Here is a 115,343-nt window from a genome sequence, read left to right as displayed (position 1 = left end):
AGTTAGAAACGGCTATTTCCATAAATTCAAGGAAAATGGTTATACATATTTGCAAACGTATACAATGCCTGCATTAGGTGGGGGCAAAAACTTACCTACTGGATTCTACCGAATTAAAGATGGAGATGACAAGCTTGATCCAAATTACTTCTTCAATATCAGTCAATATCAAGGCGGAGATAACCAGCTAGGTGTTTCTTACCTGGGTAACGGTAAAGCTTTACTGATCAGTGCACATGACACAAACAATAACGTTAAAGAATGGAACGATTGGTGGTATGCTGCTATGTGGGAATACTTGATCGTTGACGTAAACTCGCAAAAAGTAGTTAAAAAATTAGACTTTCCATTGGTCAGCAATTCCCGTTCGGCAGTTGTCATCAATGGGAATGCATACATAGCGGTAAATGATCCAAAAGCAGAGGCCATCTACATTTGGGAGTATAACCCAACAACTGACAAATTAACAAAAGGCGCCAAAATACTTGGTGGTGACGCAGATACACCAATGCTCTATAATTTAGATTAATCTCTTATTAAACCGGGGCGGCCTATTGTCGCCCCTTCGATTACATACGATCCATTATCATTATTAAATTATGTTCAGTAAAATCAACGCCTGGCTGCATCTTTGGTTAGGGCTTGCCGCCGGTATTCCCGTTATTATCTTAGCAATCACAGGTTGTGTACTCGTCTTTGAACATGACATCAAAGAATTGACTACAAATTACATTCACATCGAACCCAGGAGTGCCGAAGAACAACTTCCTCCTTCCGCCATTTACAAAGCTGTAAACCATATTCTTCCTGATAAAAAAATCGCAAGTTCCTGGTATAATGGATTAGACAAATCCGTCAAAGTGAGTTTGGACCATTCCGATAATCTAGTGTACGTAAATCCCTACACCGCAGAAATCCTCGCCATTGTAGATCATGAAGATTTCTTTCATTTCATGGATGAAGGGCATCGTCACCTTTGGATGCCCGTAAAAATAGGGCGACAGGTAGTCGGCTGGAGTACATTCATCTTTTTTATATTGTTGATCACTGGGCTTATACTTTGGTGGCCAAAAAAATGGAACAAGAGATCCAGAGAACAAAGCTTTTCAATCAAATGGAAAGCGAAATTTAAAAGAGTGAATTACGACCTTCACAATGTGCTCGGTTTCTATTCACTAACAATAGCGCTGATTATGTGTTTTACTGGACTCATTATGAGCTTTCCATGGATCCGAAGTGCAGTGGTCTCGTTGACTGGAGGGTATCCCAGTAAACCTAAGATAGAGAAATCAACTAAAGAAGAACAGATTGAACAACCTTTAAACGATGCTTTAGTTGTTGCTGATCAGATTTGGTATAAGGTACGTCATGAATATGCCAAGTATAACAAAGAGGCTGTCATTGTACATTATCCTGAACCGGAAGACAAAACAGTGTATGCTTGTACCGATATGGAAGGTGGTACCTGGCGCGATCTCAATTTCGACCGATATACACTTGAGCTAGCTGGCAGAAAACAAGGTCCTATTGATGAAGCAAATACCACAGAATGGTTGATGCGATCCAACTATGCACTTCATACGGGTTTTATTGGAGGAATGACAACAAAAATCATCTACTTCGTGGCCTCATTGATCTGCGCGACCCTGCCTATCACAGGATGCTATATCTGGTGGGGCAAGAAAAGAAAAACGGTAAAAAAAACAAAACGTACACAGCTAGTAGCTCCTTAAATTTTAGTAATCTCTTAATCATAGTACTATGCGTCATATCCTGCATTATATCGTAAGTTTTCTATTCATTTGTACAACGTTCAATTGCTATGCACAAAAAACCAATCCTATTAAGGGACAAATTGTAGGTGAAGATAAACAGGCTATTCCTTATGTAACTATAAGCCTTCATAACGCTAAAGATAGTACACTATCCCACACGATCCTTTCGGATAGCTTAGGCCATTTTACATTCGCCAATGAAAAAGCAGGTCGCTATTTTGTAAAGATAAAAAATATCACACATCAAGAGACTTTTAGCCCACATTTCAGTCTGACTGAGCAACTCGGTGAATTTAACCTCGGTCAGATTATTCTCTTAACGAATAATACGTACTTAGCAGAAGTACTGGTGCAACGCAAAAAGCAATTCATCGAACAACAACAGGATAAGCTTGTATTCAATGTAGAAAACTCGATGCTTGCTGACGGCAATAATGGACTTGAACTACTGAATAAGATCCCAGGAATAGCTGTAGATGACAGCGGAGTATTAAGCATGAAAGGGAAATCGGGAGCAACCCTGATGATTAATGGAAAGATGACCTATCTTTCAGGCGATCAATTGGCCAATTTACTACGGAGCACATCTTCCATTGATATCAACAAAATTGAGGTTATGTCCAACCCTAGTGCAAAACAAGATGCGGCTGGTTCAGCAGGAATTATCAATATCGTTTTAAAAAAAGGAATAAAACAAGGATGGAATGGTTCCATCTCGCTCAATGGAGGAGCAGGCAGAGGCATGCATCTTGGCGGTAGTCTCAATTTAAATTACCGCACGGAGAAGCTTAATGTATTTGGAATTTACAACCAATATCATCAGAACCTCAAATATTTCAATTCCCTCACGCGGTATTTTTCTCCGGATCAGCACAATGTTCCAGAATCTTATGCGCAACAGCAAAACAACATACGTCCGAAACTACGGTCTAATAACTTTAGGGCTGGCATCGATTATAACATAGATTCCAAACAGACACTTGGCGTGCTTATCAATGGTGGATTTGGCAAATATCCGAAGTATGAACCGACGACAAATAACTTCAGAAACTTTGACGATAATCAATTAGTATGGTCTTCATCTACGATAACGGAAGGGAAGGAACGCTGGCGGGATATGCTCTACAATATCAACTACACGCTCAAATTTAACGATAAAGGGCACGAACTAAAAATCGACCTCGATCTTGTCGACCATTATTCCAAAATGGATCAGCAGCTGAACACGAATTATACGAAAGCAGATGGTACCCCGCTCAACCAACCGTCGTCACGTCGAGGAGACATTCCCTCAGACAATAAAGTGTACGTCGCCAAATTGGATTATACACTGCCCCTTGCCCAAGGGTATAAACTGGAGACAGGCTGGAAAGCCAGTCATGTACGTACAGAAAATGACCTGTATTATGACACCTTACAAAATGGTCAATACGTCCCTGACCTGACAACTAGCAACCACTTCATTTACAAAGAAACGATACAAGCGGGGTATATCAATCTATCCAAAAGCTGGAATAAAATTTCGGCTCAGGTTGGTTTCAGAGGAGAACATACCCATACTTTAGATAATCAAATCACTCTCCATGAGCAATTTGAAAAATCATATTTCAAACTATTTCCTTCGGCATATCTAACCTATACCCTCAATGAAAAAAACAAATTGCAGACAAGCTACAGCTACCGTGTGCAAAGGCCATCATTTTGGGATCTCAATCCATTTCGTGTATATACAGATCCTTTTTCCTATTCGGAAGGCAATGCTCAGCTTAATCCTGCTTATGAGCATTCTCTTGAACTTGGTTATACATTTGTCAGTAAATATATTTTTACCTTAAACTATGCGAAGAGAACCAATGTCGTTAACGAGATCATTGGCACGGATCCAGCCAATCCATACATTACCTATGAGCGACCCGAGAATATTGGTTCGTATAGAAATTACGGGTTGTCCATTATCGCCCCTACCCAATTGACAGCTTGGTGGGCAGCTACGCACTTCGCAAATTATTACCGGAATGAATATGATATTCCGCAAGAGGATGGCTTGATCAGCCGAAAAGGCAATACGCTTACACTAAATAGTCAGAACACATTCAAATTGCCTAAAGATTGGTCAATAGAACTAGGTGGGAGCTATGTATCCGGGCTGACAATAGGATTAAGTCAGATCAAGAGTTACGGTCAAATATATACTGGCATCCAAAAAAATATACTCAATAAAAGAGCATCTGTCAAACTAGTGGTGAATGATATTTTGAGAACCAACAATCGGCGTTATGAGACCGTTTCCTCAACAATAAGGCTCGTAGGGAAATCGAACCCTGACAGCAGGACGGCTATCCTCTCCTTTAATTATCGATTTGGCGGGCTTAGCGATTTGAACAGTCAACGTTCGACAGGGTCTGAAGAGATCAAAAATAGGCTTTAAACTCGTGACAGTGAGTTAACTTTATACTAATGCCAAATTTTGTACCTTTGTAAAAAATTATCGAAGATGTCGGTCAAGATTGGTGAAAATATTGATTTGGGTAAATTCCCTTTGTTATTAGCTCCGATGGAGGATGTAAGTGATCCTCCGTTTCGCTATGTGTGCAAACAGAATGGTGTTGATTTAATGTATACTGAATTTATTTCTTCGGAAGGGTTAATTCGGGATGCTGCAAAGTCAATTCAAAAATTGGATATTTTTGAGTATGAACGTCCTATTGGCATTCAGATCTTCGGTGGAGATATTGAAAGTATGCGTCAATCTGCTGAAATCTGCACAAAAGCAGGACCTAATTTAATCGACATCAATTACGGCTGCCCAGTTAAAAAAGTAGTCTGTAAAGGAGCTGGTTCATCCCTGCTACAGGACATCGATAAAATGGTTGCAATGACAAAAGCTGTCGTTGAGGCTACGGATTTACCCGTAACAGTGAAAACACGTCTTGGTTGGGATGACAACACAAAAAATGTATACGAAGTTGCTGAAAGACTACAAGATGTGGGGATCAAAGCACTGGCTATTCATGGACGTACACGCGCACAATTGTATAAGGGTCAGGCGGACTGGTCCATGATTCGGGATATCAAACGTAATCCGCGTATCAAAATCCCAATTTTTGGCAATGGCGATGTAGACTCTGTCGAAAAAGCTGCGGCATGGCGCCAGGAGTTTGAAGTGGATGGCATTATGATTGGCCGTGCAGCAATCGGATACCCTTGGATCTTTAGAGAAATAAAACATTTTTTCAATACTGGCGAACGTTTAGAAGGACCTACCATTGCCGAACGTGTCGAGGTTTGCCGAACACATCTCAACAAATCCATCGAATGGAAAGGTGACAAATTGGGTATTTTTGAAATGCGTAGGCATTATGCGAATTACTTCAAAGGAATCCCCAACTTTAAAGAACACCGCATGAAATTAGTCAGCTTACAAAGCCAGGCAGAGATTCTTGAGGTACTTCATGAAATTGAACACAATTTTTCGGCAGAAATGGTATAATCCTGAAGTCTACAATTTATAAATAAAAAAGGTCGTGCTAAGTTAACATTAGCACGACCTTTTTTATTTTAAGCATCTTTCTTGATAAATCGCTTGAGCTGATTTCGTTCCATCAAAAATACACCTCCCAGGTAAGCGATTAAAAGTCCATTACCAATAAAAACATTATGATGAAATACAAAGTAAGAAAGGTAGGAGAAACATATTCCCGCAAATATATACATCAGGATCTTTCCCAATTTATAAGGTATAGGGTAATGTTTTTGCCCCCATACATAAGATAGCACAACCATAGCAAAGTAGGCTAAAAATGTGACTATTGATGCTCCCACATAGCTGTATCTCGGAATCAGATAATAATTTGCCACGATGGTTATTCCCGCGCCTACCAATGAAATATACAAAGCGTACCGCGTTTGATCAGAAAGCTTATACCATACCGAAAGATTCATATAGATGCCCAGCAGCACATAATTGAACAGCAACAAAGGAACAATGAAAAGTCCAGACCAATATAAGTCACGTGTTTCCACATTTCCTTTAATAAAATACTTCAGCCAGTCAATATTCGCTGTAATCCCCAGCATAACTAACATCATGGCAATGACGAAATATTCCATAATTAACGCATAGGTCTTTTTCGCATTTGCATTTTTTGCATAAGAAAAGAAAAATGGCTCTGCCCCCAATCGAAAAGCCTGAACAAAAATACTCAGAAACATCGCCAATTTTCCAACGGCTCCATAGATCCCCAAATCGCGATCACCAATATCCTTAGGCAGGTAGATTGGCAATACAATTTTATCTAAATTTTCGTTGATGATATAAGAAATATTGGCTATTAAAATCGGAAAGCTATAGGATAGCATCTTTAAGATTAGCTGCTTTTCGGGTTTAAAATAAAAACCTCTCATTTCAGGCAGAAGAAATAGAAAGGTTGCTGCACTTGCTACAATATTCGAAATAAATACATAACCTATCCATTCATTTCTATACCAGCCGGAACACCAAGAGCCCAATGCACCTCCATCTTTTATTAAATAGGGAACCAGAGCAATAAAGAATAGGTTAAGAACAACCATAATACCGATATTGGCCAATTTAATAGCACCAAATCGGATAGGCCTTCCCTCCGATCTCAATTTCGCAAAAGGAACAATAGCTAAAGCATCCAATGCCAATATGAGGGCAAAATACTTCACATAGCTCTCGTAATCGGCATTGTAAGTTCCCTTATTCAACCAACCACCAATAGTGCCAGCAAAGACAATGGCCGTTATAAAAAATAATGTTGCCAGAGTGGCAATGACGATAAAACTATTATTGAAAACCTGCTTCTTATCCTTTTCTTCGACTTTTTGGAGAAACCTAAAAAAAGTAGTTTCCATACCAAATGCCAAAACGGCATTGATCATGGACGCCCAGGCGTACATATTGGTAAATATTCCGTAGGACGCAGGTGGATATTTGAGGACATAGAGTGGCGTCATAACGAAATACAGCATACGTGCTATAATCGTACTCAGGCCATAAATCATGGTCTGTCCAGCGAATTTTTTAAGTACTGACAAGGTGAAAAGACTTAAGATTGAACTCTTTTAACTACTTCAAAATTGGAAAAGCCCTTCATTTCGCCTTCCTTTACTTCAACACTTTCAACAATTGCACCCTCGGGCCCTTCTTGGCAGAACTCCAACAGTGAATCTAATGCAAACTCGTCGCCCTCGCCCTCAATATAGACAGAACCATCTTTTAAATTGACAACAAAGCCCCTAACACCAACTTGATCTGCAACCGCCTTGGTTGTCAATCTAAAAAAGACTCCCTGTACTTTACCTCTTATTGAAATATTCAAATGTTTCATCTGTAACTTATTTTTTCTTCCATCGGTCAGATGGAACTTACCATGACTATAGTTCCGTTATTATAGTCATGGACGGTTCAATAAGAGCAAAAGTACAGAAGTTTTGGGGAATTAAATACTACGCTAAACGTTTTACCTTAACATCTTCATGTAGGCGCATGTGTTCCATACCTTGCAACAATACAATCCCAGGCTTTTTACCCACTTCAAGTGAGCCAAATTCATCCTCAATGTTCAACGCGATAGCACCATTAATCGTAGCCCATTGAATAGTTTGCAAGAAATCGAGATCCTCAAAGTGCGCATGCAATACCTTTAGTTCCTCCAAAATGGATAATGTATCATTTGAAGCTAAACTGTCCGTTCCGATTACTAAACGCTGTCCGGCATTCATAAAATTCTGAACCTTTGGTAATGTTCCTTCAATATAAAGGTTGGCTTTTGGACAAAGACACCACATCACATCACGATCCATGCGCTCTACAAAATCCAGATCTTTAAGAGAAGTATAGGTATTATGAACCAACAATAATTTATTGGGATATGGCAAATAAGGAAGATAGGACTGAATCGAATTTCTTGCCTGCGCCTTAATCGCATCGGCGTTTTTTCCTATACTTTTATAAAAGTCCAGGAACTCCCCCATTTTATAACGGAACAGTTTATTCTCCTCTTCACTTTCTTGATTGTGAATACTGATAATATTTGTTTCCGGAACCATCTTCTTGAATTTTTTGAAAAGTACTTTCGAACAAGAATATGGCGCGTGTGGCGTAATGGATACATGCCCATTCCTAAACTCTTGAGTCAACGATTTAGCCTCTTTTAACTTAAAGTCAGCTTCGTCAGGTTCAATTCCGAGCACCTCCACAAACGTATGATATAAGATCTGAGAATCTTCCTTCAGTTTCGAGGAATTATCTGTGTTGGCATGATCTCCGACTGCAACAATACCATTTTCATACATCTCTCGATCGGCTTTTGCCATAGCGTCGTCTATTTTTTTCATCGACGCCGACCGCGTTGTCATCACCTTACTAAGAAAACTCGGAAGTCCCGTACCTTTAGGGACAATACCTTTCATATGCGACAATTCAATGTGGCAATGTGCATTGATAAAACCTGGAATTATCACTCCTTCATATCTCTCAACCTTCTTTTTGTCTGAAGGTGTAAATGAAGTTGGGTCATAGATACCTTGAATTACCCCCTCCTCATCTACCGAAACAATACCATCTTTTATTGGCATTGAAGTAATCGGCAGAATATAATTAGCGCTTAAATATTTTAACATTTTATCTCCTCACTATCAATTTAGTAACTAAAAATTTTTGACCTGTATGAATACATACCTCTAGTAGAAAAATTCATGCCAAGGTACCTAAAAAGAACAATAAATACCAAAAACAACAATTTGCACAAATTTTTAACCAAAAAGAAATAAAGCCGCAAATCCACTCTTTTGTATTTGTCATAAATTACTTCTTTATACTTCATTTCAATTTTAAATTTATATATTCGCAGCATCGAATAGGGGTGCCTTGTTTTGTCAGGAACACAAATAAAGGCTGAGATTATACCCAACAGATTAAATTCTGTACACCTGATCCAGATAATGCTGGCGTAGGGAGAGGTTAGTTAAATAGTGCGGTCATAGTAACCCCTTGCTATGATTTGTTTAACTCAAACAAAATACATTACCATGATCAAATTTTTGATTTGTAGCTCCTTAGCTACTATTTCAAGTCAAATTGCCATTGCGCAACAAAATCTGACAATTAAAGCTGTAGACAATACCAATCAGACCCCTTTACAGTACGTTTCCATATCCATAGACGGACAAGCATCCTTCGCTGGCCAATCGGACAAAAACGGACTGATTAAACTATATCGTATCAATACAGGCAAGCATCAGATTCAGGTATCTTCTCTTGGATATAAAACATGGAGCCGAAATGTGGATGTTAAAGACAATTTGGAACTTACGGTAGCATTAGAACCTAGTACAATTCAAATGGAAGAGGTCCTTGTTCAATCTACCCGTGCCAAAAGAAATGCTCCTACAACCTTTAAAAACATCTCCAAAGAAGAAATAACACGAAACAATCTCGGTCAGGATATCCCATTTCTTTTAAATCAGACCCCGTCCGTGCAGGTAAATTCCGATGCCGGTGCGGGTATAGGTTATACAGGAATGACGATCAGGGGATCCGACAATCAACGAATCAACGTAACACTCAATGGAATCCCCTTAAATGATGCAGAGAGCATGGGTTCCTTTTTTGTAAACCTTCCCGACTTTGCCTCTTCTACCGAGAGCATCCAAGTTCAGCGTGGTATTGGGACCTCGACGAATGGCGCCGGATCATTTGGAGCCTCATTAAATATCCAGTCCAATACTCTAGTAGAAACTCCTTACGCAGAACTTAACAATTCATTTGGCTCTTATAATACTTGGAAAAATACGGTCAAAGTCGGTACCGGACTAATTGACGACAAATTTGCCTTCAATGCCAGATTATCTCGAATAAGTAGCGATGGTTACATCGAAAGAGGTAGTTCAGACTTACAATCTTTCTATGTGGACGGAGGGTATTATGGTAAGAAACATATTTTAAAAGGAATTGTATTCTGGGGAAAAGAAAAGACCTATCAAGCCTGGAATGGCGTTCCTGAACCATTGATTACAGGAGATCGGTCGCGCATGGATGATTATGCAGATAATGCACTCGAAATTTCCGGTGCCGAGAAGGATCGTTTCATGAACGCTGGCCGTAATTATAACCTATACACGTATAACAATCAAACAGATAATTATACGCAGAAACATCATCAACTTCATTATACCAATATACTGAACGACAAATTGACGCTCAATACAGCCTTACACTATACAAGAGGTTATGGTTACTATGAAGAAATGAGACCGGGAGATAAACTAAGTAAATACGGTTTGCCTAACGTCATTATTGGTAAGGACACCATTCAAAAAACAGATCTTGTCCGCAGGAGATGGCTGGATAATTATTTTTACGGAATGACTTATGCTCTGAATTACAGGCCAAACGATCAGCTTGAAATTACTTGGGGTGGAGCTTATAATCAATACAAAGGAAAACATTATGGCCAGGTGATTTGGGCACAATATGCATCAACAGGATTTCTTGACGACAAATATTATTTTGGGAAATCACAAAAAAATGATTTCAGCAATTTCTTAAAAATCGATTACAAACTAGACAAATGGATATTAATGGCCGATATTCAATATCGGAATGTAGATTACCACATGTATGGTGATGATGATAAGGTAAAAAATTATAATTATCATCCTAAGTTTAATTTCCTGAATCCTAAAGCCGGTGCAACTTATCTGCTAAATGACCATTCAAATGTATACGCTTCTTATGCCTTTGCACAAAAAGAACCTGTCCGAAAGGATTTTATAGAGAAAAATAGCGCCTTACCAGATCCTACCCCAGAGAAAATGCAGGACATTGAATTGGGCTATCGTTTTACAAATGAAAAATTCAACATCGGATTAAATGGATATGGCATGTTTTACAAGGATCAGTTGATCCCAACAGGTGAAATTAGTGATACAGGCTCTCCAATTCGACAAAATGTCAATGATAGCTATAGAATAGGTCTTGAATTCGATGGGTCATGGAACATCAGCAAGCAGTTCAATTGGAAAGCAACAGCTAGTTTCAGCCAAAATAAAATTAAAGACTTTGAAGAGGTCATCGGCGATAAAAGGATATTTTATTCGAAAACAAACATTGCTTTATCACCGGGAACTATTTTGTCAAGTAATTTCTCTTATAGTCCAATAACATCACTTACATTCTCTCTTCTATCCAAATTTGTAGGAAGACAATACCTGGATAATTCGTCTGCGAAAGAGAGAAGCATTTCCGCATATTTTGTCAACAACCTGTTAGCAAACTATAACTTTACAGCATTAGGTATCAAAAATATCAGTGCAACCTTACAGGTCAACAATATACTGAACGAGAAGTACGAGGCCAATGGCTACACCTTTGGCTGGATGGAAGGAGATACCCGGAAGTATTATAATTTCTATTTCCCACAAGCCCCAACGAATTTCCTATTGGGCTTGAATTTCAAATTCTAAACCACCCTTTATAAAAGCCTCCTGATTCCAAACGCATTAGTAGCTGGGAAGGCGGACTGAAGGTCGCTTCTGATCAAATCCTTTAGCATAATTAGCGTCCCTTTTTCCTTCGGGAGAAAGGGACGTTTCTATATATACCTTGGAGAAAACTGAATTTCCCATCGTGTTTGACAATCGGAATTTTTACCTTTGGTTTTATACTTTTCACTATGCGCGCAGTTATACAACGAGTTACCAAAGCTTCTTGTACGGTAGATAATCAGATAACAGGCCAGATCCAGCAGGGTCTCATGATTTTATTAGGAGTTGAAGAAGCAGATACAACGGAAGATCTGAAATGGTTAGGACAGAAGTTCATCAACTTACGCATCTTCGAGGATGAACAGGGTATGATGAATAAGTCGATACAAGATGTAGACGGAAATATCTTACTCATCTCACAATTCACGCTCTTTGCTCAAACAAAAAAAGGAAACAGGCCTTCCTTTATCAGAGCAGCAAAACCGGACAAAGCCAAACCAATGTATGAAGAGATGGCTTTACTGCTAAGTCAATTGCTCCAAAAAGAGGTTCAGCTTGGCATATTCGGAGCCGATATGAAAATCGACCTACTGAATGATGGTCCAGTTACCATCGTCATGGACACAAAAGATAAGGACAACTTTTAATTTTTAATTGAACACAAGATGACTATTAAAGAAGCACAAGAGATTATTGACAAATGGATCAATAGTACCGGAGTACGTTATTTCAACGAGTTGACAAACACCGCCATACTCATGGAAGAAGTCGGTGAAGTTGCCCGAATAATGGCTCGGCAATACGGAGAACAATCTTTCAAAAAGTCAGACAAAGAAGTTAATTTAGCAGATGAAATGGCCGATGTATTATTCGTTTTGATGTGCCTTGCCAATCAAACGGGAATTGATCTAACAGCGGCTTTGGAACAAAATCTTCAAAAGAAATCAATTCGGGATGCCGACCGCCATAAAAACAACGAAAAACTTAAATAACCAAGAGTAGTATTGTTTGTACACCTCTTTGAGATAATATTTAATTTTAAATCGCGTACGATGTATAAATTCATAACCTATTCGCTCATAGCAAGCATATGCTTTGCCTCTTGTGCGACAAGACAGCAGCTAAATACTAAGGTTGAGCAGGCCAGTACTTTTAATAAGGCCAGTACTTTTAATAAGGCTGCCGTTGTCACAGCACATCCTTTGGCTTCAGAAGTCGGGGTAAAGATTTTAAAACAAGGTGGGAATGCAATAGATGCTGCAGTTGCCGTACAATTTGCTCTTGCAGTTGTTTATCCCAATGCAGGAAATATTGGCGGCGGTGGCTTTATGCTCTACCGCGATCATCGGGGTAATTTAGATGCCTTAGATTTTCGTGAGAAGGCTCCCCTAAAAGCATCCCGGGATATGTATCTCGATGCCCAAGGCAATGTTATTCCGGAGTTAAGCCTTTATAGTCAATTGGCCTCTGGGATCCCTGGCTCTGTTGCTGGTATGTGGGAAGCCCACAGAAAGTACGGCAAATTGCAATGGAAAGATCTCCTACTCCCAGCAATACAGCTAGCGAAAACAGGGTTTAAAATCAGTCAACGACAAGCCAATGAGTTTGAAAGCCATAAAGAGCGTTTTGTCAAACTGAATCCCGCTGGTGCTGCAATTATCAAAACCACAGTTTGGCGAGCAGGTGATCTATTTATCCAGGAGGAACTTGCAAAAACACTGGAAAGAATCGCAATCGAAGGCCGAGACGGTTTCTATACAGGTAAAACGGCCGATTTAATTGTTGCCGAAATGGGTAAAGGGAAAGGTATTATTAATCATCAAGATCTACTGGATTATCAGGCGCTTTGGCGTACCCCAATTTCCACAAATTATAGGGGCCACAAAGTTATTTCCATGCCACCACCTTCGAGTGGCGGAACATCTCTTTTAGCCCTACTCAAATCAGTCGAACAGTTTCCACTTCAACGCTGGGGCTTCCAAACCGATTCAACCATTCGTGTTATGGTCGAAGCTGAACGCTATGTATATGCCAATCGGGCTAAATATTTAGGAGATCCTGATTTTATTAAGGTACCTGTCGAACAGCTTATTGACTCAAGCTCAAATGCGCATAAACTCCATTCAGTCAATTTCCATAAAGCGACATCAAGCAAAGATGTCAATGCAGATGTCATTCCGGGTTATGAAAGTGAACAAACGACGCATTTCAATATTGTAGACGAGCAAGGGAATGCAGTATCCATTACAACAACACTTAATGATTCTTATGGCTCAGGAGTATTTGTGGAGGGCGCAGGTTTTCTCCTAAATAATGAAATGGACGATTTCTCCGTAAAGACCGGTATCCCAAACATGTATGGGCTTACTGGGGAAAAAGCGAACGAGATTCAGCCCGGCAAAAGGATGCTCAGCTCCATGACACCCACTATTGTAGAAAAAGATGGCAAACTATTTATGGTTGTAGGAACCCCTGGAGGATCAACCATCATTACCTCTGTTTTTCAGACCATCCTCAATGTTATTGACTTCCGACAAAATGCCCAATCAGCTGTGAGCCTGCCAAGATTTCATCATCAATGGCTTCCTGATCGTATTGACGTTGAAAATAACGCAATCGATGTCAATCTACGTGATCAATTGACAAAAGATGGCTATACGATAAATCCGAGAGGGACAATCGGTCGTGTGGAGAATATACTTGTATTACCAAATGGTAAATTACAGACAGGAGCCGACCCGCGTGGAGACGATACGGCAAAAGGCTATTAAAGAACAAAAAGAAAGGCTCATTTGGAATTCCAAATGAGCCTTTCTTTTTTATTTAGAAATGGGATGATCTTACATCATTCCACCCATACCGCCACCCATTGGAGGAGCACCAGCACCTACAGGGTTTTCTTCAGCTTCGTCAGCCAATACACACTCTGTAGTTAATAACATTGAAGCAACTGAAGCTGCATTTTCCAATGCTACACGAGATACTTTAGTTGGATCAATTACACCAGCAGCGATTAAGTTTTCGTAACGGTCTGTACGTGCATTGTAACCGAAATCTGCAGTTCCTTCTTTCACTTTTTGAACGATTACTGCGCCTTCGATACCAGCGTTATTACAGATCTGACGTAATGGCTCTTCGATAGCGCGTTTGATGATGTCAATACCGATTTGCTCATCTTCGTTGTCACCTTTAAGGTTTACCAAAGCTTCAGTTGAGCGAATGAAGGCAACACCACCACCAGCGATAATACCTTCTTCAACAGCTGCACGAGTTGCGTGTAAAGCATCATCAACACGGTCTTTTTTCTCTTTCATTTCAACCTCAGTAGTTGCACCGACATATAACACGGCTACACCACCTGACAATTTTGCTAAACGTTCTTGTAGTTTTTCGCGATCGTAGTCAGAAGTTGTTGTTTCGATTTGTGAACGGATTTGAGCAACACGTGCTTTAATATCCTCTACATTACCAGAACCATTGATAATCGTTGTGTTATCTTTGTCAACTTGAACTTTTTCAGCTTGACCTAAGTAAGATAACTCAGCATTTTCTAATTTGAAACCTCTTTCTTCAGAGATAACAGTACCACCAGTTAAGATAGCTATATCTTCTAACATTGCTTTACGACGGTCACCGAAACCTGGAGCTTTAACAGCCGCAACTTTCAACGAACCACGGATTTTATTAACAACTAATGTTGCCAATGCCTCACCATCTAAGTCTTCAGCAATGATTAATAATGGTTTACCAGTTTGAACTTGTTTCTCCAAGATAGGCAACAATTCTTTCATGTTGCTGATTTTCTTGTCGTAGATCAAAATGTATGGATTATCTAATTCCGCTTCCATTTTGTCAGAGTTGGTCACAAAATATGGAGACAAATAACCACGGTCAAATTGCATACCTTCTACAGTTTTTACTTCTGTTTCAGTACCTTTTGCCTCTTCAACAGTGATAACACCGTCGTTACCTACTTTTTCCATTGCTTGAGCAATCAAAGCACCAATTACTTCGTCGTTGTTTGCAGAAATAGTAGCAACTTGTTTAATTTTATTATTGTCTTGACCAACTTCTTGAGATTGAGATTTCAAGTTAGCAACAACAGTTGCAACAGCTTTGTCAATACCACGTTTTAGATCCATTGGATTAGCTCCAGCAGCCACAGATTTGATACCTGGAGCAACGATTGCTTGTGCCAATACAGTAGCAGTAGTCGTACCGTCACCAGCTTGATCAGCTGTTTTAGAAGCTACTTCTTTTACCATTTGTGCACCCATATTTTCTAAAGCGTCTTTCAATTCGATTTCTTTCGCTACCGAAACACCATCTTTAGTAATTACTGGAGCACCAAATTTTTTCTCAATAATTACGTTACGTCCTTTAGGACCCAATGTTACTTTAACTGCATTCGCTAAAGTATCTACACCTTTTTTAAGGGCCTCGCGAGCCTCAACGTTATATTTTACTTGTTTTGCCATTTTTATATGAGTATTTAGTATTTCTAAGAAGTGTAATTCGAGTTTAAATTAAACCGTAAACCGATTTATTTTTTACACGTCCAATTTTACAGCTTCACTAAAATAACCTATTGAATTTTTAATTGAGCCAGTAAGCTCGTTTTAAATAAACTGTTCCTATTAATTAGATAACCGCGTAAATATCAGACTCACGCATAATTAAGTACTCTTTTCCTTCGTAAGTAATTTCAGTACCTGCGTATTTTCCGTATAATACTTTGTCACCAACTTTCACAGTTAACGGTTCGTCAACTTTACCTGTACCTACAGCAACTACTGTACCTTGAGATGGTTTTTCTTTTGCTGTATCGGGGATATACAACCCTGAAGCTGTTTTTTCTTCTGCTGGAGCAGCTTCTACTACTACTCTGTCTCCGATAGGTTTGATACTTAATGCCATAATTAATTTACTTTTTATCTGTTATTGAATTTATTTTAATGTTATAATCGCTATAAACACATCATCTTTTATGCCAATTGTAATTAAGACAGCTTATAAGACAATTTTTCACAGAAAAGTTAATATCTCCATCGACAAAAATTCATTTTGCTGTCACACTGTCATTCCCAGTCTGTCAGTCTTACTTCCGTCGACAGACAGACTAATAAATTTATCGCTACATACCTGTCTTAAACAAAATATCGAACATAAAAAAGCCCCGTCTGTACAAACAAACGGGGCTCATCATTTTTTACTGACAACTATTTCTTAGCTTCTTCTGCTGGTTTTGTTGTCGGTGTAGCCGCTGGAGCCTTTTCTTGCGATTGAGCCGGAGCAGCTTGCCCTTGTCCCGCCGGAGCGCCAACAGGTTGTTGTCCAGTACCCAAGTTCAATGGACCTTGTTGTTTAGGCGCTTCGATTTGACCCCCCAATCCACCTTTAGATGTACTTGGAGACGTACCAATAACATTTACACCTAAGCTAAATACCATAATGGCAATAACCATGATCCAGGTACCTTTTTCCAAAAAGTCACCTGTACGTTTTACTCCCATAAGATTCGTTCCACCTGAAAAACCAGATGACAAACCTCCTCCTTTTGGATTTTGGATTAAAACCAAAAACGCTAAAATAATACTAGCTAATATGATTAGACCGATTAATAATCCTTGCATCTCTTTATGTTATTAATTTAATTTCTTTTCTAATTCTGTTATGCGTGCCGCAAAGTAAGCATTTTTTTCTGGATATTTCAAAACTAATTTTTTGTAAACATCTATTGCTTTTGGATATAAGCCCTGTTCCACATAGATCTTTGCAAGTGTTTCGGTAACAAGTGAATGCTGATCTTCCGAACTTTTTCTAGCTTTATTCTCCAAGTCTAACTTTTCTGCTTGCAGGGGCTGAATCATAGGTTCTTCACGAATAAATTTTTCGATTACCTCGTCTGTTTTACGCGGTATTTGAAAAGAGATTGTCGTTTTAACCTCATCACTTAACTTTGCTTCAGGCGATTGTAAATGAAAGATATTTTCCCGGATCTGTTGATCGAGTAGCTGATTATCCAGCTTCTCATGAATTTTAGCAATATCGTCATTCGAGGGCGTCATTGGGCGTAATGGAGATTTTACATAGGGCTGATAGGTATCAGCATATTCTAATCTCGTCTTATGCAACCACCACAAGAAACTGTAGGGCATGGTATCATCATCATAGACCGAAACACGCTCCTGACCATCATCCATTGTATTGGCAACAGCTTCCGCTACAACAGGTGCTACTAATGCAGGTTCCTCTGAATCGACACTATTTTCTTGCTGCTGATCGTTTGACCGAAAATAATCTTTTGCAACCCCGGCTTGAATCAAACGATCCAATTCATCAACCTCAATCTTGGATAAAACTGGTTCAGCTACCGTTTCACGCTCAGCTTCAATTTCGATAGTCCCATCATCGTCGCGAAGTGCTCCATCCACTGGAATTTCATCTGACGGCATGAATACATCAGGCTCTGTCGTTGGTTTACAATGCATAAATTCATACAACCAACTCGGAGAAGATGCATAGAGCAAAGTAGACGATAAATTCTGAACTGAACTATGCTTGCCAAAAACTTTGCGTTCATAGATAAATCGCAGGCTTTGGGCATAAGGGTATTTTTCAATCAATGCTAAAACAACATCTTCCGCCACAGTGTCGGGATGATTGATTGCTTGAAAAAAAAGCTCGTTATTGGATAATGATATATTAAGATTCATCTTGGAAATAGAATTACCAATTAGCAAACGCTTTATTGTATATATCCTCAGTTAGCATTTGAATAATTTCTTTACCCAAGGTCTCTTCTTGTGCACTCTGAAGATTACCTGCAAACTCTTTAAATCGCGTAAAAGGCTGTTCAAAATCATCCTTCGGATTAATTTTATTATGATAACTAACCTTGATTGTAATCGTCAACCTATTCATCGCTGCACGATCTGTCCCAGCTTCAACAGCTGCAGGACTTATCGAATATTCTGTAATAAATCCCTCAAAGGTAGCATCACCGTCTTGATTCACCTGACTCAATCGAGATTGGTTACGGATACGCTCTTTCAGTGCCTCCGTAAAATTCTGACTTAAGGTTGGATAAACCAAAGGAGCTATATTTTCGAAATATTGAATATTAACTGTTTTCATTCCCTCAGGAATGGATCCACCAGTAAATCCATATTTTACCCCACAACTATTCATTACAAACAAAAAGATTGTGGTTAGAAAAGCATATAAAATTTTTCTTGACAACATCTGTAAACCTTAATCTAAATTTAAGTCTTTAATTTTTCTGTACAAAGTTCTTTCAGAAATCCCCAACTCTTGCGCAGCAGCTTTACGTTTACCTCGGTGCTTTTTCAGCGCTTTTTTAATCAGATCAGACTCTTTATCAACAAGCGATAAAGATTCCTCAACTTCTTGAGCATCCTGCAGGTATTCATCCTGTGCAACAGGACTTTTTAATACGTTTGTTGTATTTGCTGGAGAATGTATGGTGAGCGTTGGGGTTGTATTATAATTTTCTGGTTCTGCTTTCAATTGTGGTTCAATCTCCTGGTATAACTGATTAATGTAAGGGGAATTTTGATCAAATGTGCTCGAATCGACACCTTTCTGAATTAATTCAACCACCAGTTTTTTCAGATCAACCATATCCTTCTTCATATCAAATAAGACCTTATACAGCAAATCTCTTTCGGAGAAATCCTCTTTTCCACCATTATTTGAAGGAACTACCGCTGGCAAACTCGTTCGGGATTCATTGGGTAGATAATTTTGAAGTGTATAGGCATCGACAACGCGTTCTTTCTCCAAAACTGCAATTTGCTCCGCAACATTTTTCAGTTGACGCACGTTTCCGGGCCAGCTATAGTTGCGCAGCATATTTTGTGCATCTTCTGTCAATTGAACCCCAGGTGTACGGTATTTCTCAGAAAAATCTACAATAAACTTACGAAATAATAAGTTGATATCTTCAGGTCTTTCACGTAATGACGGTACACGCAACGGTACAGTATTCAGACGATAATAAAGATCTTCGCGAAATTTACCTTTTTGTACAGCTTCAAATACATTCACATTTGTCGCAGCAACCACACGTACATTTGTCTTCTGTACCTTGGATGACCCTACCCGTATATACTCACCTGACTCCAATACACGTAATAATCTTGCTTGCGTACCCAAAGGCAACTCACCTACTTCATCCAAAAAGATTGTTCCACCGTCAACGACCTCAAAATATCCCTTTCTGGCTTCATGGGCACCTGTAAAGGAACCCTTTTCGTGACCAAATAACTCAGAGTCAATGGTACCCTCTGGTATAGCTCCACAATTGACCGCAATAAAAGGGCCATGCTTACGTGAGCTTAATTGATGGATAATATGCGAAAAAACCTCTTTACCACTCCCACTTTCACCTTGTATTAGTACGGAGATATCAGTTGGAGCCACTTGTCGTGCAATATCAATAGCACGATTCAACAAAGGCGAATTACCAATAATTCCAAATCTATTCTTTATATCTTGGTTATCCATAAATTTCCAGTTGGAAATAAAACAATCTAAGTTTTCTTAATCAACAATCTTTCCCAATAATGTCGCAGAGGTACATGACTCGATAAGTACATTCACATAATCGCCTTGTTTAAATCGAGGATCAATTGGAAATACCACCAATGCATTTTGATCATTACGGCCACAGAAATCGAACTCAGATCTTTTCGAAAATCCCTCAACAAGCACTTTACAAACTTTGCCAATAAAATGTTGATAACGGTATAAACTATGATCGCGCTGTTTATTGATCACTTCTGTCAAACGACGTTTTTTAACATCTTCAGGAATATCATCTGCGTATCTTTTTGCCGCCAATGTACCTGGTCTTTCTGAATAAGCAAACATATAGGCGAAATCGTATTTGACATAATCCATCATAGACAATGTTTCTTGATGCTCCTCTTCTGTTTCAGTACAGAAACCTGTAATAACATCTGTGGAAATAGCACAATCCGGAATAATACGACGGATGGCATCGACACGCTCCATATACCATTCACGGTCATAGGTACGGTTCATTAATTCCAATACTCTAGAGTTCCCTGATTGAACTGGCAAGTGAATATAATTACAGATGTTTTCATGCGAAGCGATTGCATATAAAACTTCATCTGTAATATCTTTTGGATGGGAAGTAGAAAAGCGAATACGTAAAAGCGGGCTGATTTCAGCAACCATTGTAAGCAAGCTAGCAAATGTTATGGTTTCACCCGGTTCCTCCCCTTCAGCTACTGGAGCAGTATATTTATACGAATCCACATTTTGTCCCAACAACGTAACCTCCTTATAGCCTGCATTGAAAAGATCTTCGGCTTCCTTCACGATAGATTGTGGATCACGACTACGTTCACGTCCACGTGTAAAAGGAACAACACAAAAAGAACACATATTGTCGCAACCGCGCATAATCGAAATAAAAGCTGTCACACCGTTCGAGTTTAAACGGACAGGATTAATATCGGCATACGTTTCCTCCCGAGATAATAAAACGTTTACAGCTTTAGCTCCATCGTCAACTTTATCAATCAAATTTGGCAGATCGCGATAAGCATCTGGCCCCACCACGACATCCACCAACTTTTCTTCTTCTAAAAATTTCGATTTCAAACGCTCCGCCATACAGCCCAGCACACCAACGATCATTCCGGGATTTTTTGCTTTAGCAGCTTCAAATTCCTTTAGACGATTGCGTACCCGCTGTTCTGCATTTTCGCGGATTGAACAGGTATTAATAAAAACCACATCAGCTTCCTGATAATTCTTGGTTGTTTCAAATCCCTTATCCAACAAAATAGAAGCAACAATCTCACTATCCGAAAAATTCATCTGGCAACCGTAACTTTCAATATACAGTTTGCGTCCATTACTTAAAATCGGATCCTGTTCTAATAATAATGCCTCACCCTGACGAGATTCGTCATGTTCCTTAGTGGTATGTGTTAAATCTAGCATAGCTCGATATTCAATAGAATATAATTTTTATTATTTTCGATGGAATAACTAATGCAAATACTCATCTTTTGCTGATCTGATTTCAAGCCCTTAGTTATTTCAAAGACTACAAAGTTAGAAATTTAAATCCATATAATGACAGTTTGTCAGACAGAAATATGGTTTATACTTTGTCAAATTTTAGGCGTAAATGGGCCGTATAAAAATTCGGACGGCTGTATTCCACAAAAAAAGCGCTGAATTTATCAGCGCTTTTTCTATGATTCGCAATCAAGTCAAACAGACTCCGAAAAGACCAAAGTCCTGAATCAGATTTATTGACCTGCTTGTTGTTTTGCTTCTTTCTTCATTTGATCACCTGCCACAATCACGATTTCAACACGACGATTTTGAGCACGTCCTGCTTCCGTATCGTTACTTGCAATTGGCTCAGAGAAGTTTCTACCTTCAGTTCTAATACGCGAAGACGCTAAGCCTTTAGATACCGCAAATGCACGTACAGAATTTGCGCGGTCCAAAGACACTTTTTCATTCGCAGCCAACGTACCTACATTATCTGTATGTCCGATAACCAGGATTTCAGTACCTTGTTCTTTGTTCAAGGTTGTTACCAAATTTGCGATATTATCTTTAGCTGACGCTTTTAAATCTGATTTATTGAAATCGAATAAAATACCTGAATCAAACTTAACCACGATTCCTTCCGCAGATTGTGTAACTTCCGCGCCTTCAACAGTTTTAGAAATCTCAGCGGCTTGCTTATCCATTTTTTTACCGATCAATACACCGGCAGCTCCACCAATGGCGGCCCCCGCTAATGTACCGATCGCCGTATTACCAGCTTTACCACCGATCAATGCACCCAATGCACCACCGGCAACACCACCGATTACGCCGCCTTTAGTTGTATTATTCGTATTTTGGATGGTAGAACAACTTCCAAATAACATAGCTGAGGTTGCAACTGTCAAACCTAATACAGCCAATTTTCTATTCATTTTCATATGTATGCTATCTAAGACTTTTAATATTCAAATTAAATACCGTTCTACTAAAATCAAACAAAGTGCCAAAAGATATTTTTATCAACTTTTTTGTTACAAAACACGAAAAAAGGCCCTTAAAACTTCCGAAAATGACGTTGATACGCTACAAAATTTTAAATCACCTTTTCCGACCTTACAATCAGCTAACAGTAACAAAAGCAAAATGTTTTTATTTTTCTTGAGTCTTTACTTCAATATCAGGTAAAAGAGCCCCTTTAGGCCTTCCCTTGGCATTAAAGTCGTCCATAGACTGCTGTACGTAATGCATTAGATCGTACTGTCCCCAATGCTCAGCAAGATCAAACGATGGACGATAGCGTATCATAAAAGCATCTAATTCTGTACTATCCAGTTTCGTCAGGTTTTTAACAGCCTCCCGAGAAAAAATACGATCAACTTGCAACTCATCCTTCTCCCTATCCATAAAACGCCCAAAGCGTTTGGCGTTCTTGGCTTCCCGCCCAAAAAGATTATAAAGCGCCGTTGCAGGACTACCCAAGTAGGTCCCGAACTTATTTTTACCCCCATTATAAACGCCCTTTTTAGCGTAATTGCTCATGGCATCATTTAATTCGGCCTCTTTCGTTTTTCGTTCAACGATGACAGTCTCCAATCGGATCCCTTCTTGCAACTCCACATAAAACTCGTTCAGGTTGGTCAGCACAGTTTTAACCGGTGAATACCCAACTTTTGTAAAAGACAAGGAATCTCCTACCGATGCATCAATCGTAAAAACACCAAAAGAGTTACTCAACGTAGACCTGTGTGTACGCATATTAAGCACCACAGCATCTCCAATGCGATTACCGTTACCTTTTTGCAGCACCATCCCCGAAACCTTCTGCAACTGTTGCGCAGTAGCACCGAAATAGGTGAATAACAGTAAAAAAAGCCCTAATATATGTATCTGTATTATTTTCATCCTAATATTTCTCTTCAATTACCCCAATTGGTTTCAGTGCGATTGTGATTCTCAACAATTTTATTGGGTCAAACATTCATTTCCGTAAAGAACAGTTTATAATTTATTTCAATTTATTAATTCCCTGTTACACCTAACCTACTTTGCTAAAAGTAGTAATAGTTTGACACTTGTACTGTTAAAAAAGTTTAAATATTCTTTGTTGATCACTTGTATGGATAAAAAACAAAATTAGCGCCTTCAGCAACGACAACAAATAAGCACATATAGTCTTTCGCAGGTTTATAGTTCTGAATAAAAGAAGCCTTACGATCTTCTTGAATAATATCCATTTCTACAAACTCTTCCAATGTAGAGGCATTTATACTCCATTTCGTTTCCAATTCTTTACGATCCAATATCAGTTCACCAACAGAAACTTCATGCTGATGTGCAACAAAAATAGGATAGTCAGAAAAACCTTCTTCAACAATCTCCTGCGCTACCTCACGGATTGATTCACTATAAAAATCGAGATCTACCTGCAAACTCTTCAATGGACTTTGCGCTGTAGACGCTGTATTTTCTTCTCTTGCAGATCCTGCAAATAAATCTTCTACTTCCATATGGTATCCTATTACTTCTTTAACTCCAATAAAACGACATTCTCAACGTGTTGCGTATGCGGAAACATATCTACCGGCTTGATCCGCTTCACCTCATATTTTTCGCCTAACAACACCAAATCGCGGGCCTGTGTAGCAGCATTACAACTGACATATACAATACGCGGCGATTCCATTTCTAACAAACGCGCTACAACGTCAGCGTGCATTCCTGCACGTGGTGGATCGGTAATAACCACATCCGGTTTACCGTGTTCGGCGATAAAGGAAGGGGTCAACACATCTTTCATATCACCGGCGTAAAACTTTGTATTCGTGATATCATTGATCGACGAATTCACTTTAGCGTCCTCAATGGCAGTGGGAACATACTCTACACCCACAACTTCTCTTGCCTTCTTAGCGACAAAGTTTGCAATTGTACCTGCTCCTGTATACAAATCATACACCAGCTCATCCCCCTTTAAATTGGCAAAGTCACGTGTGATTTTATACAGCTCATACGCTTGTGCAGAGTTTGTTTGATAGAACGACTTAGGCCCTACTTTGTAACGCAAGCCCTCCATCTCCTCATAGATAAAGTCACGACCGGCATATACATGAATATCCTGGTCGAAGATTGTATCATTGCGTTTCTGGTTTACGATATATAACAGGGAAGCGACTTGAGGAAACTTTTCTTTAACAAATTCCATCAACAACTCAACCTGTCCTTCTTCAGGATATGCAAACACAACGATCACCATCATCTCCCCGGTAGACGAGATACGGATAATCAAATTGCGCAATACACCGCTGTGTTCACGCAGATCGTAGAACGTCATACCTTGACTAAGCGCAAAATCACGAATGCTGTTGCGAACTTCATTTGACGGATCTTCTTGCAAAAAACAATGATCAATATCTAAAATCTTATCAAAACGCCCTGGCACGTGAAAACCCAGTGCATTCATTTCCAATTGGGACGCATCTTCATCAACTGAAGTCAACCATTTTTTGTTGGAAAATGTATATTCTAATTTATTTCTATAGTATTCCGTTTGCGCAGAGCCCAAGATACTTTCCATCGCTGAAGTATCCACTTTCCCAATACGCGATAGGGCATTATCGACAGATTGTTGCTTGAATTTTAATTGAGCATCATAGGTCATATGCTGCCATTTACATCCACCACACACACCGAAATGTTCACAAAACGGATCTACGCGATAAGATGAAGCCTCTTTTAAACTGGTTACCCGAGCTTCCGCAAAATTCTTTTTCTTGCGCATAAGCTCCACGTCAACAACATCACCGGGAACAGCTTTTTCTACAAACAAAACCAAATCTTCGGTTTTTCCAACACCTCTACCCTCTTCGGCAATATCAATGATGGCAATATCTTTCAAGAACTTTTTCTCTTGCGGAATTCTTCTACTCATAGGGTGCAAAAATACAAATTTATACCGATTTTTCATCTGCATAAATGATTTATAGCCATTGATTATCACTGGCATAAACGAGTACCTGACGGGTATGATAAGTTTCAAGCGAATAGAATACGGGGATCAGATTCGGACATTGTTCGTACCTTATTCGGATGCGATACAGATTGTGTACCAATACTGACCAGATTCTGACCTGACTCTGAACAGGAATTATCTGTTCAGAGTCAGGTCAATAATAGTTGCAAGAGTGTTCATCTCCGAAGGTGGTACGAACACAATACGAATACAACCCGGCAACAGCATGAACGTTGCAGAGTATCATAAAAAAGTGAACATGCAAAAAAGATAAGATGTAAACCTTTTTCAGGAATGGACATCACGTCGCGAATTAGAAAGGGATGCGCGCGTTATAACAACTTTACTGAACTGTTGCCTGAACAAGATAAGGAAGGATTTCTTTCTGAAACGAAATAAAGTTTTTCCGCACATCGGCATCTGAGACGGCTGTAAAAGCAAAAGAAAACACAATACTTTTACTGGACTTGATCAAAAAGGTTAGCTTCTCTTCGCTAATCGCTTCATTTATCTTTTCATTCTGAATGAATGTACTTAAGAGCAGAAACTCCAAATCTTCAGACAGCGTTTTTAAATATTCTTGTGCGTTTGCAGATTCCCGGATAAATTCCCAGCCGATCAATTCATTGCAAGCCGTATAGGTCAGTCGGCTTACCCGCAATATTGTAGACGCCAAAAACGAAGCCATATCATCTTCATATTTGGTTGTTTTCAAAATATCCTGCAGACTCGCACGAAGATAATCCATGAGAATGGCATGCAGGATCATTTCTTTACTATCAAAATACTTGTACACTGTCGCCTTCGCAATCTTAGCTTTTTTTGCCAATGTGTTCACACTGGTTTTATGATAGCCATTTTGACGAAAGAGCTCACGTGCTGTTCTTTTTATGGATTCAATAATATAATCTGGTTCCATATACGTTAGATCGTACGAATGTTGAAAGTCATCTACAAAGCCTAAAGACCAAAAAGCATCACATTGTTCTCTTGCCTAGTTATCGTAGAGAATAATGTGATGCCACAATCTTTACAATGATTAATTTATATTAATTCAGTCTCAAATTGAGACAAGAAACGTGTGTCATTTTCTGAGAAAAGACGTAAGTCTTTAATCACATATTTAAGGTTTGTGATACGTTCTATTCCCATACCAAAAGCAAAACCAGAATACTTTTTACTATCGATACCACAGTTATCAAGCACGTTAGGATCGACCATACCGCAACCTAAAATTTCTACCCAGCCAGAGTACTTACACAAGTTACACCCTGCCCCCTTGCAGATTGTACAGGAGATATCCATTTCGGCCGAAGGTTCAGTGAAAGGAAAATAGGACGGACGGAAACGCACTTTGGTACCTTCGCCATACATCTCTTGAACAAAATGATATAACGTTTGTTTCAAATCGGCAAAAGAAACATTTTCGTCTACATATAAACCTTCTACCTGATGAAAGAAACAGTGCGCACGGGCTGATATAGCTTCATTTCTATAAACACGTCCAGGCATTATCGCACGAAATGGCGGTTTACCGGCTTCCATTAAACGCACCTGAACCGAAGAGGTGTGCGTTCTCAATGTAATGTCATTACCTTCTTGTTTTTTGATAAAGAAAGTATCTTGCATATCACGCGCAGGATGTTCCGGCGGAAAATTTAGTGCGGAGAAATTATGCCAGTCATCTTCAATTTCCGGTCCTTCTGACACAATAAAGCCTAATTTCTTGAAAATTTCAACAATTTCTTTACGAACTAAAGAGATGGGATGTCTAGACCCCAGCTGAAAACCTTGACCAGGCAATGTTAAATCACCCGCTAGTTCCTGGGATTTTTGCTTCTCACCAGACCCGAACTTTTCTTGTGCTTCTTTGAATGTATTTTCTGCTAACTGCTTAAATTCATTCAACACTTTTCCCAAAGTACGCTTCTCTTCAGGCGTAACTGTTTTGAATTCATCAAAAAGATTTTTCACAATCCCTTTGGAAACCAAAAACTTCAATCTGAAATTTTCTACATCGGCTGAAGAAGCTGGCGCAAATGCCTTAATCTCTTCAGTATACTGCGTAATTCTATTTTGCAACATAATTAGAGCAAACATAGCCAAAATTTCCACCAAAAAGAAATTTTGAACTTCGACCGGGCATTAAAAACATCACAACAGAAACAGCATGCTCGCTTGGGAGAAAGGAATGAGATTATACGGCTAAAACGCTGATAAAACAAAAGAGCGGGCTTAGTTGCCTGCTCTTTTGTTTTATCGATGATTTTACAATAGTTATTATACATGTAAAGTTTTTACATAATCTCAAATTCTTCAGCTTAAAATGGTAATGGATTATCCTCCTGATCATTCTCCGTAAAATCGACCTCCACTTCCTTATCTTCGACTTTTTGCGCCTGCGTGTTTGCTGTATTACCAGCACTTACACCAGCATTCGGTTCAAAATCCGATTTACGACCTAAAAGCGTGAAGGTTTCAGCGACAACCTCTGTAGCATATCGTCTAATACCCTCCTTATCCTCATAAGTACGCGTCCGCAGTCGACCTTCAATATAAACTAACTTCCCCTTTGTTAGATATTTTACAGCCACGTCAGCCAGACCTCGCCACATTACAATATTGTGCCATTCGGTTTGTTCTACTCTTTTCCCGTCTTTGTTATACGTTTCTGATGTTGCCAATGGAAAACTGGCAACAGAGACATTACCTTCTAAATAGCGAATTTCGGGATCTTTTCCAAGATGTCCCACTAAAATGACTTTGTTAACTCCTGACATAATTTAAAAGCATAAATGGTTAAAAATTTGACCTTTCCAAAAAGGTAAAGATCAACTTGTGTTTAGCTAATTTATCTAAATCTTTTAGAAATACATAATCCCAATTGGATTTTTTTTGAATTAGATCGCCTTTTAACCGCACCTCAAAAAATGTCGCGTAGATATTCTGATGACTCAGGATATGTTTTGTCTGCTGCTGTAAAACATAAAGTTGTGCATCGGGGCCGAAACAGGAAATAAACCACTCATCGCTAAGAACATCCGGAATAGACAAGCTGTAGTTAGACTCCAAAAGCGGAAACTCATATAGGTTCTGCCAAACGTCACTTTCACCGCGTTTGGACATCAGTATCCGATCGTTGTCCTTCAAGATAAAATAATTAAAGTATCTATCTTTACTTGCCTTAGCTTTAAGCTTTACAGGCAACTGCTCTACCTGCCCCTGACTCAGCGCATAACAGGAAGGACTAAACATACAGAATTCACATAAAGGCAGCTTGGGCTTACAATGGGTAGCCCCAAAATCCATAATTGCCTGATTATACAATGCCGGGTGTTTACGATCAAGATTTTCTTTAGCGATAGCTGTAAAAATCTTCTTTCCTTCTGTAGAATTGATAGGTGTTTCTATACCATAGTATCGCGCTAGTACACGAAACACATTTCCATCCAATACCGCCTGGGCTTCATCGTTCGCAAAAGAAGATATCGCCGCAGCAGTATACTCACCTATTCCAGGAAGCGTAATTAATGTTTGATAATCTACCGGAAAGACACCCTGATACTGATCGCGAACAATTCGGGCAGCCTTATGCATATTCCGCCCTCGAGAATAATAACCCAGACCTTGCCAAAGATGGAGAATATCATCTTCTTCTGCATTCGCAAATTCCACAACATTCTTAAATCGCTCGACAAAACGTACATAATAGGGTAAGCCCTGTTCGACACGAGTCTGTTGCAGAATAATTTCAGAAAGCCATATTTTGTAGGCATCTTTTGTTTCTCGCCATGGCAGATCTCGTTTATGCTGTCGATACCATGCTTGCAATTCCTCGCCAAATTTCATAGCGACAAAAATGCGCAATTTTTCGCTAAAACCAGCATTTCATCATTCGAGGATAGGCCTACGAATGTAGGTAATCTGCTCATCAGGTTCTAAAATCGTATTTTCCAACGTGATAAAGCCCTTGTATTTTTCTTTTAGCGCCTGATAGAGACGTCCGTCATACGAAACAGCAAATCGCCCATCTGCTTTGAGATAAACCGGCAGATGCCGATTGCCCACGTCGAAGCAGAACTCGCCCACAACTGATAGATTCTGACAATCCAACAATACACAAAGACAAGGTAAAATGTTGACCTGGATGAATAAATCACCGCGATGATAAATACACTGTCCTGAACGCAGTGCGCTGCTATCATCGCGCTGTATGCGCACCAGATTACCCTTTCTTGTTTTTCGCTGGATAACGCGCTTATTTACTTCATAATAGGAAAGATCCAAAATATCTGAATCGCGGCCCAGCTTCAATTGGTCAAAATCAGGGATAACATCAATCCATATCTCCTCGTGCAGGCTCTCCTTATGCATAATTAGTTCCTTCCACCACGACAGCTTCCATCAACTCGGGCTTACTTTTTCGACGGGGTTTGCGCTGTTCAATGACGCTGATTTCCTCCGCCTTCGATTTCTCATCTTTCGCTATCGCTTCAACTGCTGTCTCTTCCTTCTTTTCAGAAAGCTTATGTTGTGTAAAATCCCAACACAATTGGCCCAACATATGTAAAAAGTCGTACAATAACTCTCCATCAGTACCCAAAGCACGCAGGATAACCACATCTTTTGAAGCCTGTGTAAAACCGTAAGAAATATCGTTGTATTCGACAGTTAAGATTTCATCCAATTCATATTTTAATTCTTGCGCAAAAAGAGCCGAGAACACAAAAGTGGCCTGATGGGTGTATCCCTCAAAAAACAACATCTTCTGTATCGGCTGACTTTTGGGCCGCAAAACCTGATTGTCAATAAAAGACAGTTTACCATTTCTAAAAATCTTGGTTTGCGTATGCAGACTATCAAACTCAAATGCCTCTTTCATGTGGATTCTACCCACACTAATAATATCCCCCCACATCAAAACCGCATCTTCAGCCAAGTGAATATGATTGCTTGCCTTGAAAATAGAATCCTTAAACGGCGTTACTGGATGTGGAATGTAATGAAATAGGCCTCCGGCATCCACATGCACATCCGTATGTTGCTTTGCTCCCGTTTTCATGGGGTGAAGCTTATTGAAGGACTGTGTAAAAAGCTTCAATTGTGCATCTTTTTTCACACGAACATCAATATGCAAATAATCCGTATCCATAATACCAGGCGATGCACTCATGATGATCATTTCCAAATGGTTGGTCAATCCTGCCGCGCCATAATGCGTTAGTTTATAAGGTGCATTATGATAACTCTCCTTCAATCTGCTTCTGCCGTCCTCTTTGGCAACATTTAATACGATTTTGCTATCCATATACGATAAAATTTAGCCTACAGGCTCCAACAAAGCATACTTTTTGATCCATGATTTTACATCTTCTAAACCTTCTAAAGTCATTAAGTTTGTAAAAATAAATGGTCGTTCACCGCGCATGCGAATGGTGTCCTGACGCATCACTTCCAAGTCGGCATTTACATAAGGGGCAAGGTCTATTTTATTGATCAACAACAGATCCGAGCGCGTAATACCTGGCCCGCCTTTACGAGGCATTTTCTCGCCTTCAGCAACATCAAGAACGAATATGGTTAAATCGGCTAAATCCGGACTAAACGTGGCTGTCAGATTATCCCCCCCACTTTCAACAAAAATCAGTTCCACATCCTCAAAACGATGCGCTAATTCTTCTACAGCTTCAATATTCATCGAAGCATCTTCACGGATTGCCGTATGCGGACAACCTCCTGTTTCAACACCAATGATACGTTCAGCGGGCAGCGCCGAATTCTGCTGTAGATACATCGCGTCCTCACGCGTATAAATATCATTCGTTACAACACAAATACTATAATCTGCCGACATCGAACGTGTCAACCGTTCAATAAGTGCCGTCTTGCCAGAGCCCACAGGACCAGCAACACCAATTTTCACGTAATTTCTCTTAGACATCTTTATTTCAATTTTTTTACGAAATGTAAATTCTCGTGTATAATTTTTCATGTTGCATGCATCGAATATCCTGAGCGATACAACAATTTCCAATCAGATCCTCATCCAGTTCGGGCTGTAATCCGACCAATTTATTAATCAAGGGCTGCAGTTTAAACAAAATCTGCTGTGCATCCATTTGGCTAATGGGAACCAGTTTGGCACAATTCGTCATAATACCATTCAAAGAATTATAATAAAAAGCGCTCAGTGCGTCTGCATAACTAATTTCCTGTGCGTGGGCAAACATGGCAAATGCCATTGCATAGTGACCATGCAGTTCTTGCGCATTGATAGCCTTTAGATAAGCCGAACAACGCTTGACCGGTTTTAACTTTTCTGTTAATTTCAAAAACCGTATTCCCAATTTTTTACTGGCATCCCGAATCTCATAAGGGGCTTTGAAAGCAGTAATCAATGCATCCAGTTCAGCGATCTTTTTCCTGGTTGCTCTTGATTCACACAATTGCCAGGCCTTATGAAAAAAAGCGGCATCGTTGTAATAGAAGCTATGCTCCAATAAAGTCTGTGCATATTCTTTTGCTGTTTTAGCATCATGTACAATCTCTTTATTGATATAGGTTTCCAAGCCGTAGGAATGTGTGAAGCCTCCAATCGGAAATACAGAGTCGTTAATCTGCATTAATGTCAACAATGGATTCATATGTAATCGTTATTAATTAAGTATTAAAGCCCCTTGGCCAAGGTAATTTTATGCTGGACTACAGCATACTGATGTATGCGTAAAGTATGGGTTCTTTCAATCACCCGTAACTCTTTCGTCGGTGTAAAACCGGCCCTTTCTAAGGTTTCCCAAAGGGGGTTTTCATACGCTGCAATAATTTCATGCGCAGCGTTTATGAAAACAGGGATATGTTTATTGCCAATCTCGAGACATATCCGAGCCATATCCAAGAGGTTTTTGGGGCGTACGACAAGGCAAGGACAGGGCAATATTCGAACAGCGATACGCAGGTCCTTTGTTTCAAACAAAATATCACCGTCGAACAAGGATTCCGTTCCTAAATTTTTAAAGCCTATTTCGCGGCCTGCAACAGTGAAGCCCCGGATAATACGTCTTTCCGTATCGAACCATTCGAGTTCTAAAAAATCAAGTTCAACGCCGTCCTGATCGGTGCCATCGGTCCAAATATTCCCCTTAATGTCTCTTGCTAACAACATAAATAACCAATTAGAATAAGAAGTACCGTTGGGCCATTGGAAGTTCCTTCAACGGTTCACAGGTTGCCAACACACCATCTACTGTTACTTCGTATGTTTCTGGATTAACGACGATATTTGGTGTAGCATGATTATGTACCATATCTTTTTTCATCACCGTACGACATCCCTCCACAGGCAGACATTTACGCGATAAATTCAATTTTTGAATATTTCCGTTCTCCAACGAAATTTTCGAAACGAAATTGAAGCATAATTTTGAAACTGCTTTACCGTAATTTCCAAACATTGGCCTATAAATAATTGGCTGTGGTGTCGGAATTGACGCATTGGCGTCCCCCATTTTAGCGCCCAAAATCATACCGCCTTTGATGATCAACTCAGGCTTTACACCAAATAATTCCGGTTTCCAAAGGATCAAATCGGCATACTTTCCTTTTTCAATCGAACCGATATATTGATCAATACCATGTGCTTTAGCAGGGTTGATTGTAAATTTAGATACATAACGTTTGACACGGAAGTTATCATTTTCTTTGCCTTTATCTTCAGCTAAAGGGCCGCGTTGGATTTTCATCTTATGGGCCGTTTGGAATGTACGGGAAATAACCTCTCCCACACGTCCCATCGCTTGGCTATCCGAACTCATAATGGAGAATACACCCATGTCTTGCAAAATATCTTCGGCAGCGATGGTCTGAGGACGTATACGTGAATCAGCAAATGCCACATCTTCCTTCACATTTTTATCCAAGTGATGGCAGACCATCAACATGTCCAAATGTTCTTCAGCAGTATTTACCGTAAAAGGTTTTGTTGGATTGGTAGATGCAGGGAGGATATTGGGATACATGGCGATCTTAATAATATCCGGAGCGTGTCCACCGCCAGCTCCTTCCGTGTGGAAAGTATGGATCACACGACCATCTATGGCGGCAACAGTATCTTCCAGGAAACCGGCTTCATTCAGCGTGTCGGTATGGATTGCGACTTGTACATCGTATTTATCAGCAACTTTCAATGCCGCATCAATTGTTGCCGGAGTAGCCCCCCAATCTTCATGGATTTTGACACCCAGTGCTCCAGCTTCAATTTGTTCTTCGATAGGTTTAGTGGTCGATACGTTACCTTTACCGAAAAAGCCAACATTGATAGGAAGGTTTTCAAAAGCTTCAAACATACGCTCGATATACCACTTTCCTGAAGTCACTGTCGTGGCCAGTGTTCCGTCGGCTGGTCCCGCACCGCCACCAATGAACGTGGTTACTCCAGAATATAGGGCTGTTTCAATCTGTTGCGGCGAGATAAAGTGAATGTGCGTATCAATACCGCCGGCAGTTAGTATATAGCCTGCTCCCCCATGTACTTCCGTAGACGCACCGATGATCATGCCCTCGGTTACACCATCCTGTACATCTGGGTTTCCAGCTTTACCAATACCGACAATTTTACCATCCTTAATTCCGATATCACCTTTTACGATACCCCAGTGGTCGATGATAATGACATTAGTGATGCAAAAATCCAATACCCCCTCATCACGCAAGGCACGGGCAGATTGTCCCATACCGTCACGAATGGTTTTACCACCGCCAAACTTGTTCTCTTCTCCGTAAACATTGAAATCTTTTTCAATTTCAATGAAAAGCTCTGTATCTGCCAGACGAACCTTATCTCCAGTGGTGGGTCCAAAAAGAGCAGCATATTTGTCTCTTGGGATATAAAGTTCCCCATCAACATATTTTACAGATGATTTATCTAAACCTAGTTTATCTAAACCAAGCGCATGTAGACCAACAGTAGTTCCCAACGTGGTGAGTCCTACGACTTTAATCCATTCGCGTCTATTCCATCCTCCCATAGTTACTTCGATTGTCTGAATTTTAATTTTTTCATTTTATCAATGGCTTTGCTTTTCACCGATTGATCTGTATACTTACCATTTGTCAATCCATTAAAACCGTGGATTTCCTTACTTCCGCCAAACTCAACCAGAACAACTGATTTTTGTTCCCCTGGTTCAAAACGAACAGCGGTACTGGCTGGAATATTCAAGCGCATCCCAAACGCTTTCTCTCTGTCGAAGGAAAGCAACTTGTTGGCTTCAAAGAAATGATAGTGTGAACCCACCTGAATAGGTCGGTCACCTTCATTTTTCACAACGATGCTTGTGGTTCTGTGCCCAACATTAGCTTTGATTTCCTCTTTTTTTAAAATGTATTCTCCTGGAATCATATCATTCAATATTTATTAACGAATAGGATCATGGACAGTCACCAATTTAGTACCGTCCGGAAAAGTTACTTCGATCTGAACATCATGGATCATTTCGGGGACTCCTTCCATGACTTGGCTCCTTTTCAATAAAGTAGTACCATAAGACATTAAGTCCGCCACAGACCTCCCGTCCCTAGCCTCCTCCATGATCTGGGCACTGATGTAAGCGATACACTCTGGATAATTTAATTTTACCCCGCGTTTCAATCGCTTAGCCGCCAATTCGCCGGCCAAATGCAACAGCAGCTTTTCTGTTTCTCTCGGTGTTAAACGCATAAAAAAATAGTTATTTGTTAATTTGTTAAAGGAATTATTATAAAACTGGAATGGTAAAATATGCCCCAAAGGCTAAGCGGTTGTACTGACTCTTGGCCATATCCATATAGTCCTTATAGTTTACGGTGTTACCGACGTAACCTAGATAGAACCGAAGATCCTGGTTATGAAACGGCTTATGTTGCAAAGCCGCAAAATAGGTCCAGTTTTGGCGAAAATTCTTGCCGAGTTGCTTATCATCCCGCGATCCCGCAATCTCATAGCCACCTTTCAACGCCAGCTCCCATTTTTTACTCAAAAATTGATCATAGCGCAGTATGGCAGAGCTGTAGTTTACATCTTTGGCCAATACACGGTTCTCGCCAGTTCGACCATAAAATTCGTTGATCGCGGAAGATGCAATCATTGCATGATCGACAGCAAGATAAGAGTACTGTAAATCAAGATATAGCATCTGCTTTGCTGTTTTGAATTTATTCGCTAATGAAATGGCATGATTGGTATGTCCCTTTGCGAACTGAGCGATGTTGTAAGACCATTTCGTATTAAAACGTTTGTCCATAAATGCACCCACCCATGTGAAATAGGCTCCCATAGGCACAGTAGAGCGTTCCAAATCACCTACAGCAAAACCATTTTTTGTATGAAGCTCCATAAAACTATCATTGGTTGTGTTGTAAACTTGGGCATGCAACGAATGATTCGGGTTGACTTCATAGGATAACATTCCTCCGACGACGAAGAGATTCAATATACGGTCTACATAGTCTGTGAACTTATATTCGTAAATTGGGTTATTTTCGAACTCATAACTCCCGACCATTGCACTTTGTTTACCGGCCGTAACAGACCATTTGAGATCCTTGCCAAACTTGTACTTAATATAAGCCATATCCAAGGCACGCGATCCATTATCCTGACTCGTTGGAGCAAATGACCTATTGAGGCGAAAACGTACTTTATAGGATAATCGATCATTGTATTCCCCGCTCATCAGAATACGGGCGTCATCAAGGTTTGCTTTTGCTTGAGAAGCACCCTCGCCATTGTCCGTTTGCAGACCTGCTCTTAACAGGACATCCAATTGAAATGATTTTGCTCTCGCGGGTTCTTTCAGTAGCAAGCTGCTTCTCTGTGCCTGAACAGAGTCCGTTTGGACCTGCTCCTGCGCATGCAATGATGCTACGCCAATCCCAAGTGTTGTAAAAAGTAAACGTGTTTTTTTCATCCTTATAGTGTATTCCTCTAGGGTAAAGAAGCCATCCCGCGGTTTCAAAACAGAATTCGATTCAAAACAACAAGATAGATCCATGCTTTATACTTATCTCCGGTACAAGTATATCACAGCCACCTAAAAATGGAATAAGGATGAGATTAAAATGAAATTAGAAAGGAGTTTTTGGGATTGTAACAACGACCAAAGTGCCTTGACCTTCCGTTGAATGGAGGAGCAATTCAGCACCATGGAGGTCAAAGATATTTTTGGCTAAAACAAGCCCCAAACCATTGCCATAGATATCACCGACATTAGAAGCGCGGTAAAAAGAGGTAAAAATATGTGGCTGGTCTTTTTTAGGAATACCGATCCCTTGATCAAACACTTTTATCGTAATATTTTTGCTATCGCTACTTATTGCTACGCCAACCTGCAGTCCATTGCCGTACTTAAATGCGTTTGAAATAATATTGCTAAAGGCAATAAAAAACAGATCCGGATTCGCCAAAACCGTAAGTTCATCACTATCTTCCGGGATTTCCGTTAGATCAAAAGAAAGCTTGAGGTCCTTATGAATACTTTTTTCAGCTTTATAAATTTCATAGAGTAACTCGTCAACTCGAATATTTTCTTTATTGTCCACCTCCCCCTTGAAACCCATGCGAGATAGCTGCAAAAGATTATTGATAATCAACTCCATTTTATCCGCATATTTTGCGATAGTCTCCAGGGAATAATAGGCTTCATGCTCTTTCGACAAGAGCTGTTGCGCCAATTCGGCTTCTCCCCCAATAATTGTAAGTGGGGTTTTTAGCGAATGTGAGGCATTTCCGATAAAACTCTGTTGCGATTGAACCGAAATATCCAATCGGTTAAGCATTGAATTTAGGTTTGCAATCAAAACACCCAATTCATCTTTGCTATTACTGAATTTACTGAACAGGCGATGGTCTAAATGGGCGATATCAACTTTATCTAAATCATTGTTGATATCTTTAATAGGTTTCAATAATCGGTCAGCAAAGTAAAAAGACATGAGTACGATTAAAAAAATCGCCAAAATCCCACCTGTGATCAGTGTCCGATCCAATTGACGCTGTTCCTCATGACCGTAATCATCGATCCCTTCCGATACAACAATCAAATTCTCGTGGTGAAGATGATCTTGAAAGAATACCGCTACAAAAGCAGTCTTACCATGCATGTATCTTCCCTTTCCATGGCGAATTACGTCGGTATAGAATGTTTCGGGCATGGGCAACTCAGGCCGCATTTGAACACGATCACTTCCTTTAACAACACGAATAAGATGGTCTGTTCCCTCAGATAACTGTTTCAGGTATTTACGTTTTACCTGAATATAGAGCGCTCTATTTTCATCCTTCTGATGGACGATGTGATCTCCAACAATCACGGCATTCTCTTCTAGCCGATGAAAAAATTTAGTTTGCAGACTGTCGTACGTGAAATAAGACACATAAATGGCAAAAACAACAAGCAGCAGGGTACTGATGATCGAAAATAGAAGAACTATTTTGGTCCTAATTTTCATGACGGATTACATAGCCCATACCAATCACTGTATGGATAAGTTTACGCGAAAATTGTTTATCGATCTTTTTCCGCAGGTAATTCACATATACGTCAACAACATTGGTACTTAAGTCAACATCCATACCCCATACTTCCTCCAGGATATCGATCCGGCTCAATACCTTATTTCGATTGAGCATTAAAAATTCAAGTAGACGAAATTCAGTAGCGGTAAGAATAATAGGAGAATTGGCACGTTGAACCGATTTGCTGTCTCTATCCAATTGAAGATCGTCAAATACCAATATATTTTTCTGCTCGGTCACTGTTTTGGATTTGCGGCTGTAGCGGCTGATTCGAGCCTTTAATTCCTCTAAACGGAAGGGCTTCGTCAAGTAATCATCCGCATCCCTGTCAAATGCCTCGACGATGTCCTCCGTTTGATTTAATGCCGTCAAGATAATAATAGGGACTTCGTTGTTTGACATCCGAATGTTTTTACAGACATCCAAACCATTCATACCAGGCAACATTACATCCAACAGGATGAGGTCATAATGATTCAATCCCGCCATTTTTAGACCAGTATAACCGTCCATAGCAATACTAATATGATAGCCTTCTTCTTTTAAGCCTCTTTCGATCAATGATATGACAGATGGTTCGTCCTCAATTAGTAATAGTTCCACAGGTATCTCTTTTAAACAGTAAAAAATTCGAGGTTTGTAAAATACAAAATTAACATGTCACCTTTTCTCAAAAAGCTACATTCTTAAATTATTTTCGCTTTTTCTTGACGATTATATGATAATAACACATAAAATAAGTATAAAAACACATACACCCTCAAGATCCCTTAACCACCGCCATGACATCAATTTACTTCAAGTGGTATAGCGATATACCGCAACTCAAAACCTCTACTTAAAAGAATCAGACTATTCTTAACACTTGAAACTTAGCACAGACCAAAAACCGGATTTAAGCATTCGAATACAATAATATCTATTTTTGAAAGAATTTCCACAAATAACGAAAGATTATTTCAAAAATCAATTGAATTTCAATATTTTTGTAGCTCAAAATCACACAATGAAACAATTTATCCTTTGTTTACAGCTGGCATTTTTACTCCTTATAGGACAAGGACACGCTCAAGAGAAACTATATAAAATTTCATATCAATTTGCTGACCCTGAAACGGGCACAGATACAGCATCTTCAGAATTCATCAAAATATTGGCTGGAAATAAGGAAGTATTAATGCAGGCCTTCATCGCTAAAGACCAGATGCGCATTGAAAGTTTATTATTTGGAAAATCGATACAGATCAGCAATATCCGCGAAGGCAGTTCTTTTCTACTGGATGAAGTAAATAAAACCTATACCGCAACAGAACTGGCCACGGGCAAACTCATTGAGACTTCCGCAAACGAAGGCGATAATTATGCCTATTCAGGGGATTTTGAGATCAGCTTAATTCCTAATCAAAAGAAAATAATTGCAGGAATTACCTGCGAAAAAGCGACATTCAATCTAACGGGTAGCCAAGACCAACAAACAGAAATTACCGTTTGGTATGCACCCAAATTACCAAAGTTATACTGGGGCACTTACGATTATCTCGAAAAAGTGCCTGGGGCAGCGCTCTATATCGGATCGGCGGGTTTAGGAATTCAGGCCACTAAAGTCGAGGAGATACCCTTCGACCAATCGCTCTTTGAAGTCCCAGCAGATTACGAAGAAGGTGAAGCTACAGATGAAGCTGTAGATTCCACGTTAAACGACCATCTATCTTGGTATCAAGATTCCAGCACATCATATTTTGGTGTACAGGACAGCTTAGGAAACAAATTAACACCAGCAAAATATTCGGCAATATATAGCTATGTAGGAGACTATGCCATCGTAAACGATGCAGCGCAAATGTTTGGCTTGATAGATCTCCATGGCAAAGAAGTTATTCCATGTCAATACGAATCGCTCAGTTTAGAAACCGAAGGCGGTCCTGTGGTTTATATGAGCGATCTTAAGTATGGACTTCTGGATACAAACGGTAAAATATTGCTGAAGGCGAAGTATGACTTTATTTCAGTACCTAGCCCAGCATATGGACTTTTTACGGAAGGAGAATACACGGGTATTATTGATCAAAAAGGCACCGTTTTACTTCCTGCCAAATATGAGACCATTTCAGATTATCGCGATAATCTCGCGTTAATTATAGTAAACCAATCCTACCAGCTTATTAATAAAACGGGGCACAATCAACTTAAGACGGATTATGAATTTCTGTCTTTTGCAGGAGAGAAACTTCTTCTGGCCTTTAAAGACGACAAGTACGGATACATTGATTACACAGGAAAAGTCGTGGTCCCAATTAAATTTCAGAATGCCCAAGATTTTGAAAACGGGCTAGCGCTTGTAACAGAGGATCTAGAGAATTTTTACTATATTGACGCAAAAGGGAAGTTTATCAAGAAATATGAAGAGTAATCCACAGACATTCCACTTGTCGACATTGCATCGTGGAAAATACATGTTAATCTTGCTGGTTTCAATCTTTTTGATCGGAATGGTCATGTCTAAAGTTCCCATACAAGAAATTCTCAAGATTATTGTTGCTCTTTTAATGATCCCTTTAGCACTGTATTTGGCCATAAAGTGTTCGACTTTATCATCGACTTGGGTCTTGGACGAAAATACACTGCAGATAAGCAATGCTAAAAAAACAATCGTTTTCCCTCTGAATAATATTTCTCATATCAGGAATCTTAAACGTTCTGGCGGAAACCTGATCATTATCAACCAAAACAAAGGACCGGCTTTTCGTACTTGGCGCAACAAATTGTTTCAAAAAGAAGATGATCTTCCTCTGCTAACCGAAGCCTTAAAGACCGCAGACATCGAATATTACGACCTATAAATTCTTTCTTCCTTCGGTAACATTTGTTACAGGCTTTTGCAAAGGCAGTATGTACCTTTGTAACATCACTTAATAACATTGTTATGCTATTGGAATACATTAAACAACCATGGCCCTGGTATATTTCAGGACCTTTAATTGCGCTAGTCATGTACCTGCTGCTCAAACAGGGGAAGGATTTTGGCATGTCCAATAATCTACGCACCATGTGTACTGTATTAGGTGCCGGAAAAACTTCCTCTTTTTTCAGATTCGATTGGAAGACCCAATCATGGAATTTATTGGTGGTACTCGGGACAGCCATTGGCGGTTTTATTGCACATCATTTTCTGAGCGATGGCGCTGCAAGCCAGATTAATCCCAAAAGTATTGCCGACCTAAAAGAGCTGGGTATTATCGACCAGCTACAAGGCTACCTTCCTGAATCCATTTTCGTTTTCGACGGATCTTTGTTTCAGTTTCTAATTTTAAGTATTGGCGGTGTATTGATTGGATTTGGAACACGCTATGCTGGTGGATGTTCATCAGGCCATGCTATTTCTGGGCTTAGCAATTTTCAGCTTCCTTCTTTGATTGCCGTTATAGGTTTCTTCCTAGGCGGGATCATCATGGTTCATTTTTTATTCCCACTAATTTTCGCATAAATGAAAGCACTAAAATTTATTTTCATCGGTATATTGTTTGGAATCATCTTATACAAATCGGAGGCCGCGTCATGGTATAGAATCTACGAAATGTTTCAATTTCGTTCCTTTCATATGTATGGCATCATCGGTACAGCACTGACCACAGCAATTATAATCGTACAGATCATCAAGAGAAAGCGAATCAAAGATAGTAACGGGATGCAAATAGCATTCTATGACAAAGACAAAAGTATTACACGATACCTGGTCGGAGGAACAATCTTTGGTTTAGGATGGGCATTGACAGGTGCGTGTCCGGGCCCCATGTTTGCCCTAATCGGTGCCGGTTATTGGACTATTGGAATCGTCCTTCTTTTTGCTTTGTTAGGTACTTGGCTTTATGGGCTGTTGCGCAATAAGTTGCCGCATTAAGTTGAACAGACTTTGTTATGAAACTACCTCATATATCCGAAATCTGAGGCCTGTACCTGGAGTTTAAATTTTAGAAAGAGAACATGGAATTAATATTTATAGCTGGTTTTATATTAGCTGTTCTGGTCGGGCTATCAATGGGCTTGATGGGTAGCGGCGGAAGTATTCTAACATTGCCCATCTTTGTTTATATTTTTCATATAGAACCTCAATATGCATTGGACTATTCGCTGTTTTCTATAGGAATATTAGCCTTGGTCGGATCAATTTCTCCGTTGAAAAAAAGAGAAATTGACTTGAAAACTACGGCCATTTTTCTCATTCCATCGCTAATTTCTGTCTTTCTGACCAAGCGTTATCTGCTTGTAGCCATACCAGAGTCATTTCACCTGGGCGAAATAGCGGTTTCCAGAAACCATATCATCATGTTACTTTTCTCGATGGTGATTCTGATTTCTGCAACAGCAATGGTGCGAAAACGTAAACAGGTTCAGCACGATCAATTCAGAAGCGGAATTGGTCAGATTTTCAACGTTGTCCTCGTCGGATTGCTCGTCGGTATCATGACTGGCTTGGTGGGCGCGGGAGGAGGCTTTATCATTGTACCTGCCCTCGTTTTACTCTTAGGAATCCCACTTAAACAGGCCATTGCCACTTCGTTGTTTATCATCGGTTTAAACGCTTCATTCGGTTTGATCGCGAATTATCAGTTCCTGGAACATATGAATTGGTTTATATTGGTTACCTTTACGTTAATCACTTTAATAGGCCTCCAAATTGGTTCCAAATGGAAAGACAAATTAGATGCAGCAAAATTGAAAGGTATTTTTGGGTACTTTTTAATTAGTATTGGCATCCTAATCTTTGCTTTCGAATTCATTCAATTTGTAAATCATTAAAATCACACGTTATGTTTTTTCAACACATTTTTGAGTCATCTTTAGCACATTCAAGTTATATCATTGGTTGTCAAGCCAAGGGTGTCGCTATTGTCATTGACCCTAAAAGAGATGTAGACAGCTATCTTGAGATTGCACAAAAGAATAATCTGACCATAACGCATATTGCGGAAACACATATCCATGCCGACTACCTTTCAGGTACGCTAGAGTTAGCCGCATTGACAGGCGCCCAACCTTATCTATCCGATGAAGGTGGAGAAGATTGGCACTATGAATTCCCACATATTGGATTAAAACATGGCGATCAATTTCACGTTGGAAATCTGATTTTCCAGGTTATCCATACACCCGGACATACGCCCGAGAGTATCAGTTTTGTATTAATTGATACGCCTGCAACCATGGAGCCGGTCATGCTATTTACAGGTGACTTTGTGTTTGTTGGCGATATCGGACGCCCAGATCTGTTGGAAAATGCAGCGGGAATGGTCGGAACCAAGGAAATTGGGGCCCACCAAATGTACCGATCGTTGCAACATTTCCTGACGCTACCTGATCATATTCAGGTATGGCCCGCGCATGGGGCCGGATCCGCTTGTGGAAAGGCGCTGGGCGCCGTTCCGAGTTCAACGGTTGGTTATGAAAAAATACGCAATTGGGCGTTTCAATACCAAAACAACGAAACAGCCTTCGTGGAAGAACTATTATCAGGACAGCCCGAACCGCCACGCTATTTTGCCACGATGAAAAAACTCAACAAAATAGCGCGGCCATTGCAAACGGCAGTTCCTCGGTATAACAAGTTATCAAACGAAACTTTTCTGGATTTATACCACCAAGGAAAAACCGTCATTGATACACGCTACAAGTTTGATTTTGCCAAAGGGTATCTCCCCAATAGCATCAATATTCAGAACAACAAAACATTTAATACCTGGGCTGGCTGGATCCTTAATTACACAGATCCGTTTATACTCATTGTAGCGGAAAGTCAATTGGACGACATTGCCCGCAAGCTTATGCGCATTGGATTGGATCAAGTCGCTGGATATATTACGCCAGATACGATCCCGCATTTGGGAATTGAATTGGAGCACCAGCAACTCATCGGTTTCGAAGAGATGAATAGTGTATTGGGCAGATCCGATATCCAAATACTTGATGTACGCAATTCTAGTGAGTTTGCAGAGGGGCATTTACCCCATGCGACTCATATCTTTGTCGGTACAATTGCAGACAATCTCCACAAAATTGACCAAAACAAACAGCTGTACTTGCACTGTCAGTCTGGAGACCGCGCAACAATAGCAGCATCCATATTAGCAAAAAACGGTATTAAGGACGTCAAAATTTACAGTCCTTCCATCAATGAATGGAAATCAAAGGGCGGAACTTTGGTGCAATAACCTTAAGAAAAAGATCCCAGAATAAACATTCCTGGGATCTTTTTTTAGAGAACCAAACGATACCATCGAATTTGAGCTGCCAATGCATGATAAGGAACAACTCAACTCGGCAGTATATTTCGTTTATAGACTATTTCTATTGATCCGCAAGAATTCGATAACCTCATCCTTCTTCTCTTCCATCTTGCCTTTCTTTTCCGTAAACTGATGATTATAGATGGTCAGATACTGATGGTCGTCCGTTTCAGATTCATATAATTCGGCCGTGGCAAAAGAGAAATGCTCTTCTTCATCTGAAAGATGATCATACACATAGGCAAAATCATGATTCCCCAAGGAGCTTACGACGGCATCTTTATCCGCCACGAATTTCAACCTTCCGGGCAATGTCCGCTTATTCATCCATACTTCGTCTTTTTCAGAAAAAGGATAAATAGTAATACCGCGGAAAGCCATAATAAGCGGCGTAATCAGAATAATACCCATCTCAATCGCCCAAACGGCCCACAACATACCACCCGAAACCGGGCTCTTTTTCAAGGTAAAGGTACCGACTTCGTTTAAACCTTGCATCGCTTCCCAAATAAATGAAGGGTGTAAGAAAAAGGCTTTGAACCCTTCCAGATTGAAAGATGATTTTACCCAGGTATCTCCGCCCATGGTTCCCTCCGCATTGTACATCAGCGAAACGAAAAGAGCCCATTGCGCATAAAAGGCTAAAAGCGCGACTAGCAAAGTAATCAATAGTGCAATGCCCTTATTTCTTAATTTCCATTTTTTGAAACAGAAATTCAGCACATAGAATATTCCAGCACCAAATCCCAATGTAATAAATACATTAAAATAAATAATAGGGATAAACCACTGCAAAGCGATGTAAACAATTGCCAATACAACAGCACTGATTGTTCCTAGCACAAGAGATCCGATAAATGCCAAAGCAGGAGCCTTTCCCGAGGGCTTATAATATAGATTTTCCATAAAAACAGTAAAATTGATTTTTAACTTAACAGTTAAATTCCCTAACCAAAACCAAGCCAATTCCTAAAGAACAGTCAACTTTCGTCAAGATTTGATGACATTAACTTCGTTACATTCGTTTAAGTGCCATTTATTGAGACAATTTTGTAAGTTTGGGGCATGAAAATCAAAATAATATCCTTTTTTACACTTGCATGTGTATTGAATATTTGGGGGGCAGTAGCGAAGGCCCAAAGAAAAGGATTCTGGCAACAGAAAGTTGACTACCATATGGTTGTCAACGTGGATGAAAAAGCATATCAGTACGATGGAAAAATGACCTTGAAGTACAGCAATAATTCAGGGCAGTCACTTAAAAAAGTATATTTCCATTTATATTTCAATGCTTTTCAACCAGGATCGATGATGGATTACCGCTTAAAAAACATCAGTGATCCAGACAAGCGCATGGTGACCAACCTTGGCACAAAAGAAAAGCCGGTATATCAAAGCCGCATTGGAGAGCTTAAGACCAATCAAATTGGTTATCAAAAAATCAAAAGCTTAACAATGAATGGGGCTAACGCATCATTTAAAATTGACGGAACGATCTTGGAGGTCGCTTTACCAACTCCTATACAAGATGGCGAAACAGCACGTTTTGATATGGAGTGGACCGCACAAGTTCCGGAACAAATCAGAAGAACTGGCCGGAATTCTGCCGAAGGTGTAGCACTATCTATGGCGCAATGGTATCCGAAGATGGCTCAATTCGATGAATTTGGCTGGCATTTGGATGAATATACAGGTCGTGAATTTATTGCTCCTTTTGGCAATTTTGACGTCACCATACACCTCAATAAAAATTATGTTGTTGGTGCCTCAGGTGTTCTTCAAAACCCATCAGAGGTCAAAGGTTATCAACAGAAAGCAAAAGTAAAAGCCGTCGACAATAAAGCGACCTGGCACTATAGAGCCCAAAATATCCATGATTTTGTCTGGGCCGCAGACCCCAAATTTGTTGTGGATTCCGCTTCAAGTAAAAATGGTATAAAAGTATATACCGTATTCTTGCCAACTGACAAAGAAGTTATTTCAAATTGGAAAACGGCAATAGGCCTTTCTACCGAATTCTTTGACTTCTGTAGTGCGAAGTTTGGTAAATATCCATGGCCAACTTATACCATCATTCAGGGTGGCGATGGTGGTATGGAGTATGGCACAGCTACTCTGATCACAGGCGGCCGCAATCTAAAAAGTCTTGTTGGTGTCATATTCCATGAATCGGCACACTCCTGGTACCAACAATTGTTTGGGATCAATGAAACCGTAGATGAATGGTTTGATGAAGGTTTCACCTCCTATGTCGAAGAGTTGGCCATGCAACATATCTTTGAAAAAAGAGGTGCTATTGCCTCCAACCCACAAATTGCCGCCTACCGTGGCTACTATAAATTGGCTCTTTCAGGTAAAGAAGAACCGATGAGCTTACTGGCAGATTATTATAACACCAACTACGGCTACAGCAACGAAGCATACAACAAAGGTGCCGTGCTTGCAGAACAGTTGGGTTATATTATTGGTCAGGAAAATTTGGAAAAAACCTTCCTGAAATTTTATGACATCTGGAAATTTAAACATCCGACACCAAATGATTTTAAACGCGTTGCTGAAGAGGTTTCCGGTATAAACTTAAAATGGTATTTCAATCTGTTTATCAATACAACACGTCAAATTGATTACGCCATCGAAAAAGTAACAGACACCGACATTTTATTGGCTAATAAGTCAAATTTTGCCATGCCACTGGATGTTCTGGTAGAATACACAGATGAAAGTAAAGAACTATTTTATATTCCTTTGCGTGAAATGCGGGGAGAAAAACCGGAAGAACATTTTGACATATACAAAGGTGTTAAAAGGACCGTGCTTGAAGATTGGTTTTGGACCAAACCCGACTATACTATCCATGTGTCGAAAACACCAAAAGCGGTAACTATTGATCCTTCACTACGCTTAGCGGATGTAGAATCGGCAAACAACAGTTTTAGCAAATAACTCGTAGATTCCCATTATCTGAACAGATCGGGGTAAAAAAAGCTTCCAAACCACTTCACATATACCTGGTTTGGAAGCTTTTTTTGCTAATCACCTCACCTGAATCAAGTACTCTTAAGAGGAATAACCATATTCCATGTGCGTTCAAATTGATAGGGCGCCGAACCATCTCCCGTAGCAGCAAACAAATGCGTAGGTTTCCCATTTTCAAATAATAAAAACGGTCGTTCAAAATTCGCCTGATGACTCGTTGTGCCATCATCCCATTGAATTGTTTTAGAATAAGCTTTTACAGACTTTGAAAGATGCCAATCTATACCATCTTTGGAATAAGCGTGTATCCCGCCCCCCTCTTCACCGCAGATCTTTCCGTAACGGTCCTTCATAATAAGTTCAAACTGCTGACCATTATGCCACACAAATGGATCTTCTACATCATTTTCATGGTTTTGGTCCGTATGGAATGAAAAAATGGGTTTTTCCCACAAACGGCGATAAGGTCCGAGGAAAGAGTCAGCCTGTGCAGCCCCCAATAGAAGTGGCGGATTATAATTTAGTGGGGAAGATTTATACACTAAATAAACCTTTCCGTTCGGTAAGACAACTGGCGAAGGGTTCGATGTAATGGAGGCATCCCATTCTCCTTTCCGCGGATTCAGAATCGGTTGATCAACTCGTTTCCATGGCCCTGCAATTGATCTGGAATAGGCCATCCCAATACGTTTATGCATCCAGGCTTTCTGGCCTAGGCCCGACTCCCATACATTTTCTGTAAAAGCAGGAGTTGGTTCATCATAATTATTGCCAAAGTAATAAAGTACATAATAGTCACCGCTTTTTACAATGCGCGGATTGTGTGTTGTACAACCATCAAAATATTGCTTCCCCCGAGCGGGCAAAACAACTTCAACAAATTCGTATGGCCCTTCAGGGGTATCTGAAATAGCCCTGACGACTTCTGAGTTTGTGACCCAATTACCAAAACCATATTGTTTGCTCCATCGCGAAGCAAACATATGATATCGTCCGTCCTCTCCTTTTATAACCGAAGGATCCCAAATCCAATAATCTTTCATCGCAAATCCGCCGCCTTTTGGTGCCGGTAACAACCGATCGATAAAAGAGTCCTGATTATTAAAAGAGTCTTTAGTACTAGCCCCAAACGCATATCCATGGTTTGAAAACAGGAAGAGGCCGGAAACACCGGCAACGTTTTTTAGAAAGTCTCGACGGGAGGTTTTCATACATTTTACTTTTATTAGAAGAAAATAATTCGTTTTCTAATCTATTTGATAGGCTCCCATGAAATAATTTACACGAGGCTGATACCCACATTTTTTTAGAAAGAAACTCTTGAATTCACTTTCCTTCATCAGACATGAGGTGTTATATTGGTACTTCTACAAAAAATATCGACAACAAGATAACGAATAACCAGCTCGTTGTCAACCTTCTTGTGGATGATTCTTCCATCCTATTGCACTTTCTTTTTAAATCCTTTAATGAACTGTGGAAAAGTCCAACAGCTATCTTACCCGGAATTTATTCGGCTAGTGGCTACCGGAAATAGTTAAACCTATAAATTCCTCTTGCATCTAGGCATAAGTCTAGAAAAGATTTCAGGTATGCATACGCGAAAGAAGAAAAAATAAAGGGCGGTTTGGTCAGGTCTTGGTATATTTGTCCCCATGATTTATGTCCATATTCCCTTCTGTAAACAGGCTTGTCATTATTGTGACTTCCATTTTAGCACTTCACTACAATACAAAAGTGAGATGATCAATGCCATACGACGGGAAATTGAGCTCAGGGCAGCCTATTTGGAAGACAAAAAGGTCAAATCGATCTATTTTGGCGGCGGTACCCCTTCCTTACTGGAAGCGGATGAGATCGCCCAAATCATCGATACGATAGGGAAGCATTTTGACATCGCAAATCATGCTGAAATTACACTGGAAGCTAATCCCGACGATTTAAATGCCTCCAAAGTAAACAGTCTACGGAATACAGCAATCAATCGATTCAGCATAGGCATACAGTCTTTCTTTGAAGAGGATCTCAAATGGATGAACAGAGCACATAATCAACAGGAAGCACTGGCTTCAATTATGCGGGTGCAAGATGCGGGCTTTGAAAATATTACCTGTGATCTTATTTATGGCTATCCGTTACTGACTGACGAGAAATGGCGCCACAATATGCAACAGCTGATTGACTTTGAAATTCCCCATATTTCTTCGTATTCCATGACTGTAGAAAATAAGACAGCATTGGATCACTTCATTAAAAAAGGCTTAAGTCCAGCAATTGATTCGGATCAGGCCGCAGATCAGATGAGTCTCCTTATCCATACATTGAAAGCTGCGGGATATGAACAATATGAAATTTCCAATTTTGCAAAAAATGGCCTTTATGCGCGTCACAATACAAATTATTGGAAAGGTAAACATTATCTTGGTATAGGCCCTTCGGCACATTCGTTCAATGGAATTTCCAGAGCCTGGAATGTTTCCAACAATGCGAAATATATGACCGCAATCAATTCAAACCAACTTCCCCTGGAAATTGAGGAGCTTTCAACATTGGATCAAATCAACGAAAGTATCATGACTTCGCTGAGAACCATGTGGGGACTGGATTTGATTGCGCTGGAAAGTAAATTCGGACAATCTATCAAAAACCGCGTATTGAAGGATGCAGAGCCATTTCTGGAAGAGGGCAATCTTGTTTTGGAAGAAAGTAAATTACGCTTAACGGATGCAGGTAAATTAATGGCCGATCATATCATGTCCGACCTATTTATTATAGAAGATTAATAAATAAAATAGGTAAAAATTACCAAAACAATAATAACAACCGTATTTATGTTTTAAATATTATGAAAATAAAAATATAGGTTAATTTTTTTGGCTCTTTGTGCTATGTTTGCAACATAATCTATTATAAAATTATGATATCACACAAGCCATCTTTTGACGTAGAGATCAAAAGTTACAGAGAGCAACAAAACGCTGCCGTAAGCTTAATTCAAATTGTCAGTAACCTGTGGTATAACCACGCTATTGAACTTGTATTTTTTCGAAATCAACTCATTGATGTAAAATCGAGTTCAATTCTCAACCTGGTCAAGGAAAGCGTCCTCCTTACCGAAGAGCCATTCCATATTTTTGACACCCTTCAGGTGGCACAGGAATTGGAAAAGCTCACCCTATCTCCTGCACGTATCGATATCGGAAAACTTACCTTACAGGTCAAGAAACAGGCAATTGACAACAACGACCTGCCGAGTTTTATAACAAATGAATTAAAGGACATCAATCAACAAGCTGAATTAAAACCACGCGATGTTGTTCTTTATGGATTTGGCCGTATCGGCCGTTTACTCGCCCGAGAGCTCATGCATAAAGCCGGTGCCGGACAGCAGCTTCGCCTTAGGGCCATTGTAACACGGGACGCCAATGACAGCAAGTCCATATTGAAAAGAGCGACACTATTAAAAACAGATTCCATACACGGTGCGTTCGAAGGTGACGTACAGGCCGACATTCCAAATCAGGCACTTATTATCAACGGCATCACTGTCCATCTGATCACTGCCAAACAGCCAGAGGATATCGATTATACCGAGTATGGAATACAGCATGCTTTGGTCGTCGACAATACGGGTGCTTTTCGAGATGAGCAAGAACTGAGTCGTCACCTGCAATCCAAGGGTGTCGCCCAAGTTTTATTAACAGCACCTGGGAAAGGTGTTCCAAATATCGTATATGCAGTCAATGAAAATAATATTGACTTGCAAAAGCATGCGATCTTTTCCGCTGCTTCCTGTACGACCAATGCAATATCCCCTATTTTGGCGGTGCTTGAAAATAAAATAGGCATTGAAAAAGGACATATCGAAACCATACATTCCTATACCAACGACCAGAATCTTGTCGACAATATGCACAAAAAGTCCAGACGGGGTCGTGCTGCGGCGCTCAATATGGTGATCACAGAAACTGGAGCAGGTGCTGCTGTTTCAAAAGTATTGCCTTCACTAAAGGGCAAACTGACCTCCAATGCCATTCGAGTTCCCGTGCCAAACGGATCATTGGCAATTTTAAATCTCGAAATTAAAGCCAAAGCTACGGTAGACGAAATCAATGCACTTTTAAAGGAGGCATCGCTGCAGGGTGATCTGGTCGAACAGATTAAATTTTCTAAAGATAATGAACTCGTTTCTTCGGATATTATTGGTTCCACTGCCACCGCAATCGTGGATGCTCCAGCGACGATCGTTTCGGCAGATGGCAGCAATGTCATTCTATATGTCTGGTACGACAATGAATACGGATATTCCCATCAGGTGATGCGCTTATCGCGTCATATTACCGGCGTAAGAAGATATACATATTATTAGAAAACCTTAAAACAACAAGAATACCAAGAATAAGAAAATCACGCGAAACCGGTGAAATATAAGCGGCGGCAGTACAGCTACCGCTTATATTTTTACGGAATTGCTTTTGAGGTATTTCATTATAATTGCTGTTGCTCCGGCCTTCTGCAGCACATACGCACCGGCCAGTTTTCCCGCTTCTTGACGCACTGCCTGATCTTGTAAAACAGCAAAGACTTTCTTCAGTTCTTGAACGCTGCCAATGGCGAAACCGGATCCATTTTGCACGAGATCTTTTGCCTCCTGAAACTTCTTGAAATTAGGACCAAATAGCACCGGTATGCCATAAGTTGCGGCCTCGAGTGTGTTATGTATCCCGACGCCAAAACCACCACCAATATAAGCCAGTTGGCCATACCCATACAAAGACGAAAGCATACCAATGTTATCGATAACCAGCACCTTTGAATCAGCAACTAATGCGGCATCGTAGCTAGCCATCTCCGAAAAGCGGAGCGCCTTCGGCCAAAGGTTAAAAATGCTCGCCAAATGTGATTCATTGATTTCATGCGGAGCCAAGATCAGCTTATAGGCTGGATAATTCTGTAGTAATTCCTGTAGAGCCTGTTCATCTTCCGGCCAGGTACTTCCTGCGACAAGCGTCGGACTTTCACCAACAAATTGGCTGATCTCGGAAATCATTTTTCTATTTTTAGGAATGTCTACCACGCGGTCAAAACGTGTATCTCCGGCTAACCCAGCATTCCGTATCCCATATTCTTTCAAAAGACGTACACTTTCTTCATTTTGCACAAAGAAGTAAGTCACAAAACTTAAAATTTTCAGAAAAAAAGTACCATAAGCCTGAAAAAAGATCTGATCGGGTCTAAATATTGCTGAGATCAGAAACAAGGGAATGCCCCGTTTATGTAGGCCTTCAAAAAAATAATACCAATATTCATATTTCGTGAACACAGCGAAACTTGGATTGATCAGGTCGAGAAAAAGCCGTGCATGCTGAGCAGTATCATAGGGGAGATAAAAAACATAATCGGCCAAAGCGGTGTTTTTTCTGATTTCGTAGCCAGAGGGAGAGTAAAATGTTACAATTATTTTATGATCCAAATAATTATTTCTCACCGCTTCCAGGACAGGTCTTCCCTGCTCAAATTCGCCCAATGATGCAAAGTGAAACCAAATATGTTTTTGGGAAGAATCAACCGTTTGTTTCATCCTCGAATACCAGTCTTTTCGCCCCTCTACCATAAGCTTGGCTTTGGCGTGAAAAGGAGCCAAAATACGCAGTAAGAGTCCATAAAGAAAGATTCCAATTGAATAAAGCAAACGCATGTTTTTAAAATAATGTTTATCTTAGTCAAAGATATTAAACCCATTTCATTAAACGGAACCATTGAGTGGAAAATAAACATCGCAAACGGATTTTGATAACAGGAGCAGCTGGCTTCCTCGGTTCTCACCTTTGCGATCGCTTTATTGCGGAAGGTTACGATGTCATTGGAATGGACAACCTGATTACCGGAGATCTACAGAATATAGCACATCTATTTAAGTTGGAAAATTTCGATTTCTATCATCACGATGTATCGAAATTTGTCCACGTTCCCGGACACTTGGATTATATCTTGCATTTCGCTTCGCCAGCCAGTCCCGTTGATTATCTTAAAATTCCGATACAAACATTGAAAGTCGGATCTTTGGGAACACATAATCTCTTAGGCCTTGCACGCACCAAACAAGCACGCATATTAGTCGCCTCCACCTCTGAGGTTTATGGCGATCCACTTGTTTCGCCACAATCCGAGGACTACTGGGGCAACGTAAATCCCGTTGGACCCCGCGGTGTATACGATGAAGCGAAGCGTTTCCAGGAGGCAATAACAATGGCCTATCATAATGCACATGGTCTGGATACCCGTATTGTCAGGATATTTAACACCTTTGGTTCCAGAATGCGTCTGAATGATGGCCGAGCTATTCCTACCTTTATCGCACAGGCGATTCGGGGGGAAGACATTACGATTTTTGGGGATGGTTCGCAAACACGATCGTTCTGTTATATTGACGATCAGATCGAAGGCATTTTTCGCTTGTTGCATTCAACTTGTGCAACACCTATAAATATTGGTAATCCGGACGAAATCAGCCTACTGCAATTGGCCCATGAAATTGTTGAATTGACAGACAGCTCGAGTAAAATCGTCTACGAACCATTGCCGGTTGATGATCCAAAACAACGGAAACCGGATATTGGCCTGGCGAAATCTAAATTAGCCTGGGAACCTCAAATAGACCGAAAAACAGGATTGAAAAAAACCATAGCATTTTACAAAAAGATCCCTTTGGATACCTTATCACATAAAGACTTTACTTACTATAATCAACAATAATGAACAAAAAAATACTAGTCACAGGAGGAACAGGTTATATCGGTTCGCACACAGTGGTCGAACTACATCAAGCAGGATATGTGCCTGTCATCGTGGATGATCTATCCAATTCAAACATCAAAATTTTGGATCAGGTTGAGAAGATCATCGGCGTTAGACCTGAATTTCACCAGTTTGACCTTTGCGACACAGACCGCGTGAATGAATTTGTAAAAAACAATACCGATATCTCAGGCATTATCCATTTTGCGGCCTCTAAAGCTGTAGGTGAATCTGTACAGAAGCCCTTAAAATATTACCACAACAATTTTTTCTCGTTAATCAACTTATTAGAAGCATATCAAAATAAGCCGATTAATTTTGTCTTTTCTTCAAGCTGTACCGTATATGGTGAGCCAGACTATTTACCTGTCGACGAAAGTGCTCCCGTGAAGAAGGCAACCTCCCCTTATGGTAACACAAAACAAATTGCGGAAGAAATTTTACAGGAGACTGCCGCTGCATATGATAACTACAACATTATCGCACTCCGTTATTTCAACCCAGTAGGTGCACATGAGTCGGCTTTGATCGGTGAATTACCAAACGGTGTTCCTCAGAATCTGCTTCCATTTATCACACAAACTGCCATTGGAAAAAGAGAAAAGTTAACGGTATTTGGCTCTGATTACGACACTCCGGATGGATCTTGTATCCGCGACTACATCCATGTTGTTGACTTAGCAAAAGCTCACGTTGCAGCAATCAGGTTATTGGAACAAGGCAACCCCAACGGAAAATACGATGTCTTTAATGTGGGAACTGGAAACGGATATTCTGTCCTTGAAGCGATCAAAGCTTTTGAGAAAGCTTCTGGACAAAAACTGAATTACGAATTTGGTCCACGTCGTGATGGAGATATTATCAAGGTTTATGGCGACGTTACTAAATCAGCTAATCAGTTGCATTGGAAAGCAGCACTTGGTATCGATGAAATGATGGCTTCTGCCTGGGCATGGGAAAAAAATCTAAAAGAAAATCCCTTGGATTAAACAGTAGCCTATTATACGCTCAACAAGCATTATATTTAGCTTAATTTTATATGACCGTCTTAAAAAAACTGAGACGGTCATATTTTTGGCAGCACGAATCCTTGCACATCCTTTCTTTCGAATCATTCCAACCACATCATTCAAGCTGAAAAGCAGTTAGAATCGAAGCTGGATTAAAATCCTTTTCGTTGAGTATATTTGGCCGACGACGATCTTTCGCCAGATATAAAATAGTAAAGCCAACAAAAATAGAACTGCCTACAAAATCACCACATGGTATGGACAAGGATTTTTCCGGTATGATGTTCTCTTTATACTTCACATCATATTCCCATTCCGTGTCTTGAATGACGACAGATCTAAGTTGATCAAAATTGAATGCGAATGCTTGAAATTTGAATACAATGGCATTACATCTTTTAGGAAGGATCAAGGCTCTTTTCATATCAAACTCCGGAAAAGACACCTTCAGTTTTTTCTTTTTGCTCAGTGAAATGGCAGGATCGATAAAAAGATAGTCCTGTGTTGGACAGTTTTCATTGAATTGAAAATTTACCAAGCGATCCAGTACACAGTTACTCAGTGTTCGACTGCCTTTTTCGCGATCAAGATTTGTCTTTATCACACGGTAGATCTGCCTATTAAGGCGATTGCCCATCTGCCCATCGTGGAGCTGCTGATGGATTTCACTAAGATACGTTCGAATCAGTGCACCGGCACGGCTCACCGTTCCAAACTCCCGCCCTGCTTTTCTTGTATCTTCCTTTTGTTTGACAGGCTTTGGCCTACTCTGAACATAATTTTTGTCACCAACTTTTCTATTTACGAGAGGACCAACCAGCCCCCTGATAAATCCATTATCATTGACTCCCATACTTCAATTTACTAAGGGAAAGCCTGAAAACCAAACATCAGCTTGATTTTTAGTGATTTACAAATAGCAGTCAAACGAGGATTTTAAATCTTGCAATTTTCAAGGGTCTTTTTTGCAAATACCTTATAGCCAAATCCGCCTTATGTTCTGCTTGCTCCCAACTTGTAAAAAACGTACCAGCACAATGAAAGCACTTAAAAAGGTAGACTCAACGTGGACTCACTGTAGACTCACCCTGCATACAGGTCAAAGCCGGCCACAATACGATCTCAACTTGTCCTCCAAAAGGTCCCTCGGCCATCCGTTGATCGACATTAAACAAACTCCTTGTCGGAAATATAGTCCATAAGCACCCCGGCTTGATCTCCAAGCTTCTTTTTCAAGCGCTGCATAGATTTTTTTATGGCGTCTGGAGTGACGCCCAATACGTTGGCTACTTCCTTATTATTTAACCCCAGTTTCATAAGTACAATTACCCTCAAATTGGATTCCGTTATATCGCGAAATCTGGATTGTATATCCTGCAGTAAATTGGGAAATTCTTTTACAATCAATAATTTAAATTCCTGCCATTTCTCTTCAGTGATGAGATGTGACTGCAGCAATATTTTTAGTTCCTCACGATCTTTTTCAACAACATTCCCTTTTTCCTCAAGCATAGCAGACAGTACATTGATCTGCTCATTATTCCGCTTAAGGTAAGCGACGTACTCTTCCACCTGGCTTTTAGAGCTCACCAGTTCCCTGTCCAATTCCGCTTTTGTATACTTTAAATTAAGAAGCTGATATTCATAGTCACGTATCCGTTTTCTCGCACGGTATCGAACAGCATTATAAATAAAAAAGAATATCACCAATACCAACAAACTTACGATGAGCCATAATCGTCTTTCCGCCTGCTTTTTCTTAATAACAGCTTGTGCCAAGGACAACTTATCGGCATACTTTTGCTTATCGGCCATAAACTTCAACTGGGTCAATACTGGATCACCATCTAAAAAGCGTAGGGAGTCTTGGAGGCGTTCTATCCGTCTTCGTGCATTCAGCTCACGACCGATATCGTTACTTTGCATGGCCAAATTCAACTTGTGAATTTCCAGTTCAAGTATGGTCTTCTTATCATCCGAGCCTGACAAAAGCGATTCAGCTTCCGCAATCATAGGACGGACATCTTTCGTTTCCTTATTCGCTATATCTAAACGAATTCGCATCATTAAGGCGAAAATTGTATTTCTATCATTACCAAGTGATCTTGAGATCTCAAGATCCTTATCGAGGAGCAATAAGGCTTTATGGTAGTCCTTCATCCCTTCGAACACAGCAGCCTGATTACCTAAAATCTTCGCGTAGCGTAATGAGTCATTTTCTGAAAGTGCCAACGTCTGCGCCAATTCAAAAATTTTCATCGCCTGCAAGGTATCACCACCACTTTTCAGCGTCAATACACCTAAATTGTCTAAGATTTCAGCTTTCAATCTCGGCGAAATTTGTTCTTGTCGTTGCCCTAAATCCAGATATTTAATTCCAGAAATATAATCACCTAAGGTTCCAAAAAAATAGCCAAGCTTCTTGTACGTTTGAGTTAGGTCTAAAACAAGTTCTTTAGGTATATCTTCTAGCCCTTTCTCCCCTTCCAAAATAAAAGGTAATGCCTCAGAGGCTTTCAGGCATCGATACAGATAAAAGCCATACATTACTTTCACCCAAACCCGTACATTTTGGTAGCTATAGCCTTCTTCAAGGTCTAGCGCTTTCAAATAGTATTTATCACTAAAGTTATTTCTTGCGCCTTCGTCATTAAACGACTGATCCGCCAGTAAACAATAATAGATTGCCAAAAGCGCCTTATCATTTTTTCGTACCGCCTGACTAAAATATGGTGCAAGATATTTACTCAACGACAGACTGGAGGATTGATACTGCGCTGATTCTTTTATAATTGTTTCGTAAAAGTTCTTCTCTTCTATCGAGGAATTGGAATCCATTAAATCCATCCCATAGACCACATGACAAGGTATGATTGCTAGGAAAAGAAAAAATAGAAGATATCGAAACATATCGGCGCAGGCATTGAATTTCGCAATAAAAATAAAAAATAATTTTAATTAAATCAGCATGCGACAAAATCAACCAACTACTTATCAAAAAAATGATAAATATGATCTGGCGTAATGGCCTGCGTCAATTGGACATCGTATTCATTTTTATCTGCAATAACATCAATTGGATCAAAAAAAGATAGTCCAACACGCTGCACATCAACTTTACAGGACGAGAAAAAACGGTCGTAAAACCCTTTTCCGTAACCTACCCTGTAGCCCAAAAGATCAAAAATTAACAAAGGAACTATAATCATATCAATAAGCGATGAATTCACCTTAATGCCGGATACTGGCTCAGGAATACCCCAGTTGTTCGTCTCAAATAGGGTATGCTCATCCAATATGAAATGTTGCATCGAATAGTCCTCAAAATTAGATCGCGAAACGACGATCTTTATCTGTGGAAAAGATTCTTGAATATAGTTGATTATTAAATATGTATTCGGTTCGTGATATTTCCCTATGGGAATGAAAATATGCAAAAATTCGACCTCCGACAGATCAAGCTTTGTAAACTGCGAAAGTAGTCGTTCATTGAGCGTAGTTTCTGTCTCTACAGACAATTGACAACGCTTAGTTTTATACTCAAGTCGTAATTCTTGTTTTGATTTCATTTGTAAAATAGTTATTTCTAAATTTTATTTCCCTTCTTCACCAAAATCCCCATTTAAGTCTACCACTTATGCCACGATTAATCAAAAATAGCATTCCTCCCAATTCAATTTTTATTTGATCTTCAAAAGCCATTAGAAATTCTTATTCAGAATCGAAAACCATATGCTCAACTCAGTTGAAACTTTTGTAAAAAAAAACGGCCTTGTAGCGAGCGCTAACAAGACCGAATAATCAACCTAAACCTAAAATCTTTGTATTATTTTACGCGTTCGATATAATTACCTGTTTGCGTATCAACTCTTACTTTCTCACCTTGATTAATGAACAACGGCACCATAATTTCAACACCAGTCTCTACAGTTGCTTTTTTCAATGCATTTGTAGAAGTATCTCCTTTTACAGCCGGTTCAGTATATGTAATTTCCAACTCAACACTTTTTGGAGCTTCTGCCATGATAGGCTCATCACTTTCAAAAGCAATAATTACAGTCATTCCCTCTTTCAAGAAACGAGCTGAATCACCGAACAAAAATTTAGGAATATTGAATTGCTCGTAGGTATTGTTATCCATTACCACGAAGAAATCTCCATCCTCATACAAATACTGATAATCGCTAGTTTCTACACGCGCTATTTCTACAGATTCGTCAACTCTAAAACGGTATTCAACTAACTTACCAGTTTTAACATTACGCATTCTCGCTTGATAAAACGCGCGTAAATTACCTGGTGTGCGGTGTATATATTCTTCTACGGATACTAATTCTCCGTTAAATCTTAAGATATTTCCTGATTTTACCTCTGATGCCTTAGCCATTCTTTGAATTGAACTTTAAACGGTTATCTCATTATTGAGTCGTCAAAAGTACAAAAACTAATTGTGTTATTAAAATTTCATTCGCTACTTTTTTTCTGAACCTGTTTGTTTTTATTGGCCGGAGAGAACCTTCAGTTCACTTTTGTAGCTGCTCATGATGATACAGTCTTGACGGTTTTATTGAAAGTAACTATTTTTAATACAGGACAAGAACTTTTCGCTTATTTTCGATGTGATAGCAACAAATTGTCGATCTCCCTAAGACTTAAAATCGACTATAGAAATACTTTCATCGCAGAATTCATACTCTTTTTTTTGGTTCGAACAGACGATAAACAATCTAGACTCCAATTTTGTACGCTCAATTAAACGAAGATACCATTGTTCACCCGCACTATCCAAATTACTTGTAGGCTCATCCAACAAAACCAAGGCAGATGCAGAACAACAAGCTAGCGCTAGCTTGACACGTTGACGCATACCTGATGAAAAAAAACGGATCTCTCTGTCAAGCGCATGTTCCAATCCCAATAGCTTTACAACCGTTGCTTTATCAAAAGAAGGAAGATAATTTTTAAATTTAAAATGAAAATCAATCAGCTCGTTTAAGGTAAATTCCTCGATCAGTTCAACATAAGGAGCTGCGAGAGACAGCTGCTGATATATCGTATCCACACCCAGGACTTGGTCTCCATCGGTGTAGATCAGTTCACCCGCTGAGGGTGTCAAACTACTTGAAAGCACTTTTAAGAAAGTGGACTTCCCGGAACCATTATGGCCAAGGATGGCATAACTCTTGCCGGACTCGAAGGTATAGTTTATATGCCTAAAAATCCATTCATTGTTATACCTCCTACCAATATCTTTTAATGTAATTTTCAAATTCACTAGAATCGACAAAGCGACTACATCGCTCTATTATTGAATCCTTTCATGATACCCCGGCCTGAGTTTCGAATAAAATCCAAAATTTCATCACGGATTTCCGTTGCCTGATATTCAGCTTCTATAATTTCTATTGCTTTAGCCAGATTTCTGTTTTGAACAAAAAGAATGCGATAAAGATTCTGAATCTCGGCAATTTGCTCTTCCGAAAATCCTCTTCTTCTCAATCCAACAGAATTAATACCCGCATAAGAAATCGGTTCACGCGCGGCCTTAACAAAAGGTGGAATATCCTTACGTACCAATGAACCACCGGTAACAAATGCATGCGAACCAATTTTAACAAATTGGTGAACAGCGACCATCCCAGCAAGTACAACATAATCGCCCACTGTAATATGTCCAGCAAGTGTACTGTTGTTCGAAAAAACACAATTATCACCTACTTCACAATCATGTGCAACATGACTATACGCTTGGATCAAACAATTTTTTCCAATGACCGTTCTATACCTATCCTTAGTTCCTCTATTGATTGTTACACACTCACGAATGGTTGTATTGTCTCCAATTTCGGCTGTCGTAATCTCACCATCAAATTTTAAATCTTGAGGTTCGCCAGAGATTACTGCACCGGGATATATTTTACAGTTTTTTCCAATTCGAGCTCCATCCATGATCGTCACATTTGATCCTATCCAAGTTCCTTCGCCAATGACGACATCTTTATAAATGGTTACAAATGGCTCGATGACCACATTTTTAGCAATTTTTGCCTCCGGATGAATATAAGCTAATGGCTGTATCATCTATACTACTTTAGTTGTTATTTACTCTTACGATCTGTGCCATAAGCTCCGCTTCGCACACAATTTTCTCTCCTACCATTGCCACACCTTTCATTTTTGCGATACCTCTTCGGATCGGCTCCATCAAGTCGCATCTAAAAATAACAGAATCCCCTGGAGTTACCTGCGCTTTAAAACGTGCATTTTCAATTTTAAGGAATAAGGTCAACCAATTCTCTGGATCAGGGACCGTCTTCAGCACTAAAATTCCCCCTGTCTGTGCCATAGCCTCTACCTGCAAAACCCCGGGAAATAATGGCGCACCAGGAAAATGTCCCATAAATAGATCTTCGTTCATGGTAACATTTTTCAAACCCACCACATGTGTTTCCGTCAACTCAAGAATTTTATCGACCATAAGCATGGGCTGACGATGCGGTAAAATCTTCATGATTTCTACTGTATCGTATAATGCAGGCATATTGGGATCGTAAACTTTAATTTTTTTACGTGTTTTATCTTTTTTGATCTGCTCCTTTATCTTTTTTGCAAAAGCCACATTCGCTGCATGACCTGGTCGTGCAGCCATAATATGCCCCTTCAAAGGTCTTCCGACAAGTGCTAAATCTCCAACCATGTCCAACAATTTATGTCGAGCAGGTTCATTTTGGTAACGCAATTGATTATTGTTTAATATTCCTTCCTTAGCAACTGCAACGGTTTCTTTATGAAATAGATGCGCTAATTTCTGCAATTCCTCAGGAGAAGTCTCCTTGTCCACAATAACGATTGCATTACTCAAATCACCACCTTTAATTAGGCCATGATCAACCAACATTTCCAATTCGTGTAAAAAACAAAACGTACGTGAAGAGGCTATTTCTGATTTAAAGTCCTCAATCGATGTTATTGCGGCATGTTGGCTTCCCAACACCGGCGAATTAAAATCGATCATACAAGTCAAACGATACCCGTCCATCGGCATACCCAGTATTTCAACTTTGCGATCTGGCTCTGCATAATGGATATTATTGGATATCTCATAATAATCCCGGTCAGCATCTTGTTCTTCAAATCCCGCTTCCTCCAGCAACTTCACAAAAATAGCTGAGCTACCATCGAGTATGGGTATTTCAGGGCCATCAATATCAATCAGCACATTATCGATTTGTAAACCAATTAACGATGCCATCAAATGTTCAATTGTACTCACACTTGCTCCATTCTGCGTTATTGTCGTCCCTCTGGAGGTATCCGTCACATTATCCGCATCAACCAAAATTTCTGGTTGTCCCGCTAAATCTACACGTCTGAACTTAAACCAGTGATTTTCCGGAGCTGGCTTGATCGTCATCGATACAATTTTCCCTGTATGAAGACCTACCCCCGAAATTTCAACCTCGTTTTTGATGGTTCGCTGTTTTACATTCATTTCTAATAACATATTTTTAAATCAAAACTTCTTTTGACAAAACATTTATTCCTTAAGCTACATCGTTGTTGCCATAGCCGTGCCTGGAATGCTTATTTCATCACCATTAAAGAACAGTTTATTTTCAATGAAAAATAATTATTTCAATTTTTTTTCTACTAACTTTTCTAACTCTTGGATTCGTTTTTCCAACTCAGGGAGGCGTGCAAAAATCACATTAGAACGCAATTGGGGCTGATAAGGCATCACCGGTGTACCGCCCCACTTTTTACCTTCTTCTTTAATCGATCTATTCACTCCTGATTGCGCCTGGATTTGAGAGCCCTTTGCAACAACAATATGACCAACAACCCCAACCTGGCCTCCTAAAACCACATGTTCTCCAATTTTTGAGCTACCAGAAATACCTGTTTGCGCTGCGATTACAGTATTCTTTCCAATATCAACATTATGTGCAATTTGAATCAAATTATCCAACTTAACACCATCACGCACGATTGTAGCACCCATTGTTGCTCTATCGATTACTGTATTGGCGCCGATCTCAACATTATCCTCCACTTGCACATAACCAATCTGAGGTACTTTTTTATATGTTCCGTCTTCTTGTGGTGCAAATCCAAATCCATCCGATCCGATCACAACACCAGAATGTACGACGACATTTTTCCCAATCTTACAATCATGATAAATCTTCACCCCTGGATAGAGTGTTGTATTATCTCCAATCGTTACTTTATCGCCAATATAGACCTGTGGGTAAATTTTCACGTTATCTCCAATGGAAGCTCCGCGTCCAATATATACAAATGCACCGATATAACCTCCTTGGCCGATCTCCGCTTCAGTATGTATAAAATGAGGCTCCTCACGTCCGCTTTTGTCAAGACGGAACTCATTATACATATTCAGAATAGTAGAGAAAGCAGCATATGCATTCTTCACCCGTATGATCGTTAAAGTCGGCTTAGTTGCTTGGGTCAATTGTAAATCTTCATTCACAATTACAATCGAGGCGTCAGTAGTATAAATAAAATGCTCATATTTTGGATTTGACAAAAAAGAAAGATCGCCTTTTTTACCTTCCTCAATTTTGGCAAGGTTACCTACAGTAACTTCTGGATTTCCTTCAATCCGTCCTTCTAATAATGTCCCTATTTGTTGAGCAGTAAATTGCATGGTACAAATCTATGTTTTTTTATTAAAAAATAACTACTTGATGGAAGTAATTGCAACATATCCCACCTCTTTTGGATAACATAAGGCGTATTTAGCCACATTTTTCGATAGTGCTTCTAAATTCCCTAGATCAGAAGCCTCTGTTATATCCACGAGCTCACCGGATTTCAATAATATTTTTATTTGATCCTTGGAAGAATTATAGGCACGGTTTTGAATTTCCTGCATAAATACATAATAATGAATATCCTCCTGAGCCACACCCAGCTCAGCTTGTACTTTCGATTTCACTAAATCTACATATGCTGGCGAGAATGGTTTATTGCTCATGACAGAGCGATATAGATTACGTTTCATAACGCGCTGGCACATTGTACTTAAAATAGAATCCTCATGATGTTCCCATGTTTTTATCGCAGACATAATATCCGTATCATCTAAACGAGTAAACCAATCCAAATGTAACGGGTCATCCAAAAAATTAGTTTTGTTGACCTGCTGGCTTAAAAACCAATGAAAAGCCGGGGTAGAAAAGAGCTTATGACCAGTAGCCGTTAAATATTTTGCCCGCTGCAGAATTTTAATCAATAATTGTTCAGCACCGATAACGGTCTTATGTAAATAGACTTGCCAATACATGAGCCGTCGTGCAATCAGGAATTTCTCCACAGAATACAGCCCTTTATATTCCACCACGATTTCATCCGCCACGACATTGAGCATTTTTATGATACGATCAAATGAGATCACGCCTTCCGATACACCGGTAAAAAAACTATCTCTATTGAGGTAATCCATTCGATCAACGTCCAATTGGCTCGACACCAATTGATGGAGAAATCTGCGTTCATATTTATTGTTAAAGATTGTAATTGCCAAGCTTAACCTTCCGCCCAAATCCTGGTTGATACGATCCATCAACAGAGAGGACAATAACTCATGTGAAACTCCTTCAATCAAACTATGCTCCAAAGAATGGGAAAAAGGACCATGACCGATATCATGCAGCAAAATTGCCGAAAGAACAGCCTCCTCTTCATCCGCAGAAATGATGACACCTTTACTCCGCAAAGTTTCCAAAGCCATTGACATCAAATGCATCGCCCCTATGGCGTGCTGAAAACGAGTATGTAAAGCTCCGGGATAGACAAGATGCGTCATGCTCACCTGCTTAATATAGCGGAGCCTTTGAAAATAAGGATGTTGCACTAAGTCGAAGACCAATCCTGTAGGAATAGCGACAAATCCATATACCGGATCATTAATAATTTTATTTTTGTTCAACGTGGCGACAAATTAATACGATCATCAACACTATAAATTATGAAACCGAGCGCTTTAATTACGAAGCCTTGGGTTACACTAGTATAAACTTAAAACAAAGATAGTTAGTTCACCGTTAAGAAATGTTAAAAATAAAATCTAAAGCACGATATTTGCTTATGTTAGCATGAGATCGAAAATCCGATCCTCCCCTCTACTAATAGACATATAATAACAAGATGCAAAAAACACATATCCTTTGGGCTGACGATGAGATTGACTTTCTAAAACCACACATTTTATTTTTAGAAAGCAAAGGTTACAAAGTTGACACGGTCAACAATGGAAATGATGCCGTTGAAGCCTTTAAGAATGGTTTTTTCCACCTCGTTTTCCTAGACGAAAATATGCCTGGGCTAACCGGGCTCGAAACACTTGCTATACTCAAATCGATCAACCCTACTGTCCCTGTTGTTCTGGTTACAAAAAACGAAGAAGAACATGTCATGGAAGATGCCATCGGCTCCAAAATAGATGATTATCTGATCAAGCCGGTCAACCCCAAGCAGATCTTGATGACAATTAAAAAATTAACGGAGAACAAGCGTCTTGTCAATGAGAAAACATCCATGGCCTATCAACAAGACTTCCGCAATTTAGGGATGATCCTAAATGACAATTTGGATTTCAATCAATGGTCAGAAGTCTACAAAAAATTGGTCTACTGGGAATTGTCTCTCGAAAAGCTTGAAGATAACAATATGCATGAAATTCTGACGATGCAAAAATCCGAAGCAAACATGCAATTCTCAAAATTTATTGAAAACAACTATATACAATGGATTAATCGTCCCGAAAACGCGCCCATTCTATCCCACCAGCTATTTAAGAAGAAGGTATTTCCGACCATAGAAGATCATATTCCGACATTTTTCTTTCTAATAGACAATTTGCGCTTCGATCAATGGAAAATTATCAATGAGGTCATTACCGATTATTTTAGACTTGAGGAGGAGATAACCTATTACAGTATTTTACCAACAGCAACACAATATGCTAGAAATGCCATCTTTAGTGGCTTAACTCCACTGGAAATGGAAAAACGCTTTCCGAAATTATGGCAAAACGATGAAGATGAAGGCGGCAAGAATTTATATGAGGATAAATTTTTGGAAGATCAGATCAAACGACTTTACCGCAAGTCCATAAAACACTCCTACACGAAAATTTTGACTCTGGAACAAGGAAAGGATGTGTTAGACAATCTTGGTAATTTGATGCACAATCAACTGAATGTATTGGTGTATAACTTTGTTGACATGCTTTCTCACGCACGTACAGACAGCTCTATGATTCGTGAATTAGCAAACGACGAAGCGGCATATCGCTCGCTTACATTGTCATGGTTTGAACACTCACCTTTATTAGAGGTTATAAAATGGCTCTCTCAAAAGAAAGTTCGTGTGATCATTACAACCGACCACGGCACGATCCGGGTAAAAAAACCAAGTAAAATAGTTGGTGACCGCAACACAAATACAAATTTGAGATATAAGCAAGGGAAAAACCTGAACTATATTGACAAAGATGTTTTTGCTATCAAAAATCCCCACGAGGCACAGCTGCCTAAACTTCATGTAAGTTCAACATACGTTTTTGCCAAAGAAGATTCGTATTTTGTTTACCCCAACAACTACAATCAATTTGTCAATTACTTTAATGGAACATTCCAACATGGTGGAATATCGCTAGAAGAAATGATTATCCCCTTTGCGACATACCTACCGAAATAGTAATTTTGCAACATGGAAATTATTGTAAATACCACAGCAGATCTATCTCAAGCGGCTCAGACACTTTTAAATAGTTTTCCAAAGGACCGGATTTTTCTATTATATGGTTCCATGGGAGCAGGAAAGACAACTTTTGTAAAACACCTGTGTAAACAATTGAATGTACAAGATAGTACATCTAGTCCAACATTCTCCATTGTTAATGAATATGAGTCTCCAGCTGGCCCCGTATATCACTTTGATTTTTATCGCATTAAAGATGAACAAGAGGCATTCGATTTTGGTTATGAGGAATATTTCTATTCAGGTGCTTATTGCTTTGTTGAGTGGCCGGAGAAAATCCCCAACTTACTTCCTGAAGAAGCAAAAGAGATACATATTAGCATCCTAGATGCAACAACACGTCAAATTTCTATTCGTTAACTACCTTTTTTCGACTCCCTACTATGGCTCATTCATCCTCTTGTCAATATATTCCAACTGATATCCATGTGCCCGGATTAGCGGCTATACATGCCGAACACTTGAGCTTTTCCTTTCATGAGAACAATATGCAGTTTGCTGTTGAAAATAGTTCTTTCGATATCGACGAAGGAAAAATAACAGCGATCATTGGTGAATCTGGTAGTGGAAAAAGTACCTTGCTTAGACTTATATACGGTCTTTTGGAACCAACTGGTGGCATTGTGCGCTATAAAGGTTGGCAGGTCCCGACGCGCAAGGACAAGCTGATCCCCGGACATGATGCCATGAAATTAGTCTCGCAAGGCTTTGACGATTTGAATACGTATGCCAATGTATGGGATAATGTTGCTTCCCAATTGCCAAACACAGATATCAAACGCAAACAAGACAAAACTGCGGAAATATTACAACGTCTACGGATTGATCACCTCGCTAAAAAAAGAGTAGCCGACATCAGTGGCGGAGAAAAACAACGCGTCGCAATCTGTCGTGCACTAATCAACGAGCCTGAAGTCTTACTTATGGATGAACCATTCAATCAGGTCGATGCCTCTTTTAGGGATACCTTACAACAGGACATCAAGGATATTGTTAAAGAAACCGGGCTAACCGTCATTTTAGTTTCACACGATCCGACGGAAGTACTTGCCCTGGCAGATAATCTTATTGTGATGAAATCTGGCAAAATCCTGGATCAAAACAACCCACATGTGTTGTACAGCAATCCATCGCACCCTTATACTGCCCAATTATTGGCAAAAAGCAATATATTACAGGTTGAGCAAGCTCAAAATTTAGGCATAGCAAGCGAAAAACCAATCGCGATACATCAAGAATGGATCTCAATCAGTCCATCTGAGCAGTCTACTTTTTTTGTGAAAGATGTCCGATTCAGAGGTTTTTATTATGAAATCGTCGTCAGCAATAATGAGATTAACTTACATGCGATTATTACATCGCAAATAATTCCACAAAAACAACAGGCTGTTGACCTAACAATATCCCACTGGATCTCTTTTGACCATTAATTGCATAGCTTAGTCCTGTGTATCAAGCCAAGATAAAAATGCGTCAAACCATAACTTATCCGAAGTTTTGTTAATTAATCCAAAGCCGTGTCCCCCTTGCTCAAAGGTATAAAGCTTGTTGGGTACTTTTGACTTGTCCAGAGCAGCAATCATTCTATAACTGTTTTCTATCGGTACAGCTGTATCGTCTTTGGCATGTACAAAGAAAACCGGACAAACTTCAGGAGATACCTGCAAATTGGAAGAAAAAAGGTTGATTTGGTCTTCTGAAGGGTTTTCTCCGATGAGATTTATACGCGAACCTTTGTGTGTGATATCATTTTGCATAGAGATTACAGGATAAATTAATCCAGCAAAATCAGGTCTTAGGGATACATGTGAAGGATTCACTATATAGTCTTTCTTAAACTTCGTTATTAAAGTGGAAGCCAAATGTCCGCCTGCGGAAAATCCGATAACCCCCACCTTTCGAAGTCCGGGGTGCAGGGTTCTGATCAATTGCATTGCCCGCTGCGCGTCCTGAAGAGGCCCTATAGATTTGTCACGCATGATATTCGGCGAAGGCAATCGATATTGCAAAACATATGCCGAATACCCATTTTTCACCAACTCTTTAGCAACGGCATGTCCCTCATGATCCATTGCGATATGAGCATACCCGCCCCCAGGAATAACCAGTACGGCGATATTTTTATCGACACTTTTATCTGCTGTATAGGCAAATAGCTTGGGGACGTTCTTTTCTAAATTTACCTGCTCTTTATCAGTCGCATTTGGAATAGAATCTGCATAAAGGTTGATTGCCTCCTGCGCTTTAACAAGCGAGATCAAGGAACATAAAATCATAAAAACTTTTTTCATTTAAATAACATTTAAAAAAGATCGCAAAATTATATTTACTAGAAATATCCTTCCATTTTACATGCAACATCTGCATGGAGTAGATCAAGAAGCAGCTGGATACGCTTAGAATTTATAACGAAGAGACGACTAATAAATCTAAATCCTTTGCTGTCATATTAAACCTGGCGGCCATATCTATATTCGTCAGATTACCTTGATACAAATAAATGGAACTTCGAATACCAGGGTTCTTCCAAATGGCATTTTTCAATCCCCCGAGTTCAGCAAAATCGAGTAAAATCGAAGTGAAGATATTGCTCATGGCATAGGTGGCTGTTCGCGCTACCCGAGACGCTATATTAGGAACACAATAGTGAATAACATCAAATTTCCGAAAGATAGGTTTATCGTGAGAGGTCACCTCCGAAGTTTCAAAATTGCCCCCTTGATCAATGCTTACATCTATAATAACGGAATTGGGTTTCATTTTAGAAACGGTCTCTTCCGAAATCACGCAAGCGGAACGTCCATTAAGCGCTCGTAAAGCACCGATAACAACGTCTGAACTGATCACGGCTTTGTTTAAAATAATAGGTTGTATAACAGATGTAAACACACGACTACCCAGGTTATTTTGTAGGCGTCTAAGTTTATAAATCGAATTATCAAATACTTTTACCTCTGCTCCTAGCGCCAAAGCCGTCCGAGCAGCTTGTTCACCAACGGTCCCTGCGCCGATAATAACAACTTCGGTCGAGGCTACCCCGGTAACGCCGCCGAGCATCAGTCCCTTGCCTCCAAATGCATTGCTCAGATACTCTCCAGCAATTAAAGTTGCCGTCGCCCCTACGATTTCACTCATAGCACGAACCACAGCTAGGCAACCGCCCTCATCTCTTAAATATTCGTAAGAAATTGCGGTAATTTTTTTATGCATTAATGCCTTTAAGACATCCAAGTTCATAAGTGAAGGTTGCTGAGAAGATAATAAAAGCTGTCTTTCTTTCATCAGCTTGACTTCACTAATTACAGGGCTGCCAACCTTGATGATCAGATCCGCTTGGTACACTTCTTCTCTTGAAGATACAATACGGGCTCCCTGCTCACTATAATGGTGATCCAAAAAATTGGCTCCTGCTCCTGCTCCCGTCTCAATGATTACTTCGTGCCCATTTTCTACCAATAATGCAACCGCTAATGGTGTCAGGCAAATTCGCTTTTCCTGAAGCGAGATTTCTTTTGGAATGCCAATAAATAAACTTTTTGCATTCTTTTTCTTCTCAAACAGCATCTCTTTTGGAGAAATCATAGCCTGACTCGCAAGCTTTCCTAACTCATTCATCTTGTAAAATTGATCGTTAGCTAAAATTACAATAAATAATCAATCTTATCAAACGAAGATAAATTTGGTTTGGCACAGCTTTGGAATGAAACAAATTTATCTACATTTGTTTTAAATTAATCAGATATAATACCATGCTCAGTAAAGTCAATATAGTGCCACGGTGGATCATTTTTTTATTGGACATCTTTAGTGTATCCGTCGCTTATCTCCTCGCAAATGTCATTTATTATGATTTTAATTTCGATTTTTTACTCGATATTGATTTTAGCATTCGTTACATTTTATTTATCGGTGTATGTTCTTTGTCGTTCTATCTCTTTAAAATGTATACTGGGATCGTGCGTTACACAAGCGCCATCGATTCCATACGTATATTATCAACGATAACATTCAGTGTGTTTGTTCTCCTCGTTATAAAACTAGTTATCCAAGCAAATGAAATCGAGCGCAACATTCCAACGGCACTCATTATCTTCTTTGCCCTATTCTCCTTTCTTATTTTAACTGTATATAGAACAATTATTAAGATTTTCTTTCTATACACCAAAAAAGTCAACGGTTCCAGAAAAAAAACACTGATCTACGGAGCTGGTGATTTGGGGATTGCTGTAAAAAGAACCTTAGACCATGATGTACGTTCCAAAAATGCTATTGTAGGATTCTTGGATGATAATGATCAAAAAATCAACAAAGTAATTGATGGGACCAAAATTTACTCTTCTCAAAAGTTTAGCCACCTCATCAACACACTAAATATTGAAGAGGTCATCATCGCGTCACACAACATCCCTTCGGACCGCAAAAATGAAATAACAGATGTCGCGCTCGAAAAAAACGTCAATATTTTAACACTTCCGCCCGTTAAAAAGATCATGAATGGCGACCTTAACCCCAATCAGATTCAGAAAATAAAAATTGAAGATTTGTTGGAAAGGGAGCCGATCAAGATTAACGACGACCACATCTTAAGCCAGACGAAGGGCAAAAGAATCCTTGTTACTGGAGCAGCCGGTTCTATCGGAAGTGAAATTGCAACCCAATTGGGAAGATACGAGCCCCAGATGATTATTCTTTGTGACCAAGCAGAGTCCCCCTTACATAATCTCCAGCTTGACCTTCAAGATGAATTCCCAAATCAAGTCTATCATACTTATATAGCAGACGTCCGAAGTACAAAAAGGATGCAATTGCTTTTTGACACGTTCAAGCCGCACTATGTTTATCATGCGGCAGCATACAAACATGTGCCAATGATGGAAAACCATCCTTTGGAAGCGGTACAGACCAATGTTATGGGAACAAAGAATTTGGCGGATTTAGCCGTAGAATTTCAGGTTGAAAAATTTGTCTTTGTCTCTACCGATAAAGCTGTAAATCCCACGAATATCATGGGGGCGACAAAACGTATCGCAGAAATCTATGTACAATCGTTAAACAATCATTTGGAAAATACATTGGGGGCAAGTGTTCACACCAAATTTATAACAACACGCTTTGGCAATGTCTTAGGCTCCAATGGATCTGTTATCCCCCGATTCAGGGACCAGATTCAAAAAGGTGGCCCTGTAACCGTTACTCATCCAGAAATTACACGGTATTTTATGACCATTCCCGAAGCATGCCGACTAGTCCTTGAAGCTGGAACAATGGGACAAGGTGGCGAAATTTTTGTCTTTGATATGGGTAAATCTGTAAAAATAGTAGAGCTAGCTAAAAAAATGATTCGCCTTTCGGGATTTAAACCGAATGAAGATATTGAAATAAAATTCACGGGATTAAGGCCTGGTGAAAAACTATATGAGGAATTACTAAATGATTTAGAGAATACCTTACCGACGCACCACGAGAAAATCATGATCGCCAAAGTCAGAGAAAATAATTATGATAGGGTGTGTATGAAAATCGGAGAATTGCAACAGCGTTTAGCGACGCAGAACAAAAACGAAGTTGTCTATCAAATGAAAATTATTGTACCTGAATTCAAAAGTAAAAACTCCATCTACGAACAGCTAGATAAGGAAATTGAACTATCGAATGAGTCGGAAAACCAAAGTTAATTCACGTTAAAATTTGCAAAACACTTGCAAATTTGCTCGAAAAGTGTATTTTTGCAATCCATATTTTACTGATTAGTAATGTCTAAAAACACAAATAATACAAATCAAGGTTTCAAACCTTCAAAAGGATCTTTTTTTCAAGATAACCAAAAAAGTGTCGTGTTCATTTTAGGTGGTATCGTTGTATTGATCTTACTTTATTTTGGATATCAAAAGCTTTATCTAGATCCAAGAGCAGAAGAAGCTTCGAATCGTATGTACAAAGCAGAACAGCTTGCTACAATTGATTCGTTACAAAGTAAAGCAATCATGGGCGATGGTGCATTTCTTGGATTTAAACAAATTGCGGACGAATATTCCAATACAAAATCAGCAAATATTGCAAACGCATATTTAGGAGGTTTGTATTTGCGTCAAGGTAAATTCGATGAAGCTGCAAAAGCGCTTGAAAAATATGCTCCGACAGGAAGTCAAATTCTAGATCCACTCGTAATTGGTTTAACAGGTGATGCTTATTCAGAATTAAAAGACTACAAAAAAGCTGCAGACTACTATAAGCAGGCTTCTGAAAAATCAAGCAACTCCTATACAACTCCACTCTTTTTGAAAAAACTAGGACTTGTATATGAAGCCCAAAATGACTACAAAAGTGCAGAGACAGCTTACAAGAAGATTAAAACAGATTTTCCGGAGAGCCAAGAAGCTTCAACAATTGATGGTTTATTAGGCCGTGTACAAGCACATTTATAATAGAATAATTATAAAAATATACTAAAAAGAGGCTATTTGATAGCCTCTTTTTTTGTGCCCATCTAAAATCACTATCTTTGTTCCTATTATGGCAAGTAGCATTAAAAATTTATCCGACTTTTCGCATATTCAGGTTGCGGATGCAAGTCCATTCAAATTTGCAATCGTTGTTGCACAATGGAATGCAGAAATCACAGGTGCATTATTGAATGGTGCAATTACAGGCTTAGAGAAGCATGGCGCTCAAGAAAAAAATATCCAAGTCATCGAGGTTCCTGGAAGTTTCGAATTAATTTCGGGAGCAGATCTTGTGTTCAGAAACCAGAATTTTGATGCTGTTATTTGTTTAGGCTGCGTCATTCAGGGTGAGACGAGACACTTTGATTTTATCTGCGATGCAGTTGCAAATGGCATTGCCAATGTAGGGCTCAAATACAATAAACCAGCCATTTTTGGTGTATTAACTACTGATAACCTTCAGCAAGCATTGGATCGTGCTGGTGGAAAACATGGCAACAAAGGCGAGGAAGCTGCTATTACAGCAATACAAATGGCTCATATTGCCAAAAAATTCTAGTTTGGTATTAATTTTGCCTACCATTCAATGATGAAAAGTATTACTGAGCACAGCTTATTACTCAGTTACTTATATTTTGGACAAATCGATTAATAACATATTCAGTTATCTTATTAATCGATTTTTATTTTTTCACTGGAATAAATTGTTATTGAATTGTTTTGATTGTATTGTAAATCAGATGTACAACAATCGATAGTTTTATAGACAATGACGCAATGATGAAGTTTATCCCGATCAATTTTGATACGGCTTACTTGATGATTGTTTCTTAAAAAAATAGGATTATGAAAACATTATCGAATGTACTCTTGGTCGTTATGCTGACGTTATTCTGTCAGCTGGATCTAGTGGCACAAGACGATAGTCTAAACAAGCAGATTTGGCAAAGTATTGGTGGCCAGGAAAAATGGGATTCTTTGCAATATTTGGCATTCTCAGCAAAGGGAAATACCATCTCCGACCAATTGTCAAAAGAAGAGCGAAAATTCTTGTTCAATCGCAGCACCGGAGCATGTCGATTTGACGGCTATAGCGGCACAGATCAGGTGACCTATCTGTTTAATTTTAAGAATCCAGGGGCCGATAAACTCTTTATTGGAGGGAATATAGCTGGAGATGGGCCAGAGCTAAAAAAGTCAATTAAAAACCAGCTATTTTCGGATCTCAATCTACTACTTTTACCCACCTTGATCGGACAGAAGAATGTGCAGCTGAAAAGCCAAAAGGAAAGCTTTAGTGGTGGACAAAAATTAACTATCGCAACTATCAGCTCATCTGGCCCTATCTTCGGCTCAAAGATGGATGGTCTGCTTTACATTGATCAAAATACCGGTGAGATTGTACGTTACGAATACATAGATAAGGGCGAAAAAAACACCTATGAGGTGAGCAAATATAAGGAGATCGGCGACGGTATACGTTTACCTAGTTTTTTCAATTCCACAAGCAATGACCAAAAGAGTTGTACATTCTCCTCTATTTCATCTTTTGTACAGGTAGAACAGAAAAAATTTACAGAACTATAATATGATTAATTGGATAGAATTAAATACAGAAGAACAGCTACAGGAGCTTTATCAATCCGATAAAGTTGCAGCGATCTTTAAACATAGCACGACTTGTGGTATCAGCAATATGGCAAAGCGCAGTCTTGAGCGTATGTCTGCGACTTCAGACCATGATTATGCGATTTATCTTTTAGATCTTTTGCGCTACCGTCCACTATCAAATGAAATTGCCCAACGGTGGAATGTAGAGCATCAGTCACCTCAAATACTGATTGTTGAAGGAAAAGAAAGTCTATATGATGCTTCACATGGTGATATCCAATTTGATGAGATAGAACAATACCTGACGGCAATTTAATAGTATAGGCCATAACTGCTGTTCCATAAAAAATTTTAGTAAAATTTATCCCAAGGGGTCAATATATATTCTATTGACCCCTTGGGATTTTTTATGATGATGAAAACAGCTGAATTGGCTATTTATAAATCTCTACTGTTATCTTACCGTCTTTAGTCACCGTACCGCGATACATCCCGGCGGTATTAAAAGGCATCGCAACATGTCCATTTTTATCCAGCGCTATCATGCCGCCATTACCGCCCATTTCACCAATCCGATCGATCACTTGCTGACTCGCCTTATCAACATACTCACCTTTGTATTCCATTAAAGCAGACACCGAATATGCAGCCACGGCTCGGATATAATATTCTCCCCATCCAGTACAGGAAACAGCACAGGTATTATTGTTCGCATACGTTCCAGCACCAATAATTGGCGAATCTCCGACACGTCCAAACTTCTTGTTTGTCATCCCTCCTGTAGATGTACCGGCGGCCAGGTTACCTGCTTTATCCAAAGCAACACAACCAACTGTACCAAATTTAGCATCCTTATTGATGATTCCTAAACGTGAGCTTTGTTTTTGATCGTGATCTAGTTGTGTTTGCGTACTGTCCTCCCTGTTCACTTTCTGCAAAGCATCCCAACGTGCTTTAGTCCAAAAATAAGAAGGATCTACGATGGTTAGCCCCACTTTTCTTGCAAATTCTTCGGCACCTTTCCCCACCATCATAACATGCTCAGACTGTTCCATCACCGCTTTTGCTGCTGAGATTGGATTTTTGATCGTCGTCACTCCTGCAACTGCGCCCGCAGCCAAGGATTTACCATCCATGATCGAGGCATCCAGCTCGTTGCGTCCGTCATGTGTAAAAACCGCTCCTTTCCCTGCATTAAACAAAGGTGAGTCTTCCATCACATGGATAGCCGATTCGACGGCATCCAAACTGGATTTACCTTCTTGCAACTTTTGGTAGCCTATACGAAGTGCTTGCTCTAAGACAATCCGATAAGCTTGTTCCATCGAATCTGTCATATTCTTTTTCAAGATCGTCCCCGCTCCACCATGGATCGCCAAAACAAATCCGCCCTCTGTCACGTTTACAGATTTTTTATACGACTTACAGGAGATAGCCAACAGGGCTCCCGCAATTATCACAGCACTTATCTTGAGCTTATTCATCTTCTTTCACCCACCATTCTGAAGATTGTAAATCATCTATCTCACGACGGTCTTTTTTCGTAGGACGCCCTGTACCGCGATCGCGTTTTAGGACAGGAGCATGAAATACGGATTTAAACCCTACCGTTTCTTCTACAGGCGTCTGATCTTCGTAGAATTGAACAGCAGTCTTGGCGTCAACACGACGGTCTAAAAGACCTGTCACCTGCACCACTTTTTTTTCAATTCCCTTTTGGATATGGTATACATCTCCGATCTTAACTTCATAAGAGGGTTTTATATTTTGGCCTTTGAGTTTTACTCGTCCAGCCTTACAGGCCTCTGTTGCCAAGGTTCTTGTCTTAAATAAGCGAATTGACCACAAATATTTATCAATTCTCAATTTTTCTGATGTTCCAGCCATATTACAAAAATAATTATATTCAGAAACTATCGGGGCCCCTTCCAGGTAAATTAACATATTTCCGTTATAAATATATGCTTAAAGCACAAGGAGCCATGGATAAAGTTGCTTTTAACTGCAACTTTATCTAAGTTTGTACATCAAAATAAACTAATTCAAATAAGCAAACAAATAATATGGTAGAGCCACTTAAAAAATTGATTGAGGAAGCTTGGGAAGATAGACAATTATTGGAGTATAAAGAATATACAGAAGCGATCCGCGCTGTTATCATGAAGTTGGATAGCGGTGAAATCCGTGTGGCTGAGATGATCGGTACAAGATGGCATGTAAATGATTGGATAAAAAAAGCGGTCATCTTATATTTTCCAATCAATGATATGCGCGAAATGACTGCAGGTCCTTTTGTGTTTCATGATAAAATGAAATTAAAAACAGACTACAAGCACACAGGTGTACGTGTCGTACCTGGAGCTTCCGCTCGTTTAGGTGCATATTTGGCTAAAGGAGTGATTATGATGCCTTCTTACGTTAATATCGGTGCTTATGTAGACGAAGGTACCATGGTGGATACCTGGGCAACTGTTGGCTCTTGTGCGCAAATTGGGAAACATGTACACTTAAGTGGCGGCGTCGGAATTGGAGGTGTATTGGAGCCGGTACAAGCAGCCCCGGTTATTATTGAGGACAATGTTTTTATCGGTTCAAGAGCGATCGTAGTAGAAGGCATTCGTGTAGAAAAAGAGGCTGTATTAGGTGCCAATGTTGTATTGACAGCCTCAACAAAAATTATCGACGTTACGGGACCTGAACCTGTAGAATATAAAGGTTATGTACCTGCCCGCTCTGTTGTTATTCCGGGTTCTTACACCAAGAAATTTGCAGCGGGGGAATACCAAGTTCCTTGCGCTTTGATCATTGGTCAACGTAAAGAGTCTACAGACAAAAAGACTTCATTAAATGACGCACTACGTGATCATAATGTAGCTGTATAAAGTTAAAACTAGTATAAAGATAAGATGAGTGCATTCGTAGATCGTGAGGATTTGAATAAGGCCTTGGAGACGTTAAAAAACGGCGGATTAATTCTATACCCCACCGACACCATTTGGGGGATAGGCTGTGATGCCACCAATCCAGAAGCCGTGGAGAAAGTTTTCCAACTAAAAGGAAGAGATAAATCCAAAAGTCTGATCGTCCTTTTACACAACGACAATCAATTAGCGAGTTATGTAAATGAAATCCCGGATGTGGCTTATCCACTTATTGAATATACAGAAAAACCCTTGACAATTGTCTATTCGAATGCCAAAAATCTTGCGCCCAATGCAATTGCTGAGGACGGTTCAATTGGCATTCGAATTGTCAAACACCCTTTTTGTGAACAGCTTTTGCAACGGTTTCGCAAACCGATCATTTCAACTTCGGCAAATATCAGTGGTGAGCCAACGGCAAAAGATTTTGACGAAATTTCGGATGCCATCAAGGATGGGGTAGACTATATTGTTACCTATGACAGAAACGTAACAACAGATGGGAAATCATCTACTGTCATGAAGCTGGACCCTAGTGGTAAATTTGAATTTATTAGAAAATAGCATGAAAAAGATCGTTTTATTTTTTGCATTAGCCTTTGCTGTTACCAATATATCTTTGGCACAGCAAAAGGATATTCCCGGCGCCAAACCTGGTGTAAAATATGGGAAAGAAATCTCTGCGTCCAATGCGATTTCAGTAGCAAAGCTTGAAAAAGAACTTACGCAAAAGAACGCATTCAACGGAAAGGTAGCCGGTAAGGTCGTTGAGGTATGTAAGAAAAAAGGCTGTTTCATGACGTTGCAACGGGAAGGTGAAGAGCCTATTACCGTTCGTTTTAAGGACTATGGTTTCTTCATGCCAGCAGACATTGTCGGCAAAACGGTTGTTGTCGAGGGTATTGCGAAGAAAAAAGAAGTTTCTGTAGCGTCGTTACAACATGCGGCAAAGGATCTGGGTAAATCACAGGCTGAAATAGATCAGATTACTCAACCTAAAAAAGATATTAGCATTATTGCCGACGGCGTTTTGGTTGTCAAATAAGACCGTCTTTCACCACGCCTAGCATTGTTCTGATGAAAAGATTCCACCCCTCACCCTGTCATTCCATACTGGTCGATGGTACCTTAATGACCTTCGAAAAGCCCATTATTATGGGGATACTCAATGTGACTCCAGATTCATTTTATGATGGTGGCGACAATACAACCGTCGAACTTGCGGTAGAGAAAGCCAAGAAGCTATTGCTTGAAGGTGCTCAAATCCTTGATATTGGCGCCTATTCCTCACGTCCAGGTGCTCCATTGATTTCATCACAGGAGGAAATGGATCGAGCTCTTCCTGCTATTCGGGCGATTAAAACTGCATTTCCTGACGCAATTTTATCAATAGATACCTTTAGGGCAGACGTTGCCGCTGCGGCAATCGATGCGGGAGTGCACATCATAAATGATGTTTCGGGAGGTACACTCGACGATAACATGTTCGCCACGGTAGCAAAATATCAAGTTCCGTATATTCTCATGCATATGCGCGGTATTCCTGAAAATATGCAGGAAAAAACCGATTACAACGATATTGTAACTGACGTCGCCACCTTTTTAGGTGACCGCATTGCGACGCTAAGAAGTATGGGGGTAAAAGACATTATTCTTGATCCGGGATTTGGTTTTGCAAAGACAGTGGAACAAAACTATGAGTTACTCTATCGTGTCAATGAACTTCATTACTTTGAATTACCAATTTTGGGCGGAATATCCCGTAAATCCATGATTTATAAAAAAATCGGAATCACCGCCCAGGAAGCTTTAAACGGCACCACTGCTTTAAATACGCTACTTCTCGAAAGAGGTGTACAAATTCTGCGCGTACATGATGTAAAGGAAGCGAAGCAATTGGTTGATCTCTTCTATTCGTAAATCAGCATTATTTGCCTACAAATTTCGGATCACTTAATGTTTTAATAAAAGCGATGATCGCTTCCTTTTCTTCTTCTGTCATAGGAATTCTTTTTCCATTTTCTTTCAAAATCGGATCAAGGTTAGCTGCATCCAAAACACCCTTGTCGAAATAATCCAGCACAGATTTCAACGTTGGGAACTGCCCAAAACTTCCATAAGGCGCTGTATACTCCGCATTTCTTAAAGAAGGTACCCGAAAAGCCATATAGTCTGTATCAATACCTGTGATACGTGCTCGCCCGGCCTCATCTGGATGTTTGTTTAACGGAAACCCGACATTTCTAAAACTCTGATCGGTAAATAATTCCGATGCATGGCAGCTTTCACATTTCAATTTAAACAGCTGATACCCCCGTTCTTCCTCAATAGTGAATTGCTCCCCTTCACCTCGTTTTACCTTGTCATATTTACTGTCGGCTGAAATTAGGGTATACTCATATTGTCCAATGCTTTTATAAATTCGTTCAGGTGTAATATTCTCATCGCCAAAAGCCTTCTTGAACAATACTTTGTAGTCAAAATCCCCATTAATTTTGCCGATAACCTCCAAGATAGAAGAGTTCATCTCTTCATGCGTGATAATTGGAACTAAAGGTTGCTTTTCCAGTTCGAGTATATTGCCATCCCAATTATAAAATTTCATAAAAGCCAAATTCTGCAAAGGCGGCGTATTCCGAAATCCAACACGATCATCTATCCCTACCGCCTGCATTTTTCCATCGGAAAAAGCCAATGCGGGGTTATGGCAGCTGGCACATGATATCGTATTATTTCCACTGAATCTTTTCTCATGAAACAGCTTTTCCCCCAATTCAACACCATATTTTGTTGGCTTATTGCTCTTAAACGCATTATTTAGACTCGGAAAATCTGCAGGAATATTGAAAGTGACTATAGGGTTATCTTCCAGCTTAGAACCAACAATATCATCCCTACTACAGGATAAAGCAATCACTATAATGGTCAGGATTAAGATGACTTTTTTCATCCTATTAATTTTATCAAGGGTTGATGAATATTCAAAATGCAAACAAGAGTCTAACGCAGAAAGCATCCGTTCACTTTTATGCCTAATGTATTTTCCATAAATGGCTACAATCGCATTCCAGATCATAGCCATTTACATCATATTTAGTTAGAAACACCTTCAACAGTGAACATCCCTGCTGTATCGCTGCTTCCGTTGCCGCCAAGATTATCAACAAACTTCACCATTTCCACTGCTGAATGAATACTAGGTGTAGCATTATTGGCCCCCAATGTGATGGTATTCGTTTTACCGCTTAGGAGTTTATCGAAATCTGCCCTGATGTTAATCTGTGGTATACTTTTTCCAACAGTAACTATGGAAGGTAAATTCAAGGTAATGTCCCGGTAAGCATCTACGCCCTGTTTATAAGTGGATTCATCGCCGTTTGTACCGTTGACCGTACTCCCTGTGTGAATAGACAACTCTTTATGATCAACACCATAAAAGCCCTCCAATTTCGTAAATCGGTAACCTGTCCCCCATTCCCAATGCATTTTAGTATCATTTGCTCCTGCTGTTGCATAGAAAACTGGGAATCTCAGTTGATCCAGCGTATTTATTTCCTGTTTTACCCCCAAACCGAATTTGATCTGTTTATACTCGCCAACAGGTATATTACTCAGTACATAATTTAAAGTTGCTGCTTTCGCCTGATCAATTACTGTAGCCCCTTTATCCAGGTCATTTACATTATAAGGGATCTCAGACCCATCGGCTTTAATAAGTCTGATATTGCTAATTACATACTTTAGCTCAGAAAACTGATACAGTTGTCCGCTGGCGGATGTATTTGTCGTGGCAGCTGGGGAATCTGCACTACCCAGCACAATTGTTGTATTTTTAAATGTATTGTTGAAATGTAAGTTAACACTGTTAGCGACGTCTTCACTTTTGCTACAAGAAACCATAACCAAAGAGATCATCAGGAGTTTAATTGCATTGTTTTTCATTTTATTTTTAAGTTTTAAGGTATTTAAAAATTGATTTTTAAGGATGTAAAAATATTCCTACCCATGCGTGGTATATTTCCCCAATCCGCATAGGTACTATAGTATTCATTGAAAAGGTTCTCCGCACCGACCTGAAACGCGGCATTTAATTTCCCAATATTGAAGTTATAATCTGCCGATACATTCCAAATCTTATAGGATGCAGTTTGGTCCTCTCCGTATTCAGGACTAAAATTGACTTGACTAAAGTCCCCGTTCATTGAAGTTTTCACGCCGATCATTTTGTATCGGTAATGCAGTGATGTTTGATAATTTAAGGGACGTATAAAGGGCAGGTTTCCGCCCATATTGTCTTGCCCTCTGGCATAGGTAAGTATAGCTTTCCAATCTAGACCTGGCAAAATTTGATATTGCGCATTGAGTGCCAGATTAAACAGCGTCGCATGATCTAAAGAGGTATAGCCTTTTACGCCTACCGATTGATAGTTCATGGGGCTACCCAAACTCAAAATCCGGCCAATAATGTAGTCTTGTATAAAGAAATAATTGGCCTTGGCCCCAATGCTTAGCTTTCCGGTCTTAAATCCGGCACTGGCATTGGCTTCATAAGAAACTTCATTTTTTAAATCTGGATTTCCGATATAGTCATAACGATCGAAACTGTTATAGATGTAGTAACCATACGCTTCCGAAACAGAAGGAGCACGATGCCCAAACCCTGTTCCTAGAGAAAAGTCAAACTGACCAATATTTAACTGATAGCTAGCATGTAGGCTCGGCAGAATTCTATTTTTCTTCTGTGGAGAACCCGGATGGAAGATCCAGTTGAATTCAACGTATTTCGAATAGTTATAATTCAAACCCAATGACCCCCCAAAGACAAGTCTACTGATATCAGAAAGATCTAACGAGTTATTAATGGCTACACTCGCGAATCGTGTGGTCACCCATGGCCAGCTATAGGCAAACATGGTCTGTTTGGATCGATCCTGCGGGTACATGCGCATCTCAGCTATCGATAGATTATCGTAAGCATTTACCTGTATTTCCGAAGAATAGCGGTCTTTCTGCAGATTAATTTTAGATAAAAGACCGTAGGTCGTACTCCAGCCTGGCATATCCATATGGACCAAATTCTCCGGACGGGTTGTATCATCCATATAGTGCTCAACAGCATTAAAATAAACTTTGGTGTCCCATACTTTTACCAAGCCCTCTTCAAACAACTGTTTGTATGTAGCGGAAGTGATGATCGCTCTGGATAAGGATAGGTCCATTGGTAAAGCTGGAAATCCCACATCTTTTGCCCGATCAAAAATAGCATCCACCCTAACGGCAGAGAGCGGACTTGTTTTATAGGCCAAGCCCAAAGACGCATTGAATTTATTATATTGCGAATGCCGTACTTCATCGTCATTTCCATCATAATAATTTCCAGCCTTCCGGAAGGCAATACTTCCATCTGCCACAAATTTGTCGCTTGAGTAATATAAATTTCCAAGATTGAACGTCTGCTTATTATTGAATTCAAAACCTGTCTGATAGGCTCCGCCAATTTTTTTCTGCAGCCCAAACGAGGTATTCCTTCTTTTTAGATCTATACTGCCCGCGACCGTAGCGCCATGCAGATTACCCTCCTGCCCCGATTTAATATCGATGGCAGCAAGATTATTACTTTCTACATAAGAGGTTATCGGGTCCATTTTATCCGTACATGCTCCAAAGACATGCATCCCGTCGATCGTAATTATCGAACGCTCGCTACTCATATTATTGAGTAGGGGTTCCCAAGCGTAGGCACCACGTTTGATGAAGCTGATATTACTTGCAGAAGCCAAATATTCATCCACGGAGACTGTCATCTTTAGATCGTTTTCGATCCTCCTTTTAGTAGCTGCGGTGACTGTAACCTCCGCTAGACGTCTCGTGGTATCGCGCGTAATAGGATTGTTTTGTCCGTGTACGTTCCATCCCAAAGACAACATAAAGAGCATAACACTTATTTTCTTCATAGCCTCTAAAATAGAATGTCGATGTATAACTCACTTTTACGCCCTTCTACCCCAGGTGTAAAGTCTTTGGGTACCTCAGTTCCTGCTATTACCCTTCCATTTTGGTTGACCAAAATAAAATTCAACGTCCAGTTGCCTGTCATGGTGTAATTCACAACACCTTGGTACAATCCGTTGGCCTGTTGGACCAAGTCCTTATTATTGGGGGAAGAATGGTTACCCATCGAAGGTTCTGGCATACGCGGATCTAACTGCAAGGTGTATCCGTTGACTCTTGTATAAGACAATTGCGCAGTGTCTAATTTATAAATACCTGCGACCAGTTTATTTTCAGCAACATTTGGTTTCCAAGGAGCAATCAAGGCGATTAAATAGTGTTCGCCATCTTTCCCGGTAAAGGTGGTTATATTACGATTTTTATTGGTCTGCGGCATTACAGTTACATGCTGTGCAGCAGAGAAAGTCTGATCGCCAATTTTAAAATCGATTTCCAAACTCCAGTTTGCTGCTGCAGAACTTTCATCTGTAAACACACTGTAACCCGAAAAGTAGCTCCCATCCAACGTATGGTCCATTACGGACTGGTTTGGACAAACAATTTTCATTCCTTGCATATTGGTTTGGATGGGCAGCAATTTGACTGCGGAAACGGCTACAGGTTCATTATTTTGCTGCTTATTGATTTTCACGCGGATATCATTATAACCGCGGTACAATACCCCGCCCGGGGCTTCAATATGAATATTGTACCCTGAAGAAATAAGGCTTGTAACCTCTTTAAACTCCATATTCTCTTCAACAGTATTTCCTCGTTCGGCCTCATAGTCTGTTTTCGCCTTGGTACAGCCGACTACAAGAAGACCTATAATCGCGATATAAAAACCCGCTTTTTTTATAAATAAATCTCTCATCTATAATATTTCATGTATAAGGAAGCTTTCCGATTTACTTCGTGAACTCGCAAGCCCGGTTTAAATAAATCATGCTGGCATCCTATATGACAAATGGATATATTTTTGTAGCGAAATAAAATCATCCTGTTGATTTTAAGTAGATTACTAACCACGATCAACATTATAATGATTCAGAGCCACATCGCAATGTAGTCCAAATAACCATATTGGTTTCTTTGAAATAAATACTGAATAAGTAGTTTAATCGGAAGATTGATTACTTTGACAAGACATCGCTAAACGCATTTTGACAACGCAATTCTAAAGCGATGCTAGCGTTAGCATACACTGTAAATCATCATCAGCGATCGATTACTTATTCAAATAAATTACTAGCTGGATTTAAACCAAAGGGGGATGAAATATTGTAAAGATGGGATTATAGGAATAATCTTCTTTATATACTGGAAGTAGGCGCTCCACAGTGTCTTCATAAAGAGCCGTGTTTTTAAACGTAAAATCTTGCGTATTATTTATAAAAACAACATCAATGATACGTAATTCAAGATTTTTTTGTTCCTTTTCCTCATGTTCGCGCATTTTCTTCATCAAAATACACTGGCCTCGACAGGCAAACGCATTATCGTTAAAACGATTGATACATTCGTAACGTGCGATATAATCTCGATTCAACTCGAAGACTGTCCATAGCCATACCGTTGAGAAGCTCTGCAGGAGCATCAAGGGTAATAGAATCCATATAAACAGTCTGATTTTCATTCGAATATTTTATTCTCAATAGCAGCTTACATCAGGAAGATTACTTCATTATCTTGTAAACTGGCCAACTCATGATAATCTGTGTGAGTTTGGGCAAATATAACAAATGAATCTTGGAATAAACAAATGCTATTTAAAAGAAAAAGTCCTAGGAAGACTACTACCTAGGACTTATAAGACTCAATTATAATTATTTTGTTGCAATCGTCAAGACAGCTTTCTTATTGCCTGCAGCTAAATCCAATGTAAAAACATAGGTTTTACCGGTCTCTAATACTTTAGCGGTTTTGATGCCAAGATTGCCCGAGTCGCGTCCATTCTTTCCATCCCCCACAAAAACGATATCACTTGTCGTTGTCAGGTCTGTGCCACCAAATTCACCGCCCCATCCTTTTTGATGGAAAAATTTGAAATTGATGTTATCAGAATTTATAGACTCTCCTGCCTTAACAGTTATCTGGTATTTCTTGTTGCCTAGCGGCACCAGACAAAGCGCTTTATCTGTGTTCCAGCCTACCTGATTACTGGATACCTTAGGTTTTCCGATTCCTTCACCAATAATCCAAACCGCCCCACTTCCGTCATCTTGTAATTTTGCTAAATCATTACCTGTCATCGCTTCAACCACAAAATATTTTAAGGTAAAGTCCGCAGTAACGCGATACTTACCGTTCATTCCGTTGAAAGCGATTGATCCGTCAGGAGCTTGTGTAAAATAGTCCGGATCAATCCACCAATTCTTCAGATCTTCTATTCCGTCAATAACCACCTTCTCGCCTTTTACCATATTCAACTCTGCCTTAAAGTGCTCATCATCAAGGCGACTGAATACCGTTCCATTAATGGCATAAGCAATAATAAACGGTGAAGCTTGATAAGTTGAGGTATTAAATGCGATGCTATAGGTTCCAGAAGTTGAATTTGAAAATGGGATTTCAGCCGTAGACCCTAGGTTTATAACATTATTGACCCAACCAAAATTCATCAGATTGCCTTGTGCGCCCACTTTTGGTGCTTGAATATAGCCCTTTACCGAAAATGGAAAATTCTCTTTTGCCGCATATTGATTACGCCCTACCCTTTCCATGCGATAGGACTTAGATGCTGTGACTAAAGTTAAATATGGAAAGTCGGGTCTGCTCAGATTAATATCAAAAGATTGTTCCGTTATTTTTTGGCTAATATTCTGTAAGACAAACTTCAGGGTTGCTTTTCCATCGGGAATATCTTTCAGGAACGGAACATAAATTTTTCCAGTATAATCTCCATTTTGTTTGGTACGAATGACGGTTTCTGTTACCTTGTCGTCTGTAAAATACAATTGTGCTTTAACAGTAGACAGCGCAACTTCACTATCCGACACATGCACCTGAAATTCGAGACTATCCCCAAAATTTGCAGTCGAGATGGGCGATTTCAATTCGATTTTAGGATCCCCTATTTGATAGGTATATTTTTCATCCTTTTTACAGGAACTAACTGCCGTAATAGCAGCAGTTCCCAATAGTATATTGATGAGATATCTTTTCATTTGTTCATAATTTATGCGCTATCCATTTGATAGCGCTTAAGGTTTATCATCCTCCAATTAATAGGTCCAGCGGTAAGAAACAACCGACTTAGCTGGCACATCATAATTAAAATGATGTTTACCATCTGCCAAGGTAATTTTACGACTATCGCCCGATTCGTTTAACAGAACAACAGCATAGGTTCCGTCTGTATTTTGAAATGCAGTATAAACCAACCCTTCCGCTGTATACCCAGAAGCCCCAATCCTTGTAGCTCCTGATTTAACCACTGAGGAAAGATGACCAACAATATAGTAGTGTGAATTACGTGTTATATTTTTATAATTTGCCTTACTAATGTCCACGGCGCCATAACATGTCTGGCAGCCCCCCTCGCGATTTGGCCCTTTGTCAGTATCAAGCATCAGGTTCCATACAATGACGCCCTTGCTCCAATTGTTGACGGTGCCCAATGCAACTTCTCGCATATCCTCCATCAAACGTTTTTCAAGATTGCGTCCATCATTCCATTCCCCAATGGATGTTTCCGTAAATACCAGTTCCTTGTCTGGGCGTTGATTATGAATATCAATAAGTTCAGCTTTATCCCCACCATAATTATGGTACGCCGCTCCGGCGAAGAATGAAGCTGCTCCGGCATCATTATAAATTTTTACAGGATAATCAGTCTGATCAGCGATATTATCATAATTATAATTATGATCAAATGCATAAATCTTTGTTGATAAATTAGCCGCTTTTAATTGTGGGCCCAAAGCTTGTTTGACAAAAGCCTGTTGTTCCTGCCAAGACATATAAAGCGAAGCGGAATTTTTTCTATTCAATGGTTCATTTTGAACAGTAATTGAATAAACATTAATGCCTTCTTTCTTCATTGCCTGGATCCATTGAACGAAATACCAACCATAATCCTGGTAATATTTTGGATTTAACTGACCACTGGTCCATGAATCAAAGGGCTTTAAATCAGTTAGGTTGTTAACTTTCATCCATTTCGGTGGAGTCCATGGGGAGCCCATGATTTTTATGGATGGATTGATAGCAAGTATTTCTTTAAGCACCGGAATGATATATTGGGTCTCTTCAGACTGCAATCCAAAATTTTCCTTTCCTTCTTTGTCCCAACAGGTATATTCACTCAAAGAGAAGTCGGAACATCCAATAGCAATACGGATATAATTCATTCCCATTCCATCTTTATCTGAGAAAGTCTCCGTAAGAAATTTTGTTCGATCTTCCTTACTCATTTTCATCAAATTATAACAGGTTGAGCCTGTGATGGCTGCACCGAAGCCGTCCATCGTCTGGAATTTCTTAGTAGGATCTAGCGTAATTGTATTGGGCGACATGTTAAATTTGGAACTGAAATCAACAAAGCGTTTTCCAAAATCCAAAGACCGACTGCCTGTCGTCGTATAAATGGTAACGTCACCACTTTTTTTAATTTCATCACCTTGTGAAGGTGTATAGCTGTCACGGTTACAAGATGTTGCCGTCACTAGACAGGACAACAAGAATGTATATATCATAGTTTTTTTATTATTGCGTTTCATCTGTTAATAAATTTTTCGCCATCCATCAAATGAGGATTTCCGTTGTTAAATCAGTTAATACCCCGGATTCTGAACTAGATTAGGATTCTGATCAATTTTTGGTTGCGGAATCGGTAAACGGTAAGAGTTCTTCGTGAAGGGATACACCTGTGCCTTTCTTCCAGCATCTTTAGCATAAACAGCATTCATGACAGATTCCACCTTATCTAAGCGCACGAGATCAAACCATCTTTGTCCTTCGAAGGCCAATTCAAGACGACGTTCTTTCAAATAAGCGTCTAATAAAGCATCCTTATTTGAACGTACGGCAGCGGATATTTTAGGCAATTTAGCACGGGTGCGAATTTTGTCAATAATGTCTGCCGCTCCAGATAGATCTGATCCCTGCTGAATTAATGCTTCCGCTTTTAACAATAAAAGGTCTGCGTAACGAAGCTTGACAATACTATTAAATGCAGAACGTAATTTAAACATGAATGGATAATGGTTTGACGGATAATAGTTGCTCCAAGTAGTGGAATAATAAACAATAGATTGCCCCAAACGAACCTGGTCCCCTTCATTCGTATACGCTTGAATCAAGTCCCGAGATGGGGTTATCCATTTGGCCCATGTGAAGTTATTATCATAATTGGACAAATCCCTTCCAAACATCCAAGTCGCCCAATTACCTCCACCCGAAGTAAACTGTGCTTCCAAAATCGATTCTTTCGTATTCCGCTGTGCAAGATCTGTGTTGCTTGCATTCATTGCATATAGATCTGAGTAATTGGTATTCAGATCAAATCCATCCGCAGTCAATGCGTCAACATATTGGATAACTTTAGCGTAATCGCGAATTGGTTTTTCGGCATAGATCTTTGCCAGCATCGCTCGTGCGACGGATTTGGTAAATAAAGTCTTATTCCCATTATTGTTGGCTGGTGCATCAGCCAATCCGTCCATCAAGTCTTTTTCGATCTGCTTATAGGCTTCTTCTTCTGTGGCTTGTTTTGGAAAATATTGCGGATAAACTTCATTGACATTGTCACCAGTAATATCGGGTGCAATTGTGGTAATGACAGGGATAGATCCGAATATACGGACCATATCAAACATCGCCAATGCTCTGAATAGTTTAGCTTGTGCCTTATACGTTCTAATATCCGTATCGCTCAACGATTTATCAGCAACACTATCAACGTAAATGATCAATCGATTTGCACGTCCAACATCTTCCAGATATCTTCCCCAATCCCGGTCAACAACCGAATTAGACCCTTCAATAGAATTATTTTCAAAAGGTACAACTTCCGCTCCCGTCGTTCCCGCATAGGAATTATCGGCATGGGAATCTCCGATTAGGAGCAGATCGAGATACCAATGTTCCTGCCGATCTTTCATTTGCTGATAAATCCCCGCCAAATAGGTCTCAACCTCAGCTCTATTCTTAAAAACAATCTGCGTTCCTGTCTCGGTCTTCCCTTGACTCACATCCGAATAATCTGAAAGTGGATCACGGTTCAAAGAGCAAGAAAATAAAAACAAAGCGCCGGTTAGCAAAGAAAGAGCATTACTTATATATTTTTTCATGATACAGACAATTAAAACTCAATATTAAGACCTAAAACAAATGAACGATTCTGTGGATAGGTACCCCAATCTATACCTTGGATTCTGGAATCGGATCCGCCCGAATATTGGTTTACTTCCGGATCCATACCTGAATACTTAGTCAAGGTAAACAGATTGCTTACAGATAGATAAGGCTGAATTTTATGGATACCAATACGCTTCAGTCTCTCCGGAGAAATCGAATAGCCCAAGGACACATTTTTCATCCGCAAATAACTACCATCTTCAACAAAATAGGTTGAATTTTTCATGTCAAACCCAGCTTTAGGAACATGTGTAATCTGTCCCGGTACCCGCCAGCGATCCAATACAACTGTCGTTTGATTTCGACCATCATACATCCCCTCTGTTTCCATACGGCTGGCATTGAAGATGTCGTTTCCATAAGTTCCCTGAATGAATATGCTTAGATCGAAATTTTTCCAAGAGAAACTATTTGTCATACCATACACAAACTTTGGCAGGGGATTGCCGATATACGTACGGTCGCTTGACGAGATCTTGCCATCTCCGTTCAGGTCGCGATACATGAGCTCACCGGTTTCAGGGTTTACGCCATCTGAAATATAACCGAAGAATCCTGCAAGCGATCTTCCGGGCTCATTTTTCACCACAAAATCATTGACATAATCGTTCGTTTTGACATCATAATACACCTGTTGTAAGTCGAGCTGCTGAAGCTTATTTCTGTTGAAAGAGATATTAAAATCTGTATTCCAAGTCAAGTTTCCGGTCAGATTTTTCGAATTTACCGCAAATTCAAAACCATGATTATTCAACCTTCCACCATTTCTTTGGATTGTAGTTGCTTGCTGTCCTGCAGGCAAGCTCGCATTCATTAAAAGATTCTTGGTATCCTTGTTGTAGTAATCTGCGCTGATGCTGAGTCGATTATTCAACATCGTGATATCAAAACCGATACTGGTTGTGCTTGTCGTTTCCCAAGTTAAATCTTTCGCTCTTAAGATTGTTGGTTTATTGATATTTGGTACAGCATTGTCTTTTCCCTCAACAAACCATTGTTGACGTTGGATACCGCTCAATTGCAGGTAAGCATAATCGCCTAATCCGTATTGATTACCTGTCTGTCCCCATCCCCCCCGGATTTTTAAGTCGTTTATCCAGGTTACATCTTTCATAAAATCTTCAGCAGAGATTCTCCAAGCAGCCGATACCGATGGAAAATAGCCCCAGCGTCGTTCTGGACTTAGCTTGGAAGAACCATCGGCACGCATATTTGCGGTCAATAAATACTTGCCATCATAATTGTACATTGCGCGTGCGAAATAGGACATAATCCCCCAATTGGATGCTGTAGATCCTGTTCTATCCCAAGAGATCTTATTTGCAGCATTAAGTGTCTCAATGATTCCATTAGCATAGTTTGAACCATAGATATAGCTTCTGGAGTACTTAGAATCCGTCCATGACGAACCGCCCATTACTTCCAAATTATGCTTTCCGAAGTTCTTCGTGTATGTCAAGAAATTGTCCCACGTTAACACGGTATTTGTATTACGAATATCTGAAGCTTCCCCGAATTGATTTCTTCCCCACGCTGTCGTCCAAGGATCCAAAAAAGTGGTCATCACCCCGGATCTTCGATCTAATGAAAACGAAGTTTTCCATGTTAAGTTAGGCATAAAGGAAATCAATGCACTTCCTGTGGCAACAAGACGGTTTTCGCGGTTATTGTTATTCCTTGTCCGGGCTAAGTTTTCCAATGGACTTGTAATGTTGTTGATCCCATAAAAATTATTATAGAATCGATCTGGATTTGTTGGATCCCATACAGGGGCGTAAGTAGGTGTTGTGATTACAGATGTAACTACTCCACCACGGTTAGAACCCAATCCGGAGGTAATTCCATTATCATTGTTATCGGAATAATTGATATTCGCATTCACCTTTAGCCATTTTCGAACTTGGTTATCAATATTAGCACGAAAATTATATCGTCTAAAAAAGGATCCTTGTAATGTTCCTTTTTCGTTCAAATACCCCCCACCTAAATAGTAACGAAGCTTCTCATTGCCATCCGAGATGGATATCTGATGATTTTGTTGAATACCTGTCTTGTAGGTTTCTTTGAACCAATCCGTTTGATCCAACAATCCCTCTGGCAGATTTATCATACCTATTTCATCCTGTAAGTCTTTGTATTGACTGGTATTTAAAACGTTGACAGTGTTATTGACAACATTGGCTGTCCACTGTGTTCCAAGCGTAATTTTTGCCTCGCCGGCTTTTCCTGATTTTGTCGTAACCAAGATGACACCGTTTGAACCACGCGAGCCGTAGATCGCTGCCGATGAGGCGTCCTTTAGAATTTGAATGTCCGTGATATCATTGGGAGACAAGAACTTAATATCTTCCACAGGAACTCCATCAACAACATATAAGGGAGTCGTATTGCTATTAAAAGACGTTATCCCCCGAATTTGTATCTGAGGTGCTGCACCTGGCTGACCACTCGGCTGAATAACAGTGACGCCGGCAGCCTTACCTTGAATGGCTTGTCCAAAATTGGTGACGGGCCTCTTTTCAAGGTCTTTCGTGGAAACAGAAGAGATTGCAGTCGTGACATCTTTTCTTTTGACGCTACCATAACCGATTACAATGACATCCTCCAGCATATTGGTTGATGAATTCAATTGGACGACCATGGTACTGTTGGCAGGCAATTCTTTGCTGTCGTAGCCAACAAACGTAAATTGGAGTATACTGCCGATGCTAGCAGAAATTTGAAAACGCCCATCTGCATTACTGGAGACTGCATTATTACTTCCTTTTTGTGTAATGGTTACTCCAGAGAGTGGTTTCTGATCTTGAGCATCCAAGATACGTCCACTGACTTGAACTCGGTCTTGGGCAAATACCAAATTCACCAAAGTAAACAAGAAAGCTAGCCCCATTGAAAAGGCAACTTTTCGTGTAAAGTAAATCATATGAAATAAAAAAATTGGTTATTGTTTAATCTTTTGGTTATTCCAAAATGGCAATGAGTTTCCCCTGCTTCATTGCTCAAAACAAAACTAAGATCACCAAGACGGAGAAAAAAGAGCTAGTACTGAAAAAGTACCAGAAAAAAAATGCAAACAGCTAACATAAAGATTATTACAAATTAAATACAGCATTAAAAAGTACCTACAGGAGCGTACAATCGTCTTTAAAACAGCCAATTTTCGGGTATTACCCTACATTTTAGGCCCGGTCGATCACCGCAATCTGACACACAGCAGCTTCAAAAGCATCGCGGTTTCCCGCAGCCTTATTACGCACTTTTGTTCTATAATTATAAACTGTCCGAAGAGAATATCGAAGGAAACTTGCAATCTTCACGGAATCATCGATTCCTAATCGAATCAATGCGAAAATCCGAAGTTCAGTATTTAACAATTCTGTTTTTTTGGGATAGATTTTCTCGTCCTCCTGAAGTAAGGCATTGAATTCATCAACAAAGGTTGGATATAGATTTAAAAAGATACGGTCAAAATTAACATAGAGCTGCTGCACCTCTCTTTCTTCCATTTGCGTTGACTTTAACTGTTCGCGTAAGGCATCCCACTGCTGATTCGTCGCTTTTTTCAACAGTGCTTTTCTGATATCTTCCATTTTATCGATATAACTCGAACACATATCAAAGAATTGCGCAATATATTCTTCTTTAATATGATTGGATTCAGATAATTTAAGGTTAGTCTGGTTTATTTCATCATTCAATGATCGAAGTTGTTGGTTTGTAGCCGATAATTCCGATCGTATTCTTCTCAAATGTTGCACTTGTCTATAAATAATGACAAGTCCAATGATTACACCAATCAATAAAATACTGACGATAATGACCAAGCCTACCAGTTGCCGATTTTGGCTACTGATTTTCTGCTGATAGGCGGCATTGATTATAGGATAAGAAGAGGTACCTTCAATAATGCGATACCGCACTTTACATAACATCGCATCGTCTATGGCTTTTTCAATAAACTGAAAAGCGCGATCGAAATCCTGTTGGTCGTAATAGGTTAGCGCCAGATCATGAAAAGATGCGTTGTCGCGATTAGCCATTTCAATATCTGCACTGGCCGATATGGAAAGATAGTAAATTTGACTTTTCGTATCCTTTTCATATTTATAAATGAGCCCCATAAAATAGGCTATCAGCGCACGCTGCTCAATATCCTTTTTGTTCTCATTCCAGAGGACCAACAATTGCTTTTTAGCATCCTCACGGTTACCATTAAAAAGTGTTTTTATAGCGATGGTTGTACGATACTCCAAGGAAGACTTTGGTAGTACCGTTAACAGAGAATCACGATACTTTTCACTTGCCTGGTAATATTCTGATCGATTATTGCTCTGACCGTAATGACTATAAAAGGAGCTGTAGGTATCGTAATATTTTGCCAAGAGATCCCGGCCAAGATGAGCGGGCTCAACTTGCTTTAACAATTGTGAAGCTTCTATATACCGTCCGACGGTGGAATACACCCAGGCCAAATCGAGATGAATAACCGCCTGTAAGGAGTCATTATTCGGTGGAGCGAGCTTTTGACACAGTAAAATATAAGTAAGCGCTGCGTCAGAATCAAACTTCTTATAATTTTCGAAGATTTCGTAGTTCTTCTTCAAAAATTGAACGGGATTACTTTCTAATGCTTTGGCCTCCTGTTTTAATTTCTCCAATTTATCTTCACGGTTCTTGATGTAAATTTTCTTATTTTCCATCAAATATTCCAATCGTTGCAAAACCCGGGTACTATCGGAATCTACTTGCGCAGATAGGTAAAGACTAAAATGAGCAAAAAGAATAAAAAGAAAAATGCGCTGCAACATAATAAACTCGGTTCAACATCGTGTAGACTAAACTACATAAAAATAACAACAAAAAAGAGGACGTCTCCCGACGGCCTCTTCCCCCGACCCAGTTAAGGGTCCAAGAATTAACAAGTTAATTCTTTATCGCATGAAAAATAGTTTTCTTTTTAATGTATGGCAACCTATTGCCAACCTCCTCCCAAGGCTTTGTATAGTAGAATCTGGTTTAACGTGTTTTCTTTCTCCAATTCTACTTTTCCGATTTGGGCTTCCAGCGACTCCTTCTGTGCTGTAACGACATCCAGAGAGGTCACCCGTCCAGCAATAAATAGTTCCTGTGCGGCCTCGATAGAGAGCTTTAATGCTTGAACATGCTCATCGACAAAACCACGCCGTCTGCCTATTGCCTCTTGTGTCATAATCACATTAGAAACCTCATTATAGGCATTCAGAACCATTTTTTCATAATCCAAAAAAGCAATCCCATAGTCCGCTTTTGCAATTTCGTACTGCGTTTTCAGTTGCCTTTGGTTAAATATCGGAAGCGTAATACCGCCAAATAAGTTATAAGCAATAGATTTATCCAAATTAAATAACTTGTTAAAGCTAAAGCTCTGCAATCCGATAAATGGACTTATTGCTACAGAAGGCAGAAAAGCCAAACGTGATGCTTCCTGATTATTCGAAGAGGCAATCACTTTCAAATAAGCGGCCTTGATATCGGGACGTTGGTTGACAAGATCATCCGGTGTACCAAAATGCATTGCATGATATAAATCCGCATTTTCAGCATATGTACTTCGTACAATAGGTTGATAAAAACGTCCTAATAAACCATTTATATGGTGTTCCCAAAGTGCTATCTCTTGGATCAATTGTTCTTTAGCAGCTTTAGAATTGGCCAAAAGCGCTTTAAACTGTTGTACAGAAAGCTCAGTCGCATAACCAGCATCTTTTTTTACTTCAACAACTTCCAGTGCATTCTTATGCAATTCAATATTCCGATTATATACTTTTATCTTTTGATCCAAAGCAATTAGTTCATAATAAGCTGTTGCAATATTAGAGACTAATTCCGTTTCCAAGAGACGCTTTCCCTCCTGCTCTGCTAGGAAGCTAAAATAAGCAGCTTGTTTTTGGCTCTTTAACTTTCCCCAAAGATCAATCTCCCAAGATGAACGAAGTCCGATAAAATAATCTGGGATAAATGGTTCGGGTAATTTTTCATCATTTTTCAAATTCTCCGAGAAATTTGAATCGTAATTACCGATCCCTGACTCAGTATAGTGGCCATACTTCCGTATTCCTCCTTCTACTGCGGCCTCGACCCTAGGACCTAAAGCGGCTTTCCGTTGCTTAAAATAAGCTTGCGCAGATTCCAAACGTAGGATGGATTGACGAATATCCAAATTGTTCTGCAACGCCGAATCAATTAAGGAAACCAACTGCGAATCTTTAAAAATTTCCTTCCAAGGTCGGCTTCCCACATTTAAACTATCTGGCGAAAGATGTTTAGAAAAGGAATTCGGTACGTTTACTTGCTCCGGTTGGAGAGCTTTTTTGGGAACCGAACAACTTCCAAATAAAATAAGTGCAGCAATAACTAAAGAAGCTTGTTTCACAACTTGTTTCTTATTCTCTTTTTTTGAAAATAAGATCACTAAGCCTGGGATGACAATTACCCCCAGAATGGTTCCGATAAGCATTCCGCCGACTGCAGCAGTACCGATACTTCGATTACCCAATGCACCGGCTCCGCTGGCCATCATCAAGGGTATCAGACCTGCAATAAAAGCAAACGAAGTCATTAATATGGGCCGTAACCGGGCAACAGCGCCTTCTATTGAAGCTGTCACGATATCCATTCCTTGCTTATATTTCAAATTGGCATATTCCACAATCAGAATCGCATTTTTGCCCAGCAAACCAATCAGCATGACCAATGCGACCTGCGCATAGATATTGTTTTCCAATCCAAAGACCTTCAGGAAAATGAAAGCACCAAAGATCCCCGCTGGAAGACAGAGCAGAACTGGTAACGGCAATAAGAAGCTTTCGTACTGTGCACATAACAACAGATAAACAAACAGAAGACAAAGCGCGAAGATATACAAAGCCTGATTTCCCGAGATTTTCTGTTCCCGAGTCATACCAGACCATTCGATACTATAACCTTGAGGCAAAGAAGAAGCAATTTTCTCGACTTCTTCGATAGCTTGCCCGGAGCTGAAACCAGCTGAAGACTGTCCAGTAATCATGGCCGAACTAAACATATTGTAACGGGTAATTTGTTCAGGACCATAAATTCTTTCCATCGAAATAAAGGCATTGTATGGAACCATCTCACCCGTCTCATTCTTCACATATAAGCGTAATACATCTTCCGGTCTCTGGCGATATTCGGGACCAGCCTGTACCATGACCTTATACATCTGTCCGTAACGGATGAAATTTGTCGCGTAAAGACTTCCCATTAAGGTCTGCAGCGTATTCATGGCATTCTCCACCGATATTCCTTTTTTTGCAGCCATATCGTAGTCCACCTTCAGCATATATTGGGGGAAGTTCACATCAAAACTAGAGTTGATATCCTGAAGAACATCACTTTTTTCCATGTCGTCCATAAACTTCTGTAATACCTCGGCCGTCTTGTTGAGATCCTCATTCCCGCTACGGTCCAATAAACGTAATTCAAAACCCGAAGAGTTACCAAAACCGGGAACTGTCGGCGGCGGAAAGAATTCAATCTCTCCATCAGCAAAATCCTTTGTTTTATCCCGCAATTCTTTAATGACATCATCTACCGTTTGATCTCGCTCTTTCCAAGGTTTAAGATTGATCATCCCCATCCCATAGGAAGCACCAGATACTTCAGTTATGATACTATACCCCGACAACGTAGACACTGTTTCAACAATATCGAGTTTCCGCGATACGGAGTCAATTTTATCCAAAACGCGTTCTGTACGGTCTACGGTTGCTCCCGGTGGGGTTGTTACAGCGACATAGATCATTCCTTGATCCTCGGTTGGAATAAAACCTGAGGGTAAGATGGCACTACTTCCCCAGGTCGCTAGAAAGAATCCTCCAAGTAGAAGGAGAGTCAGCCCACGTCGCGCACTGGTTTTTACCAAAATCCCCTTATAGCCGAAGGCAGTCTTGTCATAAATGGCATTGAATTTTTTAAAGAAACGGTCCAACCAGTTATTCGAAGGTTTACGGTCATGGGGCGATTTTAGGAAAAGCGCACATAAAGCGGGCGTCAATGTCAACGCGTTGATACCTGAAATAACAATGGCAGCCGCGAGCGTCAATGAAAATTGACGATAAAATATCCCCACCGGCCCTGAAAGAAAGGCAACTGGAACAAACACAGCAGACATCACCAACGTAATGGCCACAACAGCGCCACCGACTTCTTTCATTGCCTCCAATGTCGCTTCCATAGGTTGAAGATGTTCTTCTTCCATTTTTGCATATACAGCCTCTACGACGACAATTCCATTGTCTACCACAATACCTATGGCCAGTACCAAGGCAAACAAGGTCAGCAGGTTGATTGAGAAACCTAACATCTGCATAAAAAATAATGCCCCAATCAAACATACTGGTACAGCCAAAATTGGTATAATAGTCGCCCTAAAATCCTGTAAAAAGATAAATACAACGATAAAAACCAAAAGAAACGCCTCCAATAAGGTTTTGATGACAGAAGAAATTGAAGCATCCAAAAACCGCGATACATCATAACCCATGGTATAGGTCATGCCGGTCGGGAATTGTGTTTGTTTCAATTCTGCCATGCGGTCTTTTACACGCTGAATAACCTCTTGTGCATTTGATCCGGGCAATTGCTTTAGCATGATGGATGCGGATGGACGTCCATCAGTTTTGGATACCATTTCATAATCCAATGAACCAAATTCAACATCTGCTACGTCTTTTATACGGATAATAGAACCATTTGAAGTAGCTCGAATAGGTATATTGGCATATTCCTCAATTTCAGTGAATTTACCTGGATAACGCAATACATATTGTTGCATGTTACGCATTTTATCGGAACTGATACCGGTTTGTCCTGGCGCAGCCTCGATATTCTGTTTTCGTAATGCGGCCACCACATCCTCCGTAGAGATATTATAAGCTGCCATACGGTCAGGTTTAATCCATACACGCATCGCATAATCACGCATTCCCATAATCTGAGCGAGACCGACGCCTTCGATCCGTTTCAGTTCCTTTAGAATGTTGATATCTGCGAAATTGTAAATGAATCTTTCATCCGCGGTTTCATCATCGGTAAAAACATTCAGATACATCAACATGGAGTTGACCTCTTTTTCGGTGGTTACCCCTGCTTTGATGACCTCTTCAGGGAGTTCATCCAATACAGTAGTTACTCTATTCTGTACGTTTACAGCTGCAATATCTGGATCTGTACCAACTTCAAAAAAGATTTGAATAACCGTGCTGCCGTTATTGGTAGACACTGAATTCATGTAAGTCATCCCAGCTACACCGTTGATTGCTTTTTCCAAAGGAATAGCGACGGCATTTGTACTCACCTCAGCATTGGCACCTGTATAATTGGCATTGACGACGACCGAAGGTGGTACAATGTCCGGAAATTGCGTGATGGGCAATGTAAATAAGGCCAACAACCCTAAAAGTGTAATAAACACCGAAATAACCAACGACAATATGGGTCGTTTTATAAATGTTTCAAACATAATTTATCCTCCCCTACAGTTTCCTCATTTTTGGATTAATCTTCATTCCACTACGCAAACTCTGGACTCCTTCATAGACAATCTTGGCGTTGGGATCTAAGCCTCCATCCACAATGTAATAATGCCCCACACGCGGGCCCGCTATAAAAGGTGTCATTTTAACCGTACTATCTGCCTGTAAAGTATAAACGTATGTTTTGTCCTGAATTTCAAATACTGATTTTTGGTGTACAAAGGTATGTTGCCCTGTCTGCATTGGCACTGCAATCTTACCTGTTGCACCATGCTTTAGGATATGCTCGGCATTGGGAAATTGAACCCTAAGGGCAATGGATCCAGTATTGGCTTCAAATTCACTTTCTACCAAATGGGCAATTCCCTCGTGTGGATACAGCTCACCATTGGCCAAAATTAACTTGACCGATTTTTGCGTTTCCTTACCGTCCAACTTATCACGCATAAGTGTCAGATACTCCCTCTCAGAAATATCAAAATAAACGTTCACTTTGCTTAAATCGGAGATCGTCGTAATTAAGCTACCCTCGGTCAATAAGGAGCCCTCTCTCAATAAGATACGGTCTATACGACCGTCAAAAGGAGCCTGTATAACAGTATAGTCCAATCTTGTCTGTGCCTGATTTACCAAAGCTCGGGCTTCTTCGATTTTAGAATTGGCCGCTTTTAATTGAATTTTCAATAAATTATATTCGGAAGAGCTCACAATATTCTTGTCAACCAGTTTTTGAGTTCGTTCCATTTCCAGCTTGATCTTTTGTGCTTCGGCAATGGCATTATCATACTGTGCTTTGGCCTTGGCTAATTCCGAACGATATTCCTCATTATTATACTTAAACAGCATTTGGCCTTTCTTTACCCAAGCCCCCTCGTCTACATAAATTTTATCCAAAAATCCATTCAATTTGGAACGAATTTCGACGTTTTTTAAGGCTTGAACATCCGCAATATATTCTTGATAAACAGTCGTATCCATTACCATTAAAGGTACTACAGGAATATTTTTGAGTTCTTCTTTCGGATCAGCGTTAGCGTTGGATGAATGGCATGAAGCCAGCATCCCAACCATACCCACAAAAAGGCACAGTAAAAGTAATTTCTTCATAAACGATAAAAAATGTAAAATGTTAAACCCTCCTACGGTATTTTAAAATCAGTCGTTAGGAGAATGTGTTAGATAGGAGCTACAGCAATTTTATAGTACAGAGAGCGGCTCAACGCCTTCCATACCATATATAGAAATAAAAGTAAACTGTTGCAGCCTCCACTAGAAAATTAGAGGAGCGTAACTAGAATGGCCTAAAACGGGATAGGAAGCGATAATACCCTGGTAAGCATAGGGTTTTAGATCGGTAAAAAGGATGTTCATCATCTTTTGCAAAACATAAGGCTGTAAAGACGATCCCAAAAACAAAAATAAAAATTGGTAATACCTGACTATTGATAGAAAATATGCGATAGTCATCCTGCAATAGTACCTTTTCTTCTTGGGAAGAATGAATAGGCTCCAAATCCAATACATCATCCAGAAAATATTCCACAATGGTTTCACCTGCATGCAGGACCTGCCCCGTTGCCGAAGAGAAAGACTCGTAGGTCAACAGATTAAGGTATGCAAAGAGTGTTAAAAGATGAAATATTTTACCTAACATATCGAAATTTCGAATCACAAAGGTATGACTTTAAATAGCTAAGATTATTTGATTCGTGTAAAAAAACCATGACAGCCTAAAATTAGCAGTCATGGTTTTCAACAAGGAATTCGCTCTTTATTTTCCTTTTATTTTTTCGTTACTAAAGGAATATGGAGCATCCTCTTTTTTTGTTCCCCTACTTTTATTCGGTGTGTCACTCATTTTAAATTCAAGGTTAGCGCCCTGCATTAAGTCTTTATACCGGATATAATTTTTGCCATATGGTTTTCCGTTCCAAGATAACTGATCTATGTAAACCTGATTCGACTCCTGTTGTTTGGCTTGAATCAAGACTTCTTTCCCGTTTTCAAGTCGGAGTTTCACTTTATCGAATTGTGGTGAACCAATCACGTATTCGCCCGATCCGGGTGAAACAGGATAAAATCCCAACGAAGAAAAGACATACCAGGCTGACGTCTGGCCATTGTCTTCATCACCACAATAGCCATCTGGTGTCGGCAAATAAAGTTTATCCATTATTTTGCGTACCCAATATTGTGCTTTCCAAGGCTCTGCAGCGTAATTATACAGATATGGCATATGTTGGATGGGCTGATTTCCATGCGCATACTGCCCCATATTCATTACCTGCATTTCACGCATTTCGTGGATCATCCCGCGACTCTTCATTCCTTCATAGCTCGGAATGACAAACACCGTATCCAACATGGACACAAATGATTTATTACCACCCATCAAATTAATTAAACCCTGAGGGTCATGGAAGACACAAAAACTCCAATGCCAAGCATTCCCTTCCGTATATTCTCTTGACCAAGCACTTGGATCAAAATTCGAGACGAATGATCCATCTGTTTTTTTGCCACGCATCAGTTTGGTACTTGGATCAAACAGGTTTTTATAGTTCATCGCACGTGTTGCATAAATAGCTGTTTCAGCTTCTGGCTTGCCCAGCGCCTTACCAAATTCATAAATACACCAGTCATTGTATGCATACTCCAATGAGCGCGCTACATTTTGGTCCACTTTTACATCTGCAGGTATATAGCCCAATTTATTATAATATTCATAACCAAACCGTCCCGTCGAAGAATGTTTCGGATAAGCACTATTGGCTCCATGCTTAAGTGCTTCCCATAACAGCTCTTTATCATAGCCTTTCCGATCAGTAATCAAGGCATCTGCTACAATAGACGCGGAATTGTTTCCAATCATCGATGCACGATGTCCTGGCGAAGCCCACTCCGGAAGGTAACCACTCTCTTTATACGCATTCACCAAGCCTTCCTGCATCCGATCATTCATCGACGGATACAATAGGTTCATTAGGGGAAATAAGCTTCTAAAAGTGTCCCAAAAACCTGTATCTGTAAACATTTCGCCAGGCAAGACCTGGCCATTGTAGGGGCTGTAGTGAATACGTTTGCCTGTTCCATCAATTTCAGAAAAATCTCTCGGGAAGAGTGTTGAGCGGTAGAGACAGGAATAAAAGGTACGTAATCTATCCATATTGCGGTCTTCAACTTGTACACGCCCAAGAACTTCATTCCATTGTGCTTTACCTTCATCAACAACCTGTTGAAATGTCTTCGAATTCACCTCTTTCAAATTAATTTCGGCCTGTTCAAAACTAATGAAAGAGGAAGCAATCCGGGCGATGACTTTCTCCCCTCTTTTCAAGGAAGAGAAACCCACAACTGCTCCGGCATGATTATCCTGAATTTCCAGTTCATCTTTATTTATCGCTCCGTTTTTCACAGCAGCTTTGTAAGAGAATGGTCTATCGAAAGTAATGACAAAATAATTCTTAAAATTCTCTGGAACACCGCCGCTATTTTTTGTTGAATACCCGATAATCTTATTCTCCTGCGGAATTACTTTAATATATGACCCCTTATCAAAAGCATCAATAATAACATAAGCACTATCGGTTTTGGGAAATGTGAATTGAAAGATTGCTGCACGTTGTGAAGGCGACAGTTCTGTTGTCACATCATGATCCGCAAGATAAACGCTATAATAATAAGGTTTGGCAATTTCCGCCTTATGTGAAAACCAGCTCGCTCGTTTTTCCTGATCAAATTGAGGTGTACCTGTAACGGGCATAATTGAAAACTGTCCATAATCATTGTTCCAAGGACTTGGCTGATGCGTTTGCTTAAACCCCTTTATTTTATCCGCCGTGTAAGTATATACCCAACCATCGCCCATGTTTCCTGTTTGGGGTGTCCAAAAATTCATCCCCCAAGGACGAGCTATTGCTGGATAAGTATTCCCATTGGACAATTCATACTTCGATTCTGTACCAATCAGTGGATTAACAAAATCAACAGGTGAAGCCTGCTGTGCCATCCCCCCATGGATCGCGAATAGAAAAAGAATACTACCTGTTAGTTTTTTAATATTAAACATAAATTACGTATTTGGTTGATCGTACTAGCAAAAAAAGCTAAACCGTATTAGTAAATATAAGTAAGATAATTAAATAGAGAAGATGGTCAGGTGTTTTTCACAAGATGGTTACAAAAAAATCCGCAATCAAATGATTGCGGATTTTATATCACAGAAATACTACCAGCCGGGATTCTGCCCTAATGAGGGCGATTTTTGAATCTCTGAGTTTAAAATAGGAAATAAATAATGAGTTGGAGCGGTAAAAACTCTACTTTCAACAAAGAAGCGTTCCATTCTATAACGTTTATCGCCGATTTGAATTTTACCATTTACGTCCTCAACGGCTCTCATGCCATTAATCATATTTTGAAGTTTCGGATACGCTGTATTACTATTTTTCCAGTAGTTTATACTTCGTTCATTATTTGTACCACCTGATGCAGTAAAAGTCTGAAATTTGGTTTTCTCTACCGAACTACTTGGTTCTAGATATAGGCGACTATCAAAAGCTCTCTTATTCTCATAAAAGAATTCGACTCTTCGTTCGCGATAAATATACTCACGCATCACATTTTTATCAGCAAGTGTTGTCAAAGGCATTGGCGCCATAAAGGATCTTGATCTTACCTGATTAATTAAATCATAGATCTCTTGTGTTGGTCCATCGATTTCATTAACTGCCTCAGCATAAATGTAAATAAAGTCCGGCAAACGCCATACTGGAGGTGCGCTGATGATAACACTTCCATTTTTATTCCAAGCTTCCTGCAAAAATTTCCTCAGGTAATATCCCGTGCGCGTTGCATTATTCGCTCCGATCTGATCGGCACCACTCGCAATATTTGTCTGGGATGGATTATTGTTACCGCCGCGGAATGCTGCACCGTGAAATATAATGTCGCGATAAAAACGTGGATCCCTTTTTACTGAAGTATAAGGATTTGCGTCATCATACCCGTCCCGTTTAGCCTTGGTACTATAAATCGGGTAACCAAAGCCATCTGGCGACAAATACTCATACTCATCTACTTGTTCTTGAACGGGCATCTGACGAGCTCCACCACCGCGGCTTGGCGGATATACATCACCAAACCACCCTTCACCCTTATAGCGTGTAAAAAACAAAACATACTCATTTTTGAACGCCTCCATATCATAAAACATCTGCCATAAGCGTGTATAAACTGTTGAGTTACTCGTGTTTTGACCGCCACTATCTCCAAAATCGGTATTTGAGTATTTCTGATACAGACTATAACGTTTTCCACCTGCAACCTTACTTTCAAGAACTGCCTTAGCCGCCTCTTTAGCTTTCACCCAACGCTGAGGGTCGTACGTAGCGTATTCGGACTCAAACTTACGCGTCCCATTATAGCCTTTTGCAGCAGCTCCATTCCAAAGTGGTGTAGCGGCCATCCACCGCGCTTCTGCAATCAGCCCAAGACATGCACCTTTATCGATACGTCCAAAATTCTGACCCTCCCATTTTTCTGGGACGGCATTATATGCTGTTATTGCATCAGCCACAATTTTATCAATAACTTTGTGAACTGACTCACGCTCGAAGTTCATGTTCTCTGTTGCCGTAACAACATGATCTATGTAAGGTATCTCACCATATATACGAACAGCCATTAAATGAAAGTAAGCTCTTAAAAAGTAGACCTCACCCACGCGCATAGGCAGTGAACCTGGTTCTAAGATATCATCTGGTGTACTATATTTTTTAATTCCTTCCAAAATAACGTTTGTTCTACGGATCCCGTCAAACATACTATTCCAGAATTGCCCATTGTCTCCGGGTAGTTCATTGATATTCCAATCACCTGTATTATATCTATTTGTAATATTTCCTTCTACTGTAGAGCCTTCGGCCTCATCGGTTATCGCAGCACTCGAAAAATGATAGAACCACGAGATAGGCTGATTGACACCCTTCGCTTTAGCATACACATCCGTAACGAGCTGATTTACTTTTTCATAACGAGTAAAAACCTCATCTTCCCGGATCTGATCGTCGGGTAATTTGTCCAAATATTTGTTGCAACTTGCGATCATAAAAGCAACCACACCTGCCATAAAAAAAAGTATTTTTTTCATCTTCAATACATTCATAAGGTTAGAAATTAAGATTTATTCCAAAATTGTAGACTTTTAGAATCGGGTACCAATAACCGCTCGTATTTCCCATCTCAGGATCTATACTTAAATCCTTCAAACCTGACCAGGTAAATAGGTTCATTCCTTGCGCATAAATGCGTAATTGATTTAAACCAATTCTTTTAATAAGATCTTTCGGCAAATTATAACCAATCTCTATATTTTTAAGTCTTAAATATTTAGCATCGTATAAAAACAAACTACTATTGCTATTTTTATTATTTTCAGAATTACCTATATGTAGAGCGGGGTAAGTTGCAGTTTCGGCCGTTTCTGGTGTCCAACGCCCCATATGAATTGGTCTAACCGAGCCGAGTTTATCTTGATCGAAAGTTGGGAAATCCCATACAGCCGCATCTTTCAACAAAATTGAAGAATTTAACGCTCCTTGAAATAAAAGACTAAAATCAAAGCCTTTATATTGCAGTGATATTGGTAAGCCAAATTGAATCTCTGGACTTCTAGGATTTCCCATAACTGTACGATCGCCTAAGTCCGTAATTCTACCATCGCCATTCAAATCCTTATAAACGACATCACCTGGTCCTACTGTTCCCCAAGGTTGAAAATTAGCCTGATTTAACTTGTCCGCCTCGGCTTGATCCCTAACGAAGTGATCGAAAACATAGACAAAATTTTCATAAAGTCGTTTACCTGTTGCTTGCCTGTATTCATATTGTCGCGGAACCTCTTGTCGGTAGATCAACTTATTTCTGGAAAAGGTGAAATTAGGTTTCAGAGAGAATCTGAAATTATCCCCGATCATATCTGAATAACTCATTTCAATATCGATACCACGGTTGCGGACCTTTCCAATATTGATCAGCGGAGAACCTTTACCAACTACGCCTGGAAAACCAATGTCATCCGCCCCAAGTTCGGTAATAATGTCATAACGATAATCCTCAAAAACATCGATGCTAAAGTTCATCTTGTTCTTTAAAAAACCCATATCGAGACCTATATTAGTTTTTCTAGATTTCTCCCATGTTATATTTTCATTTGCTAGGCGCCCTTCACGAAGGCCACTTAGTCCATTGTTAAAATTCTGTTCGCCGAAACTATAACCGTCTCCTCCCTGAAAAAATGCTAGATATCCGAATCGAGCATCACCTGGCATTTTATCATTGCCCACAAGGCCCATCGAAGCTCTAAGCTTCAAAAAGCTCAGCCAATCTTTTGTATTCGACATAAATTTCTCCTTGCTAACCACCCAACCCAATGCTCCAGCCGGGAAAAATCCGTAACGTTTTCCCTCTATAAAATTTTCGGATCCATTGTAACCAAAGTTAAATTCCGCCAAATATTTTTCTAGATAATTATAGGTAAACTGTCCTGTCATACCTTGATAACGGATATCAACACTGGCTCTTGAATTCGCCGCATCATAAACAGACTGGCTCGAGCGATTGAAAAGCAACATTCCAGTAACATTGTGTTTATCTTTAAATAGCCGGTTATAGTTTATTTTTCCTTGAATGAAGGTTCTATTAAAAGGACTACTTTGTGTAAATGAATTTCCAACAGTTTGATCTACCGTATATTTGTTCCCATTTCTATAAGTACCCTCATAGTATTGTGGATTCATAAATAAATCTATACCATCTGTAGGCTGAAAAGTCGCATAATTGGGATATACCCTATATCCTTCACTATAGGTGCCCAGCTCGCGTCTGATCCATTGTTGCTCTCTTGCATCATAGGAAAATATTCCATCAACAGAAAGTCCCTTCGTAATAAAATCCATATTCCAACCGGCGGCAAAACTCCCTTCCAGATAGGTGTTTTTTTCTGTATGATATCCTGATCTAGTCAATTCTCCAAGAACATTAAATCGGTAAATTTGATTACCAAACAACAGTCCTGATGGATTATTTAGCAGATAACCTTGAGTCGAAGGTTGGCTATTGGGTTCGAGAATGATGGGCAAATACGGCGGCTGTGTCATCGCCAATGTCATCAATCTACTGGCGGAAGTTCCAGGCGAGGTTCGATTGGTAATACGGGCACCTAAATTGAGCTTAACCCACAAGTTTTTTGTAATGTTGACATCAATATTGGATCTAAAGTTATAGCGTTGAAATTTAGGAGAAACATTATATTTAGATAAATCAACATGATCATAATTATTGTCTTGCCCCATATAACCGCCCATCACAAAATATTTCGCAATATCATTGCCTCCCCGTATAGAAAGATTGTATTCATGTTGAGGTGCAGTTCTAAAAATATAATCAAAATAGTCCCAGTTATAGCCTAGCCCATCCGAATTATCTCCCTTTGCCCGTCTAAATTTATCTATAGCATCCTGACTAAACAATTTTAAGTTATCGGTATTTCCTCCAGACAGCTTCGCATCATTCGTTAACGCTTCATTGTAGAGAGTTGCATAATCTGCAGATCCCAAAAGCATCGGCAATTGTGCGGGTGTATTTAGGCCATAAGACGCTTTGAAATCCACCGTTGCCTTATCTGCGGATTGCCCCCGTTTTGTTGTAACAACGATAACACCGTTTGCTCCCCGAATTCCATATGGCGCTGTAGCTGCTGCATCTTTCAAAATGGAAACCGTTTCAATTTCGTCTGGTGCCAAATAGCTCATATCACGCTCAATTCCATCTACAATTACAATGGGTGATTGATTGCCATAAGTTGACTTACCACGAATAAATAATTCTGAACGATCTACCCCTGGTTCTCCTCCAGCATATTGGTTGACGACCAGTCCTGGTAATCTCCCAGCGAGCATGTTATTAATATTTGCAGCAGGGCTCTGCACCAGGTCCTTAGTCGTAATTGTTGCTACCGCACCTACTACATTTCTTTTCTTCTGTGTTGTATATCCAACAACAACAACATCCTCTAATGCTTTTACATCTTCTATCAGACTAACCTGTAGCGCCGATCTTCCAGCGGCAACAATTTGTTGAGGCTGAAAGCCAATATACGAGAAAGTCAACACCGCATCCTTATAGGGAATTTCTATTCGATATCGGCCTGATGCATCTGTTTTCGTTGATTTTCCACTTGCTTTAACGACAATGGTAACACCTTGCAAAACTTTACCTGTCGAACTGTTTAAAACTGTTCCCTCTACAATAATACCTTCTTGTTGGAAACTGAAGTGGCTAGACGCAGCTTTCAATTCGGTCCACAAATTGAATGTGCTACACACCGAAAGCGTAAAAAATAATGGAATTACCTTTCTTTTCATAAATAATAATTAATGATTGGTTTACTAATACAAAAATTGGTCGTCAATTAGTTATTTCTTTGGAATGAACACCTCCAAAGAAATCAACCTTAAGCTGATAAACTAATTCGTTTTAGTAAAATTAAAAAGAAAGAAAAGAGAAAGTTGTTAATCGATTGTTAATGACAATTATTGAAATCGACCTCTAAAATAAATCCCACCTTATAAACAGTTTTAATAGCAACATACCGCGATCTTTTCAGCATTTTTCTAATCTTGCATATAAAAACATCAAGACTTCGTCCTAAAAAATAATCGTTATCTCCCCAAAGAGCAAGTAAGATCTCTTCTCTTTTCAATACAATATTCGGTTTGCTGGCTAAGAAAGTCCAAAGTTCAAATTCACGTGGTGATACAACCTGCCGAGATTTATCATTAAATTCTATTGCAAGTAAATTACGGTCAAGTTTAATGTCACCAATATTGAGTTGCAATTGAGAAACAACAGGCTGCTTAACAATATAATTTTGAAGTTTCAGAGACAATTCTTCAACATCAAACGGTTTTGTTATGTAATCATTACCCCCTAGACGGAGTCCCTTTAATCGATCTGTTTTAGACAGTCTGGCTGTGAGAAAAAGTACAAATTGGTTTTTATTTAACTGTGAAATATATTCAACAAATTGAAATCCGTCCCAAGTAGGAAGTTGTATATCTACTATAAGGATATCATATTTATTAATCTCATAATAGGATATCCCCTCTTCAGCAGACATAGCATGACTAACATCAAATCCAAAATTTGATAGATAATCTATGAGCATTGTCGCTAAATCAAGATCATCTTCAATCAGCAATATATGTCCATATTTTAGTATCATCTATTGTATTATTGGTATGGAAACCGAAAACGTTGTTCCAGACTGGGTTCCTGATTTAACGTCTATTTTCCATCGATGAATCCGCATAACTTCCTTTACGAAAAAAAGTCCCAAACCTAGCCCATTTGAAGAAGCTTCTTGCTTACCCCGATATCCCTTCGTAAAAATATACGGCAGTTGGTTATGTGAAATACCTATTCCGTTATCGTGTACAGTCATCATCACAGTATTTACTCCGCCCATACTCAAGCGAATATGGATACGTTTTATTGGCTCTTTATTATACTTCAGCCCATTATCGACCAAATTGTTTACAGCAGTGACGAACATAAATGGATTGACAAGCGCCTTTACGTCTTTAACGTTTTCATCCATTAAAATTTGAATTACTGTACTTTCTGATACCAAAATCGCTAGGTCTTGTTCTAATTGGTCCAAAAGTTCTGCCAAAAAGTGTTCTTCGAGAACCACCTCTTCCTGATTAAACACGCTCAAATCAATAGCCTTGTTAACTAATCGATCCAAACGGTTTACCTGACGCATCAACGTATCCAAAGTTGTTGCCATTTTTAGTCTATCTTCTTTAGAAACCTTTACCACCAAGTTAGTTAAACCAATTCGTATGGTTGTCAATGGTGTATTGAATTCATGGGTGACATTGTTAATAAAGTCAGAAGCCATTTCCGCCATTCTTTTCTGCTTTATCCAGCTACCATATGTCACCAAATACAACCAAACAATACCAATTATACAGCAGCCCGACAGTAATAATAATGGTAAAATAGCTTTTAATACAGAAAAATTTGTATCAATATTCCCAACATACAACGTAAAAGCCACACGGTTTGACATCTTACTATTTGCGGTTATTGCAATCGACGATACGATATTGTCTTTGTCAATAAACCGAAATTCACCCCCAATAGGAGTATGCTTATCTATGCCAAAGTCTAGGATAGGTATAAAAGTCTTCGCATCAAAAGTCACCGAAATATCTTTCAACACAATGGCATAACCAAAACCTTCGCCCAAATTGACTTCGGATCTGATCTTATGAAATAGGCTGTCCATGGCTGGATGATTTCGAAGCCTCGTTACCAACGTTTTTGCGATGCTATCTTTCAGATTATTGAAAGCATTACTATCGTCTTGGTAATAAGCTTTCAGACGAACTAAATGAGGCATTAAGGTTGAATCGATAAGTTTCTGCCCGCCCGGAAATATCTTATCGTTCGAGATATGCTTATCGTAAACAACCTTAATTGCCTTTTTTTCTTTCTGAAATAGTTCGCTTCTTTTAATCTCATATGATCGTGCGATCATGAGATACTGTAATATCAGAAACAAAACTAAGCAACAGATAGCTATCCATTTGTACACACCTGATCGTCTCATCTTTGTGAGCAGGCTTTTATTTATTTGGTTTATTGCTCATCTCGAAGATTAATTCACCACCATTTATAATGCTACTATAGGGTAACAGAAAATTATCCAATTTCCGCCCATTTAAAGAAACGGATTTAACGTAAACATTCTTTTCAGACTGGTTACGGGCAACTATGGAAAGACTGCGTCCATTTTCAAGATTAACCTTTGCCGATTTTACCAAAGGACTACCAATCCAATAACTATCTTCCCCAGGTGCCACTGGATAAAAACCCAATGCAGTAAATAAATACCAGGCAGACATTTGTCCACAGTCATCATTTCCCCCTAAACCCGCATGGCCATTGTGATACTGATTCCGTATGATCTGTCTGACGCGGGCCTGGGTTTTCCAGGGACTATTGGTTATATTGTACAAGTATGCCACATGATGTGAAGGCTCATTTCCATGCACGTAATTTCCGATAATGCCATCGCGGGTAATATCCTCCGTATGTTCAAAATATTTATCCGGTAATTCCATGGTAAACAGGGAATCCAAATAAGACTCTAAACGTTTTTTGCCTCCCATTAATGCCATCATTTCAGTAGGTTGATGCGGTACATACAGGCTGTAATTCCATGAATTCCCTTCAATAAATCCTTGTCCATGTGTATCCAAAACATCAAATTTCTCCTGAAATTTACCCACCGAATTCTTGGGACGCATAAATCCAATGGAGGAATCATAGAGTGATTTCCAGCTTTCAGCTCTTTTGGAAAAAGTCGTGTAAATATCCTCTTTTCCCAACTTTTTCGCCAATTGCGCTATACACCAATCGTCATACGCATATTCCAATGTATTAGAAACGGATGTTCCCGATACATCTGCAGGAACATACCCCTTATCAATGTAGGCGCCTATTCCTTCATACTGACGTGTATTTGCCGTTTGTACGCAAGCCGCTAGAGCGGCTTGCGCATCGCCTTTGTAAACGCCCTTAAGTATTGCATCAACAATAACAGACACCGAATGATAGCCGCTCATGCACCAATTATCATTCGCATAATGCGACCAAATTGGCAACATCTTCAATACACTCTGGTCATAATGAGCCATCATGGATGCTACAATATCAGCATTACGAGAAGGGTTAATTAAATTCAACAGCGGATGAAAAGCCCGATAAGTATCCCACAGCGAAAATGAAGTATAATTCGTAAAACCTTTGGCGCGGTGCACCTCCTGATCCAAGCCTTTATATTCACCATTCGTATCCATATAGACTGTCGGCATTAAGCTTGCATGGTACATGGCTGTATAAAAATTGACCAGGTCTTCCTTGTTCAACATTTCAGCTTCTATCTTATGCAGCTCCTTTTCCCAAGCTTCTTGGCCTTTCTTAACGTAGCCATCAAAATTCCAGTCCGGAGCCTCAGCCTCCATATTGGCCAATGCATTCTTCATGCTTACTGGACTTAAAGCTACTTTCAGAAGGATGGATTCTTGTGCTTTTGTATCAAAATCCAAGTGTAGCTTAATATTGTGCGCTGCAAGGTCGGGGAAATTATTTTGTTGATCAAACTTACGCCAGAAACCATTATACACAGATTTTCCATCTTCATACTTGGCGCCATAATTCTTAAAAGCTTTTGAGGTCTTTATTGCAAAGTATACGGTGCGCGTTCTCGACCAACCGTTTGTTTGACGGTAACCTACCAGTGTTGAATCGTTCAATACCTTGACAACGGTCCAAACATTCTTGCCATCATAATTATAAATCCCAGCAGTTAGATCTACGATAAGATGTGAAGCGTCAGACTCTTTGAATGTATAACGGTGGAGCCCTACACGTGTTGTAGTCGTTAATTCAGCTTTAATCTGATGTTTATCCAGTAAAACACTGTAATAATTGGCCTCAGCTCGTTCATTCGCATGTGAGTAGGATGATCGATAACCATCTTGTGGTCGATCAGCTGTTCCCGGGTTTAATTGAACTTTTCCTTGTGTCGGCATGATCTGTATATCACCAAGATCGGAGTGACCTGTGCCACTAAAATGTGTATGACTAAACCCGACAATCGTCGGATCATCATACTGATAACCAGCACAATATTTATAAACATCACCGTTGTACCGTCCATTGACAGCATAAGATAATGTATCCGTATCAGGACTTAATTGTACAGCACCGAATGGAACTGTCGCCCCCGGAAAAGTATGTCCCATTTTCGCCGTTCCGATGAGTGGTTTGACATACTGAACTAATTTAGTTTCTTGTGCCTTTAATAGATATGGGACACTAATTAATCCCAAAAAGACTAAACTTCTGATATTCATCGCTTATGAATTATAGTGTGGGATTTTGGCTATAATCGGCCCATAGCTCATCAATAGTTTTACCCGTCTCCACTTTCCAAAAAGCATCACTATAGCTTTTGCTACGCATCGCTGCATCCAATTTTTTGACAAAATCCTTCTTTACATGTAGATTGATCCAGTACAAAAAGCGCGCTGTAATACGATAAGAATCGGTGTATTTCTGCTTTTCGTTATATTCTGGCAGCTTCCAGTTTGCCCCCGCATTATCTAGGCCATCATCAAATCGAACAAAATCGGCTATCCCCTCCGTAATCCACCACGGGCCCGCCCCATCGGGGTATGCTTGAACAATATGCATGACCTCATGGGTAACCACGTCAATATCCCCTGGATTTTTGGCAAACCAGGCTGGACTATAACGGACAATCCCACCCGCTGTCGCTGCCACACCTTTATAGTCCGGATCAATAACAAAAGAGACCTTTTTTATAGTCTTTTTATTATATTTCTTGGCTAGTTTAGGATAGTTGGTAAAATATGCCGCTACCAGCCTTTCTTTTAAAGAAGCACTAAAATCTTTGTCTTTATTAATCCAAATTAGGGTATAACCACCTTTACTGATACTGTCAATATCCACAGCAACCTTGCGATCATTTTCGGTATGTTTCCAGTTGTCCTGCGCAAAAAGTGAACAAGAGTATGCCAAGCCAAATACAGTAACAACGATTTTTAAGTTTTTAAAGTTTATCATAACCTAATGATTATTTCTTTTTGTTCGATTTCAACTTGATATTTGTTTGCAAATCTGTTGTCATTGAATAAGGTGCTGAATTTTTGGACGCTCCCCTCGTATAATTAGGCTTTGCCGCCATGTCAAAATTAAGTGTCCCACCTTCATGCAATGCTTTGTGACTTAACCAGTTCTTACCATAGTCCTTACCGTTCATTTGCAATGTATTTACATATACATTTTCAGTAGAATTCTTTGGAGCATCAATGGTCAACGTCTTACCATTTTCAAATGTTAAGGTCGCTTTTTTAAATAATGGCGCTCCGAGCACATATTCATCCGTTGCCGGACAAACAGGATAGAATCCCAGTGCTGAAAAAACATACCATGCAGAAGTTTGACCATTATCTTCGTCACCACAATAGCCATCAGGTGTAGGCTTATACATGCGATCCATCACTTGACGCACCCAATATTGTGTTTTCCAAGGTTGGCCAGCGTAATTGTACAAATATGGCATATGCTGAATTGGCTGATTACCATGTGCATATTGCCCCATATTCGCAACTTGCATTTCGCGTATTTCATGGATAATACCGCCATAATAGCTATCGTCGAAATCTGGAGACTGGACAAACACCGAATCCAACATGCTCACAAATGTCTTTTCTCCTCCCATTAGGTCGATCAGCCCCTGAACATCGTGAAATACGCTCCACGAATAATGCCAGCTATTTCCTTCGGTGAATGCGTCACCCCATTTTAATGGATTAAAAGGAGCCTGGAATTTTCCATCTTTATTCTTTCCACGCATAAGATTGGTCGATGGATCAAATAAATTCTTATAGTTCTGCGCACGCTTAGCATACAAATCAATTTCAGCCTTCGGACGGTTCAACGCTTTTGCCAATTGGTAGATCGTGAAATCGTCATAGGCATATTCTAAAGTACGTGCTGCATTTTCATTGATTTTAACATCATATGGCACGTACCCCAAACTATTGTAAT

Annotated in this window: 97 protein-coding genes (2 of these 97 cut by a window edge); 31 read left to right on the top strand and 66 right to left on the bottom strand. The window is 39.7% G+C overall.

Annotated elements, in window-relative coordinates:
• From BGP15_RS20060 to dusB, 4 genes are all read left to right on the top strand, one after another.
• Positions 1-529 carry the final stretch of a DUF4374 domain-containing protein gene (locus BGP15_RS20060; RefSeq protein ID WP_286770616.1) on the top strand. Its footprint begins 701 nt before the window's first position, so 529 of the gene's 1,230 nt are visible here — the last part of the coding sequence; its start codon lies beyond the left edge, outside the window; its stop codon occupies positions 527-529.
• Between the two features lie 70 nt (positions 530-599).
• Positions 600-1,733 carry a PepSY-associated TM helix domain-containing protein gene (locus tag BGP15_RS20055; protein ID WP_286770615.1) on the top strand — a complete coding sequence of 378 codons (1,134 nt, stop codon included), beginning with the start codon at positions 600-602 and terminating at the stop codon, positions 1,731-1,733.
• Between the two features lie 28 nt (positions 1,734-1,761).
• Complete coding sequence (locus BGP15_RS20050; RefSeq protein WP_286770614.1) at positions 1,762-4,203, top strand: outer membrane beta-barrel family protein; 2,442 nt, start codon at positions 1,762-1,764, stop codon at positions 4,201-4,203.
• A 66-nt stretch (positions 4,204-4,269) separates the two neighbouring features.
• The gene (gene dusB, locus BGP15_RS20045; protein WP_046674816.1) at positions 4,270-5,265 is read left to right on the top strand and encodes a tRNA dihydrouridine synthase DusB; all 996 of its coding nucleotides are present in this window, start codon (positions 4,270-4,272) and stop codon (positions 5,263-5,265) included.
• Positions 5,266-5,333: 68 nt separating this feature from the next.
• On the opposite strand, the gene BGP15_RS20040 is transcribed toward dusB, so the two are convergent.
• The 3 genes from BGP15_RS20040 to BGP15_RS20030 all read right to left on the bottom strand — a co-directional run bounded on the left by BGP15_RS20040 (position 5,334) and on the right by BGP15_RS20030 (position 8,423).
• Complete coding sequence (locus tag BGP15_RS20040; RefSeq protein ID WP_286754847.1) at positions 5,334-6,803, bottom strand: lipopolysaccharide biosynthesis protein; 1,470 nt, start codon at positions 6,801-6,803, stop codon at positions 5,334-5,336.
• A 44-nt stretch (positions 6,804-6,847) separates the two neighbouring features.
• Positions 6,848-7,129 carry an acylphosphatase gene (locus tag BGP15_RS20035; RefSeq protein ID WP_070561618.1) on the bottom strand — a complete coding sequence of 94 codons (282 nt, stop codon included), beginning with the start codon at positions 7,127-7,129 and terminating at the stop codon, positions 6,848-6,850.
• A gap of 118 nt (positions 7,130-7,247) precedes the next feature.
• The gene (locus BGP15_RS20030) at positions 7,248-8,423 is read right to left on the bottom strand and encodes an amidohydrolase family protein (RefSeq protein ID WP_286770613.1); all 1,176 of its coding nucleotides are present in this window, start codon (positions 8,421-8,423) and stop codon (positions 7,248-7,250) included.
• Between the two features lie 408 nt (positions 8,424-8,831).
• Between BGP15_RS20030 and BGP15_RS20025 the strand changes: the two genes are divergently transcribed.
• From BGP15_RS20025 to ggt, 4 genes are all read left to right on the top strand, one after another.
• Entirely contained in the window at positions 8,832-11,267 is a 2,436-nt protein-coding gene (locus tag BGP15_RS20025) for a TonB-dependent receptor (RefSeq protein ID WP_286770612.1), read from the top strand.
• A gap of 209 nt (positions 11,268-11,476) precedes the next feature.
• On the top strand, positions 11,477-11,935 hold the full coding sequence (gene dtd / locus BGP15_RS20020) for a D-aminoacyl-tRNA deacylase (RefSeq protein WP_286770611.1): 459 nt from the start codon (positions 11,477-11,479) through the stop codon (positions 11,933-11,935).
• An 18-nt stretch (positions 11,936-11,953) separates the two neighbouring features.
• Positions 11,954-12,280: a nucleotide pyrophosphohydrolase gene (locus BGP15_RS20015; protein WP_070561627.1), complete on the top strand. Its 327-nt coding sequence runs from the start codon at positions 11,954-11,956 to the stop codon at positions 12,278-12,280.
• A gap of 60 nt (positions 12,281-12,340) precedes the next feature.
• Positions 12,341-14,059 carry a gamma-glutamyltransferase gene (ggt, locus tag BGP15_RS20010; protein WP_286770610.1) on the top strand — a complete coding sequence of 573 codons (1,719 nt, stop codon included), beginning with the start codon at positions 12,341-12,343 and terminating at the stop codon, positions 14,057-14,059.
• Positions 14,060-14,128: 69 nt separating this feature from the next.
• Here the strand turns inward: ggt and groL are convergent, their stop codons facing one another.
• The 26 genes from groL to BGP15_RS19880 all read right to left on the bottom strand — a co-directional run bounded on the left by groL (position 14,129) and on the right by BGP15_RS19880 (position 38,518).
• Positions 14,129-15,766, bottom strand: a complete 1,638-nt coding sequence (groL, locus tag BGP15_RS20005; protein WP_070561631.1) for a chaperonin GroEL — start codon at positions 15,764-15,766, stop codon at positions 14,129-14,131.
• Between the two features lie 163 nt (positions 15,767-15,929).
• Positions 15,930-16,205: a co-chaperone GroES gene (locus BGP15_RS20000; protein ID WP_028070710.1), complete on the bottom strand. Its 276-nt coding sequence runs from the start codon at positions 16,203-16,205 to the stop codon at positions 15,930-15,932.
• Positions 16,206-16,507: 302 nt separating this feature from the next.
• Positions 16,508-16,921 carry a preprotein translocase subunit SecG gene (secG, locus tag BGP15_RS19995; RefSeq protein ID WP_070561633.1) on the bottom strand — a complete coding sequence of 138 codons (414 nt, stop codon included), beginning with the start codon at positions 16,919-16,921 and terminating at the stop codon, positions 16,508-16,510.
• A 12-nt stretch (positions 16,922-16,933) separates the two neighbouring features.
• The gene (locus BGP15_RS19990; protein ID WP_070561635.1) at positions 16,934-18,004 is read right to left on the bottom strand and encodes a DUF8458 domain-containing protein; all 1,071 of its coding nucleotides are present in this window, start codon (positions 18,002-18,004) and stop codon (positions 16,934-16,936) included.
• A gap of 13 nt (positions 18,005-18,017) precedes the next feature.
• Entirely contained in the window at positions 18,018-18,533 is a 516-nt protein-coding gene (locus BGP15_RS19985; RefSeq protein ID WP_070561637.1) for an LptE family protein, read from the bottom strand.
• 9 nt (positions 18,534-18,542) lie between these two features.
• Positions 18,543-19,817 (bottom strand): sigma-54 interaction domain-containing protein, encoded by a 1,275-nt coding sequence (locus tag BGP15_RS19980; protein ID WP_070561639.1) that lies wholly within the window; start codon positions 19,815-19,817, stop codon positions 18,543-18,545.
• 36 nt (positions 19,818-19,853) lie between these two features.
• Positions 19,854-21,290 (bottom strand): tRNA (N6-isopentenyl adenosine(37)-C2)-methylthiotransferase MiaB, encoded by a 1,437-nt coding sequence (gene miaB, locus BGP15_RS19975; protein WP_070561641.1) that lies wholly within the window; start codon positions 21,288-21,290, stop codon positions 19,854-19,856.
• 314 nt (positions 21,291-21,604) lie between these two features.
• Positions 21,605-22,294: a YiaD family glycine zipper/OmpA-like lipoprotein gene (locus BGP15_RS19970; protein ID WP_172462318.1), complete on the bottom strand. Its 690-nt coding sequence runs from the start codon at positions 22,292-22,294 to the stop codon at positions 21,605-21,607.
• A gap of 211 nt (positions 22,295-22,505) precedes the next feature.
• Complete coding sequence (locus BGP15_RS19965; RefSeq protein ID WP_070561645.1) at positions 22,506-23,258, bottom strand: hypothetical protein; 753 nt, start codon at positions 23,256-23,258, stop codon at positions 22,506-22,508.
• A 206-nt stretch (positions 23,259-23,464) separates the two neighbouring features.
• On the bottom strand, positions 23,465-23,863 hold the full coding sequence (locus BGP15_RS19960) for a hypothetical protein (RefSeq protein ID WP_286770609.1): 399 nt from the start codon (positions 23,861-23,863) through the stop codon (positions 23,465-23,467).
• Between the two features lie 11 nt (positions 23,864-23,874).
• Positions 23,875-25,284, bottom strand: coding sequence for a 23S rRNA (uracil(1939)-C(5))-methyltransferase RlmD (gene rlmD / locus BGP15_RS19955; RefSeq protein ID WP_286770608.1), 1,410 nt, complete (start codon positions 25,282-25,284; stop codon positions 23,875-23,877).
• Positions 25,285-25,708: 424 nt separating this feature from the next.
• Entirely contained in the window at positions 25,709-26,284 is a 576-nt protein-coding gene (locus tag BGP15_RS19950) for a TetR/AcrR family transcriptional regulator (RefSeq protein ID WP_046674798.1), read from the bottom strand.
• Positions 26,285-26,409: 125 nt separating this feature from the next.
• Positions 26,410-27,450: a phenylalanine--tRNA ligase subunit alpha gene (gene pheS / locus BGP15_RS19945; RefSeq protein ID WP_286770671.1), complete on the bottom strand. Its 1,041-nt coding sequence runs from the start codon at positions 27,448-27,450 to the stop codon at positions 26,410-26,412.
• 236 nt (positions 27,451-27,686) lie between these two features.
• Positions 27,687-28,145: a single-stranded DNA-binding protein gene (locus BGP15_RS19940; protein ID WP_046674796.1), complete on the bottom strand. Its 459-nt coding sequence runs from the start codon at positions 28,143-28,145 to the stop codon at positions 27,687-27,689.
• A 19-nt stretch (positions 28,146-28,164) separates the two neighbouring features.
• The gene (gene mutY, locus BGP15_RS19935; RefSeq protein ID WP_286770607.1) at positions 28,165-29,214 is read right to left on the bottom strand and encodes an A/G-specific adenine glycosylase; all 1,050 of its coding nucleotides are present in this window, start codon (positions 29,212-29,214) and stop codon (positions 28,165-28,167) included.
• 42 nt (positions 29,215-29,256) lie between these two features.
• Positions 29,257-29,739 (bottom strand): urease accessory protein UreE, encoded by a 483-nt coding sequence (locus BGP15_RS19930; protein WP_053003768.1) that lies wholly within the window; start codon positions 29,737-29,739, stop codon positions 29,257-29,259.
• Positions 29,732-30,673 carry an urease accessory protein UreD gene (locus BGP15_RS19925; protein ID WP_286770606.1) on the bottom strand — a complete coding sequence of 314 codons (942 nt, stop codon included), beginning with the start codon at positions 30,671-30,673 and terminating at the stop codon, positions 29,732-29,734. Before BGP15_RS19925 ends, BGP15_RS19930 begins: the two co-directional genes overlap by 8 nt.
• A 12-nt stretch (positions 30,674-30,685) precedes the next feature.
• Positions 30,686-31,306, bottom strand: a complete 621-nt coding sequence (gene ureG / locus BGP15_RS19920; RefSeq protein ID WP_046674969.1) for an urease accessory protein UreG — start codon at positions 31,304-31,306, stop codon at positions 30,686-30,688.
• A gap of 16 nt (positions 31,307-31,322) precedes the next feature.
• The gene (locus BGP15_RS19915; RefSeq protein ID WP_286770605.1) at positions 31,323-32,009 is read right to left on the bottom strand and encodes an urease accessory protein UreF; all 687 of its coding nucleotides are present in this window, start codon (positions 32,007-32,009) and stop codon (positions 31,323-31,325) included.
• A gap of 23 nt (positions 32,010-32,032) precedes the next feature.
• Positions 32,033-32,527: an urease accessory protein UreE gene (locus BGP15_RS19910; RefSeq protein ID WP_070561655.1), complete on the bottom strand. Its 495-nt coding sequence runs from the start codon at positions 32,525-32,527 to the stop codon at positions 32,033-32,035.
• Between the two features lie 10 nt (positions 32,528-32,537).
• Positions 32,538-34,388, bottom strand: coding sequence for an urease subunit alpha (ureC, locus tag BGP15_RS19905; protein WP_046674791.1), 1,851 nt, complete (start codon positions 34,386-34,388; stop codon positions 32,538-32,540).
• Between the two features lie 2 nt (positions 34,389-34,390).
• Positions 34,391-34,762 carry an urease subunit beta gene (ureB, locus tag BGP15_RS19900; RefSeq protein WP_070561656.1) on the bottom strand — a complete coding sequence of 124 codons (372 nt, stop codon included), beginning with the start codon at positions 34,760-34,762 and terminating at the stop codon, positions 34,391-34,393.
• A 15-nt stretch (positions 34,763-34,777) separates the two neighbouring features.
• The gene (ureA, locus tag BGP15_RS19895; RefSeq protein ID WP_046674789.1) at positions 34,778-35,080 is read right to left on the bottom strand and encodes an urease subunit gamma; all 303 of its coding nucleotides are present in this window, start codon (positions 35,078-35,080) and stop codon (positions 34,778-34,780) included.
• 37 nt (positions 35,081-35,117) lie between these two features.
• The gene (locus BGP15_RS19890) at positions 35,118-36,308 is read right to left on the bottom strand and encodes a porin (protein ID WP_070561658.1); all 1,191 of its coding nucleotides are present in this window, start codon (positions 36,306-36,308) and stop codon (positions 35,118-35,120) included.
• A gap of 157 nt (positions 36,309-36,465) precedes the next feature.
• Positions 36,466-37,848, bottom strand: a complete 1,383-nt coding sequence (locus BGP15_RS19885) for a sensor histidine kinase (protein WP_286770604.1) — start codon at positions 37,846-37,848, stop codon at positions 36,466-36,468.
• A complete protein-coding gene (locus BGP15_RS19880; protein WP_115046975.1) occupies positions 37,838-38,518 on the bottom strand; it encodes a response regulator transcription factor in 681 nt (226 codons plus the stop codon). Before BGP15_RS19880 ends, BGP15_RS19885 begins: the two co-directional genes overlap by 11 nt.
• A gap of 403 nt (positions 38,519-38,921) precedes the next feature.
• Here BGP15_RS19880 and BGP15_RS19875 point away from each other — a divergent pair, with 403 nt between their 5' ends.
• The 6 genes from BGP15_RS19875 to BGP15_RS19850 all read left to right on the top strand — a co-directional run bounded on the left by BGP15_RS19875 (position 38,922) and on the right by BGP15_RS19850 (position 44,121).
• Positions 38,922-40,325, top strand: coding sequence for a WG repeat-containing protein (locus BGP15_RS19875; RefSeq protein ID WP_286770603.1), 1,404 nt, complete (start codon positions 38,922-38,924; stop codon positions 40,323-40,325).
• Entirely contained in the window at positions 40,315-40,755 is a 441-nt protein-coding gene (locus BGP15_RS19870; RefSeq protein WP_053003767.1) for a hypothetical protein, read from the top strand. Before BGP15_RS19875 ends, BGP15_RS19870 begins: the two co-directional genes overlap by 11 nt.
• Before the next feature lie 83 nt (positions 40,756-40,838).
• Entirely contained in the window at positions 40,839-41,399 is a 561-nt protein-coding gene (locus BGP15_RS19865) for a YeeE/YedE family protein (RefSeq protein ID WP_254667645.1), read from the top strand.
• The gene (locus tag BGP15_RS19860; protein ID WP_070561666.1) at positions 41,400-41,813 is read left to right on the top strand and encodes a DUF6691 family protein; all 414 of its coding nucleotides are present in this window, start codon (positions 41,400-41,402) and stop codon (positions 41,811-41,813) included.
• A gap of 83 nt (positions 41,814-41,896) precedes the next feature.
• Entirely contained in the window at positions 41,897-42,712 is an 816-nt protein-coding gene (locus tag BGP15_RS19855; protein ID WP_286770602.1) for a sulfite exporter TauE/SafE family protein, read from the top strand.
• Positions 42,713-42,723: 11 nt separating this feature from the next.
• On the top strand, positions 42,724-44,121 hold the full coding sequence (locus BGP15_RS19850; RefSeq protein WP_286770601.1) for an MBL fold metallo-hydrolase: 1,398 nt from the start codon (positions 42,724-42,726) through the stop codon (positions 44,119-44,121).
• Positions 44,122-44,244: 123 nt separating this feature from the next.
• On the opposite strand, the gene BGP15_RS19845 is transcribed toward BGP15_RS19850, so the two are convergent.
• Positions 44,245-45,102 (bottom strand): hypothetical protein, encoded by an 858-nt coding sequence (locus BGP15_RS19845; RefSeq protein ID WP_112373969.1) that lies wholly within the window; start codon positions 45,100-45,102, stop codon positions 44,245-44,247.
• Between the two features lie 159 nt (positions 45,103-45,261).
• On the opposite strand from BGP15_RS19845, the gene BGP15_RS19840 reads away from it, so the two are divergent.
• Positions 45,262-47,139: a M1 family metallopeptidase gene (locus BGP15_RS19840; protein ID WP_286770600.1), complete on the top strand. Its 1,878-nt coding sequence runs from the start codon at positions 45,262-45,264 to the stop codon at positions 47,137-47,139.
• A gap of 104 nt (positions 47,140-47,243) precedes the next feature.
• Here the strand turns inward: BGP15_RS19840 and BGP15_RS19835 are convergent, their stop codons facing one another.
• The gene (locus BGP15_RS19835; RefSeq protein ID WP_286770599.1) at positions 47,244-48,383 is read right to left on the bottom strand and encodes a glycoside hydrolase family protein; all 1,140 of its coding nucleotides are present in this window, start codon (positions 48,381-48,383) and stop codon (positions 47,244-47,246) included.
• A gap of 444 nt (positions 48,384-48,827) precedes the next feature.
• Between BGP15_RS19835 and hemW the strand changes: the two genes are divergently transcribed.
• Both hemW and BGP15_RS19825 read left to right on the top strand, forming a co-directional pair.
• Positions 48,828-49,955 (top strand): radical SAM family heme chaperone HemW, encoded by a 1,128-nt coding sequence (hemW, locus tag BGP15_RS19830; RefSeq protein ID WP_286770598.1) that lies wholly within the window; start codon positions 48,828-48,830, stop codon positions 49,953-49,955.
• Positions 49,956-50,089: 134 nt separating this feature from the next.
• A complete protein-coding gene (locus BGP15_RS19825; RefSeq protein ID WP_286770597.1) occupies positions 50,090-51,541 on the top strand; it encodes a glyceraldehyde-3-phosphate dehydrogenase in 1,452 nt (483 codons plus the stop codon).
• Between the two features lie 84 nt (positions 51,542-51,625).
• Here BGP15_RS19825 and BGP15_RS19820 read toward each other — a convergent pair whose 3' ends face one another.
• Positions 51,626-52,870 (bottom strand): 3-deoxy-D-manno-octulosonic acid transferase, encoded by a 1,245-nt coding sequence (locus BGP15_RS19820; RefSeq protein ID WP_286770596.1) that lies wholly within the window; start codon positions 52,868-52,870, stop codon positions 51,626-51,628.
• Positions 52,871-52,935: 65 nt separating this feature from the next.
• Here BGP15_RS19820 and BGP15_RS19815 point away from each other — a divergent pair, with 65 nt between their 5' ends.
• Together BGP15_RS19815 and galE are read left to right on the top strand one after the other, a co-directional pair.
• Positions 52,936-53,928 (top strand): UDP-glucuronic acid decarboxylase family protein, encoded by a 993-nt coding sequence (locus tag BGP15_RS19815; protein ID WP_286770595.1) that lies wholly within the window; start codon positions 52,936-52,938, stop codon positions 53,926-53,928.
• Positions 53,928-54,959: a UDP-glucose 4-epimerase GalE gene (galE, locus tag BGP15_RS19810; protein WP_046674775.1), complete on the top strand. Its 1,032-nt coding sequence runs from the start codon at positions 53,928-53,930 to the stop codon at positions 54,957-54,959. The genes BGP15_RS19815 and galE overlap by 1 nt, the downstream gene beginning before the upstream one ends.
• Before the next feature lie 136 nt (positions 54,960-55,095).
• On the opposite strand, the gene BGP15_RS19805 is transcribed toward galE, so the two are convergent.
• The 9 genes from BGP15_RS19805 to BGP15_RS19765 all read right to left on the bottom strand — a co-directional run bounded on the left by BGP15_RS19805 (position 55,096) and on the right by BGP15_RS19765 (position 64,935).
• The gene (locus tag BGP15_RS19805; RefSeq protein ID WP_286770594.1) at positions 55,096-55,833 is read right to left on the bottom strand and encodes a hypothetical protein; all 738 of its coding nucleotides are present in this window, start codon (positions 55,831-55,833) and stop codon (positions 55,096-55,098) included.
• A 314-nt stretch (positions 55,834-56,147) separates the two neighbouring features.
• On the bottom strand, positions 56,148-57,890 hold the full coding sequence (locus tag BGP15_RS19800; RefSeq protein ID WP_286770593.1) for a helix-turn-helix transcriptional regulator: 1,743 nt from the start codon (positions 57,888-57,890) through the stop codon (positions 56,148-56,150).
• 77 nt (positions 57,891-57,967) lie between these two features.
• Positions 57,968-58,549 carry a 5-formyltetrahydrofolate cyclo-ligase gene (locus BGP15_RS19795; protein ID WP_286754763.1) on the bottom strand — a complete coding sequence of 194 codons (582 nt, stop codon included), beginning with the start codon at positions 58,547-58,549 and terminating at the stop codon, positions 57,968-57,970.
• Between the two features lie 257 nt (positions 58,550-58,806).
• On the bottom strand, positions 58,807-59,367 hold the full coding sequence (gene efp, locus BGP15_RS19790) for an elongation factor P (protein ID WP_046674772.1): 561 nt from the start codon (positions 59,365-59,367) through the stop codon (positions 58,807-58,809).
• Between the two features lie 258 nt (positions 59,368-59,625).
• Positions 59,626-60,255 (bottom strand): ABC transporter ATP-binding protein, encoded by a 630-nt coding sequence (locus BGP15_RS19785; RefSeq protein ID WP_312524535.1) that lies wholly within the window; start codon positions 60,253-60,255, stop codon positions 59,626-59,628.
• Between the two features lie 17 nt (positions 60,256-60,272).
• Positions 60,273-61,061, bottom strand: a complete 789-nt coding sequence (gene lpxA / locus BGP15_RS19780; protein WP_286754761.1) for an acyl-ACP--UDP-N-acetylglucosamine O-acyltransferase — start codon at positions 61,059-61,061, stop codon at positions 60,273-60,275.
• A 10-nt stretch (positions 61,062-61,071) separates the two neighbouring features.
• Positions 61,072-62,472, bottom strand: coding sequence for a bifunctional UDP-3-O-[3-hydroxymyristoyl] N-acetylglucosamine deacetylase/3-hydroxyacyl-ACP dehydratase (locus BGP15_RS19775; RefSeq protein ID WP_175441947.1), 1,401 nt, complete (start codon positions 62,470-62,472; stop codon positions 61,072-61,074).
• Positions 62,473-62,610: 138 nt separating this feature from the next.
• Positions 62,611-63,651 carry a UDP-3-O-(3-hydroxymyristoyl)glucosamine N-acyltransferase gene (gene lpxD / locus BGP15_RS19770; protein WP_046674769.1) on the bottom strand — a complete coding sequence of 347 codons (1,041 nt, stop codon included), beginning with the start codon at positions 63,649-63,651 and terminating at the stop codon, positions 62,611-62,613.
• Positions 63,652-63,684: 33 nt separating this feature from the next.
• Positions 63,685-64,935: an HD domain-containing protein gene (locus BGP15_RS19765; RefSeq protein WP_286770592.1), complete on the bottom strand. Its 1,251-nt coding sequence runs from the start codon at positions 64,933-64,935 to the stop codon at positions 63,685-63,687.
• 218 nt (positions 64,936-65,153) lie between these two features.
• Here BGP15_RS19765 and porX point away from each other — a divergent pair, with 218 nt between their 5' ends.
• Genes porX through BGP15_RS19750 form a run of 3 tightly spaced genes read left to right on the top strand, consistent with a single transcriptional unit; the run spans position 65,154 to position 68,200 of the window.
• The gene (porX, locus tag BGP15_RS19760; RefSeq protein ID WP_070561696.1) at positions 65,154-66,707 is read left to right on the top strand and encodes a T9SS response regulator signal transducer PorX; all 1,554 of its coding nucleotides are present in this window, start codon (positions 65,154-65,156) and stop codon (positions 66,705-66,707) included.
• Positions 66,708-66,719: 12 nt separating this feature from the next.
• Entirely contained in the window at positions 66,720-67,130 is a 411-nt protein-coding gene (tsaE, locus tag BGP15_RS19755) for a tRNA (adenosine(37)-N6)-threonylcarbamoyltransferase complex ATPase subunit type 1 TsaE (protein WP_070561699.1), read from the top strand.
• Between the two features lie 23 nt (positions 67,131-67,153).
• Positions 67,154-68,200: an ABC transporter ATP-binding protein gene (locus BGP15_RS19750; RefSeq protein WP_286770591.1), complete on the top strand. Its 1,047-nt coding sequence runs from the start codon at positions 67,154-67,156 to the stop codon at positions 68,198-68,200.
• Positions 68,201-68,209: 9 nt separating this feature from the next.
• Here BGP15_RS19750 and BGP15_RS19745 read toward each other — a convergent pair whose 3' ends face one another.
• Positions 68,210-69,061, bottom strand: coding sequence for an alpha/beta hydrolase (locus BGP15_RS19745; RefSeq protein ID WP_070561704.1), 852 nt, complete (start codon positions 69,059-69,061; stop codon positions 68,210-68,212).
• Between the two features lie 112 nt (positions 69,062-69,173).
• Positions 69,174-70,385, bottom strand: coding sequence for an alanine dehydrogenase (locus BGP15_RS19740; protein ID WP_286770590.1), 1,212 nt, complete (start codon positions 70,383-70,385; stop codon positions 69,174-69,176).
• Positions 70,386-70,519: 134 nt separating this feature from the next.
• Between BGP15_RS19740 and BGP15_RS19735 the strand changes: the two genes are divergently transcribed.
• The 5 genes from BGP15_RS19735 (at position 70,520) to ytxJ (ending at position 75,140) form a co-directional block, all read left to right on the top strand.
• Positions 70,520-72,445: a polysaccharide biosynthesis protein gene (locus tag BGP15_RS19735; RefSeq protein ID WP_070561708.1), complete on the top strand. Its 1,926-nt coding sequence runs from the start codon at positions 70,520-70,522 to the stop codon at positions 72,443-72,445.
• Positions 72,446-72,523: 78 nt separating this feature from the next.
• Positions 72,524-73,195, top strand: coding sequence for a tetratricopeptide repeat protein (locus BGP15_RS19730; RefSeq protein WP_046674761.1), 672 nt, complete (start codon positions 72,524-72,526; stop codon positions 73,193-73,195).
• An 88-nt stretch (positions 73,196-73,283) separates the two neighbouring features.
• Positions 73,284-73,772 (top strand): 6,7-dimethyl-8-ribityllumazine synthase, encoded by a 489-nt coding sequence (ribH, locus tag BGP15_RS19725; protein WP_070561710.1) that lies wholly within the window; start codon positions 73,284-73,286, stop codon positions 73,770-73,772.
• A gap of 287 nt (positions 73,773-74,059) precedes the next feature.
• Positions 74,060-74,800, top strand: coding sequence for a hypothetical protein (locus tag BGP15_RS19720; RefSeq protein ID WP_286770589.1), 741 nt, complete (start codon positions 74,060-74,062; stop codon positions 74,798-74,800).
• A 1-nt stretch (position 74,801) separates the two neighbouring features.
• Entirely contained in the window at positions 74,802-75,140 is a 339-nt protein-coding gene (gene ytxJ, locus BGP15_RS19715; protein WP_286770588.1) for a bacillithiol system redox-active protein YtxJ, read from the top strand.
• 118 nt (positions 75,141-75,258) lie between these two features.
• On the opposite strand, the gene BGP15_RS19710 is transcribed toward ytxJ, so the two are convergent.
• The gene (locus tag BGP15_RS19710; RefSeq protein WP_286754759.1) at positions 75,259-76,308 is read right to left on the bottom strand and encodes an isoaspartyl peptidase/L-asparaginase family protein; all 1,050 of its coding nucleotides are present in this window, start codon (positions 76,306-76,308) and stop codon (positions 75,259-75,261) included.
• On the bottom strand, positions 76,301-76,711 hold the full coding sequence (locus tag BGP15_RS19705) for an RNA-binding S4 domain-containing protein (RefSeq protein ID WP_286770587.1): 411 nt from the start codon (positions 76,709-76,711) through the stop codon (positions 76,301-76,303). The genes BGP15_RS19710 and BGP15_RS19705 overlap by 8 nt, the downstream gene beginning before the upstream one ends.
• A 176-nt stretch (positions 76,712-76,887) precedes the next feature.
• Between BGP15_RS19705 and BGP15_RS19700 the strand changes: the two genes are divergently transcribed.
• From BGP15_RS19700 to folP, 4 genes are read left to right on the top strand one after another with little or no spacing between them, the layout of a single operon-like run.
• Complete coding sequence (locus BGP15_RS19700) at positions 76,888-77,706, top strand: 2,3,4,5-tetrahydropyridine-2,6-dicarboxylate N-succinyltransferase (RefSeq protein WP_070561716.1); 819 nt, start codon at positions 76,888-76,890, stop codon at positions 77,704-77,706.
• Between the two features lie 24 nt (positions 77,707-77,730).
• Complete coding sequence (locus BGP15_RS19695) at positions 77,731-78,309, top strand: L-threonylcarbamoyladenylate synthase (protein WP_286770586.1); 579 nt, start codon at positions 77,731-77,733, stop codon at positions 78,307-78,309.
• A 1-nt stretch (position 78,310) separates the two neighbouring features.
• Entirely contained in the window at positions 78,311-78,790 is a 480-nt protein-coding gene (locus tag BGP15_RS19690; protein ID WP_070561720.1) for a DUF4920 domain-containing protein, read from the top strand.
• Positions 78,791-78,822: 32 nt separating this feature from the next.
• On the top strand, positions 78,823-79,665 hold the full coding sequence (folP, locus tag BGP15_RS19685; RefSeq protein ID WP_286770585.1) for a dihydropteroate synthase: 843 nt from the start codon (positions 78,823-78,825) through the stop codon (positions 79,663-79,665).
• 7 nt (positions 79,666-79,672) lie between these two features.
• On the opposite strand, the gene BGP15_RS19680 is transcribed toward folP, so the two are convergent.
• The 21 genes from BGP15_RS19680 to BGP15_RS19580 all read right to left on the bottom strand — a co-directional run.
• Positions 79,673-80,695, bottom strand: coding sequence for a cytochrome-c peroxidase (locus BGP15_RS19680; protein ID WP_286709471.1), 1,023 nt, complete (start codon positions 80,693-80,695; stop codon positions 79,673-79,675).
• 143 nt (positions 80,696-80,838) lie between these two features.
• The gene (locus tag BGP15_RS19675; RefSeq protein WP_070561724.1) at positions 80,839-81,687 is read right to left on the bottom strand and encodes an MbnP family protein; all 849 of its coding nucleotides are present in this window, start codon (positions 81,685-81,687) and stop codon (positions 80,839-80,841) included.
• Positions 81,688-81,710: 23 nt separating this feature from the next.
• Positions 81,711-83,699, bottom strand: coding sequence for a TonB-dependent receptor plug domain-containing protein (locus tag BGP15_RS19670; protein WP_286770584.1), 1,989 nt, complete (start codon positions 83,697-83,699; stop codon positions 81,711-81,713).
• A gap of 5 nt (positions 83,700-83,704) precedes the next feature.
• Positions 83,705-84,610, bottom strand: a complete 906-nt coding sequence (locus tag BGP15_RS19665; protein ID WP_070561728.1) for a hypothetical protein — start codon at positions 84,608-84,610, stop codon at positions 83,705-83,707.
• Between the two features lie 384 nt (positions 84,611-84,994).
• On the bottom strand, positions 84,995-85,372 hold the full coding sequence (locus tag BGP15_RS19660; RefSeq protein WP_286770583.1) for a hypothetical protein: 378 nt from the start codon (positions 85,370-85,372) through the stop codon (positions 84,995-84,997).
• A gap of 190 nt (positions 85,373-85,562) precedes the next feature.
• Positions 85,563-86,903, bottom strand: a complete 1,341-nt coding sequence (locus BGP15_RS19655; RefSeq protein ID WP_286754753.1) for a DUF5125 domain-containing protein — start codon at positions 86,901-86,903, stop codon at positions 85,563-85,565.
• Between the two features lie 57 nt (positions 86,904-86,960).
• Complete coding sequence (locus BGP15_RS19650; RefSeq protein WP_286770582.1) at positions 86,961-88,433, bottom strand: endo-1,6-beta-glucanase; 1,473 nt, start codon at positions 88,431-88,433, stop codon at positions 86,961-86,963.
• A gap of 78 nt (positions 88,434-88,511) precedes the next feature.
• Positions 88,512-90,029, bottom strand: a complete 1,518-nt coding sequence (locus tag BGP15_RS19645) for a RagB/SusD family nutrient uptake outer membrane protein (protein ID WP_286770581.1) — start codon at positions 90,027-90,029, stop codon at positions 88,512-88,514.
• Positions 90,030-90,040: 11 nt separating this feature from the next.
• The gene (locus tag BGP15_RS19640; protein ID WP_286770580.1) at positions 90,041-93,019 is read right to left on the bottom strand and encodes a SusC/RagA family TonB-linked outer membrane protein; all 2,979 of its coding nucleotides are present in this window, start codon (positions 93,017-93,019) and stop codon (positions 90,041-90,043) included.
• A gap of 256 nt (positions 93,020-93,275) precedes the next feature.
• Positions 93,276-94,904, bottom strand: a complete 1,629-nt coding sequence (gene susR, locus BGP15_RS19635) for a SusR family glycan utilization regulator (protein ID WP_286770579.1) — start codon at positions 94,902-94,904, stop codon at positions 93,276-93,278.
• Between the two features lie 164 nt (positions 94,905-95,068).
• A complete protein-coding gene (locus BGP15_RS19630) occupies positions 95,069-99,619 on the bottom strand; it encodes an efflux RND transporter permease subunit (protein WP_286770578.1) in 4,551 nt (1,516 codons plus the stop codon).
• Between the two features lie 13 nt (positions 99,620-99,632).
• Positions 99,633-100,739 carry an efflux RND transporter periplasmic adaptor subunit gene (locus BGP15_RS19625; RefSeq protein ID WP_286770577.1) on the bottom strand — a complete coding sequence of 369 codons (1,107 nt, stop codon included), beginning with the start codon at positions 100,737-100,739 and terminating at the stop codon, positions 99,633-99,635.
• 184 nt (positions 100,740-100,923) lie between these two features.
• Positions 100,924-101,286 carry a hypothetical protein gene (locus tag BGP15_RS19620; RefSeq protein ID WP_286770576.1) on the bottom strand — a complete coding sequence of 121 codons (363 nt, stop codon included), beginning with the start codon at positions 101,284-101,286 and terminating at the stop codon, positions 100,924-100,926.
• Between the two features lie 117 nt (positions 101,287-101,403).
• Positions 101,404-103,701: a GH92 family glycosyl hydrolase gene (locus tag BGP15_RS19615; protein ID WP_286770575.1), complete on the bottom strand. Its 2,298-nt coding sequence runs from the start codon at positions 103,699-103,701 to the stop codon at positions 101,404-101,406.
• Between the two features lie 159 nt (positions 103,702-103,860).
• Complete coding sequence (locus BGP15_RS19610; protein WP_286770574.1) at positions 103,861-105,783, bottom strand: RagB/SusD family nutrient uptake outer membrane protein; 1,923 nt, start codon at positions 105,781-105,783, stop codon at positions 103,861-103,863.
• Positions 105,784-105,802: 19 nt separating this feature from the next.
• Complete coding sequence (locus tag BGP15_RS19605; protein ID WP_286770573.1) at positions 105,803-109,057, bottom strand: SusC/RagA family TonB-linked outer membrane protein; 3,255 nt, start codon at positions 109,055-109,057, stop codon at positions 105,803-105,805.
• 158 nt (positions 109,058-109,215) lie between these two features.
• Positions 109,216-109,917: a response regulator transcription factor gene (locus BGP15_RS19600; RefSeq protein WP_112374000.1), complete on the bottom strand. Its 702-nt coding sequence runs from the start codon at positions 109,915-109,917 to the stop codon at positions 109,216-109,218.
• The gene (locus tag BGP15_RS19595; protein ID WP_286770572.1) at positions 109,918-111,240 is read right to left on the bottom strand and encodes a sensor histidine kinase; all 1,323 of its coding nucleotides are present in this window, start codon (positions 111,238-111,240) and stop codon (positions 109,918-109,920) included.
• 88 nt (positions 111,241-111,328) lie between these two features.
• On the bottom strand, positions 111,329-113,623 hold the full coding sequence (locus tag BGP15_RS19590; RefSeq protein WP_286770571.1) for a GH92 family glycosyl hydrolase: 2,295 nt from the start codon (positions 113,621-113,623) through the stop codon (positions 111,329-111,331).
• A gap of 10 nt (positions 113,624-113,633) precedes the next feature.
• Positions 113,634-114,356 (bottom strand): basic secretory protein-like protein, encoded by a 723-nt coding sequence (locus tag BGP15_RS19585; protein ID WP_286754740.1) that lies wholly within the window; start codon positions 114,354-114,356, stop codon positions 113,634-113,636.
• 10 nt (positions 114,357-114,366) lie between these two features.
• Positions 114,367-115,343, bottom strand: partial view of a GH92 family glycosyl hydrolase gene (locus BGP15_RS19580; RefSeq protein ID WP_286770570.1) — the final stretch only. It continues 1,372 nt past the right edge of the window; the window shows 977 of its 2,349 coding nt (coding positions 1,373-2,349); its start codon lies off the right edge, out of view; it ends in the stop codon at positions 114,367-114,369.

The sequence above is a fragment of the Sphingobacterium sp. 40-24 genome, assembly GCF_001899705.1.
In the GTDB taxonomy this organism is placed as follows: domain Bacteria; phylum Bacteroidota; class Bacteroidia; order Sphingobacteriales; family Sphingobacteriaceae; genus Sphingobacterium; species Sphingobacterium multivorum.
The sequence above is the reverse complement of the archived record's forward strand: the minus strand, read 5'-3'. Positions and strand labels throughout refer to the sequence as shown.

Coding starts and splice junctions, on each gene's coding strand:
- BGP15_RS20055 (WP_286770615.1), top strand. CDS start 600: ATGTTCAGTAAAATCAACGCCTGGCTGCATCTTTGGTTAGGGCTTGCC.
- BGP15_RS20050 (WP_286770614.1), top strand. CDS start 1,762: ATGCGTCATATCCTGCATTATATCGTAAGTTTTCTATTCATTTGTACA.
- dusB (WP_046674816.1), top strand. CDS start 4,270: ATGTCGGTCAAGATTGGTGAAAATATTGATTTGGGTAAATTCCCTTTG.
- BGP15_RS20040 (WP_286754847.1), bottom strand. CDS start 6,803: ATGATTTATGGCCTGAGTACGATTATAGCACGTATGCTGTATTTCGTT.
- BGP15_RS20035 (WP_070561618.1), bottom strand. CDS start 7,129: ATGAAACATTTGAATATTTCAATAAGAGGTAAAGTACAGGGAGTCTTT.
- BGP15_RS20030 (WP_286770613.1), bottom strand. CDS start 8,423: ATGTTAAAATATTTAAGCGCTAATTATATTCTGCCGATTACTTCAATG.
- BGP15_RS20025 (WP_286770612.1), top strand. CDS start 8,832: ATGATCAAATTTTTGATTTGTAGCTCCTTAGCTACTATTTCAAGTCAA.
- dtd (WP_286770611.1), top strand. CDS start 11,477: ATGCGCGCAGTTATACAACGAGTTACCAAAGCTTCTTGTACGGTAGAT.
- BGP15_RS20015 (WP_070561627.1), top strand. CDS start 11,954: ATGACTATTAAAGAAGCACAAGAGATTATTGACAAATGGATCAATAGT.
- ggt (WP_286770610.1), top strand. CDS start 12,341: ATGTATAAATTCATAACCTATTCGCTCATAGCAAGCATATGCTTTGCC.
- groL (WP_070561631.1), bottom strand. CDS start 15,766: ATGGCAAAACAAGTAAAATATAACGTTGAGGCTCGCGAGGCCCTTAAA.
- BGP15_RS20000 (WP_028070710.1), bottom strand. CDS start 16,205: ATGGCATTAAGTATCAAACCTATCGGAGACAGAGTAGTAGTAGAAGCT.
- secG (WP_070561633.1), bottom strand. CDS start 16,921: ATGCAAGGATTATTAATCGGTCTAATCATATTAGCTAGTATTATTTTA.
- BGP15_RS19990 (WP_070561635.1), bottom strand. CDS start 18,004: ATGAATCTTAATATATCATTATCCAATAACGAGCTTTTTTTTCAAGCA.
- BGP15_RS19985 (WP_070561637.1), bottom strand. CDS start 18,533: ATGTTGTCAAGAAAAATTTTATATGCTTTTCTAACCACAATCTTTTTG.
- BGP15_RS19980 (WP_070561639.1), bottom strand. CDS start 19,817: ATGGATAACCAAGATATAAAGAATAGATTTGGAATTATTGGTAATTCG.
- miaB (WP_070561641.1), bottom strand. CDS start 21,290: ATGCTAGATTTAACACATACCACTAAGGAACATGACGAATCTCGTCAG.
- BGP15_RS19970 (WP_172462318.1), bottom strand. CDS start 22,294: ATGAAAATGAATAGAAAATTGGCTGTATTAGGTTTGACAGTTGCAACC.
- BGP15_RS19965 (WP_070561645.1), bottom strand. CDS start 23,258: ATGAAAATAATACAGATACATATATTAGGGCTTTTTTTACTGTTATTC.
- BGP15_RS19960 (WP_286770609.1), bottom strand. CDS start 23,863: ATGGAAGTAGAAGATTTATTTGCAGGATCTGCAAGAGAAGAAAATACA.
- rlmD (WP_286770608.1), bottom strand. CDS start 25,284: ATGAGTAGAAGAATTCCGCAAGAGAAAAAGTTCTTGAAAGATATTGCC.
- BGP15_RS19950 (WP_046674798.1), bottom strand. CDS start 26,284: ATGGAACCAGATTATATTATTGAATCCATAAAAAGAACAGCACGTGAG.
- pheS (WP_286770671.1), bottom strand. CDS start 27,450: ATGTTGCAAAATAGAATTACGCAGTATACTGAAGAGATTAAGGCATTT.
- BGP15_RS19940 (WP_046674796.1), bottom strand. CDS start 28,145: ATGTCAGGAGTTAACAAAGTCATTTTAGTGGGACATCTTGGAAAAGAT.
- mutY (WP_286770607.1), bottom strand. CDS start 29,214: ATGAAATTTGGCGAGGAATTGCAAGCATGGTATCGACAGCATAAACGA.
- BGP15_RS19930 (WP_053003768.1), bottom strand. CDS start 29,739: ATGCATAAGGAGAGCCTGCACGAGGAGATATGGATTGATGTTATCCCT.
- BGP15_RS19925 (WP_286770606.1), bottom strand. CDS start 30,673: ATGGATAGCAAAATCGTATTAAATGTTGCCAAAGAGGACGGCAGAAGC.
- ureG (WP_046674969.1), bottom strand. CDS start 31,306: ATGTCTAAGAGAAATTACGTGAAAATTGGTGTTGCTGGTCCTGTGGGC.
- BGP15_RS19915 (WP_286770605.1), bottom strand. CDS start 32,009: ATGAATCCATTGTTGACATTAATGCAGATTAACGACTCTGTATTTCCG.
- BGP15_RS19910 (WP_070561655.1), bottom strand. CDS start 32,527: ATGTTGTTAGCAAGAGACATTAAGGGGAATATTTGGACCGATGGCACC.
- ureC (WP_046674791.1), bottom strand. CDS start 34,388: ATGGGAGGATGGAATAGACGCGAATGGATTAAAGTCGTAGGACTCACC.
- ureB (WP_070561656.1), bottom strand. CDS start 34,762: ATGATTCCAGGAGAATACATTTTAAAAAAAGAGGAAATCAAAGCTAAT.
- ureA (WP_046674789.1), bottom strand. CDS start 35,080: ATGCGTTTAACACCGAGAGAAACAGAAAAGCTGCTGTTGCATTTGGCC.
- BGP15_RS19890 (WP_070561658.1), bottom strand. CDS start 36,308: ATGAAAAAAACACGTTTACTTTTTACAACACTTGGGATTGGCGTAGCA.
- BGP15_RS19885 (WP_286770604.1), bottom strand. CDS start 37,848: ATGAAAATTAGGACCAAAATAGTTCTTCTATTTTCGATCATCAGTACC.
- BGP15_RS19875 (WP_286770603.1), top strand. CDS start 38,922: ATGAAACAATTTATCCTTTGTTTACAGCTGGCATTTTTACTCCTTATA.
- BGP15_RS19870 (WP_053003767.1), top strand. CDS start 40,315: ATGAAGAGTAATCCACAGACATTCCACTTGTCGACATTGCATCGTGGA.
- BGP15_RS19865 (WP_254667645.1), top strand. CDS start 40,839: ATGCTATTGGAATACATTAAACAACCATGGCCCTGGTATATTTCAGGA.
- BGP15_RS19860 (WP_070561666.1), top strand. CDS start 41,400: ATGAAAGCACTAAAATTTATTTTCATCGGTATATTGTTTGGAATCATC.
- BGP15_RS19855 (WP_286770602.1), top strand. CDS start 41,897: ATGGAATTAATATTTATAGCTGGTTTTATATTAGCTGTTCTGGTCGGG.
- BGP15_RS19850 (WP_286770601.1), top strand. CDS start 42,724: ATGTTTTTTCAACACATTTTTGAGTCATCTTTAGCACATTCAAGTTAT.
- BGP15_RS19845 (WP_112373969.1), bottom strand. CDS start 45,102: ATGGAAAATCTATATTATAAGCCCTCGGGAAAGGCTCCTGCTTTGGCA.
- BGP15_RS19840 (WP_286770600.1), top strand. CDS start 45,262: ATGAAAATCAAAATAATATCCTTTTTTACACTTGCATGTGTATTGAAT.
- BGP15_RS19835 (WP_286770599.1), bottom strand. CDS start 48,383: ATGAAAACCTCCCGTCGAGACTTTCTAAAAAACGTTGCCGGTGTTTCC.
- hemW (WP_286770598.1), top strand. CDS start 48,828: ATGATTTATGTCCATATTCCCTTCTGTAAACAGGCTTGTCATTATTGT.
- BGP15_RS19825 (WP_286770597.1), top strand. CDS start 50,090: ATGATATCACACAAGCCATCTTTTGACGTAGAGATCAAAAGTTACAGA.
- BGP15_RS19820 (WP_286770596.1), bottom strand. CDS start 52,870: ATGCGTTTGCTTTATTCAATTGGAATCTTTCTTTATGGACTCTTACTG.
- galE (WP_046674775.1), top strand. CDS start 53,928: ATGAACAAAAAAATACTAGTCACAGGAGGAACAGGTTATATCGGTTCG.
- BGP15_RS19805 (WP_286770594.1), bottom strand. CDS start 55,833: ATGGGAGTCAATGATAATGGATTTATCAGGGGGCTGGTTGGTCCTCTC.
- BGP15_RS19800 (WP_286770593.1), bottom strand. CDS start 57,890: ATGTTTCGATATCTTCTATTTTTTCTTTTCCTAGCAATCATACCTTGT.
- BGP15_RS19795 (WP_286754763.1), bottom strand. CDS start 58,549: ATGAAATCAAAACAAGAATTACGACTTGAGTATAAAACTAAGCGTTGT.
- efp (WP_046674772.1), bottom strand. CDS start 59,367: ATGGCTAAGGCATCAGAGGTAAAATCAGGAAATATCTTAAGATTTAAC.
- lpxA (WP_286754761.1), bottom strand. CDS start 61,061: ATGATACAGCCATTAGCTTATATTCATCCGGAGGCAAAAATTGCTAAA.
- BGP15_RS19775 (WP_175441947.1), bottom strand. CDS start 62,472: ATGAATGTAAAACAGCGAACCATCAAAAACGAGGTTGAAATTTCGGGG.
- lpxD (WP_046674769.1), bottom strand. CDS start 63,651: ATGCAATTTACTGCTCAACAAATAGGGACATTATTAGAAGGACGGATT.
- porX (WP_070561696.1), top strand. CDS start 65,154: ATGCAAAAAACACATATCCTTTGGGCTGACGATGAGATTGACTTTCTA.
- tsaE (WP_070561699.1), top strand. CDS start 66,720: ATGGAAATTATTGTAAATACCACAGCAGATCTATCTCAAGCGGCTCAG.
- BGP15_RS19750 (WP_286770591.1), top strand. CDS start 67,154: ATGGCTCATTCATCCTCTTGTCAATATATTCCAACTGATATCCATGTG.
- BGP15_RS19745 (WP_070561704.1), bottom strand. CDS start 69,061: ATGAAAAAAGTTTTTATGATTTTATGTTCCTTGATCTCGCTTGTTAAA.
- BGP15_RS19740 (WP_286770590.1), bottom strand. CDS start 70,385: ATGAATGAGTTAGGAAAGCTTGCGAGTCAGGCTATGATTTCTCCAAAA.
- BGP15_RS19735 (WP_070561708.1), top strand. CDS start 70,520: ATGCTCAGTAAAGTCAATATAGTGCCACGGTGGATCATTTTTTTATTG.
- BGP15_RS19730 (WP_046674761.1), top strand. CDS start 72,524: ATGTCTAAAAACACAAATAATACAAATCAAGGTTTCAAACCTTCAAAA.
- ribH (WP_070561710.1), top strand. CDS start 73,284: ATGGCAAGTAGCATTAAAAATTTATCCGACTTTTCGCATATTCAGGTT.
- BGP15_RS19720 (WP_286770589.1), top strand. CDS start 74,060: ATGAAAACATTATCGAATGTACTCTTGGTCGTTATGCTGACGTTATTC.
- ytxJ (WP_286770588.1), top strand. CDS start 74,802: ATGATTAATTGGATAGAATTAAATACAGAAGAACAGCTACAGGAGCTT.
- BGP15_RS19710 (WP_286754759.1), bottom strand. CDS start 76,308: ATGAATAAGCTCAAGATAAGTGCTGTGATAATTGCGGGAGCCCTGTTG.
- BGP15_RS19705 (WP_286770587.1), bottom strand. CDS start 76,711: ATGGCTGGAACATCAGAAAAATTGAGAATTGATAAATATTTGTGGTCA.
- BGP15_RS19700 (WP_070561716.1), top strand. CDS start 76,888: ATGGTAGAGCCACTTAAAAAATTGATTGAGGAAGCTTGGGAAGATAGA.
- BGP15_RS19695 (WP_286770586.1), top strand. CDS start 77,731: ATGAGTGCATTCGTAGATCGTGAGGATTTGAATAAGGCCTTGGAGACG.
- BGP15_RS19690 (WP_070561720.1), top strand. CDS start 78,311: ATGAAAAAGATCGTTTTATTTTTTGCATTAGCCTTTGCTGTTACCAAT.
- folP (WP_286770585.1), top strand. CDS start 78,823: ATGAAAAGATTCCACCCCTCACCCTGTCATTCCATACTGGTCGATGGT.
- BGP15_RS19680 (WP_286709471.1), bottom strand. CDS start 80,695: ATGAAAAAAGTCATCTTAATCCTGACCATTATAGTGATTGCTTTATCC.
- BGP15_RS19675 (WP_070561724.1), bottom strand. CDS start 81,687: ATGAAAAACAATGCAATTAAACTCCTGATGATCTCTTTGGTTATGGTT.
- BGP15_RS19670 (WP_286770584.1), bottom strand. CDS start 83,699: ATGAAGAAAATAAGTGTTATGCTCTTTATGTTGTCTTTGGGATGGAAC.
- BGP15_RS19665 (WP_070561728.1), bottom strand. CDS start 84,610: ATGAGAGATTTATTTATAAAAAAAGCGGGTTTTTATATCGCGATTATA.
- BGP15_RS19660 (WP_286770583.1), bottom strand. CDS start 85,372: ATGAAAATCAGACTGTTTATATGGATTCTATTACCCTTGATGCTCCTG.
- BGP15_RS19655 (WP_286754753.1), bottom strand. CDS start 86,903: ATGAAAAGATATCTCATCAATATACTATTGGGAACTGCTGCTATTACG.
- BGP15_RS19650 (WP_286770582.1), bottom strand. CDS start 88,433: ATGATATATACATTCTTGTTGTCCTGTCTAGTGACGGCAACATCTTGT.
- BGP15_RS19645 (WP_286770581.1), bottom strand. CDS start 90,029: ATGAAAAAATATATAAGTAATGCTCTTTCTTTGCTAACCGGCGCTTTG.
- BGP15_RS19640 (WP_286770580.1), bottom strand. CDS start 93,019: ATGATTTACTTTACACGAAAAGTTGCCTTTTCAATGGGGCTAGCTTTC.
- susR (WP_286770579.1), bottom strand. CDS start 94,904: ATGTTGCAGCGCATTTTTCTTTTTATTCTTTTTGCTCATTTTAGTCTT.
- BGP15_RS19630 (WP_286770578.1), bottom strand. CDS start 99,619: ATGTTTGAAACATTTATAAAACGACCCATATTGTCGTTGGTTATTTCG.
- BGP15_RS19625 (WP_286770577.1), bottom strand. CDS start 100,739: ATGAAGAAATTACTTTTACTGTGCCTTTTTGTGGGTATGGTTGGGATG.
- BGP15_RS19620 (WP_286770576.1), bottom strand. CDS start 101,286: ATGTTAGGTAAAATATTTCATCTTTTAACACTCTTTGCATACCTTAAT.
- BGP15_RS19615 (WP_286770575.1), bottom strand. CDS start 103,701: ATGTTTAATATTAAAAAACTAACAGGTAGTATTCTTTTTCTATTCGCG.
- BGP15_RS19610 (WP_286770574.1), bottom strand. CDS start 105,783: ATGAAAAAAATACTTTTTTTTATGGCAGGTGTGGTTGCTTTTATGATC.
- BGP15_RS19605 (WP_286770573.1), bottom strand. CDS start 109,057: ATGAAAAGAAAGGTAATTCCATTATTTTTTACGCTTTCGGTGTGTAGC.
- BGP15_RS19600 (WP_112374000.1), bottom strand. CDS start 109,917: ATGATACTAAAATATGGACATATATTGCTGATTGAAGATGATCTTGAT.
- BGP15_RS19595 (WP_286770572.1), bottom strand. CDS start 111,240: ATGATCGCACGATCATATGAGATTAAAAGAAGCGAACTATTTCAGAAA.
- BGP15_RS19590 (WP_286770571.1), bottom strand. CDS start 113,623: ATGAATATCAGAAGTTTAGTCTTTTTGGGATTAATTAGTGTCCCATAT.
- BGP15_RS19585 (WP_286754740.1), bottom strand. CDS start 114,356: ATGATAAACTTTAAAAACTTAAAAATCGTTGTTACTGTATTTGGCTTG.